This is a genomic window from Rhizobium gallicum bv. gallicum R602sp, from assembly GCF_000816845.1.
Classification (GTDB): domain Bacteria; phylum Pseudomonadota; class Alphaproteobacteria; order Rhizobiales; family Rhizobiaceae; genus Rhizobium; species Rhizobium gallicum.
Genome location: NZ_CP006880.1, coordinates 1548402 through 1663744, shown reverse-complemented (window position 1 = coordinate 1663744; position 115343 = coordinate 1548402). Strand labels below are relative to the sequence as shown.

Genomic DNA, 115343 nt, shown 5'->3' with positions numbered 1-115343 from the left:
GCTCCGCATTCGGCAAGCCTTGCGAGCGTCCTTTCGACCGCCGGACTTGTAAAACGGCCGCCTTGGGCCGGCGCAAAATAATCGCCCAGCGTTTGCTGGATTGCCGTGACCGCATTGCCGAAAGTCGCAATGTCCTTTTCGATCGCGGCGGGCATGATCTCCATCAGCGCATGGCGGCAGATCGAAGCTGAGCCGGTTGCAGGAAACGGCGCTAGCGCGCGGAATGCCTTGATTTCGGCGTCTCCGTGAATTCCGTGAGCAAGGCTGTCCAGAACGAGGATGATGCGCCACTCGCTCGGAAACGGAATGCGGGAAATGACGGTCGGGGTCAGATCGTCCCTGGCCTTGCCCGCATCGAAGATGAGACCGCCTTCCTCGAAGGCGGCAATGCCGATTCCCGATCGTGCGCCGCGCCCCAGGAAGGCCGCATCCTCGCGGATGTGGAACGGCAAATCATGCAAGCTTCGAAGCGCTGCGGAAACGGCGAGCGCCAGCTGGGTTCCAGACCCCAACCCGGCATGGGCCGGGATTGTCTCTCGAACCATCACCCGGTGATGGCCTGAAAGCTTGAGACGAGACCGCAGGGCCGTAAGGTGAGCAAAAAGCCGGGCACTATCGGGTCCATGGACGCTGGTCTCGGCTGCCCGCGAGATCTCCAGCCGCGTCGATATGCCGTCCAGCGGCAAACCGATACTGCCGAAGCGCGAGCTGTCCTTGCCAGGGATGTCCAGGAATCCGAGGTGTAAGCGTCCAGGAACTTGAATGGAGACGGAGTCCGACATCGGTTCTATTTCTGAACTTTTTGATAATCGGGCCCTGAGTTATGTTATCGTATTTTACTACCAGCGCAAGCCTGGGTGACGAACCGGGAGAAAAGAACCAAAGGAGCGGCCGCGATGAGCGAGGAGACGGAACGGAAACGGGAGCGCGTTTATTCCGAGGACGAGATCGTTTCGAAGCTGCAGGCGGAGCTTCCGCATTGGCGCTACGAAAACGGCTGGATACGCCGCCGATACAAGACGCACAATTGGAAATCCACCCTTATGGTCATCAACACGGTTGGACACCTGGCAGAGGCGGCCTGGCACCATCCCGATCTCAAGGCATCCTATGCGTGGGTGGAGGTGTTGTTGATGAACCATGCTGCCAAAGGCGTGACCGACAAGGATTTCGAACTCGCCAAAAAGATTGAGGACGTCGTCCAATGGCAGCCGGGCAAGGCGGACGGTACTCTCGAAGGCACGCCCAACGCCGATCAGCGGTTTGCTTACCTGAAATATGATAGCTGATCGGCATTTTTCGTCGGATGGACTTCACATTTGACGAAGAACAGATAAATTCACGACGGCACCAGAAAGTTTCGGAGTGTGATGGTTGCATGGATCGGCAGCCAAACAGTTCCTTTGCCTGCTGCAATTGAGCAGGTGGCAAAGCTTCTGGCAAAGAGCCGCTGCCCGGTATTTTCCATTGAATCGGATGTCCATGGCTCCCGCAGCCTGATTGCGCTGGCGGAGCGGGTCGGGGCGACCTATGACCACGTGAATGGCCGCGACCTTCTTCATGAAGTGGCACTTCACACGGATATCGGCGGTTTTTTTGCAACGGCGACGGAAGTGCGGCGCCGCGCCGACCTCATCATCATCGTCGGCGACATTGCAGCGGCTCATCACGATCTGCTTTTATCGCTTGCGTCAACGACGGCGGATCTGTCGTCGTCAAGCCGAAGGCGTTGGCTTCAGATCAAAGGCAAGGCGCCGGCCGCCGCCAGCGAGCCGCTGCGACGTTTGAAGGCGATCGAAGTGGGCTCGTCCGATTTTCCCATCGACGCCGTGCTCGGAAGCCTCAGGGCGGTGCTGGCTGGAAGAAAAACATCCGCCCCTCTCGCCAATATCGATGCGTTCTTGAGCGAAATGGCGAGCGCGCGTTTTCCCGTCTTCGTCTTCTCCCATCTCAATGACCCGGCCAGTCTGGCGATGCTACAAGGCATGCTGGCCGACATCAACAGAGCCCGGCGGGCGACGGCTCTTTTCCTCCCGTGCGACGACGACGCCTGGGGCATGGTCTTGGCATCGACCTGGATGACGGGCTTTCCGCCGCGAACAGGCTTTTCGACCGGCTCACCCATCCATGACCCATGGCTTTGCGACATCGAGCGGATGATTGCAGATAAGGAGGCGGATATGCATTTGTGGGTATCGGAGCGTGACGAGGCGCGTCTGCCGAAACGCAGCCGAGTGCCCACGGTCGCGCTGGTGAGGAGTGAACGGCCCGCCGCCGGCGCGTTGGTCACCGTTCGTATCGGCAAGGCTGGCCTTGACCATGACGGCGTGGTCTATTCGAGCCGCATCGGAACCCTAAGATCCGTTGCCGCAACGGCGCCGTCCGCTCTCCCCAGCATTCATTCAATCGTCGGGCAACTCGAGCAGGCCCTGCAGGCAGAGGGTTTGCCATCATGATGATCCGTCTTGCAGGTGGGGAAGTGGTGGATCCGATCAACGGTCCGACCGGCAAACGCGACGTCTGGATCGAGGATGGCGTCATCATCGAAAAGCCGGTCTCAAAGAGGGCTGACAAAACCTATGACGTTACCGGCTGCTTCGTCATGGCCGGTGCAATAGACATCCACTCGCATATCGGCGGCGGCAACGTCAATACGGCCCGTCTTCTGTTGCCCGAACAACATGCCGCGCACCTCAAACGGCCCTTGCACACGCCGCTTGCAAACGCCGGGTGGTCTACCTTCAACACCGGATGCCTTTACGCTCAGATGGGTTTTACCACCGTGGTAGAGCCCGCCATGTCGCCTTCGAATGCGCTTCATACCCATATGGAGCTTGCCGACATCCCGATCATCGACAAGGCAACGCTTGCAATCCTCGGCAATGACGATTTCCTTCTGTCGATGATCAGGGACAACGCCTCGTCGGCGATGATCGATGATTACGTGGCTTGGACGGTGTCGACGGCAAGATCGCTCGGCGTGAAGGTGATCAATGCAGGCGCAGCAGCCGCGTTCAAGGAAAACATCCGCAGCTTCGCCTTCGACGACGTCGTGCCATCCTACGGGGTCACTTCCCGCAAGATCGTCGAGACGCTGCAGTCCGCCGTCGGCCGTCTGGGAATCCCTCACCCCCTCCATGTCCACGCCAACAACCTTGGTATCGCCGGAAACGCCGTAACGGCTGCTGAGACAATTCGCGCGTCGCAAGGCCAACCAATCCATCTCGCGCACCTGCAGTTTTATGGTTACGGCACCGAAGGCAAACGCGGCTTTTCCTCCGAGGCTGCCCGTCTTGCCGATCTGGTCAACAGCACGCAAAACGTGACGATCGACGTCGGACAGGTGATGTTTGGCCAGACAGTGACGATCTCATCGGACGTCATAAGGCAGTATTCCGGAATGCGAACGGCAAGTCCGAAAAAGTCCATTCTCTTCGACGGCGACGGAAACGGCGGCGGCATTGTCCCCTATCGCTATCGCAAGGACTACTATGGTTCGCTGCAATGGGCGGTGGGGCTCGAGTTGTTCTTGCTGATCAACGACCCATGGCGGGTTTTCTTCACCACCGACCATCCGAACGGCGCTCCCTTCACGGCCTATCCCGAATTATTCGAGTTGCTGATGCGCCGCGATGTCCGCAATGCCAAGATGGACGAGCTCGACCGCTCCGCGCTGGAGCTTACCACACTCGCCTCGATCTCCCGCGAATATACGCTTGAGGAGGTTGCGGTCATGACGCGAGCAGCGCCGGCGAGGCTGCTTGGCCTCGATGACCGCGGGCACCTCGGCCCCGGTGCAATCGCGGATGTCGCCGTCTACCGGAAAGGGCAGGATGTCCAAAGGATGTTCCGCGACGCGGCTCTGGTGTTCAAGAACGGGGACCTGGTCGTCGAGGACGGCGTCGTCACGCACTATCGTTGGGGAAAGACGGTGCACCTCAATTTGCCACCCGACAAGGGTATCACCAAGCGCATGCAAGCCTATCACGAAGATCGCTACGGTCTGTCGCTCGACTGGTTCACCTTTCCAGATTCAGCGATTTGTCGCGAAAACCCTTTTGCGGAGGTCGCATGCAAGAGCTGATCCGCAACGGCATTGAGATCGACGACACGTTTGCCGAGGCATTCGGCATGCGTGCGACCGCAATCATCATCACCGCGCCGAACCTGAAGTGGGCGCGCCAGGCGGCGACCACCATGTCGGGCTTTGCGACCTCCGTCATCGGCTGTGGTTGCGAGGCGGCGATCGACATCGATATTCCGGCGTCCGGGACGCCGGATGGGCGTCCGGGCTGCCGCGTGATGATCTTTGCGATGGGGACGGACGAGCTGCAGAAGCAGTTGAAAACCAGGCTCGGTCAATGCGTTCTGACCTCGCCCGGCAGCGCCTGTTTTTCCGGGCTCGAAGGCAGCGCTTCGCTCGATCTCGGATCATCCCTGCGCTATTTCGGCGACGGATGGCAGATCTCCAAGAAGTTCGGCGGCAAGCATTATTGGCGGGTGCCGGTCATGGATGGCGAATTCCTGTGCGAGGCGAAGACCGGTTTGACGAAAGAGGCGGTTGGCGGCGGAAACCTCTTCCTGCTCGCCACAGACGGCGCAAAGGCGCTGGCGGCGGCCGAGCGCGCCGTGGCAGCGATTGAGAAGGTTCCCGGCGCAATCATGCCTTTCCCCGGCGGCATCGTGCGCTCCGGCTCGAAAATCGGCGGCAAGTACAAGGGCATGATGGCTTCGACCAACGATGCCTATGCGCCCACACTACGGGGGGTGACCAAGAGTGCGCTCGGTCCCGACATCAATGCAATCCTTGAAATCGTCATCGACGGGGAGACGAGCGAGGCGGTGGCTGCAGCGATGCGTGCCGGGCTGAAGGCGGTCATCAATTTCGGGCCGAGGCGCGGCGCTTTGCGCATCAGCGCGGGAAACTATGGCGGCAAACTCGGCAAGTTCCATTATCATCTGAGGGATCTCCTGCCATGAAGCCGCTGACCTTCACCCTTCGCTCCGAACCGGATGAAAGGCTCGATCTATCCGGCTTGACGCCCCAAAAGCTCAACGGCATGCAGCCTGCCGACATCGCCAGATTGCCGATCGGAACGAGCCGGCGTCCCGCCACGGTGGGCGATGTCTTCAAGGTGGAGGGGAGGGATATCTCATCCATCGTGTTTTCAGGCGGCAGCGGGCGCTTTGACCTCGTCGGAGCGGAGATGACGGCGGGAAAGATCCGGGTCGAGGGCGATGTCGGCGCCCGCGCCGGTCGCCGCATGGCTGGCGGCCTCTTGAACATCGAAGGAAAGGCCGGTTTACAGGCGGGATCGGGTATGAGGAACGGGCGCATCGAGATCGCCGGTGACGCAGGCGACGGCCTTGGCGGGCCGATGGTGGGAGAGATCCACGGCATGACGGGTGGCATCGTGATTGTTGGCGGCAAGGCCGGCCATCGCCCCGGCGAGAAAATGCGGCGAGGCATCATCGCGCTTTTGAAGGGATGCGGCGATTACGCCGGCCTCGGCATGACCGCCGGGACGATCGTTGCAATCGGACGCGTCGGTCTTTATCCCGGCCACTTGATGAAGCGCGGCTCGCTTCTGTTCGACCGGCGACCGGCGGCCCTTTCGCCGACGTTCATCGATTGCGGCCGGGTCGAAATCGTCTTTCCGGCACTGTTCGACCGCTATCTGATGGAAGACAAAATCCTCGACCGGCCACTGCTCGGCAAAAAACCCTTCCGTTTCGGCGGCGACAATGCGGTCTTGGGCACGGGCGAAATCATGTTTGCGCGAGGTTGAGCCGTGGCCATCCGGTTTAAGATCGGCCGAAGATCTTCAATCGGATTGCTGCAACATCGGATAAAGCTTATCGAAGAAGGGCAGGCATTGGGCTCCCCGCTCACGCAGGAACACCTGAAAGGCACTCATCGCCGGGGAGATGGTTCTGTCCGTCCGTGTTACCGAAAACCACTGCCTGCGGATCGGCATTCCGATGACGTCGAGGGTGACGAGTTTGCCGAACTCCAGTTCCATGGCGATGGTATGGGCCGAAATGAACGCGATGCCAAGGCCCGCCATGACGGCCTGTTTGATCGTCTCGTTCGACGACATCTCGGTTCCCAGATCATCGAGCCTGCCCGGAATCTCGCCGAGGAAGATTTCCAGCGATATGCGCGTGCCGGAGCCGGGTTCTCGGACAAGAAAATGTTCCTTTGCGATCTCGTCTTTGGTGATGTCCCGTTTCCCTGCCAAGGGATGGTCGGGCGGTGCGACCATCACAAGCGGATGGTCGCCGAATCCTACCGAGTGCAACGGCATGTCCTTGGGCGGACGGCCCATCAGGGCGATGTCGACGTCATGGTTCTTAAGCTTGGTAATGATTTCCGCCCGGTTGCCGATCGCGAGTGAAACGGCGATCCCGGGGTGGCTCTTGCGGAAGGTCGCCATCATGTTCGGCGCGAAGTATTTTGCGGTCGAGACGACGCCGAGGGCGAGGGTGCCGGTGCGCACGCCCTTGATTGCATCGACTTCGTCGTCCAGCTGGCGCAGCCTTTCCTCGATCATCTGGGCGGCATCGATGAAAGCAAGGCCCGCCGCCGTTGGACGAATTCCATCATTTGTCCGGTCGAAAAGGATGATGCCGGCATCCTCCTCAATCTGCTTGAGCTGGATGGTGACGGCCGAGGGGGTGAGGCCGAGCGCATTGGCGGCCCGCACGATTGTCCCGTGCCGCGCGATCTCCTGCGTTGCACGCAAATGTCGAAGCGTCAGGTTTTTCATCTGTATAGCTTAATTTTTTTTAGCTAACTAGTAAATACAATAAATTTTACTTAATTCGAGATTCCTGTTTCGATGTTGCCATGCCCGGGCAGTGAGGAGCGGGCGGGGAGGTAGGCTATGACTTCGTCGACGCTAGACAACTTTTTGAGTTCCCATATCGACAGTGGTGGCCCCCATTGCGAAGCTGCCGCCGTCACGATCCGGCAGTTGGCTTGCGCTGCCGTCACGCTCTACAGCACGATCAATCAGGGTGCGCCCGGTAAGGCCTTTTCCAGAGAACGCGGCCAAGTTGGTCCAGGCGGCGACATAACTAAGGACCTCGACGTCCTGGCCGATGCCCTCTTCATCGACGCGATGCGAGAGGCGCCTGTCTGCCTCTACGCCTCCGAGGAACTCGAAGACGCAGCGCTCCTCGATCCGAAAGCTCCGCTTGCCGTCGCCATCGATCCGTTGGACGGCTCCTCGAACATCGACATAAACGTCTCCATCGGGACGATCTTCTCCATCCTTCCAGCGGCTGGTGATCCGGTCGGCGAGCCTAACGCCTCCTTCTTCCAACGGGGAGACGCCCAGCTCGCCGCCGGCTTTTTCATCTACGGCCCGCAGCTTGCGTTGGTTCTCAGCCTCGGCAGCGGCACCCACGTCTTCGTCTTTTCCTCAGGTGGCGGCGTATTCGTTCATGCCCACGAAAGCGTGGTCGTTCCACCGAGGACCCAGGAATTCGCGATCAATGCCTCCAACTATCGTCATTGGGACGAGGCCGTCAGGCTTTATGTCGATGATTGCCTGAAGGGGACGGAAGGGCCGCGTGAAAAGGAATTCAACATGCGGTGGATCGCGGCCGTTGCCGCCGATGCCTATCGCATCCTCATGCGCGGCGGCGTTTATCTCTATCCCGGCGACACGCGCAGGGGCTATGGCGAGGGCCGGCTGCGGCTGGTCTACGAGGCCAATCCCATTGCTTTCCTTATTGAGCAGGCCGGCGGAGCCGCCACCGACACGATCAGCCGTATTCTGGACGTGACGCCCACGTCACTGCACCAGCGCGTTCCGCTGGTCTTCGGCTCGGCGCGGGAGGTCATGCGCATCGGGCGCTACCACACCGAGCCGAGCAATATTGCCGAGCGTGCACCGCTCTTCAGCAATCGCGGTCTCTTCAGGGCCTGATCGGAGAACAAGACATGTCGGCAAGGCATCCCATTATTTCGATTACCGGATCGTCGGGCGCCGGAACCACGTCGGTCAAGCGGATTTTCGAACAGATCTTCAGGCGCGAGAAAATCGAAGCTGCCTTCATCGAGGGAGACGCATTTCACCGGTACGACCGGCAGGCCATGAAGGAAAAGGTGGCCGAGGAGGAACGGAACGGCAATCCAAATTTCACCCATTTCAACGCAGAGGCCAACGAACTGGAGACGCTCGAAGCCGTTTTCGAGGAATATGGTCGCAGCGGCACGGGCCACACAAGGACCTATATCCACGATGAACAGGAGGCCGCGCGCTTTGACGTCCCGCCGGGCTGCTTCACGCCATGGCGCGATTTTCCGAAAAGCGACCTGCTCTTTTATGAAGGGCTGCACGGGTGCGCGGTGACGGACAAGGTCAATCTCGCCCGTCACGCCGACCTGAAGATCGGCGTCGTGCCTGTCATCAATCTCGAATGGATCCAGAAGATCCACCGTGATCGCGAAGCTCGCGGCTATTCCACGGAAGCAGTCATGGACGTCATCTTGCGGCGCATGCCCGACTATGTCCGCTACATCACGCCGCAGTTCACGCTGACCGATATCAACTTCCAGCGGGTTCCGATCGTCGACACGTCCAACCCGTTCATCGCGCGCTGGATACCGACGCCTGACGAATCGATGCTCGTCATCCGCTTCGCCAGACCGCGCGGCATCGATTTCCCCTATCTGCTGTCGATGATCCACGACTCGTTCATGTCACGCGCCAATTCTATCGTGGTGCCGGGAAACAAGCTCGATCTCGCCATGCAGCTGATCCTGACACCCCTGATCATGCAACTGATCGAACGCAAAAGCCGCACCTCATGAGGATGAAAGCGATGAACACGCAACTCCAGCCGCAGAGCATTATCGAACCCGCTATCGTAACGGAACAAGACATGGCCGATGCCATCAGAGCGCTTGCCATGGATGGCGTTCAAAAGGCCAATTCCGGCCATCCTGGCATGCCGATGGGCATGGCCGACGTCGCAACGGTGCTGTTCAATCGCTTCATCAAGATCGATCCTTCCCACCCCGATTGGCCCGATCGTGATCGCTTCGTTCTTTCGGCCGGCCACGGTTCGATGCTGCAGTATGCGCTTCACTACCTGATCGGCTATGAGGATATGACGGTCGAGGAGCTGCAGCGGTTCCGCCAGCTAGGCGCCAGGACTGCCGGGCATCCCGAGCACGGTCACGCCCTCGGCATCGAGACGACCACGGGTCCATTGGGCCAGGGTATCGCAACGGCGGTCGGCATGGCGCTTGCCGAGCGCGTGTCCAATGCGCGCTATGGCGACGGGCTCGTTGATCACCATACCTATGTCATTGCCGGTGACGGATGCCTGCAGGAGGGCATCAGCCATGAAGCGATCGATCTTGCCGGCCATCTGAAGCTGTCGCGGCTGATCGTGTTCTGGGACAACAATTCCATCTCGATCGACGGCCCCACCAGCCTCTCGACCTCGATGAATCAGCTGGCACGCTTCCAGGCGGCGGGCTTCGACGTTCAGGAGATCGACGGGCACGATTTCGATGCGATTGGCCGGGCGATTTCCCGGGCAAGAGTTTCGAACAAGCCGTCGCTCATTTCCTGCCGTACCATCATCGGCAAGGGCGCTCCAAATCTTCAGGGGTCGGAGAAGACGCATGGCGCGCCGCTCGGCGAGGCCGAAGTCGCCGCGGCAAGACACGTCCTGAAATGGAGAGCGGCGCCCTTTGAGGTTCCTGAGGCTATTTTGGAGCGCTGGAGCGATGCTGCCGCACGCGGGGCAGCCGAGCGGGCCAAATGGCTCAACCGGGTTGCTTCAGCTCCCGAAGGCGCCGCCTTCGTGAGAACCATAGGCCGTGAGATCGACACATCACTCTTCGATGAACTTGCCGAGTTTCGTCGAACGCATCAGGCCAAGGCGACCAAGGTCGCCACGCGCAAGGCCTCCGAAATGGTTCTTGGCATCATCAACGCCGCGACGGATTTGACGATCGGCGGCTCGGCGGACCTAACCCATTCCAACCTGACACTGACCGCGGGAATGGAGCCGATCAAGCCGGGAAGTTACGCCGGCCGCTATATCCATTATGGTATCCGCGAACACGCGATGGCGGCTGCGATGAACGGCCTTGCCCTGCATGGCGGGTTCATTCCCTATGGCGGCACCTTTCTCGCCTTCTCCGACTACGCGCGCGGCGCCATCCGCCTCTCGGCACTCATGGGGCAGCAGGTCATCTACGTCATGACGCATGACTCGATCGGCCTTGGAGAAGACGGACCGACCCATCAGCCGATCGAGCATCTGGCAATGCTGCGCGCGACACCCAACCTGAACGTCTATCGTCCGTGCGACATCGTCGAGACGGCCGAATGCTGGGAGCAGGCCCTCAAGGACCGCAATCGTCCGAGCCTGATTGTGCTGTCGCGGCAGAACCTGCCGATGTGTCGCCCGGCCAATAGCGAAGAAAACCGTTCTGCGCGCGGCGCCTACATCCTGCGCGCGACCTCGCAACCATCCCCCATCACGCTCCTCGCGACCGGTTCCGAGGTCGAAATTGCCTGTGTTGCTGCCGATATGCTTTCAGCTGCACACGGCATCGGCGCGAGGGTGGTGTCCATGCCGTGCTGGGAGCTATTCGAACAACAACCGTCCGAATACCGCGAGGCAGTGCTCGGAACCGCACCGCGGATCGGCATCGAAGCGGCGGCGCGCCTCGGTTGGGACCGATACCTTGGAGACGGTGGCATTTTCATCGGCATGGAGGGCTTCGGTGCCAGCGCTCCTGCCGCCGCACTCTATGACCATTTCGGCATCACCCCCGGGGCCGTCGTGGAGGCGGCGCTGAGACTTGCGGCCTGAGGTCTGATCAGGCCGGCCGGACAGTTCAACGTGAAAGGAGCAGGCTTATGGCCCGCATCGCACTACGCCAGCTGCTCGATCATGCAGCGGAATACGGTTATGGAGTTCCCGCCTTCAATATCAACAATATGGAGCAGGGGCTTGCGGTTATGGAGGCGGCTGCCGCCTGTGACGCTCCCGTTATTCTCCAAGCCTCCAAGGGTGCCCGCGCCTATGCAAAGGACATTATGCTGGCGCGCATGATCGAGGCGCTTTCGGAAATCTATCCGGCCATACCCATCTGCGTCCATCAGGACCATGGCAGCGACGAAGCGACCTGCATGACGGCGATACGCCACGGCTTCACCTCGGTGATGATGGATGGCTCTCTCGAAGCGGATGCCAAAACACCTTCGTCTTATGAGTATAATGTCGCGATCACCGAACGGGTCACGCACATTGCCCATTGGCTGGGCGTCTCGGTCGAAGGGGAGCTAGGTGTTCTCGGTTCGCTGGAGAGCGGTACCGGCGCTGCCGAGGACGGTCATGGCGCTGAAGGTGCTCTATCACATGAGCAGCTTCTGACGGATCCTGACCAGGCCGTCGATTTCGTCGCGCGCACCGGCGTCGATGCGCTGGCGATCGCCTGCGGCACGTCTCATGGCGCCTACAAGTTCACCAGGGCGCCGGACGGCGACATTCTGGCAATGGGCGTCATCCAGGCAATTCACCTCAAGCTGCCGAACACGCATCTCGTCATGCACGGCTCATCCTCGGTCCCGCAGGAAATGCAGGACGTCATCAACCGCTTCGGAGGACGAATGCCGCAGACCTACGGCGTGCCCGTCGAGGAGATCGAGCGCGGCATTCGCCATGGTGTCCGCAAGGTCAACATCGATACCGACTGTCGCATGGCGATGGCGGGGCAGTTTCGCAAGATCGCCGCTGAGCATCCGGAGGAATTCGATCCGCGAAAATTCCTGAAACCTGCAATGGATGCCTTGCGCAATCTCTGCCGTGACCGCTTCGAACGTTTCGGCACGGCGGGCAACGCCTCAAGGATCAAGGTCATTGCCTTAGATGAGATGGCGAGACGCTATGCCGCGGGCGAACTCGATCCGAAAACCACAGCAGCCAAAGCCGCCTGATCGGCGATCCAGAAGACAACGAGAGGACAAAGTCATGGCCAATAAATCGCAAACCGTCACAGGTGCGGAACGCTACAGAGCTGGCGTGATGGAATACAAGAAAATGGGCTACTGGGAGCCTGATTACGAGCCGAAGGATACCGATATCATCGCACTCTTCCGCATCACGCCGCAGGACGGCGTCGATCCAGTCGAGGCTGCCGCGGCCGTCGCGGGCGAATCCTCCACCGCCACCTGGACGGTCGTGTGGACGGACCGGCTGACGGCAACCGAAAAATATCGCGCAAAGGCCTACAGGCTCGATCCTGTGCCGAATGCGCAAGGCCAGTATTTCGCCTATATCGCCTATGACCTCGACCTGTTCGAGCCAGGCTCGATTGCCAACATGAGCGCATCGATCATCGGCAACGTCTTCGGCTTCAAGCCGTTGAAAGCATTGCGATTGGAGGACATGCGGTTTCCGGTCGCCTATGTGAAGACTTTCCAGGGGCCTGCGACCGGCATCGTCGTCGAGCGCGAGCGCTTGGACAAGTTCGGTCGCCCGCTGCTTGGCGCGACCGTGAAACCGAAGCTTGGCCTTTCGGGACGCAACTACGGCCGCGTGGTCTATGAAGCGCTGAAGGGCGGGTTGGATTTCACAAAGGATGACGAGAACATCAATTCGCAGCCTTTCATGCATTGGCGCGAACGTTTCCTCTACTGCATGGAGGCGGTCAACAAGGCCCAGGCCGAGACCGGCGAAATCAAGGGAACGTATTTGAACGTCACGGCAGCCACCATGGAGGACATGTACGAGCGGGCTGAATTTGCCAGGGAGCTTGGATCGGTCATCGTCATGATCGACCTGGTCATCGGCTACACGGCGATCCAATCCATGGCAAAATGGGCACGTCGCAATGACATGATCTTGCATCTTCATCGCGCCGGACACTCGACCTATACGCGCCAGAAGACACATGGCGTGTCCTTCCGGGTGATCGCCAAGTGGATGCGGCTTGCAGGCGTCGACCACATTCACGCCGGAACCGTTGTCGGCAAGCTGGAAGGCGATCCCGCAACGACACGCGGCTACTACGACGTCTGCCGCGAAGGCTTCAATCCGATGCGTTTGGAGAACGGCATCTTCTTCGAGCAGGATTGGGCCTCTCTCAACCGCATGATGCCCGTTGCTTCCGGCGGCATCCACGCAGGGCAGATGCATCAGCTCTTGGACCTTCTTGGTGAAGATGTCGTGCTGCAGTTCGGCGGCGGCACCATTGGGCATCCGATGGGCATTGCCGCCGGCGCCACTGCCAACCGCGTTGCGCTCGAATGCATGGTGCTTGCCCGCAACGAGGGGAGGGACATCGTGCACGAGGGACCGGAGATCCTGCGCGAGGCGGCGCGCCTCTGCCGACCATTGCAGCAGGCCCTCGACGTCTGGAAGGACGTGACCTTCAACTACACCTCGACCGACACGCCGGATTTCGTGCCGACGGCCACAGCAGCAGAATAGGAGACCTCACATGCATATCACCCAGGGAGCATTCTCGTTCCTGCCGCCGCTGACGGACGAGCAGATCGCCCGGCAGGCGCAATACTGCATCGACAAGGGCTGGGCGACGAGCCTCGAATTCACCGATGATCCCCATCCCCGCAACACTTATTGGGACATGTGGGGTCACCCGATGTTTGACAATGCGGACGCAGCCGCGCTGATAATGGAGCTGAACGAGTGCCGGAAGGTCTATGGCGACCGCTATATCCGGCTCGTCGCCTTCGACAGCAGCCATGGATGGGAGTCCGTTCGCCTCTCATTCATCGTCAATCGTCCCGCGCAAGAGCCAGGATTCCGGCTTGAGCGGCAGGAGGCGGCCGGCAGACGGCTCCATTACACCACGCGTTCTTATGCGGCAGACCGGCCGGCGGGAGAACGTTATGGCTGATGCGGTCCCCAAGAGACCTAAGATCGATGACGAGGAGCCCTCAGCCATCGATCTGCGGGCGGAATATGTCGAGTCCGGTGTCAAGGAGCTCCTCGACGAGTTGGACAATTCTCTTATCGGCCTTGCACCGGTCAAGCAGCGGATCAAGGAAACCGCGGCCCTGCTTTTGGTCGAACGCGCGCGCAAGCGTCTCGGTCTCGCCCATGAAACGCCGACGTTGCACATGAGCTTCAGCGGCAATCCCGGGACTGGGAAAACGACCGTTGCATTGCGCATGGCCGATCTGCTCCATCGCCTCGGCTACATCCGAAAGGGGCATCTGGTATCGGTGACGCGTGACGACCTGGTGGGGCAATATATCGGCCACACGGCGCCGAAGACGAAGGAGATCCTGAAAAAGGCGATGGGGGGTGTCCTCTTCATCGACGAGGCCTATTATCTCTACAGGCAGGAAAACGAGCGCGACTACGGCCAGGAAGCGATCGAGATCCTCCTGCAGGTCATGGAGCACCAGCGTGAGGATTTCGTCGTCATACTGGCCGGTTACGCCGACCGGATGGAGCGCTTCTTCGAAAGCAATCCAGGCTTTCGTTCGCGTATCGCTCATCATATAGACTTTCCCGATTACACCGACGACGAACTGCTGCGGATCGCCGAGGCGACACTTACCAAGCAGAACTATCGTTTCGACGCCAGGGCCCGCGCCGCCATGGAAGAATATATCGCCCTTCGGCGCCGCCAACCGCATTTTGCCAATGCGCGCTCTATCCGCAACGCCCTCGATCGCGCGCGCCTGCGTCAGGCAAACCGGCTGTTTGAGACTTCCGCCGGCCCGATTGATGCCAAGGTGCTGTCCACCATCGTTGCCGAAGACATCCAGGCCAGTCGCGTCTTCAACAGCGCAGCAAGACAAGAGGAGGCCAGGTCATGAGCCGCAAATCGATCATTGCCCCCTCCATCCTTTCGGCAGATTTTTCCCGGTTGGGTGATGAGGTGGAGGAGGTCATCAAGGCGGGCGCAGACTGGATCCATCTCGATGTCATGGATGGTCATTTCGTACCCAATATCACATTCGGGCCGCCGGTCGTCAAATCGATCCGTAACCGGACGGACGCCGTGTTCGACTGTCATCTCATGATTGCGCCGGTCGATTCCTATCTCGCCGCCTTCGCCGCTGCCGGCTGCGATTACATCACGGTCCATGCGGAGGCTGGGCCCCACCTCGACCGAACGCTTCAGGCGATCCGCAATCTCGGGAAGAAGGCAGGCGTCGCGCTCAATCCGTCGACGCCTGAAAGCGTGATCGAATACGTGCTCGACCGGCTGGACCTCGTCCTGTTGATGACCGTCAATCCCGGCTTCGGCGGTCAGGCCTTCATCCCAGCGGTCGCCGAAAAGGTGCGCCGCGTGGCCGCGTTGATCGGTTATCGCCCGATCCATATAGAAGTCGATGGCGGAATTACCGCCGAAACCGCGCCGCTGATCGCTGCTGCCGGTGCCGACGTTCTTGTTTCGGGCTCGGCCATATTCGCAGACAATGACGCGTCGGCCTATGCGGGCAATATCCAAGCGATCCGCCGACAGGCAGACAAGGCGCTGGCGCAGCAGGCAGCGTAAGCCGAGCAAGTCAAGGGGTGATGAGACCGCCGGCGACTGCCGGCGGTCTTCTTTTTTATTGCTTCTTCTGGAATTGCTCGAGATAAGCGAGGAGATTGGCGATGTCGGCATCGTCCTTCAGGCCAGCAAAAGCCATCTTGGTGCCCTTCACCTTCGCCTTCGGATTGTGGAGGTAGTCGCGCAACGATGCCTCGTCCCACTTCAGGCCGGCCTTGCCCGCATCGGTCATTGCCTTGGAATAAGAAAACCCGGGATGCGAGCCGGCAGTCCTGCCGATCACACCGTTCAAAGACGGGCCTACCTTGTTCTGGTCAGTGTCGGCACTATGACAGATCTTGCACTTGTTGAACACCGTTGCGCCTGCGTTGGCATCTCCCTCCTGAGCATTGACCCCGCAGGCAGAAAAGATCGCAACTGATACACCGATCAGAAGGATATGATAGTTCATGATATTTCCTCATTTCGCCAAGGGTGCCCTTTGACGAAGGCAGGCGCTGCTGTTCCTCCACCGGCGCCAGCCATTTTGGATCGCATGGCCTTCCGTACGGTGGCGGCAGACTTGCGATCCGGCAAAAAAGTTACCCGCCAGGGAATGTAAGTCAACCCTTTGATAAGCCATTGAACCCTCATTGATCGCGCCGGACGAAGGTCGCGATTGACGGGCCGGAGTGAAGCTTTTAGCCTCTTCATACCCTTACCTCTTCCAGCACCGCGGGGGCGCGGCTGGTTGGCGGTCCCGGCTGCGGTGCCTGAGAGATTGCTGCGGCGCGGCCTCCTTGGTCGAAAGGTGCGACATGATATTTATCGAACTCGTCTTGACAATTTGTATTGCGGACAGGCCTTCGAGCTGCCGGGATGAACATCTTCATTTCGAAAACAGGGGAAGCTTGATGGCCTGCATGGCCCAGGCGCCTCCTCAGATTGCCAAGTGGTCCGAGGAGCATCCGAACTTGCGCGTCGTGCGATGGCGGTGCGAGTATCCACCGAAGGGTACAGAGATCTAAGAGGGAAATCCGACGATCCGCCGCAATGCGGGCACCGGCTGGAAAGGCGCATTAAACGTCGCGCAGATGAGGGCTCCTTTCGAGCCGGGATCATGCATAGAAACCTGCAGCTGCGGGAGGTCGCGGGTGGTTTTTTCGGTTTCTCCTCCTGGGGGACGGCAGCCTGGCCACACCTAAAACCTCGCATGCGAGATCCTCGATCAGTTGTTCGCCTCGTCTCCCTTGGGTGAGCGAACAGCAACTTACTCTCCCGTCGCTCCCGAGCCTGTGCTGATGGCAACGTTTTCGCGAGGCAGTGATGCTGACCGATCGGATCGTCGGCTTCTCGTCGCCAGTTTCATGTCCCGCGTCACCAACGCGCCTTTTCCGAATTCAGTTGTATTGAGAATGGGAAGAGCGCATGGTCCGTTCTTCAGCAGTCTTAATTACGGGACTGCTGATCGAAGGCCCCACACCCTAGCCTTCTCAAAGGAGGACAGAATGTCTTCCGTGTTCGATCTTTCATACATGTCTTCGTTTGAGCTCAACATGCTTCGGGCGCCACTCCAATAAGCTGGCCGGCCATGTAGCACCTACGCGGGACCACCAAATAGTTCTCGTGGGCTCGCTCACCGAGGACATCGAAATGGTCGTATCGGAATCTTGTGAATCTGTCCTCACACATCAATTCTAACTTCAAAAAGGATCGCACCAATGGCTAAAGGACAAGTAAGAGGCAACCGTGAAGCGCGGAAACCGAAACAGGAGAAGTCTCCGATGAAGGTGGAGAGTACGTTCGCCAATCAGATCAAGGCCGCAACGAAAAGCAACCCGCAGGGCGGCAAACATAAGAGCTGAACGCGATAGGAGATGGGCCGTGTCGGTCGCCAGTCTTCCACTGAGCGGTCACGAAAGGCGATGTTCCAGAAAGTCAGGAAGTGAAATAACGATGCCCCCTTCACGCGCTCTGTCGGTTTGACTACCCTCTGTTACTCACCAGTCCGCGGCCCGTGATAGGTCGCGCGATGCGGGCAAAGCCAATTGGGCATTAAAACTCTGTCCCAACAAAAAAGGACGCGATATTAACCACTCGATCGCGGACCATATGTTCTTATTGCGATGAGCGTCGAGGCGCCTTCTTCAAGGCATCGAGCAAGGCGGACATGCCATCGTTTGCCGCCAGTGCCAGCATATGATTGTCGGCAAGATCCAAGACCGCGACAATCGCCTCACGCTCGTTCCAGCCGACGGCAACGGCTGCCGCTATCAGGTCGAGGAACGCGAACTGCAACGCCTCCTGGCAGCGTATGTGCCTTTCGAGATTGTCGTCGGTAGTGAACGGCCGTGAGATATCGCGCATAGACCGATAGTGTCCGATTCCCTTTGGCGAGACTACGGCATTTTAATAATTGCTGATAAAGTCCACAGGATGCAGGAGCCGCATCAATCTGCTCTCCCTCGATGGTCATGCTGCCCGAGATGGAGCTAGTCCAGGAACCGAAATCCGATTTAGAAGCATCGTATGTCAGCTTCGGCCTGGGCTCTTCTCAGCTCCGCCGTCGCAGCCTTTGCGGGGGCACTTTCGCGGAACAATGCGCCGTTTTCACCGGTGAGGAGCCCCATTTGCTTAAAGGTGGAGGCCGTCTCATAGCGTTCATAGGGCAGAATCGATTCGATGACGTCGATCGAACACGAGCAACGGTCGAGGATCGCCCGATTTTCGCCGTTCGCCTTCATGCAGGCATAGACATATTCTGCAATGACGTTGGTCGGATAACGGGTTCCCGCCGCCACCGGATGCGTGAAGCTGATTGCTGCAAGTGCGAAGGTCGCGATACCAAGTGTCTTAAGCGCGATCATGGCGGTTCCTTTCATGCAGAGCAGTTTTCTGTCTGACAAAGATGATATTCAGTGTTATTATAGCATAATTTCAATGACGTCGATACATTGGCAGTAGTTTTACAGTAATCAGACAATATTAATATTGCATTGCACAAAATTGATGCTGCAACGCAGCGAATATTGCTGAACAAACACGCTTGCAGAAAGCAAATCTATCTCTTATGGTCTATTTGTTTCCGGCTTCAAGGACGTTACCGTCAAGGGAGTGGTGACTGTCTTCGTAGGCCAAGCGGGTGGGCGGTAACGGTGCCCTCCGCGCGCCTGGCTTAGGTCGTGACACGCTGCCGGAAATACTTCCCACACGCTGAACCGATGACGCGGGTCGCTGAACAGGCGCCGTTATAACTCGTCATCCTTGCGAACTTAGGGAGGACTAAATGCGTGTACGTGCAAGCTTCATAAAATCGGCATTGGTGACGACTGCGGTATCTTTGTCATTGGCGGGAGGAGTTACTGCCAACGACGAGGTCCAAAAATTGATCTCCGATTCCAAAAACTGGGCGATTCCGACGGGTGACTATGCCAATACCCGGTTTTCGAAATTGAACCAGATCAACAAGGACAATGTGAAGAACCTCCAGGTCAAATGGACATTCTCGACCGGCGTGCTACGCGGTCATGAAGGTGGACCTCTGGTGATCGGCGACGTGATGTATGTCCATGCGCCGTTCCCAAATACCGTCTATGCTCTCGATCTCAACAATGACGGCAAGATCCTGTGGAAGTATGAGCCCAAGCAGGATCCCAACGTCATCCCGATCATGTGCTGCGACACGGTCAATCGTGGCGTTGCCTATGGCGATGGCAAGGTCATTCTCAACCAGGCCGACACGACAGTCGTTGCGCTCGACGCCAAGACCGGCAAGGTCGTGTGGTCGGTGAAGAACGGCGAGGATACGGCCGGCGGTAAGGGAGAGAGCGGAACCAGCGCACCCATGGTCTTCAATGACAAGGTGCTGATCGGCATATCGGGCGGCGAGTTCGGTGTGCGTGGCCATGTGACCGCCTATAATCTCAAAGACGGTTCGGTTGCCTGGAAGGCATATTCGACCGGTCCTGACTCGGAAACCTTGATGGATGGGGAAAAGACCACTCATCTGGGCAAGCCGGTCGGCAAGGATTCGGGCGTCAGCAGTTGGGAAGGCGAGCAATGGAAGCAGGGTGGCGGAACGACCTGGGGCTGGTATGCCTTCGATCCGAAGCTCAACCTGGTCTACTACGGGACCGGCAACCCGTCGACCTGGAACCCGGTTCAGCGACCGGGCGACAATAAATGGTCGATGACCATATTCGCGCGTGATGCGGATACAGGCATGGCCAAGTGGGTCTACCAGATGACCCCGCATGACGAATGGGACTTCGATGGCGTCAACGAGATGATCCTCGTCGACGGCATGGACGTCGGCGGCCAGAAACGCGACGTGCTGGTGCACTTCGATCGCAACGGCTTCGCCTATACGATGGATCGCGCAAACGGCGAGTTGCTCGTTGCCAAGAAATACGATCCGGCCGTCAACTGGGCGACGGAAGTCGTCATGGATCCGAAGAGCAAGGAGTATGGCCGCCCGCAGGTGGTTGCCCAGTACTCGACGCAGCAGAACGGCGAGGACACCAATACGACGGGCGTCTGCCCGGCCGCACTTGGAACGAAAGACCAGCAGCCGGCCTCTTACTCGCCGAAGACCGGGTTGTTCTACGTGCCGACCAACCATGTCTGCATGGACTACGAGCCTTACCAGGTCAGCTATACCGCCGGTCAGCCCTATGTGGGGGCAACGGTATCGATGTACCCGGCTCCCAACAGCCATGGCGGCATGGGCAACTTCATCGCCTGGGATGCCGCCAAGGGTGAGATCGTCTGGTCGAAGCCCGAGCAGTTCTCTGTGTGGTCGGGTGCACTGTCGACCGATGGCGACGTCATCTTCTACGGCACGCTGGAAGGCTACATCAAGGCTGTCGATAAGGACGGTAAGGAACTCTACAAGTTCAAGACCCCGTCCGGCATTATCGGCAACATCAACACCTTCGAGCACAAGGGCAAGCAGTATGTTGCCGTGCTGTCGGGTGTTGGAGGATGGGCCGGCATCGGACTTGCCGGTGGTCTTTTGGGTGCGGAAGGTGCTGCAGCCTGGCAGCAGGCCGTTGCCGGTCAGAAGGCTCCGGCCGAGGAAGAAAAGTCGATCTCGACGGCAGGTCTCGGCGCTGTCGGCGGCTATGCCGCTCTTGCCGACTACACGACGCTGGGCGGTCAGCTCACCGTCTTCGGTCTCCCGGATTGATCTACGGGAACCCATAGCACGCCGACCTCTTGGTCGAGGCGGCTGGTAGAGAAGCGAGGGCCCGGAAGACCGGGATTTCCCCCGGCGGGCCCTCGAATTCGCCACGCAAACCACAACTCTCCTGTCAACGCCGCATCGCGACAGCAAGGCTGTATTGGTGGCGAATGAGAAAGAGGTCCGAATGTCAGTGCGCAAAACAGTGTTAGTGCTTGCGATGTCTATTATTGGTTCGAGCGTCATCCTTGCCGCCGACGACAAGCAGAAAGCCGCAGCCGTCAGCGAACAGGATGGCAAATATGTCGATGCGGAAGGCAATCCAACATTCAAGATCCAGGATGACGGGACGGTCGACTGGTATACCTTCAGCGGCTACCGGCGCTATCATTCCGACTGTCATGTCTGCCATGGACCGGACGGCGTCGGCTCGAGCTATGCGCCTGCGCTCGCCAACACCATGAAAAACATGGACTACGGAACCTTCCTGTCGATCGTCGCGGAAGGCCGCAAGAATGTCGGTGGCGGCAAGGAAAACGTCATGCCGGCGTTCGGCGAAAACAAGAATGTCTACTGCTACCTCGACGACATCTACGTCTATCTGCGCGCCCGGGCCGTCGGCGACGCGCCGCGCGGTCGTCCGCCCAAGAAGGCTGACAAGCCGCAAGCGGCGAAAGAGCACGAAAAATCCTGTATGGGGAGCTGATCTAATGTCGCCAAGCAAATTGTGCGGTCATCATATTCTGTTCGTGGTCGCGGTGGTTGCCACGATCCCGACCGCGGTATTTGCGCAAGGTGCCGGGATCGGCGCGGCGGGCGAACTGGTCGATCCGGACGTGCTGCGTGTTTGTGCCGATCCCTCAAACATGCCGTTTACGGATGAAAGCGGCGAAGGCTTCGAAAACAAGCTGGCTGAACTGGTGGCGGCCAAAACCCAACGCAAATCGGTCTCCTATACCTGGTATCCGATGGCGACCGGCTTCGTCCGCAATACGCTGAGAGCCAACCGGTGCGATGTCATCATGGGTTATGCCCAGGGCGACGAACTGGTGCAGAACACCAACGCCTATTACCGATCCACCTATGTCATGATCTTCAAGAAGAGTAGCGGTCTGGAAGGCTTGGAAAGCCTCGAGGATCCCAAAATCGCCGACAAGCGGATCGGGATCGTCGCGGGAACCCCGCCGAGCGCCAACCTGGCGAGGGCCAAGCTGATGCGCAACGCCAAGCCCTACCCGTTGATGGTGGATACCCGCTCGACGCCGTCCATGGCCGAGGTCATGTTGAAGGACCTCGAAAAGGACGTCATCGACGTCGCTATCCTCTGGGGACCGATGGCCGGCTATTACGTCAAGGAGATCAATCCGGAACTTGTCGTGGTGCCGCTTCTCAAAGAAAAGGCCGGTCGTATGTCCTATCGCATCACTATGGGCGTGCGTCCGTCCGATCAGGAGTGGAAACGGACGCTGAACAAGGTGATCCGGGAGAACCAATCGGAGATAAACCGGATTCTGCTGCAATATCAGGTCCCGCTCATCGACGAAGCCGGTAACCAGATCAAGGGCTAGAGCGACGGCATTCGGATTTTCTCCACATGGCAGATGCGAATGTTGTTGAGATTTCAGAGCTTGCGCCGAAGGCGCACGATGCCGGGAGGAGATCAATGGTTGATCTCGGGCAGAGTAAAGAGGAGAAGCTTATGAAGAAAAGTTGGAAGAAGCCGACGACATGCGTCGTGTGCGTCGGAATGGAAATGTCACGTTACCGTTCCGCCGAACTCAAGGCTAAGAAATAAGCGCATCTCCCGCTCCATGCGGCTTGTCTGCGTGGAGCGGCTGCCGTCGGAAGGAAGCACCATCACATGCGGCTGAAGATCCTCGGCTCCGCGGCAGGAGGCGGATTTCCACAATGGAACTGCAATTATCGGCTGAGCCGCGCCGTGCGCAACGGTGAAGGCGGTTTTCGGCGACGGACCCAATCGAGCCTTGGCGTATCCGCCGATGGCAAAGATTGGATTCTCTTCAACGCATCCCCGGACATTCGCGAACAGATTGCTGCCGCTTTGGAGCTGCAGCCGATGGAGGAGGGTCCCTTGCGGGCCTCGCCCATCCAGGCTGTTGTCCTGACCAATGCCGATGTCGACCATATAGCCGGACTATTGAGCCTGCGCGAGCGGCATCGTTTTGTCATCTATGCAACCGCCCGGGTTCTTCGGGTGATCGAGGAAAACAGCATTTTCAACGTTCTGGACCGGCAATTGGTCGAGCGCCGCGAACTTTTGCTCAACGTGCCGACCCCCATTGCGGACTGGCACGGCAAGCCGACATCCATCGTGGTGGAAGCCTTTCCGGTTCCGGGCAAGATTGCGCTGTTTCTTGAAGATGCGGGCCGGGCGCAGGAGGGGTTCGGGACGGAAGAGGGCGATACAGTCGGGCTGCGTATTGTTCAGGAGGACTGTCATTCCTCGGCATTGTATATTCCTGGTTGTGCGAGCATCGACGCCCACCTGAAAAAGAAGATTGCCGCGGCGTCCTGTCTGCTGTTCGACGGTACGGTCTACACGGATGATGAGATGCTGAGTGCGGGCGTCGGGACCAAAACGGGCCGGCGCATGGGACACATGCACATCGCCGGCTCTGACGGCTCCATGGCCCTGCTTGCCGATATCGCGCCAGCGCGGCGCGTCTATGTTCACATCAATAACACCAACCCGATCCTCGATGAGCGCTCTCCCGAAGCAGCAGTCGTGAGGGCAGGGGGATGGGAGATCGGCTACGACGGGATGGAGATCGGCATATGAGCAAGTTTGCAGACGCGGCGCGAAACGGGTTGACGCCCGCCGCACTCGAAGCGACCCTGCGTCAGGTGGGAGAGGAGCGATACCACAACAAGCACCCTTTCCACCACCGAATGATGGCAGGCGCATTGACCAAGGCCGAGCTTCAGGCATGGGCGCTCAACCGGTACTGTTATCAGGCGATGATCCCGCGCAAGGACGCAATGATCGTCAGCCGTGCGGAGGACCCGGAATTACGCGCGGAATGGCGCCGAAGGATCGAAGATCATGATGGGGTAACCGGTTGGGACGGCGGCATCGCTCGTTGGCTCAAGCTGGCAAGCGGGCTGGGGCTTAACGAGGAGCTGGTGAAGAGCGAGCGCCGTGCTCTGCCCGCGACCCGCTTTGCCGTAGGAGCTTATCTGTCTTTCTGTACCAATCGCAGCCTTTTGGAAGCCGTCGCCTCGTCCCTGACGGAATTGTTCGCCCCTGTGATCATCGGCGAGCGCGTTCCGGCCATGCTGGCAAAATACAGCTATGTGAGCGAAGATATCCTGGCTTATTTCACACCGAGGCTGAAGCAGGCGCCACGCGATTCTGACTTTGCGCTCGCCTATGTCCTTGCGCACGCGACGGAACCGGGAAAGCAGCAGGAGGTCATAAATGCCCTCATTTTCAAATGCGATATCTTGTGGGCAATGCTCGATGCACTCGACTATGCCTATCGAGACGGTGGCAACATTCCGCCGGGCGCCTTCGTGCCGGAGGCAAGATGATGCAGACCCGTCGCCAGCGGACCGTTTTGTCCGCGCAGTCAAAGCCGCATCTGAAGCGTCACGTCCGGCTGCAGTTTGATCCGGTGCGCAGCGCCTGGGCGGTCTTGTCGCCGGAAAAGGTTTTCTGGCCGGATGAGGTCAGTCTTGATATCCTGAGACTGTGTGATGGCCAGCACACGGTGCCGCAAATCATCGATGAGCTTGCGGGGCAATACGATGCGCCTCGCCAGGACATTGCTCCCGATGTCGAAGAATTCCTGCAGGAATGGTCAGACAGATTTCTGGTGACGCTATGAATGAAAGACTTCTGCCGCCAATCAGCATGCTGGCCGAGCTTACGCATCGCTGTCCCCTGCAATGCGTCTACTGCTCCAATCCGCTCGAATTGTTGAAGGCGGACAGGGAGCTTTCGACAGACGCATGGCTGGCTCTCTTCGAAGAGGCAGCCGACCTTGGGGTCCTACAGGTTCATCTGTCCGGTGGAGAGCCGACCGTTAGGCCGGATCTCGAGCAGCTTGTAGGCTGTCTGACGAGACGTGGCGTCTACACCAATCTCATTACGGCCGGGGTCGGGATAGCGGAAGGGCGGCTCGAGGCGCTGCAGGAGGCGGGTCTCGATCATGTGCAGTTAAGCATTCAGGGTGCAAACGCGCCGACGACCGAGAAAATCGGCAATCACCGTGGCGCGCACGAGAAGAAACTTGAGACTGCAAAGCGGGTCGTGGAGCTCGGCCTGCCGCTGACGATCAATGCTCCGATCCATCGCCATAACATAGAGGAAGTGCCGGCTTTCATCGAACTTGCCCTTTCGCTTGGGGCAGAGAGATTGGAGATCGCCAACGTGCAGTACGGAGGCTGGGCTCTTCTTAACCGCAATGCCCTGATGCCCGATCGCGCCGCGGTGGAGCGCCAAGTGGAGATTGTCGAAGAAGCCCAGTCGCGGCTGCAGGGAGTTCTCGCGATCGACTTCGTCGCTCCCGATTATTTCGCGGTCTATCCGAAGCCCTGTATGGGCGGCTGGGCGCGTGATGCGTTCATGGTCGCCCCGGATGGCACGGCACTTCCCTGCCACGCGGCTGCAACCATCTCGTCCTTGCATTTCGAACGGTTCGGACAATGGAGCCTGACGGATATCTGGCTTGATTCTCCGGCTTTCAATGCGTTTCGCGGCGACGACTGGATGCTTGAACCTTGCAGGAGCTGCGCGCGGCGTGACATCGATTGGGGCGGGTGCAGATGCCAGGCAATGGCAATAGCGGGCGATGCCGCAGCGACGGACCCCGCTTGCGTCAAGTCACCCCTTCATAGCCGTATGGCAATGCTGATCAGCCAAGCCAATTCCGCTCCTTCGTCCAGCGCCGACAATTTCCGGTATCGTCGCATCGGTCGGACTTCGTAGCCGGGCCGGGTTAATCATGATTCGCGTGCCGGCAGCCGCCACGACCGCCGATCCTACCGGTCGTAGCATCTAGCCTTGCGGATCTCATTGCCAGTTCTGTGAGGGTTTGGCTGCTCGTTCCGCAGCTAGCCCATGGCATGGCGAATGGTTTTCGACAGTCGCAACAGGAAGGCAGGTCTCGAAGAGGCGACAAGCTTCCACGACAAGAGAGCCTTTGCCATGTGCCGGGGAAGCAGGCCCACGGAGAGAAACCAGGCCGCCAGGACGGCACGGCGTCTGAGCGAGACATTCATTTCCAGGCTCGCCACGGCACCTGCAGCGCCGAGAGTGAGCCTTGAATCATCGGGAACGGGATGCCGTTGGCGGTCTATGCAAAGCGATGCCAAGCGCTCTTCGAGATGCACCGTATCATGAAGACTGACGTCCAACGGTACTGTCAAGCCGACATCAGCGGCCTGATCGGACAAGGCTTCCATGCGGCGGAAGTCGTGCTCCACCCGCCAGCGTGCCCGCTGGCCAAGTTTTTCTGCAAAGACGGAATGATTGGCGCCATGCATGCGGTAGGCGCCAAGGCAAGAATCGATCGACGTCACCTTTCCGTGGAGAGGCGCGACAGTGACCAGATATCCGTCCGCCCCCTGGCGAAAGTCCGTCTCGGGGATGGGCATGATCGCCTCCAAAGCCGAACGCATGAAGGCCAGCCCGCTTGTCACGGTGGTTTGATAGCGTCCCTTCTGCAACAGCTGGGGGGTGACATCACCTGAATCGAAGGGAAACTCCTGAGGTGGAAACACATCCTTGACGCGTTGGCGCTCGTCGACAATGTGCAATCTGAATTGCGCCTGGGCGGTATCGCCGTCGCAAGCCTTGATTATCTCCGAGACGGCGTTCGGATAAAGATAGTCGTCGGCGTCGAGAAACAGAACGATCTGGCCTCGGCTGACCGCAAATCCTGTGTTGAACGCAGCCGCATGCCCACCATTGCTCTCTCTTAAGAGAGCCGTGATCCTGGAGCCATAGGCCGCAATCACACAAGCGCTGTCGTCAGCCGATGCGTCGTCGACAACGATGACTTCTACGTTGTCATGGCTTTGTTCCAGCGCGCTATCGATGCAGCACTTTAAGAAGCGCGCGTAGTTGTAGTTCGCAATGATGATCGAAACTGAAACGTCATCTTGGATGGAATGCATCGCATTGAACCTCGCACTTCTGCTTTGGTCGCGGCGAACCTTCTCATTCAGGTCCTGATGGTAATGTCCGTCTGGGCAAGAACGGCTTTTCAAAGCTGAGAAAAAGCCGCTGCACTGACACGCCGGCACGCAGCCGGCGAAGATTTTGTTTGATCAGTCTGTGCGCTCCCCAGCCTGCTCAGCTTTGTGGCTTTTGAAAGACCATAGCCATGAAAGCTCCGTCAGGCAGGAAAGAGCAACTGCCCTGGGCTGGCGTTGCAGCATAGGTCACCGCACCGGCGCCCGGTGATGTGTCCACGCTTTGCGGAATGGGACGACCGCCAATTAGAATGCGCGACCGGCCGCTTTGTCGTTTTCAATCCGCGTAACGCAGCCTGTAATTTTCGCAAGCAATAGGTCGAAGTCGATGGGTTTCGTCAGATAGTCCGCCGCGCCTGCGCGAAACGTTTGCAGGTCGGGCGAAGCTTGAGCTATCCGTCGATGTCGTTTCATATATAAGCTCGCCGCGTGACCAAGGCGGCAGGGAGGCGGATCTGTGAACCTTAGACATCAGATTGTGGCATTGGCCATCATTCCATTGATCCTGGCCATTCTGATCGTCACAACGTTCATCACCTGGCAATCGGCGACGCTTGTGCGAAGCAGCATCGACACGTTCGAGCGAAACATGCTGAAAGCCAAGGAAACGGAACTCCTCAATCTGACAAATCTTGCGCTCTCTGCCATTCATGACATCTACGAAGCCGCAGGTCCGGACGACGAAGTAGCAAAGGAGAAGGTTCGCGCCATCTTGACCACTCTCGACTACGGCAAGGATGGCTACTTCTTTGTCTATGACTACGACGGCAACAATGTCGTGCATCCGCGCCAGGCGTTCCGGCCTGGGCACAACTGGCTCGATCTTACCGACCCCGATGGCGATAGGGTTATTGCCAATCTCATTCAGAAGGCCAAGGAGGGCGGCGGCCTACACCAGTACAAGTGGCAGAAGCCGTCTTCGGGGGAGGTGGCCGACAAGCTGTCCTTCGCTGCCGGCCTCGACAAATGGAAGTGGATGCTTGGAACGGGCGTCTATCTTGATGACGTCTTTGCACAGACCGCCGCCGCAAATGCAGATTTTCGCGCCAATGTCCGCAAGACATTTCTGATCATTGCGCTGATCGCCGTGCCGGCGGTTCTCATCGTCTTTGCCACCGGCATGTTGCTGACGTTGAGAGAACGCCGTCTTGCAGACAGCAAGCTTAAACAGCTCGCACAGCGCATTATCGACACGCAGGAAGAGGAAAGGGCGCGCCTTGCCCGTGAACTGCATGATGGGATATCGCAGAACCTCATCGGCGTCCGCTATGCTATCGATCTGGCGAGCCGCAAGGTCGCAAGCCAGACCGAAGACGCCGCCCGCGCAATCGATCGCGGAGCGGAGGCGCTGAACGGGGCGATCAAGGAGGTACGGCGCCTGTCCCATGACCTGCGTCCGCGAGCGCTTGATGACCTTGGCCTGACGCCGGCGCTCAAGGCACTTTGCGACAACTTCTCGGAGCGTACGGGCATCGAGACCCGACTGGAGGCGCTTCCCTTCAAGAACATGCTGAAGCCGGAGGCGAGCACGGCACTTTATCGCGTTGCGCAGGAGGCGTTGAACAATGTGGAGCGGCATTCGGGAGCCACCCGCGTCGACATCAGGATTTGGAACGTTGGGGGCCGTGTCCGCATGACGATCTCCGACAACGGAAACGGTTTCGATGAAACAATTGCCGAGGGAAAGAAAGCGCTCGGCGGCGGGCTCGGACTGCGCAACATGCAGGAGCGCCTGGCCCATTTCGGCGGCCTGCTACTGATCAAGACGACACCGGCCGGCACGATCCTGACAGCGATGCTTCCAAGGTCAGCAACGGCGAACCGCGCGCAAGGCAAGGAAGCAGCATGAGCGGCAAAAATATCAAGGTCCTTTTGATCGACAACCACCCCCTGGTTCTGGACGGGTTGGGGGCCGTTCTGGAAACCTATGAACACATTGAGATTGTCGGCACTGCCGGATTGGCACGCGCAGGGCTTGAGATTGCGCTGAGGGAAAGGCCAGCAGTGGTCTTGATGGACATCAACATGCCGCAGCTCAGCGGCATAGACGCGATCGAGCTCTTCAAGGAGCAACTGCCCGACGCGCGCATCCTGATGCTGTCAATGCACGACAGTCGCGAATATATTTCCACCTCGGTGTTGCACGGGGCATCCGGTTACATACTCAAGGATGTCTCCACCGACGAGATCATCGCTGCGATCGAAGCCGTGGCAAACGGCAAAACCTACTTCTCTTCCGGTGTTTCGGATGTTCTCCTCGAGCGAAAGGTGGCGCCGGATGCGCTGCCTCTAACGACACGCGAGCATGATGTTCTATTGTTGCTGGCGGCAGGAAAAAGCAATCGCGATATTGCCCAGACACTCGGTATCTCAGCTGCCACGGTGGAGACGCACCGCAAGAACATCAAGAAGAAGCTCAACATCGCGACGACGGCCGGACTGACGCGCTATGCTATCGAGAACGGATTGACCTGGGCCGAGAGTTGAGCGCCTACCCAGTAGTGGGTAGGCACGCGTATTTTGCCGATTTTCGGTCTTGTTCCTAAAGTTTCCGCGCAATACCAGTTGCCCGGTGGTCACGTCGCCCAAAGCCTGTGACCCCTGGGAGGAATACATCATGGCTGGCTTGCTGTCGCTGTCGCGCGTCATCGACGCGATCAATACCTTTTTGGGTAAATCCGTCTCGTGGTTGCTGCTGGCTGCAGTGCTGATCAGCGCGGTCAATGCGACGACCCGGAAACTTTTCAACTTGAGTTCGAATGCTTGGCTTGAGGCTCAGTGGTACTTGTTTTCGGCCGCATTCCTCATCGCCGCAGCATGGACGCTTTTAAGTAGCGAACATGTCAAAGTCGACCTTGTCTACGGTCAGTTGCCGCGACGCGCGCAGCTTTGGATCGAAATCCTCGGCACGATCTTCTTTCTCTTGCCGTTCTGTCTGATCACGATTTACCTGTCCTGGCCGATCGTCGTTTCGAAATTCGTCAGCGGCGAAATATCGAACAATACCGGCGGCCTGCTCCTGTGGCCCGTATGGGCCCTTATTCCAGCCGGCTTCGGATTGCTGGCGCTCCAGGGCCTTTCGGAACTCATCAAACGCATCGCGATCCTGAAGGGCGATTTTCCGGACGCGATCGCACTTGCCGACGCTGAAGCACAAACACTCTAGGCAGGAAAAATCCATGTTTGCTTTCTTTGCGGAAAATCTCGCGCCCATCATGTTCCTGTCGCTGATCGTCGTGCTTCTGCTCGGCTATCCCGTGGCGTTTGCGCTGGCTTTCGTCGGCTTTTTGTTCGGTTTCGTCGGGATTGAGATGGGCTTGCTGCCGATCAATCTGTTCGGGGCAATCCCGGACCGCATCTTCGGACAGATGTCCAACGAGACGCTACTTGCCATTCCCTTTTTCACGTTCATGGGACTGATCCTCGAGCGAAGCGGTATGGCGGAGGATTTGCTGGACACGATCGGACAACTGTTCGGGCCTGTGCGCGGCGGCCTTGCCTTCGCTGTGATCTTTGTCGGCGCCATCCTTGCTGCGACGACCGGCGTAGTTGCCGCCTCCGTCATCTCGATGGGCCTGATCTCGCTGCCGATCATGCTTCGCTACGGCTATGATCGCCGCGTTGCCGCCGGCACCATCGCCGCGTCGGGGACTCTCGCGCAGATCATTCCGCCAAGCCTCGTCCTGATTATCCTGGCAGACCAGCTCGGTCGGTCGGTCGGCGACATGTACAAGGGCGCTCTCGTGCCAGGCCTCGTGCTGGTGGTGGTCTATTCCGGCTACATCATCGTAATGTCCCTCCTTCAGCCCGCCAGCGTTCCCGCGCTCCCGGCGGAAGCGCGTTTGCTGCGGGGTTGGAAGCTCGCCGGAAGAGTTGTCACATCGCTCGTGCCGCCCCTTGTGCTGATCTTCCTGGTGCTCGGAACCATCTTCATTGGTCTTGCGACCCCCACCGAAGGTGGCGCAATGGGCGCCGTCGGTGCTCTGATCCTCGCGGCATTCAATCGCCGTCTCGATATCAAGATGGTCAAGGCGGCGCTCTATTCGACGTCGAAGCTCTCGTCTTTCGTAATCTTCATCCTATTGGGTGCACGCGTCTTTTCACTGACTTTTTATGGCGTCAACGGTCACGTTTGGGTCGAGCATCTGATGACGTCGATCCCGGGCGGTGAAATCGGCTTTCTGATCGTCGCCAACCTGCTGGTCTTCTTCCTTGCCTTCTTCCTCGATTATTTCGAGCTCGCCTTCATCATCATTCCGCTACTCGCGCCCGTTGCCGACAGCCTCGGTATCGACCTGATCTGGTTTGGCGTGATGCTGGCGATCAATATGCAGACCTCGTTCATGCATCCGCCATTCGGTTTCTCGCTGTTCTATCTGCGATCTGTCGCACCGAGCCGGGCTTATAAGGACCGTATTTCAGGCGCGACCATCCAGCCGGTCACGTCGGGCCAGATCTATATGGGCGCACTGCCGTTCCTGGGGATCCAGCTTGCGATGGTCATTGTCGTGATCGCGTTCCCCCAGCTCGTCACCCACTACAAGGCCGGCCAGGTCACCGTCGATCCGTCGACCATCCAGTTGAATGTTCCGATGCCGGGCGCTGGGGGAGAGAACCCGTTCGGCACGCCTGCACAACCTTTTGGCGCTCCTGAACCGTCAAACGGTGCGCCGGCCGCGCCTGGTTTCGGAGCGCCCGCGCCGGATTTTGGATCGCCGACCCCAAGTTTTGGCGCGCCGCCGTCCGAACCCGCCAAGTAACGCCACAGCCAAAATCGCTTTGCCAAGTGCTGCAATCCAATCAACCGAGGAGGATATGATGACCGATAAACTAAGCCGCCGTAAATTTCTGACCAAGGGAGCGCTCGGTGGCGCTGCCACTGTGGCAGGAGCAGCGCTGGCGGCACCAGCCGTTGCCCAGGAACTGCCGACCATTAAGTGGCGCCTGACGTCGGGCTTCCCGAACAATCTCGATACGATCTATGGCGGGGCGGTGGTCATGGCCGATGCCCTTTCCAAGATCACCGAGGGCAAATTTCAGATCCAGGTCTTTCAAGCCGGCGAGATAGTCCCCGGTCCGCAGGCGATCGATGCGGTTCAGGCGAACACCGTCGAAATCGCTCATACCTGCGGATATTACTTCACCGGCAAGAATCCGACTTTTGCGATCGGTTCAACGATCCCCTTCGGTCTCAATGCCCGCCAGCAAAACGCCTGGCTCTATCACGGCGGCGGCAACGAGCTCTATGACGAGTTTCTTTCCGAATACGGCATCATCGGCAAGCCCGGCGGTGGCACCGGCGCCCAGATGGGTGGCTGGTTTCGCAAGGAGATCAACAGCGCTGCAGACCTCAACGGCGTCAAGATGCGTATTGCCGGTGTCGCCGGCCAGGTGATGTCGCGTCTCGGTGTCGTTCCACAACAGCTTCCCGGCGGCGATATCTATCCGGCGCTCGAACGCGGCACGATCGACGCAGCCGAATGGGTTGGACCCTACGATGACGAACGCCTCGGCTTCTTCCAGATCGCCCCCTATTACTATTATCCTGCATATTGGGAAGGCGGTCTGACCATCCATTTCTTCATCAACAAGGCGCAGTACGAAGGCTTGCCGGACGCTTACAAGGCGGCGCTCGACACCGCCTGCAAGGCGGCCAATGTCAACATGCAGGCGCTTTACGACGTCAAGAACACCAAGGCGATTCGATCGCTGGTCGGCAAGGGTGTGAAACTTCGTCCGCTTCCGCGTGATGTTATGGATGCGGCCTATAAGGCGACGTTTGAACTCTATGGCGAATACAGCGCCAAATATCCGGCCTGGGCGAAGATCTACCCGGCCTGGAAGAAATTCCGCGACGAATCCTTCGAGTGGTTCCGCGTCGCCGAATACAGCTACGACAGCTACATGTACGCCGCACAGGCCTCCGGTAAGTGACAGTAGGCGACTGGAGATCTCCAGGGCTGGAGATGTCCAGGCGCTTTTTTTTGGAGAACCGGAGCGCCCAGTGGTTCTGGGCGCTCCGAACCACGCGTTATTTCTGGATGCAGGTGTCGACTGTGTCCTTGGTGCATTCGTCGAGCCCGGTGAACACCGGATCCTCAACCGGCTTTCCGGCGATCAGGTCCATCATCACGGAAGGTGCCTTGTAGCCCATTTCGAAGGGACGTTGGCCGACCAGCGCGGTGACAAGGCCCTCCTTGGCTATCGCCACTTCGTCGCCGATCGTGTCGGCGGCGCCGATGACGAACTCGTTTTTGGCGATCTTGTCGGCCATCGGCTTGAACAGGTCGCGGTAGGGCTGGGGGGCGCCGAAGAGCGGCCAGCCGCCCATGATGCCGAAGCCGGCAAGGTCGGGATTGGCGGCGAGGATGTCAGTCATCGCCTGCACGCCCTTGGCGCCGTCGTCGTTGGTGAACACTGGGCAGCCGGCGACCTCGGTCCAGCCTCCTTCACCCTTGAGCTCGGTCAGCCCTTCCTTGCCCGACAACGAATCGCGCCAGCCCTGTGCGCGACGCAGAATGTTGTCGGCGCCGGGATTGCCCTGGATCGAGCAGACCTTGCCACCATCCGGCTTGGCCTCTTTCATGTAGTCGCCGATGCGCTTGCCCATCAGATAGTTGTCGGTGCCGAGATAGGTCTTTCGCAGAGCGGCGTCTTCCTGGGCGAGGTCGGCGTCGAGCGTCATCACCGGAACGCTCGGATTGGCTGTCTTGAGCGTCTGGGCGATAAGCTTGGCGTTCGACGGCGAGATGGCGATCGCAGCCGTGTCGGCCTTGCCCAGCATGTCCTGGACGATCTGGGCCTCGCCGGCTTCATCGGATGTCGATGCCGGGCCTGTGTAGAAGCACTCATATTCCGAGTCCGGGTTTTCCTTGTTCCATTTCTGGCAACCTTGGTTAATCGCTTCGAAGAACGGGTTGTCGAGTCCTTTCACGACGATGACGAGCTGCTTCTTGGCAAGCGCCGGGCCGGCGGTGAGTGCCAGGGCCGTGAATGCAAGTAATAATGCCTTCCTCATGGTTTCCTCCCTTGAAACAGACGGGCGCGACGCGACCGCCATACGAAATCAACCCGGGTACCAGACAATGCGAGGGTCATCCTGCGAACGCTCGTATTGCCAGGCCGAGTCGATAAGCCTTTCCAGATCGTAGCTGGGCTGCCAGTCCAGCAGGTATTTGGCCTTGCTGTTGTCCATCCAATTCGAGTGGTATTGGCTTGGGATGTCGACAGCCTCAAGGTTTCGCGTGTGCGCCAGATAGGCTGCGACCTCGCCATAGTCGACCGGCCGGTCCATACAGATATTGAAGAGCTGGCGCTTTGCGCGTGGATTGTCGATCGCTGCCAGAATGGCCGATACCAGATCGTCGACATGCACGAAATTACGCTTTAGCGGACGTCCATCGGCGTCGCGCAGCAGCGGCACTGTGCCGGCTTGCACATAACGTCTCGCATCGCCTTGCGGGACGAGCGCCTTCCAGTCGGGGCCGCCGAAAACATCATCGCCGAAGGACAGCGTATATTTGAAATCATCCTTTTCCATGATCCACGGTGCGCGAAGGCAGCAGTTGTTGATGCCGTACTGGATGGCGAACTGGTCAAGCATCACCTCCTCGAGAACCTTGGAAAGCGCGTAACTTCCTGGATAAGCGCAATGCGGCGTATCCTCGGTGATCGGTCCCTCGTGGCGATAGTAGAAATGGCCGATACCGGCATCACCGCCGATGAGGATGAACTGTTGCGCGGTGGCGCTCGTACGGAAGGCTTCGAGTAACCAGAAAAGACCCTTGACGGTTACGTCCATGACGGCGGCAGGCGTTTCCTTGCACGTGGCAAGATGCACAACGTGGGTCACGTCTTTCATTGCGGCTGCCGCGACATGCGGGTCGGCGATCGAGCCCTTTGTGACTTCGACACGGCCGGTCTCAGGAAGCAAACGATTATGGCAAAGCGCGCGGATGCGTGCTTTCGAAAATCTCGGATCGTCAAGCAGCCCAGCAATGAAGCGCCGCCCGACCTTGCCCGTCGCACCGGTAACAAGGATCAGCATGCTCTCTCTCCCATGAACAGCTAATATCCGCCTGCTTCGCACGTCAACGGGTATTTGTCATACAAAACAGATTTTTGTGATGTCTGCTTGATTCGCCGGACATTTGATTGACGCTTTCGCAAGGTTTTGCGTAAATGCGATGGAATCGCTTTGCTGGGAGGACATCGGCAAGGCGAGATTGCGGGCATCCATCCCTTGGACGACATCTAAGGGCAAAGAGGAAGCCTGAGAGGTTTTGGGAGGTTAGCAGGCTGGTGGCGGTTCTCGAACTCACCAACATCTCCAAACATTTCGGCGCCATCCAGGCAGTCAACGACGTTTCGCTTTCGCTGGAGGCGGGCCAGGTCGTCGGCCTCATGGGCGATAACGGCGCCGGAAAGTCGACACTGGTCAAGATGATTGCCGGCAATTTCCGGCCGAGCGAGGGCACCATACGCCTCGACGGCGCGGAAATCGTCATGCACCGGCCGGTGGAGGCGCGCCAGCACGGCATCGAGATCGTTCACCAGGATCTGGCACTCTGCAATAATCTGACGGCAGCGGCGAACGTGTTCCTAGGACGCGAGTTGCGGCGCGGCGTCGGTCCGCTGAAAGTCCTGGACTACAAGACCATGTATAGGCGTGCCGGCGAGATTTTCAGGGAGCTGAAGTCGGAGACGCGTCCCCGGGACCTTGTAAGGCAGATGTCAGGCGGCCAGCGGCAGGCGGTGGCGATTGCACGCACCATGCTGTCGGAGGCAAAGATCGTACTGATGGACGAGCCGACTGCGGCAATATCCGTTCGCCAGGTGGCGGAGGTGCTCAATCTGATCCGCGAACTGCGTGACCGCGGCATTGCCGTTGTCCTGATCAGCCATCGCATGCCGGACGTTTTTACGGTTGCCGACCGCGTCATCGTGTTGCGGCGAGGCAGAAAAGTTGCCGACAAGCCGATTGCGGCAAGTTCGCCAGAAGAAGTCACAGGTCTTATCACCGGCGCGATCGAACAAGTGTGATCGCGCTGCTTGGATAGTGGAAGAAATGAAGGTCGATGATGGCTGTTACTCTTGACCAGACAATTGAACAGAAGCAGCGGAACTGGCTTGCATCAATCGTGGGCGGGCAAACCTTCTGGGTCCTGATCGCAGTCATCCTCGCCTGTCTTTTCCTGTCTGCTGCAACCGACTCCTTCGCCACGGCGAAGAACCTCTACAATATCACCCGCAACGTCACTTTCGTTGCCATCATTGCGCTCGGCATGACGCTGGTGATCATTACCGGCGGCATCGATTTGTCCGTGGGATCGGTGCTCTGCCTGTGCAGCATGGTCCTGGCGGTGGTCATGCATGCCGGCTACAGCATCGAAGTCGGTATTGCCGCGTCGATCGGGACTGCCCTGGTCATCGGGGCTTTCAACGGACTGTTGATCGCCTATCTCGACTTCCCGCCTTTCGTCGTGACGCTCGGCATGCTGTCGATTGCGCGCAGTCTTGCGATGGTGGCATCAAACAATACCGTGGTCTTCCAATTCGGGCCAGATCACGACACGCTTCTGGCACTCGGTGGCGGCGCGTGGTTTCTCGGCATCGCCAACCCGGTGCTCTACATGATCATTCTGGCGTTGCTGACCGGTTTCGTGCTGCGCTGGACGAGGTTCGGGCGTTATGTTTTTGCCATCGGCGGCAATGAGCATGCCGCAACGTTGACCGGGGTTCCGGTACGCAGGATCAAGGTCGCAGTTTATATGATATCCGCCCTATCGGCGGGGGTTGCCGGCATTGTTCAAACCGGTTGGCTCGGCGCCGTTACCACCAATATAGGTGCCGGAATGGAACTTCAGGTCATCGCGGCCGCCGTCATTGGCGGCGCCAATCTGGCAGGCGGCGTCGGTACCGCGCTCGGTGCGTTGGTCGGAGCCGCCCTGATCGAAGTGATCCGCAACAGTCTCGGTCTGCTCGGCATCAACGCTTTCTGGCAGGGGACCTTCATTGGCGGCGCTATCGTGCTTGCTGTGCTTTTTGACCGGATCCGCAACTTCCGGCAGAGCGAATAGGATCTTGCTTTGAACTTCCGCGACAGATCGACGCTGTCGACACGCAATGCCAGTGGACAAACATCAATGCCAGGCTCTCCATGGAGAAGACCCAAAGTCGGCACCAATAGAGTTACCTGTGGTCAGATAGTCGCACCTAAGATGGGCGCTTTGCGGCTTCACGAGTTGATCTCAACCGACCGGTCCGCTCTTCTGCGAGCAGGAAAGCGTGAATTGGGGGGCTAGTCGGAGTGGGAGACATAAAGAAAGCGCGGCTCGCTATTGCCAGCGATCACGACGGCTGACAGGCGTCCTGTGCGATAGGCCCCCGTATCGATCGCTATGCGGTTCGAATGAATCTCCGGAAGTTCTGAGCTCGTGATCGTGTGACCATGCACCACGACCTTTTCGAATTGGTCTGAGACATCGAGGAAGCGTTCGCGTATTTCGCGAAGATCCTGCTCGTCCTGGTCGGCAAGGGGCTTCTTCGGGTCGATCCCGGCATGGACGAGGCAGTAGCCATTCACGATGACCATGTCTGCGGCTCGATTGAGCAGTGCCAGATGATGCGCATATCGGGGAAGCAGCAGGTCCGGCAGCTCTCCTGCCCAGCCCGGCATGCGGTGACTGTAAGAGCGAAGGGTCGACTTTCCGCCCAGTCCCGACAGCCAATGATCAAGCGCCGGATCGCCGAGATGGTTAGTCAAAGCCTCGCGAAACAGGTAGTCGTGATTTCCGAGAATGAATTGCGATCCTTCACGTTGCTGAAGCGTCGCATGCACAATTTCCATCGCTCGCCGGCTGTCCGGCCCTCTGTCGACGATATCACCAAGGAATACGACCCGCGGCTCCGCGCCGCATCTCATGGCATCTTCGTCAATTGTCGCTAACAGAACCTCAAGCAAGCTGGCCATCCCATGAACATCGCCAATGGCATAAACGGGGCGAGATACAGAACTGGCTAGCTCGACGATTCTCATTGGCATACTCAGACGCAGTACAAGCATTACTCTTCCTTCATCTGAGATGATGCAGCTCCGCTGACAAGGGAGCGAGCTCGGCAAGTGCTTGTTGTGGTGTATGAAACGTCAACCCTTTGCCCGCTGTCTGCTATCCGTCGCATCGAAGGACAGTTTCATACGGGCGCTCAATTGATGTGGTTACTCTCCGTCGTTGCATCGGCCTGAAGGCAGATTCGGCTCTTGCGGCTTGTCTGCCCCGTTACGAGCCATATTTTAGAGGAATGCCAGGCGCCGCATGAAAGCGGTGACGCTTTGCCGTGCGTAGATCTTGCTCATCAGGAACGAAAGCATGAACATCGACAGAATTTTGCGGTCCGTTGTGGCGGTCCGTTCTTCAATTCCGGAAGATGCCTTCACCGCGACGACGCTCGGTACCCAAAGGGAGGGAAGCGGCGTGGTGATCCGGGAAAATGGGCTAGTGGTCACGATCGGCTACCTGATCACCGAGGCCGAGGAAGTCTGGCTGACACGCAACGACGGGTATGTCGTTCCTGCGCATGCGCTTGCCTATGATCAGGAAACCGGCTTCGGTCTGGTGCAGGCCCTTGGGTCGCTTGACGTTCCCGCATTGGATCTTGGGGATGGGGCCGAAGCGAAGGTCGGCGATCCGGTCATGCTGGCCGACGGTATCGGTCAGTTCGTGCAGGCTGCGATTGTCGCCAAGCAGGAATTCGCCGGCTATTGGGAATACCTGCTCGAAGAGGCGATATTCATCGCGCCTGCGCACCCTTCCTGGGGCGGTGCGGCACTCGTGGGCTCCGACGGCAAACTTCTTGGCATTGGCTCGCTGCGCCTGCAAATGAACCAAAGGGGACAGAGCGCGGACATCAACATGGTCGTGCCGATCAACCTGTTGCCACCCATTCTTGATGATCTGCTTACGCGCGGCCAAGTGAACAAGCCGCCGCGTCCCTGGCTCGGGGCTTTCTCTGCCGAAAGTAATGGCGACGTGGTGGTCATGAGCGTGGCTCAAGGAGGTCCGGCGGCTCAAGCGGGGTTGCGTGAGGGAGATATCATCTCGGAGATACGGGATGGGGAGGTCGCCGGTCTTGCCGACTTTTACCGCAAGTTATGGAGGAGCGGCCCCGCCGGCGTGGAGATCCCCATGAGGATATTGCGCGACGGCCGCGAGGCATGGCTGCGTATCAAGTCGGCCGACCGCAACAGTTTTCTCCGAAAGCCGCAGCTGCAGTAATGGAACTGCGGTCGTGTTTTGGCAACCGCAATAACGCACGCAAAGTCCGCTTGACTCATAAAGGGATCGGTGAGCTAAATGGTAAATCGGTTTACTAAAGCGGTTTACAAACGATGGCGAATGAGCGTGTCACCAGTCTGAAGGATGTCGCCGGAGCTGCCGGCGTTTCCGTGACGACGGTCTCGCGACTGCTGAACGGATCGCTCGAGCTTCCCCACGAGACGAAGAAGAGGATCGAGGATGCGATCCGAGATCTCAACTATCAGCCCAATCCGCATGCCCGGCGCCTAAGCCGCGGGCGCTCGGATACGATCGGTCTCGTGGTGCCCGACATCGCCAATCCGTTCTTCGCAACGCTTGTCGCGGCGGTGGAGGAGGAGGCGGACCGCCGCGGGCTTGCCGTCTCGCTCTACGCGACGCTGAACCGCTCTGGCCGCGAGGTTGCCTATCTTCAGCTTATCGAGCGCAACCATGTCGATGGATTAATCTTTGTCACCAACCATCCGGATGACGGGCAACTCGGGGCGCTCATCAACCGCACCGGCAAGGTTGTCGTCGTGGACGAAGACGTCCCGGATGCGCTGGCACCGAAGCTCTTCTGCGACAACGACAGGGGCGGCTATCTGGCAGGAACGCACCTTGCGGAGATGGGGCATCGCCGCGTCCTTTTCATCGGCGGGCCCGAACGGATGATCAGCGCACAGCGCCGTTTCCAAGGGCTCGAAAGGGCGATGTACGAACTGTGGGGGGCTGATGCCCTGCTGCTCAGCTACAAGGGCGAATACACCGTCGCCTTCGGGCGGGAAGCCGCCAAGCGCTTCATAGCCGAAGGCATGCCCGCGAGCGCGATCTTCGCGAGTTCGGATGAAATCGCCATCGGTCTCATTGAGGTCTTGCGCAGCCAAGGCATTTCGATCCCGCAGGACGTGTCGGTCGTTGGCTTCGACGACGTCGGGCCGCTGCATCTTTTTGCGCCGCCGCTGACGGCCATCCGCCAGCCCGTTCGGCAGATCGGCCAGCGGGCGCTGTCGTTGCTTCTTGAGACAAACTGGCAGGAGCGTACCCCTTGCGCTGTGGAAGAGCTCCTGCCGGTCGAAATCGTCGTGCGGAGTTCCGTTGCGCCGCCGGCGAATCCAAAAGCCGCAATGGACAAAAAAAGAACCAGAGGATGAGAACATGACCCGGACTATCAAACGCAGAACATTCACAGCCGCGCTCGGCTTCACTGCATTGGCAACCGCCTCGCTCGCAGGCTTGGGCGCAAGTGCGCAGGAAAAGACCTTTGCGCTGGTGCAGATCAACCAGCAGGCATTGTTTTTCAACCAGATGAACGAGGGTGCCCAGAAGGCGGCCGATGCAGCAGGCGTAAAACTCGTGATCTTCAATGCCAACAACGATCCGGCCGCCCAAAACAGCGCGATTGAGACTTACATCCAGCAGAAAGTCGCCGGTCTTGCCGTCGTTGCCATCGATGTCAACGGCATCATGCCGGCCATCAAGCAGGCGGCAGACGCCGGTATTCCCGTGGTCGCGATCGATGCAATCCTCCCTGAAGGTCCCCAGAAGGCGCAGATCGGCGTCGACAACGCCAAGGCCGGCGCTGACATGGGCAAATTCTTCCTCGACTATGTCCAGGCGAACATGGACGGCAAGGCAAAGGTCGGTGTCGTCGGTGCGCTGAATTCGTTCATCCAGAATGTCCGCCAGGAAGGCTTTGAAAAGACGCTCGAAGGTGTCTCCGGCATCGAAAAGGCCGGCGTCGTCGATGGTCAGAACATTCAGGACAATGCGCTTGCCGCCGCCGAGAACCTGATCACCGGCAATCCGGATATGACCGCCGTCTATGCGACCGGCGAGCCGGCCCTGATGGGAGCCATCGCCGCTGTCGAAAGCCAGGGCAAGCAGGATGCCATCAAGGTGTTCGGCTGGGATCTCACTGCCCAGGCGATCGCCGGCATCGACGCCGGTTACGTTGCCGCCGTAATACAGCAGGATCCGGCCGCCATGGGTGCTGCGGCCGTCGACGCGCTGAAGAAGGTCTCGGATGGCGGTTCGGTCGATAAGAACATCGCGGTTCCCGTGACCATCGTCACCAAGGAGAACGTGGAGCCATACAGGGCCGTTTTTAAATGATCAGCCACGGACAGCACCCAAGCGCGGTCTCCGGAACCGGGGGAGCCATGCTCTCCCGGCAATCCGGGGCGGCGGCAAACCGGCCGCGCATATCCCTCCGCGATATCCGCAAGACCTTCGGCTCGCACCAGGCGCTGCGCGGCGTCGACCTCGACATTTACCCCGGGGAATGCCTCGGCCTTGTAGGCGACAATGCGGCAGGTAAATCAACGCTTACTAAAATTATCTCCGGCACCTATATACCAGACGGTGGAACGATCTCGATCGATGGAGAAGCGGTGCGTTTTTCCGGTCCGGCCGAGGCCCGCTCGCGCAATATAGAGATGGTCTTCCAGGACTTGAGCCTCTGCGATCATATCGATGTGGTCGGCAATCTCTTTCTCGGCCGCGAAATCACCAGGGGACCTTTTCTCGATCGTGCGACCATGCTTGCCGAGGCGCGCAAAATGCTCGATGCGCTGGAGATTCGCATCCCGCGGCTGACCGCAAAGGTCGAAAAGCTTTCCGGTGGCCAGCGCCAGGCCATTGCAATTGCCCGGGCCGCCTCCTTCAATCCCAAGGTCCTGATCATGGACGAGCCGACATCGGCACTTGCCGTTGCCGAGGTGGAAGCCGTGCTCTCGCTGATCAACCGCGTCAAGGCGAAGGGCGTTTCCGTCGTCCTCATCACCCATCGCCTGCAGGACCTCTTCCGGGTCTGCGACCGGATTGCCGTCATGTACGAAGGCACCAAAGTCGCCGAGCGCGAGATCGGCAAGACCGATCTGGAGGATCTCGTGAAGCTCATCGTCGGAGGAGAAAGGCAGTGACCGTCTATACCGAACGCGCCAAAGGCTCGCCGCTTGCCGACTTCTTTGCCGAGCATGCGCAGGTCCTGTCGATTGCCTTTTTCTTCCTCGCCTGTGTGGCCTTCTTTGCAGTCACGACCGATACGTTCATGACCGTCGGAAATCTCCTGAATGTCGTACGGCAGGCGGCCCCAATTCTTATTGTCGCCGTCGCGATGACCCTCGTCATCGTCACCGGCGGTATCGATCTGTCGGTCGGGTCGCAGGTGGCGCTCGTCAACGCCGTGGCGGCGATCATTCTCGCCATGGGTTACCCCTGGCCGCTCGTTGTCGCGGCTATGCTGACCTTCGGGGCGCTGATGGGCATAGCGCAGGGATGGTTCGTTGCCTATCAGGGAATCCCAGCCTTCATCGTCACGCTGGCGGGACTTTCGATCCTGCGCGGCCTGGCGCTTTATCTGACGCAGGGCTATTCGATCCCGATCAAGGACGTGGCGGGTTTCTTCTGGCTGGGACGCGGCCAGTTTATCGGCTTGCCGGTCCCTGCGCTGATCGCCATTTTCGTTGCCGCCATCGGCTATGTCGTGATCTCCTCGACCAAATATGGACGCCAGGTCGTGGCCGTCGGCTCCAACATGGAGGCAGCACGCCGCGTCGGCATGCCGGCGCAGTGGATCATTGCCTCGGTCTATCTCGTTTCCGGCGCGGCCTCGGCGCTGGCCGGGCTGTTGATTGCGGCGCGTCTTGGCTCCGGCTCATCAAACGCGGCCGTCGGTTTCGAACTGCAGGTCGTCGCGGCGGTGGTGCTCGGCGGCACGTCGCTGATGGGTGGCCGCGGCACGATCCTTGGCACAGTGCTCGGAACGCTGACCATCGCGGTGATCGGCAATGGGCTCATCCTGATGCACATCTCGCCGTTCTTCACCCAGATCGTGACCGGCGCAATCATCCTTCTGGCGATCTGGCTCAATACCCGCATCTTCACCACAAGTTTCCGTTTCGGCGGCAAGAAGAAGGGCTGAGTGATGAAAGCTGAACTCTCCGAAGGCCATATCCGATCCGGCAAGGTGATGACCGTTGCCGGGCCGGTTCCAGCCGATGCGCTCGGCGTTACGCTGATGCACGAGCACGTCCTCAACGACTGCCGTTGCTGGTGGCATGCGCCAAAGACGCCGGAGCGGCAATATCTTGCCGAAGGTTTCGTTTGCATGGAGATTCTCGGTGAGCTCCGCCAGGACCCGTTCGTCAACAAGCACAACATAACGTTGGACGACGAGCCGCTGGCGATTGCCGAGCTTAAGGATTTCGCGAAGGAAGGCGGGGGGACGGTCGTCGAGCCGACATGCCAGGGCATCGGCCGCAACCCGCTGGCGCTCAGGCGCATTGCCAAGGCAACGGGACTCAATATCGTGATGGGTGCGGGCTATTACCTGACCTCGTCGCATCCGACCAAGGTTGCTGGCATGAGTGTCGCAGAGATTGCCGATGAGATCGTCTGCGAGGCTCTTGAGGGTGCTCAAGGGACGGATGTGAAGATCGGTCTGATCGGCGAGATTGGCGTCTCTTCGGACTTCACCGAGCAGGAGGAGAAATCACTACGCGGCGCAACCCAAGCACACTGCCGCACAGGTCTGCCGCTGATGGTCCATTTGCCCGGCTGGTTCCGGCTCGGCAACAAGGTGCTCGACATCGTAGCCAAGGAGGGTGGCGATCTCCGCCACACCGTTCTCTGCCACATGAATCCCTCCCATGAGGATCTCAACTATCAGGGCGAGATCGCTTCGCGCGGGGCGTTTCTCGAATACGACATGATCGGCATGGATTTCTTCTATGCCGACCAGCAGGTGCAATGCCCGAGCGACGAGGAGGCTGCACGCGCCATCGTCAAGCTCGTCGAGATGGGACACGCCGGCCGTATCCTGCTGTCGCACGACGTTTTCCTGAAGATGATGCTGACGAAATACGGCGGCAACGGCTATGCCTACGTCCTCAGGCATTTCCTCCCGCGCCTCAAACGCCACGGCCTCGATGAGCGGATCATCGGCCAAATGATGCGCGACAATCCACGGTCGGTCTTCCAGGCTGCTGCCTGACGGCTAGATTTATCAAAGAACGGTAAGGACAATGACAAAGAAAGTACTCCTCGTCGGTGAAAGCTGGGTCAGCTCGGCCACGCATTACAAGGGCTTCGACCAGTTCGGCAGCGTAACTTTCCATTTGGGCGCCGAGCCGCTGGTCAAGGCGCTTCAGGGTAGCGAATTCGAACTGACCTACATGCCGGCGCACGAGGCGGTGGAAAAATTTCCCTTCGGCATGGCCGGGCTTGACGCCTATGACGCGGTCATCCTGTCAGACATCGGCGCGAACTCGCTGCTCCTGCCGCCGGCGGTCTGGCTGCATTCGAAGACGGTGCCGAACCGTCTGAAACTCATCAAGGCCTGGGTCGAGAAGGGCGGCGCGCTGTTGATGGTCGGCGGCTACTTCTCGTTTCAGGGGATCGACGGAAAGGCGCGCTGGCGCCGCACGCCGGTCGAAGACGTCTTGCCCGTCACCTGCCTTCCCTATGACGACCGCGTTGAAATGCCGGAAGGATCGACGGCCGTTGTCCTGAAGCCGGAACATCCGGTCATGGCCGGGCTTGACGGCGAATGGCCGCTGCTTCTCGGCGTCAACGAAGTGGAACTGCGCGATCGTGCTGATATCGAGGTGCTTGCCCGCCTGCCGGAGGATCAGGGGAGCCATCCGTTGCTGGTGCTGGGTTCGCATGGCAAGGGCCGCACGGCCGCCTGGACCTCCGATATCGGTCCTCACTGGCTCTCGCCGGCTTTTTGCGAGTGGGAGGGGTATGGACGCTTGTGGACCAATCTCCTTGCCTGGATGACCGAGGCGCGATGAAGCCTAAGCGGCGAGGATGGCATGGAGTTCGGCCTTGGTGGGAAACGCAGATCGGGTGCCCCGCCGGCTGACAGTTACGGCAGCAGCAGCGGACGCGTGGCGTATGGCGCGGGCATCGAGCGGCACGCCCCGCAAGGCACAAGAGGCGAGTGCGGTGCCCATGAAGGTGTCGCCGGCGCCCGTCGTATCGATGGCGGTCACGGTGGCTGCCGGGATCTCAAGCGTGCCTGCCCGGCTTGCGAGCATTGCGCCTTCGCCGCCGAGTGTCAGGACGGCATATTTGACCCCCGCAGAGATCAGGGTCGACGCGGCCGCTTGGCCGCAGGTTCCAGTCAAGCTCTCGGCTTCACCTTTATTCAGAAAGGCGATGTCGATGAGCGGCCAGAGATCGGCGAAAAAGCGACGAAGGGGTGAGGGATTGAAGGCGGTGACCAGCTGTCGGCGCCTGGCTTCTTCAAGGATGCCGCGGGTTACGTCATCGGAAAGGTTGCCCTGCAGGACAACGAGATCGCCAGAGGCACTTTCGGCAAGCGGCCGAATTGCTTCCGAAAGGGTCAGCGAACCGGCAGAATCCGTGGTCGTGACGATGGCATTTTCGCCATCGGGGGTGGTGAAGATGATGGAGAAATCACTCGCCTTTCCGCCGAACCGGACCAGTCGCGCGTCGACCGGTTCTTCGGCCAACTGGCTGCGAATGATCTCAGAGCGAAAATCATCGCCGACGGCTGCAACAAGGATGGAGGCAAGACCGGCACGGCCCATCACCACGGCCTGGTTCGCGCCTTTGCCACCAAGGTCACGGGTTTCCTCGTGACCGAGAATAGAGGCGCCTGCCTCGGGCATGGCCGATATGGAAATGGTTTCGTCCACTGTGACGTTGCCGATGACATAAGCACGCATGACTGGCTTTCGAAAGGGAAACAGATGCAGGAAATATCCGACAAGACCTCAAGCGCCATACGGGAAATATTCGGGACTGACAAGGCGCTGATCGGCATGATCCATTGCCCCGCCTTTCCCGGCGCGCCGCGTTACCGCGGCAAAGAGATGAACGCCATCTATGATGCCTGCCTGCGCGACGCCGAGGCCCTGATAGAGGGCGGTATGCACGGGCTGATTATCGAAAATCACGGCGACATCCCGTTCTCGAAGCCGGAGGATATCGGCCCGGAGACCGCGGCTTTCATGTCGGTCGTCACCGATCGTATCGCACGGGCCGTTGATGTTCCCCTCGGCATCAACGTTCTTGCAAATGCGCCGATCCCATCATTCGCAATCGCCATGGCCGGCGGCGCGAAGTTCATCCGGGTCAACCAGTGGGCCAACGCCTATGTCGCGAATGAGGGCTTCATCGAGGGCCGCGCGGCGCAGGCGATGCGTTACCGGTCGATGCTGAGAGCCGAGCACATTAGGGTTTTCGCCGACAGCCACGTCAAGCATGGCGCACATGCCATCACCGCCGATCGCACGATTGAGGAGCTGACTCGCGACCTTGCTTTCTTCGACGCTGATGCGGTGATCGCCACGGGACAGCGCACAGGCAACACTGCGAGCATTGAGGAAATTGAGAAAATCGGCGCAGCGACTCACCTGCCCTTGCTGGTCGGTTCCGGCGTCAGCAAGGAGAATATCGCCAAAATCCTGAAGCGCACCAACGGCGTCATCGTCGCCTCCTCGCTGAAGCACGGCGGCGTGTGGTGGAACCCCGTCGACATAAAGCGCGTCAAGGCCTTCGTTGCAGCCGCCAGACCGGCTTTGAAGGGATGAACGGCATGCGGGAGAGTATGTCGGATCAGATCATCCGGGAAAACCGGTCCGTCTTCGAGGCGATGGTCAGTCATCGCTTTGTCGAGGACATCAAGGCGGGTCGCCTGTCGAAAGAGGTCTTCGACAGCTACCTCGTTTACGAGGGAGCCTTTGTCGAAACTGCCATCTCCATGTTCGCCTATGCAACGGCCAAGGCACAGACCATTGCGCAGAAGCGTTGGCTGATCGGTGTGCTGGACACGCTCGCCAATCAGCAGATTGCCTATTTCGAGAAGACCTTCGCCGCACGCGGGATCGATCCCACAGCCTTCGATGTCGATCGGCCAGAGGTGGCGGACTTCCGCAACGGCATGATGGAGATCGCAAGGTCCGGAGGCTTCCTCGACACGATCGCCGCCATGTTTGCTGCTGAATGGATGTATTGGACCTGGTCGAGACAGGCGGCCGAACGCAGGATCGACGATCCATTGCTCAAGGAATGGGTGGACCTCCACGCCCACGAGGATTTTGCCGCCCAGGCGCGCTGGCTTAAGGCGGAGCTCGACCTTGCAGCCGATCCCCTCGATTGCGCCGAGCGGTCGCGGCTCAGCAGCATCTTCGGCCGGGTCCAGCAGCTGGAGATCGGTTTTCACGACGCGCCCTATCGATAGCGGAGAATGCCCATGACACAGGCGGTTGGCATCGCTGACGAGGGATCCGTGAGACGGCTCGTGGCGTCGAGGCGGTCGCCCGGACAAAGAAGAAGGGGCCGGTTTGCTCAGGCCTGCATAGGCTCGCTGGCATTTTTCGCGATCCCGCGAACAGGCATGGCAGTCGAGCCACCGATGGGCCGCTTTTCGACGAGGAGCCGAAAACTACTTTAGTCGCGCCATACTGCGATATCGCAACATGATCGGTCTGTGGGCGGCGATCGAGGCCTCCAGGAAGCGCTTCGCAGCCTAAGGTGGCGGCAGGCGAAATTGCCAGACAGGCCGAGCGTGGCGGTGTCTTCACCGTCCGGCCGTATCTCAAGGCCCTGGCCAATGGCTACCAACGATCCTCAAGATAAAGCTGCCGAAAAGCCATCAATTCAGGAACAATATTGCTGTCTTCTGGTTGATCTTTCTTCAACACAAAAAGCCCCGAGGCTGCGCGTGAGACAGCAGGATGAAAGGAGAAGCGCCATGGCACTGACCCTGATGAGCCCGGCATTCACACAGGATAATCCCATTCCCAAGAAATATGCGCGCTCGGGCGAAAATCTGCTCCCGCCTCTCAAGTGGGGCGGGGCTCCGCAAGGAACTCGAAGCTTTGCCTTGGTCGTCGAAGACCCGGACGCGCCGCGCGGCACCTTCCGCCATTGTGGCATTGCCAATATTCCGTCCGATTGGGATGCTCTGGCCGAAAGCGCCGATACCGCACCGGAAAACGCGCCACGCTTTTACAGGAATGATTTCGGCAATGCGCGCTATGATGGTCCGCAGCCACCACGGGGCGACAAGGCGCATCACTATATCTTCCGCCTTGCCGCGCTCGACGTCCCGAGGCTTTCGGTTCCCAGCGACGCCGGTATCGCTTCGATGTGGAACGAAGCAAGCAAACATATGCTTGCCGAGGCAAGCATCACCGGGACCTATCAGTCCTAGGATGAGCTGATTTCATTTGATCCGACCTGGCAAGTGCTGTTTGCGCAACGCAATGCGCCCGAGGTTCCGGCGAAAAGGGCGGCGGCCGGCTGGTTCGCCGCTATCTTATGCCGACGCTGTCGGGCCATAAAGCCTGGATCTCCTTGGGTAGTGCGTCGCGCACCTTCGCCGATTGGCCGAGATCGACATGACGGGCGAGAACGCGGAAAACTGATTTCGCCGCCTCGGCTGGATCGACAGGACGAATGGATTTTAGCCCTTCGGCGACACGTTCGAGGAATTCATCGCGTGAACGCGTTTTGTCCGGCATTTGGGAAGGTCGATACTGGTCGTAGTAGATGCCACGAACGATGAGCGGCAGTTCTGCGCCAAGGTGGGCCGCAAGGTCCGGCGAAAGCTTGTCGCGCAAGGCCTTAAGGACGGCGCCTAGAATATGCCATGCGACGTGCCGGTCGGGACCATGATCGGCCATGATTTCGTTCAGCCAGATATTGGTAGTTTGCAGTGTCTTGTCGAAGACATCGAGACCGGTGGTGCTCATATTGACACCCTCCTTTGCAAGGGGCCGGTCGAAGCCCGAACATCCTTCTCAAAGAGCAAAACTGCAATTGGCTGCAATTGTTTCGCCAGTCGCAAAGAAAACGGCCGCGGAGCGTCCCATGTGCGGGCAATTGCTGGCGTGAGCGTCCAAATTCCCGACAGTGACGTTAATCGATGACGCTTGGAACATTGCCGAGCCCGATACGTTGGACTTCTGTAGAAATCCATACAAGGCGGAGGATAAAAATCATGAAAGTGAGCGAAGTGATGACGCGCGACGTCCGGCTCGTCAGGCCGGGTGACACGATACAGGACGCGGCAAGGATCATGGCCGAACTCGACGCCGGCGTCGTGCCGGTCGAGGATAATGACCGGCTCGTTGGCATGCTGACGGATCGCGACATCGCGGTTCGCGCCATTGCCCAGGGGCAGGGACCTGAGGCGAAGGTCGGCGATATCATGACGTCCGAAGTCAGATACTGCTTTGATGATCAGGACACCGACGAAGTCTGCAAGAACCTTGCCGATCAACAGATCAGGCGCATTCCGGTGGTTAATCGGGACAAGCGGCTGGTCGGCATATTGTCGCTTGGAGATCTGGCGACTGTCGCCGAAAAAGCGTCGGCCGGCGCAGCTCTTGCGGGCATATCGCGCCAGGGAGGCCACCATTCGCAGTCGAGCGGCCTTCACTAAGCGGCCGCGCGATGGGGCGGAAAACCGGGTGGCGCCACCCGGTTTTCGGACCGGACCCGGATGCGCGCCTTGAGCGGCGCGCGCCCCGTTGCTGCAATGCAGCGACGAATTTCTCTTGACGGCTGTCCTGCCGTAACCTTTACTCAACTGATCTGGTGGACCAACCAGTGGATCAGTGAGTGACGGGGAATGGACGAGAGCCCGATCTTGACGCAGGTACCGAATGTCGGGCGAAGTCTCGCCCGCCAGACGGCGCGCGACGTCATTGCTGAAAAGCTGATGGTCCTGATTGCCACGAACATGCTTCGGCCGGGCGACGAGCTGCCGGGTGAGCGCGAGCTTGCCAATGTTCTTCATGTTAGCCGGGAAACTGTGCGCGGCGCAATCCAGATGCTTGCCGCCCAAGGCATCATCGAAGTCTCACATGGCAGCCGCAGTCGCGTCGGCAAGGTCGATCTCAGCCACATCACCGTCACCATCGCATCCCCAAACGCCATTGACAGCTACGATTTGGAATCGGTCCATGCGGCGCGCCTGCATATCGAACTCAAGGTCGTCGGCGATGCCGCCGACAGGATAGACGCAGAAACACTGACAAAGCTGCAGGGCCTCATCGAAGCGCAGCGTCTGGGTGGAGACGATGCAATGCGCTTTCTCATCTGTGACCGTGAATTCCACGTCGCAATCTATCGCGCCTGCGGAAATCCGCTGCTCGCCGACTTCGTCACCGATCTATACACCTACATGATGGACTACCGACGCAACGCCATGTCCAAGCCGGGCGCCATCAAGGCCAGCTACGCCGATCACGTTGCTATTGCCGAGGCTCTTGAGCGGCATGACCGGGACGCCGTGATCGCCGCATTTCGCCATCATCTGACGCGCATTTACGAAACGACCAGGGCTCTTTTGAGCGCCGGCGGTCCGGCGTGAGCCGAACAGCATGAGGAGATTTGCCTGAGATGCATGTGATGGTTATCGGCGCAGCCGGCATGATCGGACGCAAACTGGTGGAAAAGCTCGGCTCCGACGCCGAAGCGCTCGGCCGCAGCATCGACAGGCTCACGCTCGTCGATGTCGTTGCACCGCCGGTGCCTGCCGCATTTGCCTCCGTTTCTAACGCGTTGGCGCTTGATCTGTCGGATGCCAGCGCTGCAGCCACGCTTGCCTCCTTGCGACCGGATCTGATCTTCCATCTCGCGGCGATCGTGTCCGGCGAGGCCGAGGCGGATTTCGAAAAAGGCTACCGCGTCAATCTCGACGGCACGCGCTCGCTCTTTGAGGCGATCCGGTTCGAAGGCCACAAAGAGCCTTACACCCCGCGCCTGATCTTTGCGTCATCCATCGCCGTCTTCGGCCAGCCTTTCCCGGAGAAGATCAGAGATGATTTCTTCACGACGCCGCTGACGAGCTACGGTACGCAGAAGGCAATCTGCGAGCTGCTGTTGGCAGATTATTCACGGCGTGGCATTTTCGACGGCATCGGCATCCGCCTCCCGACGATCTGCATTCGCCCCGGCAAACCCAACAAGGCGGCCTCCGGCTTTTTTTCCAATATCCTGCGCGAGCCGCTGGTCGGTCAGGAGGCCTTGCTCCCCGTCGACGAGAACGTCCGGCACTGGTTTGCAAGCCCCCGTTCGGCGGTCGGTTTCTTCGTCCATGCCGCGCGGATTGACACCAGCACGATCGGGCCGCGCCGCAATCTGACCATGCCGGGTCTTTCCGCGCTCGTCGGCGAAGAGATCGAGGCGCTGCGCCGCGTTGCCGGCGACAAGGCAGTCAAGCTCATCCGCCGCGAGGCCGACCCCGCCATTCGTTCGATTGTTTCCGGCTGGGCGACGGATTTCGATGCGCAGCGCGCCACCGCGCTCGGTTTCAAGGCCGAAGCCAATTTCGACGAGATCATCAAGATCCACATAGACGACGAACTTGGGGGTAAAATCTAAGATGCCGCAATCCGCAAGCCTGCAGAAAGGCAAGATCGCGCTCGTCACCGGCGGAGGCACCGGCATCGGCCGCAGCATTGCCGGCGCCTTGAGCGCTGAAGGCTATATCGTGGTCATTACCGGCCGCCGGAGCGATGTTCTGGAAAAAGCCGCCGCCGAGCTTGGCGCCGAAACCGGCGGGACGGTCCGGGCGATGACTTGCGATATCAGCCTTGCCGAGCAGGTGGCAGACCTTTTTGGTCAGATCAAAGGCGAGTTCGGCAGGCTCGACCTTCTCGTCAACAATGCCGGCAGCAATATTCCGGCGATCCCGCTGGAGGACGTCAGCTTCGATCAGTGGAGCGGGGTGGTTGCGGCCAACCTCACCGGCGCCTTTCTATGCACCCAGCAGGCTTTCAGGTTGATGAAATCGCAGGAGCCGCGCGGCGGCCGCATCATCAACAACGGATCAATTTCCGCCACGACGCCGAGGCCGAATTCCGCTCCTTATACGGCGACAAAGCATGCGATCACCGGCCTGACGAAATCGGCCGCACTCGACGGACGGCCATACGATATCGCCTGCGGTCAGATCGACATCGGCAATGCCGCAACGGACATGACGTCGAAGATGAGCTCGGGAGTGTTGCAGGCGAATGGAGAGATTGCGAGCGAGCCGACGATCCCGTCCGAGCATATCGCCCGCGCCGTCGTCTATATGGCAAGCCTGCCGTTGGAGGCAAACGTGCTGACTATGACTGTGATGGCGACAAAGATGCCCCTCGTGGGAAGGGGATAGGCACAACGAAGTTGAATTGGCCTGCGCCCTGGCGGTGTTATCCTGGAGGAGGGATGGCCGGGCAGATGAAGGCCGAAGGCGAAGACCTGGTCTGGGAGGGACTTTTATGGCAGCTGTCGAATTTGTCGATGTCAGGAAATCATTCGGGGCTTTCCCCGTCATCAAGGGTGTGAACATCGAGATTGCCGATGGGGAGTTCGTGATCCTGGTCGGGCCGTCCGGATGCGGAAAATCCACGCTTTTGAGAATGCTCGCCGGGCTCGAAAACATATCCGCCGGGGAAATCCGCATCGGCGGCCGCGTCGTCAACGGGCTCGCGCCTGGAGAACGCGACATCGCCATGGTCTTTCAGAACTATGCGCTCTATCCGCACATGACGGTCGCCCAGAACATGGCGTTTTCGCTGATGCTCAAACGTGCGCCGAAGGCGGACATGGACCAACGCGTGGACAAGGCCGCAGGCATTCTCGGCCTCACCAAACTTCTCGACCGCTATCCACGCCAGCTTTCCGGCGGCCAGCGGCAGCGCGTCGCCATGGGCCGGGCGATCGTTCGCGATCCGCAGGTGTTCCTCTTCGACGAACCGCTCTCCAACCTCGACGCCAAACTCCGCGTTGCCATGCGCGCCGAGATCAAGGAACTTCACCAGCGCCTTAGCACCACCACCGTCTATGTCACCCACGATCAGATCGAGGCGATGACGATGGCCGACAAGATCGTCGTCATGCATGACGGCGTCGTGGAACAGGTTGGCGCGCCGCTCGATCTCTACGACAATCCGGCGAACCTCTTTGTCGCAGGCTTCATCGGCTCGCCGGCGATGAACATGTTCAAGGGACGTCTCAATCCGGACAACGCCAACCAGTTCATTGCGTCGGACGGAACGGCCCTGCCGGTTGCAAATCCGCCTGCCGGGGCAAAGGGACGCGATCTGATCTATGGGTTGCGCCCGGAATATATCCTGCTCGATGCCAATGGTCTGCCGGCTGAGATCGTCGTCATCGAGCCGACCGGCTACGAAACGCAGCTGATCGTGAGGTTCGGGGGCGCTGATGTCAGTTGCGTCTTCCGCGAACGCGTCAACGCGCGTCCCGGCGAGACGCTGCGCATCTCGATCGACGCGCCGCATGTGCATCTCTTCGATGCCGAAAGCGGGCAGAGACTGAGTGCCTGATAACGCTTCAGTGGAGGCAGGAAAGAAGAGGAGCCTTCCCTGCTCATCCGCCGATGCGATGGCCGTCGTTCGCCAAGCGGGAAGGTGAACGCCGGAGAATTCGCTCCCGCTTTTCAAGGAGGAGTATTATGACAATCAAAAGACGTGATTTTCTTGCCGCGTCGGCGGCCGCGGCCGGTATCGCGGGCCTTTCGCCATTCGGGATCCGACCGTCTTTCGCCCAGGCCGAACCGAGCTACAAGCCGGAGGAGGGCGCAAGCCTCAGGCTTCTTCGCTGGACGCCCTTCGTCAAGGGAGACGAAGATGCCTGGCTTGCCAACACCAAGAAGTTCACCGAGGCGACCGGCGTCGACGTTCGCGTCGACAAGGAAAGCTGGGAAGATATCCGTCCGAAGGCTGCCGTTGCCGCCAATGTCGGCTCCGGTCCAGACATGGTGATGTGCTGGTTCGACGACGCCCATCAGTATCCCGACAAACTCGTCGACCTGACCGAACTTGCGACTTATCTCGGCAACAAGTACGGCGGCTGGTATGATGGTGTCCGCGGCTATGCAACCCGCGACGACAAGTTCATCGCTATGCCGCTCACGGCGATCGGTAATGCTGTCGTCTACCGCGACAGTCATGTGAAGGCGGCCGGCTTCAGCGAATTCCCGAAGGATACGGCAGGCTTTCTTGAACTTTGCAAGGCAATGAAGGCCAAGGGCACGCCTGCCGGCTTCCCGCATGGCAAGGCGGTCGGCGACGGCAACAACTATGCCCATTGGCTGCTTTGGAGTCATGGCGGCAAGATGGTGGACGAGAGCGGCAAGGTGACCATCAACAGCCCCGAAACGCTGGCTGCCATCAACTATGCGAAGGAACTCTATGCAACCTTCATCCCGGGCACGGAAAGCTGGCAGGACATCAACAACAACCGGGCATTCCTCGCCGGGCAAGTTTCGCTGATCGCAAACGGCGTGTCGGTCTATTATGCGGCGAAAAAAGATCCAAAGCTTGCTGAAATCGCCGCAGACATGAGAACCACGAACTTCCCGATTGGTCCGGTCGGCAAGAGCGTCGAGCTGCACCAGACGAGCTCGCTGCTTCTCTTCAGCCATACCGAGTACCCGGAAGCCGCCAAAGCCTACATCAAGTTCATGATGGAAGCCGACCAGATGAATGCTTGGATTACAGGTTCCAGCGCCTATTGCTGCCAGCCGCTGAAGGCCTTTTCCGACAATCCCGTCTGGACGTCCGATCCGATCCATGCGCCCTATGCGCGTGCTTCGGAGACGCTGCGGCCGAACGGTTATGCGGGCCCCCTCGGCTATGCTTCGGCAGGCACTATGGCCGACTATGTGCTCGTCGACATGTTCGCCGCTGCCGTAACCGGCCAGATGACGCCGGAAGACGCGATGAAAGAAGCAGAGCGCCGGGCAAACCGCTACTACCGGGTTTAAGCCCGCTTAAAGGTCTGCGGCATGCCGGCGACGGCATGCTGCGATTGTCCATCAGGAGATAGAATCATGTCGACCGTGACATCCGGGGATACGACGCGCGGCCGGGTCGCATCGCTCATGCAGAACAACAACATGCTCGGCTTCTTGTTCATGCTGCCGGCGGCCATCTTTCTCGTATGTTTCCTCACCTACCCGCTCGGCCTGGGTGTCTGGCTCGGCTTCACCGACACCCGGATCGGTCGCGACGGTATCTTCATCGGCCTTGAGAACTATCAGTTCCTTGCCAGCGATTCCGTTTTCTGGCTCTCGGTCTTCAACACCCTGCTTTATACGTTCGTTGCCTCCGTCTTAAAATTCGTGCTTGGCCTCTGGCTGGCGCTGCTTCTCAATCAGCATCTGCCGTTCAAGTCGTTCTTCCGCGCTATCGTCCTGCTTCCATGGGTCGTTCCAACGGTGCTGTCGGGGCTGGCCTTCTGGTGGATCTACGATTCCCAATTCTCGATCCTTTCCTGGTCGCTGATGCAGATGGGGCTGATTGACGGACCGATCAATTTTCTCGGCGATCCCACCAATGCGCGGATCTCGGTGATTATCGCCAATGTCTGGCGTGGTATACCGTTCGTCGCCATCTCGCTGCTCGCCGGCCTGCAGACCATTCCCGCCTCGCTCCAGGAAGCCGCCTCGCTCGACGGTGCAACCAGCTGGCAGCGGTTCCGCTATGTGACGCTGCCGATGCTGACGCCGATCATCGCCGTCGTGATGACGTTTTCGGTGCTTTTTACCTTTACCGATTTCCAGCTGATCTATGTGCTGACCAAAGGCGGGCCGGTCAATGCGACGCACCTGATGGCGACGCTGTCCTTCCAGCGCGGCATTCCGGGCGGCCAGCTGGGCGAGGGGGCTGCCATTGCGGTCGCGATGATCCCCTTCCTGCTTGCCGCCATCATGTTCAGCTTCTTCGGTCTGCAGCGCCGCAAATGGCAACAGGGCGGCCAGGATTAACGGCCGGGAGACAATCATGAACGCCAACACTACCGATCAGGTTCTGACCGACAACGTCCAGGGGATGACTTATCTCAATCGCCTGCCACGGCGCATCGTCATGCTCTATCTGCCGATGGCGGTATTCGTCTTCGTTCTGCTCTTTCCGTTCTATTGGATGGCGATCACCGCCGTCAAACCGAACTCGCAGCTGACCGATTACAACAACTACAGCCCCTTCTGGGTGGTCGAGCCGACGCTGGACCACATTAAATATCTGTTCCTTGAAACCTCCTATCCGGGCTGGCTCTGGAACACGATGCTGGTTGCGGTCGGATCGACGGTGCTGTCGCTTGCAGCATCCGTTTTCGGCGCTTACGCAATCGAGCGCGTGCGCTTTACCGGATCGCGCCCGGTCGGGCTCCTTATTTTTCTCGCCTATCTCGTGCCGCCATCGATCCTCTTCATCCCGCTGGCCTTCATCGTCTTCAAGCTCGGCATCTATGATTCCAGGCTGGCGCTGATCTTTACCTATCCGACCTTCCTCATCCCGTTCTGCACCTGGTTGCTGATGGGCTATTTCCGGTCGATCCCTTTCGAGCTCGAGGAAAGTGCCTTGGTCGACGGCGCCAACCGCTGGCAGATCCTAGTGAAGATCATCCTGCCGCTTGCCGTGCCCGGGTTGATATCAGCCGGCATTTTCGCCTTCACGCTCTCGTGGAACGAGTTCATCTATGCGCTCACATTCATTCAGTCGTCGGAAAACAAGACCATTCCTGTCGGTGTTTTGACCGAGCTGGTGCGCGGCGACGTGTTCGAATGGGGATCGCTGATGGCCGGGGCTTTGTTCGGCTCGTTGCCCGTCGTGATCCTCTATTCATTCTTCGTCGACTACTATGTCTCGTCGATGACCGGCGCTGTGAAGGAATGACGAAATTTGACTGTCAGCGTTCGTGAGAGAGAGGGGCGGATGAACAGGATTGATCTGGAAGGACAGCATGCGATCGTCACAGGGGGGGCACAGGGCATTGGTTTTGCAATCGCCAGCCGTCTCATTGCCTCCGGTGCGGCGGTCACACTTTGGGACATGGATGGGCCGTTGCTCAAAAAGGCGGAGGCTGCGCTTGGCGCAGGAACTCGAAGCGCCGTCGCCGATATCTCACGCTGGGACGAGGTCGAGGCTGCCTATGCCGCCACTACCGCCGATGGCCCACCGGTTTCGATCGTCGTCAATTCCGCCGGCATCGCCGGAGATGCAGCGCCGGTTGACACCTATGACATTGCCATGTGGACGAAGATCATCGCGATCAATCTCACCGGCACCTTCTATGTCAACCGCGCAGTGGTCCCGGACATGAAGGCGCGCAACTACGGCCGCATCGTCAATATCGCCTCGATCGCAGGCAAGGAGGGCAATCCGAACGCTGCAGCCTATTCCGCCTCGAAGGCAGGCGTCATCGGGCTTACCAAATCGCTGGGCAAGGAGCTTGCCGGCTACGACATCGCCGTCAATTGCATTACACCGGCAACCGCTCAGACGCGGATTCTGGAACAGCTGACGCCGGAGTTCATCGAATACATGCGCTCGCGCATCCCGCGCGGCCGCTTTTTGAAGGTCGAGGAGGCAGCGTCCATGGTCGCCTGGCTGGTGTCTAAGGAAAACAGCTTTACCACAGCCTCGACATTCGACCTGTCGGGCGGGCGTGCCACCTATTGAAGAACATGGTGCGCTTCACCGCCTTAAGCCGTGGCGCCTGGAAAAATCTCGAAGCCTGTATCGACGATGGTTTTCGTTTGCGGCCGCTCCGGCGTTTCAAAGGCCTTTTCCACTGATGTGCGTCCAATCAGGAACCGGTTGGAGCGCACGGTTGCAAGGGGCTGGGGCAGTTCGCGGCCAATATCCAGGCCATTGAAGCCAAAAATGGCGAGATCATCGGGCATGCGCACGCCGGCACCAAGGCACTGAAAGACTCCCCCGACCGCCATGTCGTCGTTGGAATAGATGATCACATCGAGCTTCACCGGCTCGGCGAAAAGACGTGCCGTCATCTCCCGGCCGACACCGACGGAACTCGGCGCATCGGCGATCGCGTGGGCGGAAATTCGTAATCCCGCGTCGCGCAATGCGTCACAAATCCCGTCGTAGCGCAGCCTGGCCCGCCTGTCGGCGTCCCAGTCATGACCGACATATCCGAACTGGCGGTATCCGCGCTCGATGAGGTATTGGCCGGTTGCGTAGCCGGCACGCCGATGCGACATGCCGACGGCGATGTCGATCGGCGTCGAATCGATGTCCATCATCTCGACAATGCGGATGCCGCTTTCAGAAAGCATGCGCTGGGTTGCTGGGGTATGATCGAAGCCGGCAATCAGGATGGCTGCGGGCTTCCATGACAGCAGTCCGCGAACGATCGTTTCCTCCAGATCAATGTCGTAGCCCGTCATGCTGATGACGGGCTGATAGTCGCTGGCGCGCAAAGCGGCATGGACGCCTTGCAGAACTTCGGGAAAGACGATGTTGGACAGTGAGGGAACGACGACGCCTACCAGATGGGAATCGAGCGAGGCAAGTGAACCGGCAATCCGGTTGGGGACATAACCCGTCGCCCGAACGGCCTCCATCACCCGCCGGCGCGTTTCCTCTGCGACCGGCCCCTTGTTGCGCATGATCCGCGAGACCGTCGATTCGCCCACGCCGGCGCGAAGGGCGATGTCCCTGACGGTCACCTTGCTTTTCCTTGCCGGCAGACGCTGTTTTTGCTGCATTACGTCCTCCTGCTTCAGCCCGCAGGCGGCATCATCTCCAGACATTCACCGGCCCACACATCAAGGGCCGGCTCAACGAGACCCACACGATCGTTGCCGCAGCGCTTGTACTCAGCGGCTTGCAAACGCATCAAGCCAGCTAAGGCCTGCCACAGTCTTGCCTGCAGGACGATACTCGCAGCCCACGAAGCCTTTATAGCCAAGAACATCCAGCTCTGTGAGAAGACGGAAATCGTCAAGCTCGCCGGTTGCGGGCTCGTTGCGCAGCGGCACCGAAGCAATCTGTACGTGGCCGATGAGCGGCATCAGCCGCCGCAGTCCCGTGAGCACGTCGCCGTGAATGATCTGACGATGATAGATGTCGAATTGCAGCTTCAGGTTTGGCCTCTTCAATGCACTGATAATGTCGGCGGCAAAGTCGAAGTTGTTGAGAAAATATCCCGGCATGTCGCGTGGGTTGATCGGCTCGATGACGATGTCGATGCCGCATTCGCCTGCCCGATCGCAGGCGAATGCCAGAGAGTCTCGGTAAACCGCAATCGCGGCCGGATCCCTGCGCGAGGCCAGACCGCTCATGACATGCAGCGTGCGGGCGCCTGCGCTTCGGGCGTATCGCAAGGCGGTATCCACCGAGGTTCGAAATTCGCTCTGCCGGCCATCGAGCGCAGCAAGGCCGCGTTCGCCGGCCTGCCAGTTTCCCGGCGGCAAATTGAAGAGGGCGACTGTCAGTCCGTTTTCCCGCAGGCGCTCGCCGATGACCTCCGGCGGGTGGTCATAGGGAAACAGGAACTCGACGGCGGAAAAGCCGACCATTGCGGCTGCCGCAAACCGTTCCAAAAATGCCACCTCGTTGAACATCATCGTAAGATTTGCGGCAAATTGCGGCATCACGCAGCCTCCGGCTGGCCGGGAAGCTCAATGCCCGTCACCTTTGCGATCAGCCTTGCGACGGAGGCATCATCGTCCCGGCCCATGCCGGCTGCAGCCGTCATGATGAACATCTGAAGTGCCGTGGACGTGATCGGCAGCGGAAACGTCATCCCGCGCCCAAGGTCTGACACGATGCCAAGGTCCTTCGTGAAAATATCGACGGCGCTCTGGGGGGAATAATCACCGTGAAGGATGTGTGGAACGCGGTTTTCGAACATCCAGGAATTTCCCGCCGACGCTGTGATGACCTCATAGACCTTGTCGATATCAAGGCCGAGCGCCTTGGCAAAGGTGATCGCTTCACAGGCGGCGGCGATATGAACGCCGGCAAGGAGCTGGTTGACGATCTTGAAGGATGATCCGATGCCGGCCCGGTCACCGAGTTCGTAGACCGTCATGGCGATCGCATCGAGCACGGGGCGCACATGGTTGAAAGCTTCGGGTGGTCCCGATGCCATTATCGTGAGTTCCCCATCAGCGGCGCGCTTTGCGCCGCCGCTGATGGGCCCGTCAATATAGTTCAGCCCAAGCGCGCCAGCGCGCTGCGCCAGTTCTTCGGCCATCTGCGGTGGCATCGTTGCAAAGGAAAGGATCGTGCCGCCCTTCGACATGCTCTGCGCTGCACCGCCCTTGCCAAATAGAACCTGTTCTGTCTGGGCGCCATTGACGACCACGGTCACGACGACATCGGCGCCGGCAGCTGCTTCGGCCGGACTTACAGCCCCTTTGCCGCCTGCCGCGACGAAGCGTGCGGTCGTCTCGGCGCTGATGTCGTAGCCGCAGGTCTTAAAGCCTTTTTTCAGCAGTGATGTCGCGACGCCAAAGCCCATCGATCCGAGACCGATGACGCAGACCCTCAGGTTAACCGCTTCGCTCATGTTCGAAATCCATTGTTGCATCCATTCGGCGCGGAATTGGCTTGAATTGTGACCCGCGAAAAACTAATGACAGCGCTGCCACTCTATGGTTAGCTTATCGACGGAATGGATTGCAAGTTCTATTTCTCATCGGGGAGTTTGACACTTCGTCAGACGGGCATTCAACGCAAACAGGCAGGAGAAATGATGTGTTAATCGGTGCAGTAGCCGACGACATCACCGGAGCAACCGATCTTTGCCTCATGCTGTCGCGTGAAGGCATGAAGACCCTGCAAGTGATCGGCGTGCCGGAGGAGGGGGCTGATTTTGGCGATGCGGATGCGGTGGTCGTCGCACTCAAATCGAGAACGATCCCTGCAGAAGAAGCCGTCAGGGCATCGAGGGCGGCGGCCGGCAAGCTGCTTGCCGCCGGCGCAGAGCAGCTGCTGTTCAAATATTGCTCGACGTTCGATTCCACCGATGACGGCAATATCGGGCCGGTCGCCGACGCGCTTCAGGATCTGACGGGAGGCGAACTGACGATTGCCTGTCCATCCTTTCCTGCAGCCGGCCGCACCGTCTATAAGGGGCATCTTTTTGTCGGCGATCGGCTCCTGTCGGAAAGTTCTCTGAAGGACCATCCCTTAACGCCGATGCACGATCCCGATCTCGTGCGCGTCCTGCAACGGCAGACAAGACGGCCGGTCGGTCTTATCGATTGGCCGGTGATCGCCAGGGGCGAAGACGCCATCCGGGCGGCTTTTGCGCAGCAGCAGGCGGCAGGAAAGCGCATCCTCGTTGTCGATACGTTGTCGGATGCCGATCTGCACGCTATCGGGGCGGCCTGCGACGGCATGAAGCTTGTCACCGGCGGCTCCGGCATTGCCATGGGGTTGCCCGAAAATTTCAGGAAACGCAATAAATTGCCGGTCCGCAAAGCCATGACCCGCATGATGGCGCCGGTAGGGCGCCGGGTCGTCCTTGCCGGATCTTGCTCGGCTGCAACCCGTGTCCAGATCGAGGTTGCCCGCAATGACGCTTCAGCGCTTCTGAGGCTTGATATTTCGGCGGTTGCCGATGGAAGCCAGAGCGCGGCTGAAATCGCAGACTGGGTGATTTCGCAAGACAAGGACCGTCTGCCGCTCGTTTATTCCAGCGCCAGTCCGCAGGAGCTTCAAAGCATCCAGGCGGCTATGGGACGGCACGAGTCCGGAGCGCTTGTCGAACAGACGCTGGCCGAGGTTGCCGAGCGACTGAAGCAGAAGGGTTTTACCCGTTTTCTCATTGCCGGCGGAGAAACTTCAGGCGCGGTGATCAATGCGCTCGGCGTCAAGACGCTTTCGATCGGCCCTGAAATCGATCCAGGCGTGCCATGGACCCGCAGCCTAAGCGGTCCGGACATTGTGCTGGCTTTGAAATCCGGCAATTTCGGCGCTCCGGATTTCTTCCTGAAAGCCTGGGCGCAGCTTGATCCGGAGGGGTCGGATGCACGAGATTAACCGCCTGCGTGAAGAGATATGCCGTACGGGGCAGTCGCTGTTCGAGCGCGGGCTGACCTCCGGCTCGACCGGCAATATTTCGGTTCGTCTTTCCGACGGCGGTTGGCTGATGACCCCGACCAATGCCTCGATGGGGTCTCTTGACCCGGCCCGCCTTTCCCTCTTCGACGCCTCGGGCAAACTCGTGTCCGGCGACGCGCCGACCAAGGAAGCATTTCTGCATTTTTCGATGTATGGCGAGCGCGGTGATGCCGGCGCCGTCGTCCACCTCCATTCGAGCCATGCAACAGCCGTCAGCATTTTGCGCGATATCGATCCTGAGGATGTCCTGCCGCCCTTGACCGCCTATTACGTCATGCGTGTCGGACGCTTGCCGCTTGTCCCCTATTTCGCGCCTGGGGACATGGCGCTTGCAGACGCGGTGCGGTCGCTGGCCGGGCGTCATCACGCGATGCTACTTGCCAATCATGGGCCGGTCGTCGCCGGGACGACGCTTGCAAGCGCCCAGTTCGCCGCCGAGGAGCTTGAAGAGACTGCAAAGCTTTTTCTCATGCTGCAGCATCACGCCAAAAGGATGCTGACCGCCGAACAGGTCGATGACTTGCGCAAACGCTTCAACCTTCCTTAGGCCGCGTCGGCGGCGCAACTTCAATACGATTGGACGGGAGAGAAAAAATGGCTGAAATCGAGGAAAGAGTCGGATTTGTCGGTGTTGGACTGATGGGACACGGCATTGCGAGGAACATCGTCGAAAAAGGCTTCCCGCTGACGGTGATCGCGCACCGCAATCGTAAACCGGTCGAAGACCTGCTCGGCCGCGGCGCCCGCGAGGCCCATTCGCTTGCGGAGCTTGCAAAAAATTCGAGCATGATCTTTCTGTGCCTCACAAGCTCGAAGGAAGTGTCCTCCGTTATCGAGGAAATGCGGCCGGCCCTTGCCCCGGAAACGGTGATTGTCGACTGCTCGACCGGGGATCCAACGGTGACAATTCGTCTTGCTGAAACGCTTGCGGCGCAGAAAGTCTATTTTGCCGACGCACCCCTTAGCCGGACGCCGAAGGAGGCGTGGGAGGGCACCTTGGACTGCATGGTGGGTGCCGATGATGCGACATTCCAGCGGATCCAGCCGGTGATATCGACCTGGGCGGCGAAGATCGTCCATATCGGCGGGGTGGCCGACGGTCATCGCATGAAGCTGCTCAACAATTTCATTTCTTTGGGCATGGGAGCTCTCTTTGCCGAGGCTCTGGCACTCTCCCGGAAGGTCGGAATTTCCGTGGAACGCTTCGACAGTGTCATCCGGGGCGGGCGCATGGACAGCGGATTTTACCAGACCTTCATGGGTTATGCTCTGGAAGGTAACCGAAATGCGCATCGCTTCACGCTTTCGAATGCGTATAAGGATCTGAAATATCTGGAATCCATGGCAAATGACGCGACGGTTGCCACGCCGCTTGCAAGTGCGGTGAAGAACTCCTATGCCGCGGCAGTTGCAGGCGGCGGCAACGGTCCGGAGGACTACGTGCCGCATCTTGCAGACTTCGTTGCCCGGAAAAACAATGTCGGTTGACCGCAGATCAAAGCAAGCGGCGGTGTGAAAGCAGTTTCAGCAGCTTCTAATCGATATTATCTTAGCAGGTAAGTTGACGCTTCGCGCGAAATCAACTTCTATCCGCCACCGCTTTTTGGGGAGGTCGAGGGATGCGTGTCGTTACAAGGGTTGCCGAACTGCGCGAGCACATCGCGGCGATCAAGAATGAAGGCCGGACCCTTGGGTTCGTCCCGACGATGGGATACCTTCACGCCGGGCATATGGAACTGGTTGGGCGTGCATGCAGTGGCAACGATGCCGTCGTCGTCTCCATTTTCGTCAATCCGCTGCAGTTCGGAAGGAACGAAGATCTTACGCGCTATCCAAGAGACCTCGAAAGGGACAGCGCCATGCTGTCTGATGCCGGCGTCGATATCCTTTTTTCCCCAAGCGTTCAGGAGATGTATCCGCAGCCGATGCAGACGATCGTGGACGTGCCGGCGCTTGGTAGCGAGTTGGAGGGTGCCGTGCGGCCCGGACATTTTGCCGGCGTTGCGACCGTCGTGACCAAGCTTTTCAATATCGTTCAGCCGCATGCGGCCTATTTTGGCAAAAAGGACTACCAGCAGGTCGTCATCATCAAACGGATGGTCGAGGATCTTGCCCTGCCGGTCCGCATTGTCGCCGTCGAAACTGTCCGGGAGGCCGACGGACTGGCGTTTTCATCGCGAAACAGTTACCTGACGGCGGACGAACGTGCCGCTGCGGTGATCGTTCCAAAGGCACTGGACGAAGCCGAACGACTTTACCGCGACGGGATTGAGGAGCCGCAGGCTCTGGAGGCGGCATTGGCCGCGTTCATTGCACGCGAGCCGCTCGCCGAGGCTGAAGTCGTTGCCGTTCGCGATCCGCAGACCCTGACAAGGCTTGAAACCTTGCGCGATCGGCAAGCCCTTGTCGCCCTCTTCGTACGGATCGGTTCGACCAGGCTTCTTGACAACAGGATCATCGGCCACCGGAGCCAAATCCAGTCGAGGGCTGCGTGATGAGCAAGCCTTCCAGTCAAAAGCGGCTGACACCATTTCGCATCCAGTCCATGAAGGGCTCAACGCCGATCGTTTGCCTGACCGCTTATACGACACCAATGGCGCGCGCCCTTGACGCCCATTGCGATCTGCTTTTGGTCGGCGATTCCGTCGGCATGGTGCTCTACGGCCTGCCGAGCACGACTTCGGTTACGCTCGACATGATGATCGCCCATGGTCAGGCGGTCATGCGCGGAGTCTCGCGGGCCTGCGTCATCGTCGATCTGCCCTTCGGCAGCTATCAGGAATCGAAGGAACAGGCTTTTCGCAGTGCCGTGCGGATCATGCAGGAAACCGGCTGCGACGGCGTCAAGCTGGAGGGCGGCGAGGAGATGGTCGAGACCATCGCCTTTTTGACCGCGCGCGGCGTGCCGGTATGCGGACATATCGGACTGATGCCGCAACAGGTGCACACCGCCGGCGGTTACCGCTCGCTCGGCCACAACGAAAGCGAGATCGCCAGGGTCAGGCGCGATGCCCGAGCAGTCGGCGGATCCGGCGCTTTTGCAGTCGTCATCGAGGGAATGGTGGAGCCCCTGGCGCGCGAGGTGACCGCCTCGATCCACGCCGCGACGATCGGCATCGGCGCTTCGCCGGCCTGCGACGGCCAGATCCTGGTTGCCGAGGACATGTTGGGCGTGTTCATCGATTTCAAGCCCAAATTTGTCAAACGCTATGCCGATCTTGCACAGACAATCGAGGAGGCGGCAAGCACCTATGCTGACGATGTCCGGAATCGACGCTTCCCGGCCAAGGAACACACCTTCGACTTACGACCTCCACCGCCTTGATCCGCGGGTTCTGCAAGCCATGTTCCAATAAGCTCGCCTCCGCCAAGTCGTCGACGCCGGGTCGGCCGACCTTTCTTGGCATGCACCGGAAGACATTTATCAGCAGCGCTGTCGATTTTGGCGGCCGTCAATCGTCCTTGAACAGTCGAGCGCTCCAGTTCCGGAATGACGGCCGGCGCCTCGCGTTCAAAGCCTGGGAGAGACGGCACATGGCTCCTCTCTCACGATCAGATCGAAGGAGGATATTATGGCTGATCATCAGCACCTGACACCCGCAATCGAACTCGCCCGCAGAAACGGTGCCCGATTTCCGAACGAGAGTGAAGACTATCGGCGTGCGCGCGATGCGCTGCTTGCCGAAGAGATCGAGCTGCGGCGCCACATAGAACGCGTCGCCGAGCAACGGCGCGCTCTTCCGCCTGGAGGCGAAGTGACGAAGGAATACAGGTTCGAGGGAAGTACCGGTTTCGTGTCATTGAAAGACCTGATCGCCGACAAGGATACGCTGATTGTCTATAGCTACATGTTCGGTCCCGAACGCGAACGTCCTTGTCCTATGTGCACATCCTTATTGTCCGCCTGGGACGGGGAAGTTTCCGACATGCAGCAGCGCGTAGCGCTCGCAGTCGTTGCCCGTTCACCCCTCGAAAGACTGCTGTCGTTCAAGATGGAGCGCGGTTGGCGCTATCTGCCGCTTTATTCGGACATTGATGGCGACTATAGCCGGGACTATCGCGCGCTCGGTGAGGGCGGCAGCGATGATGCGGCGTTTAACGTCTTCACGCGACGCGACGGTACGATCCGGCATTTCTGGAGTGAGGAAATGGGATCGGCAACAGCCGACCCGGGACAGGATCCGCGCGGTGCGCCCGACCTTATGCCTCTCTGGACGGTGCTCGATTGCACGCCGGAAGGACGGGCGCCGGACTGGTATCCGAAGCTTTCCTATTCGCCTTTGAGCATCTGAAGCGAATGTCGGTGGCGGACGTCGCGCAAGGCAAGGCGGCGCGGCGTCATATGTCGGCTTCGATCTTTGCTGCCAAGAAGTCTTTGGCGAGGCCGAAAAACTGCATGATTGGTCACAAATCACAGGAGAATTGTCAAAAAAGTATCAGTGAGAGGTCGATGGCGTAGTAGCGATTGCTGATGTCTGCGCGTAAAGTCCCTTCAGATGATGACCTCTGGGAGGAGGCACCGTTGCCGGAGAAATTCCGGTTGATGCGCGGGGAGGAAGGTTCCATGAATCCAGATTTGGAAGTGGTCGCGATCGGCAGCGGCGAATCCTTCAAGGCCTGGGAGCATGGTTATCCCTACCGTACGGTCCGCTGGCACTTCCATCCCGAATATGAAATCCACCATGTCGTCGCGACGACGGGACAGTACTTCGTCGGCGATTTCATCGGCGAATTCGAGCCCGACAACCTTGTGCTCACCGGACCGAACCTGCCGCACAATTGGGTGAGCGACGTGCCGCCGGGCACATGCCTTCCACTGCGCTGCCGGGTGCTTCAGTTCACCGAATCCTTCCTTGCAGATGCAAGTCGGATTTTTCCGGAACTCTCGGCTTGTGCCGGCATTTTGGAAATGAGCCGTCGAGGTGCGCTGTTCACACCCCAAACGGCATCGCTCGTCGGCCCGCTCCTTGGGGAGCTGGTCGAAGCCAAGGGAATTCGCCGCATTGAGCTTTTCATGAACGTGCTCGAGGCGCTGAGTTCTGCGCAGGGCACGCGCACGCTCGCAAGCGCGCTTTATCATCCGGATCCCTCGGGCTTCATGTCAGCCGGGGTGAACCAGGCGCTAGCCTTTATCAACACGCATCTGACCGAACCGTTCAGCGAAGGTGACCTTGCCGAGTTGACCGGGCAAAGCCCAAGTGCGTTTTCACGCAGCTTCCGTCGGCATACCGGCATGGCGCTCGTTCAATATGTAAACCGGCTGCGGATCAACTTCGCCTGCCATCTGCTGATGAGCGAAACCGCCATGTCGATAACCGACATCTGCTTTGCGGCCGGCTTCAACAATATCTCGAATTTCAATCGCCGTTTTCTGGATCAGAAGGGCATGGCGCCCTCGCGTTTCAGAATATTGCTGGCACAAAATGCAAGAGCGGTGGAGGCCGCCTAAAAAGGGAGGACCGGGGAGGAGAAAACGAACAACAAGGGCAAGGCGAACGGGCACACAAGTGGCCCGAACGGGATTGCTTGTCCGCAAATCAGCCTGAGAAGCGCCGGTCAAGAAGGCGCTTCGGACGGCCGGATCGCCCAAAGAGTGTCGAGTTCGAGCGAGCTTGACACTTCGTTGAAACAGTTACCATTTGGTACGGAGAAATTCCAATGACCCACTTCGCATGGAAATTGGCAGGCGCAGCAGCGCTCGCCGTCGGTCTTCTCAGCGGCACGTCCGCCTTTGCCCAGTCTGCAAAGGTAACCGATGCAACGGTTGCCTTTCTGATGCCCGACCAGAGCTCCACACGCTATGAGGAGCACGACTATCCGGGCTTTGAAGCGGAAATGAAAAAACTCTGCGCCGGTTGCAAGGTGATTTACCAAAACGCAAACGGCGACGCTTCGCGCCAGCAGCAGCAGTTCAACTCGGCGATCTCGCAGGGCGCCAAGGCGATCGTGCTCGACCCGGTCGATTCCACGGCTGCCGCATCGCTGGTCAAAATGGCGCAGAGCCAGGGCGTCAAGGTGATTGCCTATGACCGGCCGATTCCCTCTGCCGCTGCAGACTATTATGTCTCCTTCAACAATGAGGAAATCGGTAAGATGATCGCCAAATCGCTGGTCGATCATCTGAAGGAAAAGAACGTACAGGCTGGCGACGGCGGTCTTCTTGAGATCAACGGCTCGCCGACGGATGCTGCCGCAGGCCTCATCAAGAAGGGAATCCATGCCGGTCTCGCCGAAGGCGGCTATCCCATCCTTGCCGAATTCGATACGCCGGAATGGGCTCCGCCGAAGGCGCAGCAGTGGGCGAGCGGACAGATCACCCGTTTCGGCAAGAAGATCATCGGTGTTGTGGCCGCCAATGACGGCACGGGTGGTGCTGCCGTTGCAGCCTTCAAGGCTGCCGGCATCGATCCTGTGCCGCCGGTCACCGGCAACGATGCGACGATCGCTGGCCTGCAGCTCATCATCGCAGGCGATCAGTACAACACCATCTCCAAGCCAAGCGAGATCGTGGCCGCGGCTGCGGCGAATGTCGCCATCCAGCTGCTGTCGGGCGAAACCCCGAAGGCTGATACCACGCTCTTCGACACGCCGACGCAACTCTTTACGCCGGCGCTCGTTACCGCCGAAAACCTGAAGGCCGAGATCATCGACAAAACAGTCAATGGCAAGCCGATCCAGACCCCGGAGCAGCTCTGCACGGATCGCTACGCCGAAGGCTGCAAGAAGCTCGGCATCGGCAGCTGATCTGTCCTCCCGGAAGTCCCTTCGACCGCTCTTGCGAGCGGCCGAAGGGCCTGAAATTCATGATGAAAGGCTCGCGACAGATGACTGACGCTTCCAACCAAGCAGCCCCGGCCGGCGAAGTGGTGCTCAGCCTAAAAGGTATCTCGAAACATTTCGGTGCCGTCTCGGCGCTCACCGATATCGATCTTGACGTTCACGCAGGCGAAGTCGTGGCGCTCGTCGGGGACAACGGCGCTGGCAAATCGACGCTCGTGAAGATCCTCGCCGGCGTCCACCAGCCGAGTTCGGGCGAGATCACTTTCGGCGGCAGCAAGGTGACGTTGGCCGACCCGAGTGCGGCCCTCTCCTTGGGGATTGCAACCGTGTTTCAGGACCTTGCGCTTTGCGAGAACCTTGATGTCGTTGCCAACATCTTCCTCGGCCGGGAGCTCAGCCCGTTAAAGCTTGACGAGACCGCGATGGAGGTTCGTGCCTGGACGCTGTTGAACGAGCTTTCGGCCCGCATTCCAAGTGTCCGCATTCCGATCGCATCGCTGTCGGGTGGACAGCGACAGACGGTGGCGATTGCAAGGTCCCTGCTTCTGGAGCCGAAGCTCATCCTGCTCGACGAACCGACGGCCGCCCTTGGCGTTGCCCAGACGGCAGAGGTGCTGAACCTAATCGAGCGGGTGCGCGACCGCGGCCTCGGGGTTGTAATGATCAGCCATAATATGGAGGACGTGCGTGCAGTAGCCGATCGCATCGTCGTCTTGAGGCTCGGGCGGAACAACGGAGTTTTCTATCCCGATGCGTCCAACCAGGAACTCGTCACCGCCATTACCGGGGCAAGCGAAAATGCAGTCTCGCGCCGCGCCGGCCGGCGTCAGGCGCAGCAGGATATGAGGCAGGAGGGGCAGATATGACCAGCGATGTGAAACAAACAGCGACGCTTCTGGATCGCGGTGATGTTCGCGTCAGCCACGATGCGGGCATTGGCGCGACGATCCGCTCTTCGATCGATAAGGTGCGCTCGGGCGATCTCGGCTCGCTTCCCGTGGTCGTCGGCCTGGTGATCATCTGGACAGTCTTCGGCACCCTCAACCCGACATTTCTTTCAAGCAACAACCTTGCAAACTTGCTTTTCGACGCCTCAACGGTCGGGGTGATTTCGCTTGGAATCGTTTGCGTGCTGATGGTCGGCGAGATCGACCTGTCCGTTGGTTCAATCAGTGGCTTTGCTTCCGCCATGGTCGGCATGCTGTGGGTCAATCAGGGTTGGCCCGTGGCGGTTGCGATCATTGCCGCCGTCCTTGTCGGCGGATTGATCGGCTCGCTCTATGCTCTGCTTTTCAATCGCCTTGGAATGCCAAGTTTCGTTTCGACGCTTGCCGGCCTGCTGGCGGTGCTCGGAATGCAGCTCTATCTGCTCGGCGCAACAGGCTCGATCAACCTGCCTTACGGCTCGTCTTTGGTGAATTTCGGGCAGCTGCTCGTCATTCCGCGTCCACTCGCATACTTGTGTGCGCTGCTGCCGGGCGTCGTGATGCTGATTTCAGGCTATCGGGCTGCGCAACGCCGCAGACAAGCCAATCTCTCGTCGCGCTCAATCGGTGCTCTCGTCGTGCGTGTCGCTGCAATCACGATCCTTCTCGAATTCGTCGTCTTTTATCTCAATCAGGATCGCGGCATCCCGTGGATGTTCGCGCTCTTCGTCGCGCTTGCGATCGTGATGAACTACGCGCTCACCCGGACTCAATGGGGCCGCTCGATGGCGGCCGTCGGCGGCAATCGCGAGGCGGCACGCCGTGCAGGCATCAATGTTCGGCTCATCTACACCAGCGCCTTCGTTCTCTGCGCCATGTTTGCCGCACTCGGCGGCGTGCTTGCGGCGGCACGTCTGGCATCGGCAAGCCAGCAGGCCGGGACGGGCGACGTCAACCTGAATGCGATCGCAGCAGCCGTCATCGGCGGAACAAGCCTCTTCGGTGGCCGCGGCAGCGCTTACTCGGCACTTCTCGGCATCATCGTTATCCAGTCGATCGCAAGCGGTCTGACGATGCTCGATCTGTCTTCGGCCCTTCGCTACATGATCACCGGCGCAGTTCTTGCCATCGCAGTCATCGTCGACTCGCTGGCACGCCGGTCGAGAGTCTCGCACGGCCGCGCCTGATACAACTACGAAAGCAAGGATTGATATGGGACAGGAACTTTCTGGAAAGGTCGCAGCGATTACCGGGGCTGCCTCGGGGATCGGTCTTGAATGCGCCAAGTCTTTATTGCGGGAGGGGGCGAGCGTCGCTCTCATCGACAAAGCCGAAGACTCACTGAGGAGCATATGCTCCGAGCTGGGTGCGAACGCTTTCCCTCTGGCTGCCGATCTAACCAATCCCGCCAGCGTCTCAATGATGATGCCGCAGATTTTGGAGCGGTTCGGAAAGCTCGATATCTTTCACGCCAATGCAGGCTCCTACATCGGCGGGCAGGTGGTGGACGGCGATCCTGATGCCTGGGACCGAATGCTGAACTTGAATATCAATGCGGCCTTCCGATCGGTTCAGGCGGTCTTGCCGCATATGGTGGAGAGAAAGACCGGCGACATCATCATGACCAGTTCGATCGCCGGCCTGGTTCCCGTGGTGTGGGAGCCGATCTATACTGCGTCCAAACATGCCGTGCAGGCCTTCGTCCATACGGTCAGGCGCCAGGTCATAAAGCATGGCATACGCGTCGGCGCGGTCGCACCCGGCCCGGTGGTGACGGCGCTGATCAGCGACTGGCCGAAAGAAAAACTCGATGAGACAATTGCCGCAGGAGGATTGATGGAAGCCAGGGAGGTCGCAGACGCCGTGCTCTTCATGCTGACGCGACCACGCAACGTGACGATCCGCGATCTCGTCATCTTGCCGCACAGCACGGACCTTTGACCATGGCGCAATTCTTTATCGGCGTCGATGTAGGTACAGGCAGCGCGCGCGCAGGGGTCTTCGACGAACACGGCATTCTGCGGGCGGCTGCAAAACGTCCCATCACGATCTGGTATGAGGCAGGCAGCATCGTCGAGCAATCGAGCGAGCAGATATGGAAAGCAGTCTGCGACAGCGTCAAGGAAGCTGTCGCAGCGGCGGAAATTCCACCTGCAGCTGTTGCCGGTCTGGGTTTTGATGCCACCTGTTCTCTCGTTTCAGTGACGGCCGACGGCGCCCCGGTCGCCGTTGGTCCCTCCGGCGACCCCAACCGAAATATCATCGTCTGGATGGATCACCGTGCCGCCGGTGAAGCTGCGGAAATCAATGTCGGAGACCATAAGGTCCTGCGTTATGTCGGCGGGCGGATCTCCCCGGAAATGGAAACGCCGAAGCTTCTCTGGCTGAAGCGCAATCTGCCGGCCTCCTTTGCCGCTGCCGGTCACTTCTTCGACCTTGCGGACTATCTGACCTGGCGCGCAACAGGCTCGCTCAGCCGGTCGGTCTGCACGGTCACCTGCAAATGGACCTTTCTTGCCCACGAGAACCGTTGGGATGCACGGTACTTCGAGGCGATCGGGCTTGAGGAATTGGCAGCCGAAGGCTTTTCAAGGATAGGCACGGACATCGTCGATCCCGGCACGGCGCTGGCAAATGGGCTCACCGAACAAGCCGCTGCCGATCTCGGATTGACGGTCGCAACGCCGGTCGGAGCTGCGCTGATCGATGCGCATGCGGGGGGTGTCGGCACGCTCGGCGGGGCCGAGGCAAGCGGCCATTCGGATGTCAGAAACAGGCTTGCCTACATCTTCGGTACATCCGCCTGCTCGATGGTCTCAAGCGACAGCCCAGTATTCGTAAATGGCGTCTGGGGACCGTACTTCTCGGCCATGGTGCCAGGGCTCTGGCTGACGGAAGGCGGGCAGTCAGCGGCAGGTGCTGCCATAGACCATCTTGTGACGATGCATCCCGCCTCCGGTGAAGCACAGGCGAAAGCGGACGCTGCGGGCATGCCTCTTGTTACATGGCTTGACGGGCAAGCCACTAAGATGTGCCCGGAGCTTGGGCGCGCCGTCGAGCTTGCCAAGTCTCTTCACGTCGTGCCGGAGTTTCTCGGAAACCGGTCACCGCATGCTGACCCCGGCGCGCGGGCAGTCGTCGCCGGCATCGGACTTGATACAGATATTTCCGACCTGATTTCCCTCTACATCGCCGGCCTCTGCGGCATCGGCTACGGCCTCAAGCAGCTCCTGGAAAAACTGGCGCAGGACGGCATTGCGCTTGACCTGATCGTTGCCAGCGGTGGTGCGGCGCAAAGCAATCTCGTGCGCCAGCTTCTGGCCGATACGACGAATCTGCCGGTGGCAATCGCCGACACCGAGGAGCCTGTGCTGCTTGGTGCGGCAATGCTCGGGGCCGTCGCTGGCGGACATCATCCTTCCCTGCCCGAAGCGATGAAGGTGATGTCGCGTCTCTCCAAAACCTTCCATCCGACCGGTGGTGCGATTGCGGCTCTGCACACAAACAGGTACCGGGCTTTTGAACTGCTGCAGTCGGCAGACCGGAATGTCCGTTCGCTTTCATTGACCGGCGATTGATCGCGCCGCTGCTAAAGACAGAAGGCGATGTCTATCGGGAGCGGCTCATTACGATCAAGAAAAACGGGCCGCCGGCGAGAGCTGTCAGCAGACCTGCCGGTATCTGCCACGGAAAAATGATGGTTCTTCCCATCCAATCGGCCGCGATCAATATGAGTGCACCGTAAAATGCAGAAGCGAATATTTCGCCGGCCGGTCTTCGGAACCCCGTCATTCTCGCAAAGTGCGGCGCCATCAGCCCGACGAAACTGAGCGGTCCGATCAGCAGCGTGGCGAGGGCTGTCGGGATCGCGATGAGGCAAAGGAGGATGGCGCGAACGGCAACGACACCGAGGCCCAGCGAGCGCGACACGGTTTCGCCAAGCGGCAAGACGGCGAGCCAGCGGATCGTCAAAGGCGCGACGGATAGAAGAAGGATCGCGACAGCGGCTGCTGCTGTCGCCTGAGTTGGCGTTGCCCGGTAGGTGGATCCCGAGAGCCAGGCGAGCAGGAAGTCCGTCCTCGGATCGCCGCTTGCAAGAGCGAGAGCTGCGAGCGCGGAGGCAAGCGTCGTCACAGATGTCCCCGCGAGCAGAAGCTTCTCCGGCGAAAGGCGCTGCCGGCCAGCGACAAACATGACGAGCGCGAGCGTTGCGAAGGCGCCGACGCTTGCGGCCATTGCCAGCGAAAGCCGATCGATGCTGGAGGTGACGACAAAAAGCGCAAGCACGCCGAGGCTTGCCCCACCTGAGACACCGATCACTTCGGGAGCAGCCATGCTGTTTGCGGTCATCCGCTGAAGCAATGTGCCGCAAACTCCAAACATGGCTCCCGCCGCAAGCGCCACGCCGATCCGTGGCAACCGCAATTCGGCCAATTGACCGATCTCTGCTGCCGCGATGGAGCCCCAGCCGTTTGCACCCTTTCCAAAGAAAAAAACAAGGCCTGTCGCAACGACAAGTGCCACGGCAAGCAGAAGAAGCGCCGGCATTTTGTGAGGAGCGACGGCAGCGAATGTGCCCTCTCGGCTGTCCAGGGACACGGTCTTCGAACGAAGCAGGAAGAAGAACAGCAGGGGTGCTCCGAGAAGTGCTGTCGCAGCGCCTGCGGGAAATGCCATCTCCTTGAAGTGGAACTGGATCAGTTGATCGACCAGCCAAAGCTGCGAGGCGGCAATCAGTGGCGACCAGACCATGCGCTGCAGCAGCGTCCTTGCGCCAGCGATGCGCGCGAAGGCAGGGGCTGCGAGTGCAATGAAGCTTATGACGCCGACTGCCGCAACGACGAATGCGCTCATTGCTACTGCGATCGAAAGACCGATAAGCCTGATGGCTGCCGGCCTGATGCCAAGGCTACCGGCACTTTCATCGCCCGCTTCCAGCAGCCGCAAGGGCCGCAGGAACATGAATGCAAGGACACTGCAAACAGTAATCTGCGGAAGCAGCGCCCGGATGACGGCGTCGCCGTTCTGGATCAACGATCCGCTCTGCCAGATAAAAAGCTCCTCGGTATACTCGCGATTGATGGCCATGAGCAGGGCGCTCGCCGAACCGCAGGTCAAACTGACGACAAGCCCTGAGACAATGACGGCGACTGGCGAAAATTGCCGGCGCTGTGCGAGCAAAAAGACGAGGAACGTCGTCAACGCACCGCCCAGGAGCGCGATGACACCACGTCCGTTTTCGAGCGCTACGGGGGCGTAAAGCGTTGCGATGGTCAAGGCGAGCCCAGCGCCGGCATTCGTGCCGATGGTCGTTGGCTCTGCCAGTGGGTTGCGAAGCAGATGCTGGATCAGGATGCCGGAGAGCCCGAGGCCCAGGCCGGCGAGGATGCTGACCGCGACACGCGGCATGAAGGCGTGGCGGAAAAGCAGTTCCTGCGATTTCGCATTGTCGGTTTCGACAAGCGCGGACCACCAGGCGGAAAGCGGCAACAGCCGTTCGGCTCCGGCAATAGTCAGGGCCATCGCGGTGATCGCGGGGATGGCGACGAGCAGCATGAGTTTCCAAAAGCCGCTGCTTTCCGCCGATATCGGCTGATCGATGACCATCATGCCTGCACGACGTTTTCGATCAAGTTGGCGAAACGGGCGGCAGCGGCCAACCCACCGAAGGGCCACACCGGGGGAATCGTTGCAACATTTCCAGCTCTGACACAGGGCAGGCTGGTCCAGAGCGTACTCTGCACAATGCGGATGCGGATATGCGCCGGGATCGGATCGAGCAAAACCAGATGGGCATTACCGATTGTCGTAAGCGCATCGATGCCAACGATTGAAAATCCCCATTCCGATGTCCGGCCGGTCCACGCGTTGACCAGCCCGATGCGGTCAAACACGTCTTGGAACAGGCTGCCTCTTCCATAGACCCGCACGTGGCGGTCGTCGAACATGCTGACGATCGCGATCGGACCGGCCGGGCGGGTGCGAAGAGCATCCCTGGTATCATTGATCGTGCGCAGGGCTTGGCTGACATGCTCCCGCGCTTCCTCCTGCCGTCGCAGAAGAGCGCCGAGTTTTACGGTTTCGGCTGCCGCCTGAGCAAGCGGCGTGCTCTTTCCGTCATAGAACGGAACGCTGAACACCGGCGCAAAGTGCGCAAACATTGTTTCATCAATCCCGTAGCCATAGGCGCCTGCGATCAGATCGGGACGAAGCGCGCTGATCACTTCGAGGTTCGGTTCGCCGCGGGCGCCGAGATCAAATGTCGACAAGGGCAGTGCGGGCGCAGCGACCCAGTCCCGATAGCCTTTGAGATCGGCAACCGCCAATGGCTGCACGCCGAGCGACATGAACATTTCGGCCGATGTCCATTCGAGGCAGACGATGCGTCGCGGCGGGGATGCGAAGGCCGCCGGTGCGAAAGCCGATGCGGCTAGCCCGCCGAATAAAGTCCGCCGGGTAAACATTACCAACGGTATTTCACCGAGCCGACGATCTTGCGGCCCTCGCCGAAAAAGCATCCGGCCGTTTGCGAAAAGCACGAGGCCACATAGCGCTTGTCGAAGAGATTACTGACGTTCAGCTGGAACTCGTAGTCTTTCCACTGGTAATTTGCGGCAAGGTCGACAAGTGTAACGCTCGCAACCTTGAACGAATTCGCATCGTCGCCATAGGTCGATCCGATGTAGCGGATGCCTGCGGCTAGGCCGAGACCCTCCAACGTGCCGCGCTGGAGCGTGTACTTTGCCCATAGAGACGCGCGATGGCGAGGCACGCCGTAAGGCGTGTTGCCGCCGGTTCCCTCGGTATCGTCCATGATCTCGGTATCGAGATAGGCATAAGCAAGCTTGATATCCCAGCCCTCATCGAGGCTTGCGACGCCTTCGAGTTCGACGCCGCGGGAGCGGATTTCTCCGGTCTGCACCGCAGTACTTCCTTGATAGCGAACGGCATTGTCTTTCGTCAGATCAAAGGCCGAAAGCGTCACGAAGCTGTTATAGCCTTCCGGCTGATACTTCACGCCGACCTCGTATTGCCGCCCTGTTTCGGGATCAAAGCTCGGATCGTCAAGCACCGGCATGAACGAGGTCGAATAGCTGGCGTAGGGCGCAAGACCGTTATCGGCCAGATAGACAAGGCCGAGGCGGCCGGTAAAGGCACGATCGGATTTGTCCGTGCGGCTTCCGTCAAACTGCTCGAGCGTTTCCATTCGCGCCCAGTCGTGACGGAGGCCGCCCGTCAGCACGAATTTGTCGAACTTGACCTGGTCGTTCACGTAAAGGCCGAGCTGATGCTGTGTCGTCTTCGCGTCTGTATAGACATCAAGTGCTGGCAGCGGCGAGCCGTAGACCGGATTGAAGACATCAATTGGATCGACATCGGCATAGGTGCCCCAGTCTTTGAAATGTGTATACTGATAATCAAGCCCGAAAAGCATCTTATGCGCAAGCGGACCGGTGTCGAACATTGCCTCCGCCTGATTGTCGATCGCAAAGCTTGCCAGCTGCGATCGGCCTTCGTCGGCATAACGCATGAGGGTGCGTCCGTCGGCGGCGAGTCCGTTGCCAAAAACCCCTTCCTGTACGTTTTTCAGATAGGAATAGCGCGCGTTCTGCCGGAAAGCCCACGTCTCGTCGATTTGGTGCTCGAACGCGTAGCCAATCGTCGCAATCGTCAGGTCATAGCGGTCAAAATCCGGTTCGCCGACAAACCTGTCGCGTGGAATTTCGCCATTCGCGTTCGGCAGGACGGTTCCGGATGCAGGCAGAAACTGGATGCCCCAACCGGTGAAGTCCTTCTGGTATTTTGCAAAGACCGTCAGGCTCGTTTCGTCGTCCGGCGCCCATTTGACGGAGGGTGCGAGGTAGACGCGATCGTCGTTGACGAAGTCCACATGTGTGTCGCCCTTGCGGCCAAGACCCGTTAGGCGGTAGCTGAATACCCCGTCTTCGGTGATCGGACCACCAATATCGAATTGTGCTTCGTAGCGGTCGAAGCTGCCGGCGCTGAGGCCCACTTCGCCGAACGCTTCGGCAGTCGGGCGTTTGCTGGAGTAATTGATGATGCCGCCGGGGCTGTTCTGGCCGTAAAGTACGGAAGCCGGACCGCGCACAAGCTCGATGGCTTCGGCGCCGTAAGTCTCCAGCGACAGGAAGGAGGCGAATTCCGTTCCCTTCGAATGCAGGCCATCGACATAGAAGATTTCGTCGGAGACGTTAAAGCCGCGGATTTGCAGCCCATAGCCGCGAGTATCCGATCCATTATTCTCGCCGGCGACGCCTGCGCTGTAACGCAGGGCCGCATTCAGGGTTTCGGCGCCTTGCGCGTCGATCTGGTCCGCCGTGATCACGGACACCGACTGCGGCGTTTCGATCAGCGGGGTATCGCTCTTGCCGGCTGCGCGCCCGGCTTTGGCAACGTAACCTTCCTCTTCGAATATGCCGCTGCCGTATGCACCGCCGCCATCCCCTTGGATGACGACAGGCTGCAGCACCGTCACTGCCTGATCCTGCGCAAGCGCCGGTAGAAAAAAGCCTGCGCTGCATGAAAGAGAAAGAATGGTGCGGCCAAGCGCGGAACGAAAGGACATCGCTGCTCCCCAGGCAAAATCCGATATCGAAATGAAATGCTGGTGGCTGGGGCGCAGGGGCCGTGGCTTCCGTGCCCGACACCTATTAAAGTTGCCAGTCACTGTCAACTTTCAGGCGGGAAGTTTCCGCCCTTCGAACTTGCAATCCAGAACTATTGGGCCACCGCCACGAGCCGACCGGATCGTTGCTGCATCACATCCATTCGGACATTGTAGATCTTATCGAGTTCGGCAGGTCTCATGATTTCCGCCGGTGTCCCCCGTGCAATCAAGCGCCCGGAATGCAGCGCGACGATTTCGTCGCAGAATCGCGCCGCCATGTTGACGTCGTGAAGCACGGCGATGACGCTGAGGCCCTTCTCGCGCGAAAGTGTCTGGGTCAGCGCCAGCACTTCGAGTTGATGGCCGATGTCGAGTGCTGAGATGGGTTCGTCAAGCAGTAGGCAATCGGCATCTTGGGCTACAAGCATCGCCAGCCAAACGCGCTGGCGTTCTCCGCCCGACAGCGTATCGACAAGCCTGCCGGCCACTGAGGCGGTGCCTGTCAGTTCCAGCGCCTCGCAAACCTTGGTGCGATCCGCTTCTGCGAAGCGGCCGAGCGCACCATGCCAGGGGTAGCGGCCGAGCGCGACAAGCTCCTTGACAAGCATCCCCGGCGCTGCCGGCGTTTGCTGCGGCAGGTAGCCGAGGCGGCGGGCAAAGGCGCGGCCCGGCCATTCGGCAAGCGCCTTGCCTTCCAAGCGTATCGTGCCGGAAGAAGGCTGTTGCTGGCGGGCGAGAAGCTTCAGCAGCGTCGATTTTCCGGAACCGTTATGGCCGATCAACGCGACCGTTTTTCCGGCTGCAAAGTCCAGCGTCAGCGGGTGCAGCAGGGTACGGCCTTCGATGACGAAGCCGACGTCTTGAAGAGAGAGCATGGAAGCGGTGCCCGCGTCGGAACCTTTCGCCTCGGTGGCAGTTGCCGGTTTCTTATCAACATGCAATGTCATGCACAGCGCCCTATTGGCTCTCGTCAAAAAATATGAGAGTGCGGATCATGTTTCGCATCAATGCGCGCTTATCGTCAATGCCGCCGTTTAAGCTCACTCCCTTCAAAGGTCGAAATGCTCCGCCGTTTCTTTTCCTATTACAGGCCCTATCGCGGCCTCTTCGTGCTGGATTTCAGCTGCGCGATCATCTCGGGCCTGCTCGAGCTCGGCTTTCCGATGGCTGTGAAGCTGTTCGTCGACCGGCTTCTGATCGGCCAGGACTGGCTGCTCATTTTATTGGCATCTGCCGGTCTTCTGGTGGTTTATGTGATCAACACCGGCTTGATGGCGATCGTCACCTATTGGGGCCATATGCTCGGCATCAACATCGAGACCGACATGCGCCGGGCGGCCTTCGACCATCTTCAGAAGCTCTCCTTCAGCTATTACGACAATCAGAAGACCGGCCATCTGGTCGGCCGTCTAACCAAGGATCTCGAAGAGATCGGCGAAGTGGCCCATCACGGTCCCGAGGATCTTTTCATTGCGGTGATGACGTTTGCAGGCGCACTGATCTTGATGCTGACTGTCAATTGGCAGCTCGCGCTCATCACCGCCATCATCGTGCCGCTGACGGCGTGGGTGACCAGCCGTTACGGAACCCGGATGACGAGGAATTCGCGGGCCCTCTTCGGGCGCGTCGGCGATTTCAATGCCCGGATCGAAGAGAGCGTCGGCGGTGTCAGGGTCGTGCAGGCCTTCGGCAACGAGGACCATGAACGGGCTCTCTTCGAAAATGACAATCAAAGCTACCGGAGGACGAAACTCCAAGCCTACCGCATCATGGCTGCCAGCACATCGCTGAGTTACATGAGCATGCGGCTGACGCAGATGATCGTGATGATCGCCGGCAGCTATTTCGTTCTGGCGGGCGAGCTGACGGCCGGTGGCTTCATTGGTTTCCTGCTTCTCGTCGGCGTCTTCTTCCGACCCGTCGAGAAGATCAACTCGGTTATCGAAACCTACCCGAAAGGCATTGCCGGTTTCCGGCGGTTTACCGAACTGATCGACACAGAACCCGATATCGAGGATGCGCCCGACGCGATCGAAGTCGATCATTTGAGGGGCGAAATCGCCTATCGCGACGTGTCTTTCGCCTATAGCAGCGGCAAGGCGGCGCTTAAGCATGTCAATCTGACGATCAGGGCAGGCGAGACGGTTGCATTCGTCGGCCCCTCTGGCGCAGGAAAGACGACGATATGCTCGCTGCTGCCACGCTTTTATGAAGTCGGCGACGGGGCCATCTCGGTGGACGGCATCGACATCCGCCATATGAAACTCGCCTCGCTCAGACGTCAGATCGGTGTCGTGCAGCAGGATGTCTTTCTGTTCGCAGGAACGATTCGCGAAAACATCGCCTATGGAAGGCTGGACGCCGGCGAAGCCGATATTGTCGAGGCCGCTATGCGCGCCAAGCTTGACGACATGATTGCGTCGCTGCCAGACGGGCTGGATACGATGATCGGCGAACGCGGCGTCAAATTGTCGGGCGGCCAGAAACAACGCCTGGCAATTGCCCGCATGTTCTTGAAGAACCCGCCGATCCTCATTCTCGACGAGGCGACGTCGGCGCTCGATACAGAGACCGAACGTCAGATACAACGATCGCTGGCCAAGCTTGCCGAAGGCAGGACGACGCTGATTATCGCGCACCGGCTGGCAACAATACGCGACGCGGACCGGATCGTTGTCGTGGACGGCTCACGTGTTGTGGAAGAGGGTTCGCATGCCGAGTTGCTAAAGCGGCGCGGCCATTACAGGCGCCTTTACGATGCCCAGCTTGCCAGCAATTCTTGACCGCGGCCATGAGGCGGTTGCCGTCTCGACAGTCGTGGCGAAGCGAATTATCTATAAAAAATGACCCATCACAGTGACGAGACAATTGCCGTGCGGATAAGCCGCGTCCTTGCTGACCGGATCGTGACAGGACAGCTCGCACCCGGCTCCAAACTCAAGCAGGATCATATCGCCGAGGAATTCGGCTCCAGCCATGTACCGGTGCGTGAGGCACTTCGGCGGCTGGAGGCGCAGGGGCTTGCGATCAGCGAGCCGAGGCGAGGCGTCCGCGTTGCGTCATTCGATCTTGCAGAAGTGCAGGAAGTAGCGCGCATGCGCGCCGCGCTCGAAGTCCTGGCGCTTCGCCATGCGGCTCCCCACCTGACGCCGTCCATCCTCGACCAGGCCGAATGCGCCACCCTTGAAGGCGACCAGGCCGTTGATGTTCGCGGCTGGGAAGCGGCAAACAGGCGCTTTCACCGGCTGGTGCTTTCGCCTTGCGCGATGCCGCGGCTCTTGGCGGCAATTGATGATCTGCACGCCGCGAGCGCGCGGTTTCTTTTCGCAACGTGGAACTCGGGCTGGCAGACACCCAAGGACCGCGATCATCGAGCGATCCTCGGTTTTCTTCGCGAAGGAGAAACCGAACACGCGGCCACCGTCCTGGAGCGGCATGTCCAATGGATCGGCCGGCGGCCGGCAAGAAGCGGCGCGGCCCCTGACGCCGAGCGTTTCGCGATCGTCGGCTGAGCAGGCGGTTTTCCCATCGCTGCAATCTGTCGCTAAGCGGAAAATCCACCTCCGCTCTTGCCTTATGTTGCGCTGCATTATTATAGATAAAGCTGGAAGATATCTATATCGCAAACGCATCCATAAGGGAGGACCTCGTTCGATGCAGGCTGAAACGGCTGATCTGAAGGGTGCATACGAGATTGCGGAGCCTCCCATCCCTCGGTATCGGGCGGATGCAGCAGAAATTATCTATAATTTGCCGTTCAACGATCTTCTTTTTCGTGCTCACGGTGTTCATCGCGAAAACTTCGATCCGAACGCTGTCCAGATGAGCCGTCTGCTGTCCATCAAGACCGGCGGCTGCGCGGAGGACTGCGGCTATTGCAGCCAGTCGGCCCATTATTCGACCGGGCTCAAGGCCTCGAAGCTGATGGAGGTCGAACGTGTCCTTGCTGAAGCGCGCAAGGCAAAGGAGGGCGGCGCGACCCGCTATTGCATGGGCGCTGCATGGCGCAGCCCGAAGGATCGCGACATGGATGCGATCGCTGCCATGGTGAAGGGCGTCAAGGCCCTGGGCATGGAAACCTGCATGACGCTCGGCATGCTGACGCCGGCACAGAGCGCTGCGCTCGCGCAAGCGGGGCTTGACTATTACAACCACAATATCGACACCTCCGAACGCTTCTACGGCGAGATCATAACCACGCGGACATTTGCCGACCGTTTGCAGACACTGTCGAATGTTCGTGACGCCGGCATCAAGGTCTGTGCGGGCGGCATCCTCGGGATGGGTGAGACGGCCGCCGACCGCATCGCGATGCTGGTGACGCTTGCCAATCTGGCCGTGCCTCCCGAAAGCGTGCCGATCAACATGCTGATCCCTATCCCGGGTTCGAAGCTTGCCGACGCCGAACCCGTCGATCCGATCGAGTTCGTGCGAACGATCGCTCTGGCCCGCATCTTGATGCCGGCCTCGCACCTGCGGCTTTCGGCGGGACGCTCCGATATGAGCGATGAGATGCAAGCCCTCTGTTTCTTCGCTGGTGCCAATTCCATCTTCGTCGGCGATACCCTTTTGACAGCCGACAATCCAGGGGAGGACGACGACAGCGCACTGTTTCGCCGCCTCGGTCTGAAGCCGATGGAACTGGACGGCGGGGAGACGGCCCCATGAGGTTTGCGGGCCTTGCCCGCTACGAGCGGACACTGGCCGGCCTTGAACGGAAGGGCCGCGCCCGGGCGCTGATCGGCCAGAGCGGCATCGATTTCACGTCGAACGACTATCTGGGGCTTGCTCAATCGGAGCGCCTTAAGAACGCGATTGCCGAAGCGATCGGGCGCGGCGTTGCGGTCGGGGCAGGGGGGTCGAGGCTGCTGCGGGGCAATCATCCCGAGCACGAAGCGCTTGAGGAGCAGGCAGCCACATATTTCGGAACCGAAAGGGTCGTCTATTTCGGCAGCGGCTACGCGGCCAACTTCGCTGTCTTTTCGACCCTTCCGCAGCGCGAGGACATCATCATCCACGATGCCCTGATCCACGCAAGCGCGCATGAGGGGATCGCGGCGAGCAAGGCACGCGCGATGTCGGTCGCCCACAACGATGTTGGCGCCTTCGATGAGGCGATCAAAAGATGGCGCCGGTCAGGCGGCACTGGCAGAGCCTGGATTGCCGTCGAGAGCCTCTATTCCATGGACGGCGATCGCGCACCGCTTGCTCAACTTGCAAGCATTGCGAATGCGCATGACGCCTTCCTGGTCGTGGACGAAGCGCATGCAACCGGTGTCTTCGGGCCGGGGGGACGCGGTTTTTCGGCAGGTCTGGAAGTGCAAGACAACCTCATCGTCCTTCACACCTGCGGCAAGGCGCTCGGCGTTGCCGGAGCGCTGCTTTCTGCAAGCGCTGTCATTTGCGACTACCTCGTCAACCGCGCCCGCGGTTTCATCTATTCGACGGCGCCTTCGCCGTTGATGGCGGCTGCGGTTGGCGAAGCGTTGCGCGTTCTCGGGGACGAGCCGCAGCGGCGCGCGGAGCTCGACAAGCTGCGGGCTTTTGCAAACTCCGCACTTGCGGCTGCGACCGGTGCCAAAGGCAGCGGTTCCCAGATCCTGCCGGTGATGATCGGCGACAATGCGCGCGCCGTCGCAATTGCCGCGCATATGCGCGACCAAGGCTTCGACATCAGGGCAATCCGTCCGCCGACCGTGCCGGAGGGGACAGCGCGGCTGAGAATCGCAATCACGCTTAACGTGAATTCCAGCATGATTTCCAGCATGTTCGAGCAGCTTGCAGCCGTCCTGGCGGATCAGGAGCGGTCATGACGGAGGCTTGCGTCGTCACCGGAACGGACACCGGGATTGGCAAGACGTGGTTCGCCGCCGCCCTGACGCAGGCACTGGATGGCTATTACTGGAAGCCGGTGCAGGCGGGTCTTGAGGAAGAGACTGACAGCCAGGCTGTCGCACGGCTGGGCGGCATTTCTCCGGCACGGATCATCCCGGAGGCTTACAGACTGAAGACACCAGCATCTCCGCATCTCTCTGCCAGCCTCGATTGTGTATCGGTCGCGCCCGAGCGACTGAGCCTTCCTGAAACCGACCACCCTCTGGTCGTGGAAGGGGCCGGCGGCCTTTTGGTGCCGCTTACGGACCGGCTGTTGTTCGCCGATGTTTTTGCCCGTTGGCAGATCCCTGTCATTTTGTGCGCGAGGACAACGCTTGGAACGATCAATCATACGCTGCTGTCGCTAGAGGCGCTGAAGCACCGTGCGATGCCGATCCTCGGTGTTGCCTTCATCGGTGACGAGAACGCCGAAACGCAGCGGGTCATCGCCGAGATCGGAGGCATCCGGTCGCTTGGCCGCCTGCCGTGGTTGTCTGGTCCAACGCCCCAGACACTGCAGGAGGCTTTCGCCGAAAACATCGATATTGGACACATCAAGGCCGCCCTGACATGACGCATTCTCGCGTATGGCATCCCTTCACCCAGCACGCGCTCGAACCGCGCATGAAGCCGATCGTTGAGACGGCGGGCGCCTACCTTATCGATGAGGACGGCAATCATGTTCTTGACGCGATCTCATCCTGGTGGGTGATTACCCACGGCCATCGGCACCCTGCCATCATGAGCGCAATTGGCGCCGCCGCTGGGCGTTATGACCAGCTCATCTTCGCCGAATATACGCATGCGCCGGCCGAAGAGCTGGCTGAAGGGCTGATCGCCGTTGCGCCGCGCGGTCTGGCCCACGTCTTTTATTCCGACAGCGGATCGACCGCAGTCGAGGTCGCACTGAAGATGGCGCTCGGTTTTTTCCACAACAAAGGCGAGCGGCGCAATCGCATCGTCGTCATGGAACATGCCTATCACGGCGATACAATCGGCACGATGTCGGCCGGTGAGCGCGGTGTGTTCAACGCTGCCTACGAACCGCTGCTCTTTGCCGTTGACCGGCTGCCTTTCCCAGAGGCCGGCCGCGAGCAGGAAACTCTTGATGCCTTCGAAAGCTACTGCAGGTCGGGCGAAGTCGCAGCTCTTCTCATCGAGCCGCTCGTCCTCGGGGCGGGCGGCATGAAGATCTATGCGCCGTCGCTGCTTGCGAGCCTCAAGGAGGTTGCCGAGCGTTGCGGGACGCTTCTCATTGCCGATGAAGTGATGACCGGTTGGGGGCGCACTGGAACGCTTTTTGGCTGTGAGCAGGCAGCGATCACCCCGGATATCCTGTGTACGTCGAAAGGCCTGACGGGAGGTGCTTTACCGCTGGCGGCAACGTTGTGCACGGCGGAAATCTTCGACGCGCACCTCTCCACTGACCGCCGCAGAACCTTCTTTCATTCGAGTTCCTACACAGCCAATCCGATCGCCTGCGCAGCAGCGGTTGCCAATCTGTCCGTCTGGCGGGATGAGCCGGTGCAGGCGCGTCTTGAGGCTCTCTCGGAAGCGCATCGGGCACATCTGACCCGCTTCTCGAACGACCTGCGGTTCCGCAATGTTCGGCAGATCGGAACGATCGCGGCTCTTGATCTCGATGTCGAAGCGGGCGGATACTTGGCAGAGGTCGGGCCGAGGCTGCGCGCTTTCTTCCGCGAGCGTCACCTGCTCATCCGGCCGCTCGGCAACGTCGTCTACCTGATGCCGCCCTATTGCATCACGGCCAAGGAGCTCGATCGCGCCTATGAAGCGATCGAAGAAGCCGCCTTTCACTTCAGGGTGTCGGCATGACGGCGGCGAGGGCTTCGCGACTGGCGGGCTTCGGGCACAGTGTGCCGGCGCGACGGGTCGAAAACGGCGAGATTGAGAGGGCTCTTGGGCTGGAACCCGGCTGGATCGAACGCCGTACAGGCATTCGTGCCAGGCACTGGGCGCAAGAGGGCGACACTTTGAGCGGGCTTGCGGCCAGTGCCGGGGCCATGGCCCTTAGCGATGCCGGCGTCGACCGGGCCGAAATCGCCTTGACGCTGCTTGCAACCTCGACCCCTGACCATTTGCTGCCGCCGTCAGCGCCGCTGCTTGCCCATCGCCTCGGTCTTGCAAATTCCGGAGCGATCGATCTTGCAGGCGCCTGCTCGGGCTTTCTTTATGCGCTGACACTTGCCGACGGCTTTGTTCGAAGCCAGGCAAGACCGGTACTTGTCGTTGCCGCAAACATCTTGAGCCGGCGGATCAACCCGGCCGAACGCGCGAGCTCGGTACTGTTTGCCGACGCAGCTGGTGCGGTCGTGCTTTCACCATCGGTCGAGCCCAACACCGGTCTCCTCGGCGTCGATCTTACGTCCGATGGAAGCGGTTACGACCTGATCTCGATCGCTGCCGGCGGCAGCAACCGCCCGTTTGCGCCGGGGATGAGGGCGGAGGACTTTCTCATGACGATGCGCGACGGACGTGAGGTGTTTTCGCGTGCTGTCGAGATGATGACGGCTTCTTCGCTGCGGGCGCTCGAGCGCGCGGCCATGATCACGCCGAATATCAGCCGGTTCGTGCCGCACCAGGCCAATACGCGAATCTTCACCGCCGTGGGCGAGAAACTGGGTATTTCGGACGCCAAAACCGTCAGCACAATTGCCGACTTCGGCAATTCATCTGCCGCGACCATTGCCCTGTCACTGTCGATTGCCAAGGAGAAACGGCCGTTTGCATCGGGCGAGGCGGTGCTTCTAACGGCTGCGGGCGCCGGATTGACCGGTGGTGCCTTGGTTTTGGGATTTTGAGAGGTTGCCACCGGATAAATCCGCTAGGGCGCCGCCGATCACCGGTTGGCAGGGCTGCGGCCGTAAAGCAGCAGCATGGCGATGATGACCACGCCGTAGATGATCTGCCGTCCTGCCTCCGGCATCTGCATGACCGAGAGGATCGATTGCAGGAGGGTGATTAAGATCACGCCGGCGACTGTGCCGAGGTATGAGCCTCTGCCGCCGAGAATGGATGTTCCGCCGAGGACGACGGCGGCGATCGAGGGCAAAAGATAAGCATCACCCATCGATTGGGCCGCCTTCGACGCATAGCCGGCAAGCAGGCCGCCGCCAAAGGCGCTAAGGGCGCCGGAGGCGATGAAGGCGATCAGGACGATCCGGCGGGTGTTAATTCCGGAAAGGTAGGCCGCGCTCTCGCGGTTGCCGATGCCGTAGACGGAGCGGCCGAATGTCGTGCGCGTGAGGGCAAAGACCGTGCCGGCACCGATCAAGGCCCAGATGAGCACGGCATTGGGTATGCCGGGGAGAAGAAAGCCGGTTGCCAGATAACGCATGGCAGATGTAGCCGAATCCTGTGGCGAGAAACCACCAGTATAAAGGACCATCAACCCCTGAGCGACGGCGTTGGTCGCAAGCGTGATGATCATCGAAGGAATGCGCAGATAAGCGACGCCGATGCCGTTGGCCAGGCCGATTGCCATGCCGCAGACAATTCCGAAGGGAATAGCAAGCATCTCGCCAGCAGGGCCATATGCGGCCGCAGCACAAGCCATCATTCCGCCAACGGCGACCGACCAGGGAACGGAAAGATCGATCTGGCCGAGCAAGATGACGATCATCATTCCCGTGGCAATGACGCCAAGGAAGGATGCCACTTTCAACTGCTGCAGGAGATATTCGGGCGACAGGAAACTCGTCGAATAAAAACTGCCGATAATCAGCAAAAGAATGATGCAGCCGAAGGCCGTCGCGATCGCCGGATCGAGCCGCCGCACGATTTTAGGCAGAGAGCTCACCGGCTCTTCTCGCGTGACGTTGCTCATCCGAACCACTCCAGGCGATTGCGGACGCGGAACAATCCGAAGGCTCCGAGGCTGACGGCGACAAGCAGCACCACACCCTGGAACAGAGGCTGCCACAGCGGATCGAAATCGAAAACGAAAAGCAGGTCGCCGATGGTGCGGAAGGCGAGCGCTCCGAATATTGCACCGATCGCGCTGCCCTTGCCGCCAAAAAGGGATACGCCGCCAAGGACGACCGAGGCGATCGAGAAAAGCGTGTAGGCATTGCCGCTTGCAAGGGCTGCCTCGCCTGTGAAAGTGAAGAATGTGAGAAACAGACCGCCGATCGAGGCAAGAAGGCCGGCCAGGGCATAGGCAGTAAACTTGGCGCGGCGGATCGGTAGTCCGGACATATAGGCGGCGGTCTCCGACGAGCCGGATGCATAAGCCGTCCGTCCGATGATCGACCGGCTGAACGGCACCCAAATGATGAGAACGATGGCAGCCAGGGCAACCAGGCTGGCGGGCACAGTGCCGAATATCTTCCCGGTCATGAAATCTGCCAGTTCCTCATTGACCGAGCCGCCGGGAAAGGGCCGCAGCAGCAAGGCGATCCCGAAGAAGACCGCGCCCGTTGCGATGGTGGCAACAATCGGCTGCAATCTCCCATAAATGACGACCAGGCCGTTCAATGCCCCGCACAAAAGACCGGTGGAAAGAACGGCGATCACGCCGAGGGCCGTTTCGATCGCCGTTCCAAGAACGATCCAGGAGGCCAGCGCATTGGTAAGGATGAAGATCATGCCGACAGATAGGTCGATGCCCGCCGTGATCACGACCAGCGTCTGCGCCATCGCGACAAAGGCAAGCAGGACACCCTTGTTGGCGGCGGTCTGCACGACGTTGGCCGTTAAACCGGCCGGATGGTTGGAGACATAGATGGCAAACATGACGAGGAAAATACCGGCTGCCATCAGCGTGCTGCGCCGTTCGTTTAACCGGTAACGCCATTCCTTCATGCCGCGCTCTCCGCCTTCTCGCCCTCGACATTGAGCGCGCTTGCGACCAAAGCATGCTGTGTAATGCCGTCGTCCTTCAGTTCGCGTACGATGCTGCCGTTATAAAACACGAGAACGCGATCGCAGCAGCCGATCAGTTCATCGTAATCCGTCGAATAAAAAAGGATGGCCGCGCCTGCTTCGGCAAGCCGCCGCAGCAACTGGTAAATTTCCTGTTTGGTGCCGACATCGATGCCGCGTGTGGGGTCGTTGAGCAGCACGATCCGAGGCCGGCGCATCAGCCACTTGGCAATGACGACCTTTTGCTGATTGCCGCCAGAAAGCGCGCCGACCGGAATGTCGAGGCCTGCCGTCTTGATCGCCAGCAACTGCACCATCTCGTCGATCAGCTGTTCTTCCATTTTCCGGTCTATGACGCCACCCTTGGATACCCGGTCCAGCACCGCGAAGGAGAGATTTTCCCGAACCGTCATCTCCAGCATCAATCCTTCGGTCTTGCGGTCCTCCGGGATCAGAGCCATGCCAATATGCTGTGAGCGTGCAACTGCCGGACTGGTGAGTGCGACGGGCTTGCCATTGACAAGGACGGAGCCGGTGGTGCCGCGAAGTACGCCGAAAAGGGCAAGCAGGATTTCGCGTTGTCCTTGCCCGTCCAGACCGCCAAGGCCGACCACCTCGCCTCTGCCGACGGTAAGAGAAATGTCGCGCAGGCTGTCCCCCCAGCAGAGCTTGCGGCACTCAAGAGCGGGGAGAGCCATATCGGTTGCCGCTCGCGCCGGCTTCGGCGGGAAGGCGCTGGAATATTCACGGCCGATCATCATTTCGACGATCTCGCTGCCGCTGCGCGTTCCGGCCGCAAAGCTCATGACATTGCGGCCATTGCGCAGAACAGTGCATTCATCGGCCAGTTCGGCGATCTCTTGCATGCGGTGTGAAATGTAAAGCAGCGCCAAGCCCTCTGATCGTAATCGCCTCAGGACGGAAAAAACCTTGGCGACATCAGCCGCCGTCAGCGCCGACGTTCCTTCGTCGAGAATAAGTATGCGCGGCTTCCATGCGAGCGCCTTGGCAATCTCGACCAGTTGCCGGCGCGACAATGACAGATCCTTGACCAGCGCCCGCGGATGAATGTCTTCGGCGCCTGCCCGGGCCAGCATCTCCTCGGCGATCGCACGCTGGGCCCTGCGGTTGACCAGGCCGAAATGGCGCGGCGGTGCGGCGATGCAGATGTTGTCGGCAACGCTCAGGTCGGGAATGAGCGAAAGCTCCTGAAATACACAGGTGACCCCGGCAGCGGAGGCTTCGGCGGGGGACCTGAAGCTGACCGGGCGTCCGTTCAGCAACATTTGGCCTTCATCGGGCGCGACGACACCTGCCATGATCTTGATAAGGGTCGATTTTCCGGCGCCATTCTCGCCGAGAATAGCGTGAATCCGCCCGGGTTTGACGGCAAGTTCGGCATTTTCCAGTGCGTGAACGCCGCCGTAACGCTTCGAAACACCGCTCATCTGGAAGAGGGGCGTTGCCGCCGGTATTTCTGATGTGATCATAAGGTTCCTCGAAACCGGTTTTTCTGGCGCGTCGCAGGTGCCCGCGGCGCGCCGTTCAAGCGAGCGGCTTGGACCCGGTCTACTGGTTTTCCTTCGACTGCCCCATGATCTCCTGCGCAGTGAAGTTGATGCCGCAGGTCGGGAAGGCATTGCCGACGAAGAAGTTGTCGGATTGATCGGGATAAAAGTCCTGGCCTTCCTTGAAATTGGGATCTTCAACGATTGCCAGCGGCAGCTTGATGGATTGCGGCACGACCTGTCCTTCAAGCGCAGCAATCGCCGTCTTGATGGCAACCGCCACCTGTGCGGGTCCCGTACCGGCCGACGAGCATTTCAGACCCTCAGCGGCATGCTTGGCGCAGAACTTGCGAAAGCCGTTTTCGGTCTCTCCCCCGAAAGGCACAAACGGATGTCCGGCATCGATCATCGCCTGTACGACGCCGGTATCGCCGCCCTGAGCGGTGATGCCGTCAAATTTCTTGTGCACGGCAATTGCGTCAGCGGTCGCCTTTTGTGCCGTCGGATCGTCCCACTTTCCGAGCACTTCGACGACATCCCATTTCTTGCCGGTCGCAGCAAAGGTTTCGTGAATACCGTTGTGACGGTCGGTATCGACCGAGGTGCCGGCAACGCCGCGCACTTCGAGAACCTTGCCGCCGTCAGGCAGGTGCTTCGCCAGCCAGTTTGCCCACAATACGCCGAGGCCCTTCTGATCGACGTTGACGTTGATTGCGTCTTCGGTGTCTAGGATGTTGTCGAAGGCGACCAGGATCACGCCGGCCTGCTTGGCGCGCTTGATGACCGGTCCGAATGCCGTCGGGTTCTGCGCGTTCACGACGATGGCGTCATAGCCTGAATCGATGAAGTTGTTGATTGCCGAAATCTGCGCGGGCACGTCCTCGCCGGTCGAAACGACCTTGAACTCCTTGAGTTTTGAGGCGACATCCGGCTGCGCGGCATAGGCTTTCGCCGTCTGGATCATCTGGATGCGCCAGGTATTGGCGATATAGCCGTTGGCGAGCGCTATGCGGTAGGGGCCGTCCTTCTTTGGAAACTTGAAGAACTTGGTTTCTGCCGCCCACGGCACGAAGCAGTCAGCTTCGGCCGCAGGCCCGCTGACGATTTCCGGCTCGGCAAGGGTCGTGGAGTGGGAAAGCGTGAATGCAGCCGCGGCCATGATGCCGCCGACCAATGTCTTGTACATCGAATCCTCCCATTGTTGCCGTGCTTGGATGGCATCGAATGGGTGTCGGCATCATCGACGTTCCGCTGCGGATTATTTCTGCAGTCGGGTGCCGGTCCGGCAAGGCATGTCGATACGCTATCCAGATGACGTCAGACGGGCTCCTCTCCCCTGCGTCATGCAGGCGATGCTAGCCCTGCCAACCATGATTGTAAAGCGGCCTGGGATGACCTGCTCTGTCAGGGATTCTTGGCGATTCAGAAGCATTGCATTTTTGAGCCATCGATGTCTAAACCGAGATTGATGGCGGGTCTTCTGCTTCGCCTTTCCGTGGCGCGGCCGTTTAAACCGGCAGTGGATATGCCGCAAGCTTGCGGCGCGGATGAAGGCTGTCTGTGTTCATGCGGCCCTTGTGGAAACACGGCCAGGCGCTTAACGGGGTTCTAGAGCTATTTGGAGGCATTGCGCATCAGGCAAAACGCGATGCAGCCATATTGCGTTTTCAATATTCCAAACACAAAGAGCTTGCGGAAGCGTTGCGCGGCAAACTCTGGCCGGCCGGTGTTGAGGCACCGCTATTGCCTGAACGGGCCGGACGCAGCCGCTCCGGTGGAACTTGCTACCTCCGTTTAAATCTGTCCGGATTTGGATGCTGCGAATTGACTGCGGACGATGCCGTGGCGCTGGAGCTTGTCGTAGAAAGTCTTGCGCGGTATGCCGAGCTCCGCAATCGTGCGGCGGACGTCGCCGCCATTGGCATCGAGCGCCTCACGGATGATGCTGGCCTCATAGCGGTCCAGTCGCTCGGGGAGCGGAAGCACTTCGCCTGTCTCAGGTGCCGACGGCGGCGCACTTGCCGGTAGCTGCTCAACGCCGAGGACGAAGCGTTCGGCAAAGTGCGACAGCTCGCGCACGTTGCCTGGCCAGGCGTGACCCTGCAAATGACGTTGAACGGCTGACGAGATGGCCGGAACTTCGCGTTTGAACCGGGACGCTGCGCGTTCGGCAAAATGGCCGAAGAGGAGGGGGATGTCGTCTCGGCGTTCTCTCAGCGGCGGGATCGAGATCGTGACCACATTGAGCCGATAATAGAGATCCTCACGAAAATCCCCACGCTGTTCCGGGTCTCCCAGATCCACCTTTGCGGCGGCGACGACGCGCAGGTCGACGGGCCTGACCTCATTGGTGCCGAGCGGCGTCACTTCCCGCATCTCGAGAACGCGCAGCATGTGCACCTGGGTCGATGGAGGCATGCTCTCGATCTCGTCGAGAAAAAGCGTGCCGCCGCTTGCATGCTCGATGCGCCCGACGCGCTTCTTTTGCGCTCCGGTAAAGGCGCCGGGCTCATGGCCGAAGAGCTCGCTCTCTATGACCGTCTCGGGCAGCGCCCCGCAGTTGAGCGCAACGAAATTGCCCGACGCTCTGCGGCTCCATCGATGCAGCAAGCTGGCGACCACCTCCTTGCCGCTGCCGGTCTCGCCTGTGACGAGCACGTCGACCTCGGTATCGGCGATCTGGCGCAAGGTGCGGCGCAGCCGCTCCATGGTCGGTGTCTGGCCGATTAGCGGCAGGTCGTCCCGAGCTTGGTCGGCGGCCCGGCGGAGCGCCCTATTCTCCAGAACGAGGCCGCGTTTTTCCAGCGCCCGCTTGACTGCTTGCACAAGCCTTTCGGTTGCAAACGGTTTGGTGATGAAGTCGTAGGCGCCGTCCTGAATGGCCTTCACCGCCATTGGAATATCGCCGTGGCCGGTGACCAGGATGACCGGCAGGTCCTCATCTTCCTTCCGCACGCGATCGAAAAGCTGCAGGCCGTCAATCTGTGGCATGCGGATATCGGAAACGACCGCGCCTGCAAAATCGGCGTTAAGGGCACCGAGCGCTTCGCTTGCCACCGAAAAGGCTGAAACTTTAAAGCCAGCAAGCTCCAAGGTTTGCTTGGTCGCCCGAAGAAGGTCCTTGTCATCGTCGATGAGAAAGATCGATAACGCATCCCTCATGCCTTTGCCCTCATAAGGTGGACTGTAAAACATGTGCCTTTGGCGCTGCTTGTGACATCGATCCGGCCGCCGTAATCGGCAACAATGTCCTTTGAAATGACAAGCCCGAGGCCCAAACCTTTTTCCTTGGATGTATGGAACGGTGTAAAAAGAGTGTCGAGAATTGCTGGTGGAATGCCGGGTCCATTATCCGAAACGGCGATGGCGACCTGCTCAGGCGTTTCCGCAACAGATATCTCCACCTTCGCGTCGTCGCGGCCTTCGAGCGCTTCAAGGGCGTTCTGGAAGAGATTGATCAGGATTTGCTCCAGCCGGATTCGATTGCCCATGACGAAGAGACCCGGTGGCGGCATTTGGATGTCGAGTGCGTTCAACTGCCCGGCAAACCGGCTCTTCAGCAAGACGACGGCGCCCTCGATGATGCTGCTAAGCTCAACGGGTTCGGCAGCCGTCCTCCCCTTGCGCGCAAAGGCTTTCAATTCCTCGGTTATCGTGCCGATTCTTTCAGTGAGCTGAGCAATGGCGCCTAAGTTCTCCTCGGCCGGATTTGGCTCTTTGCGCTGGAGGAAGACGCGGGCGTTATCTGCGTAAGCGCGGATCGTGGCAACCGGCTGATTGATCTCATGGGCGACGCCGGCTGCAACCTGCCCAAGGATGGCGAGCCGGTTCGCCTGCACGAGTTCCTGTTGCACGATTTGCAGCTTCGCCTCCGTATCGCGATGATCGGAAATTTCCGCCTGCAAGCGATCGCGAGCGCGACTCAATTCATCTGTCCTGGCAACGACCCGGCGCTCCAGTTCCTCGCGCATGGCCCGTTCGCTGGCGATCCTCATCACGGAGACCTGCCGCCGTCTCAGCAAAAAGGCCGCGATTGCGAAAATGGGCAGCAAAAACGCCAGTGCGAGGAGCCGCAGCTCCCGTACGGCCGACGCGACCGGCATTTCGGTTGGAACTAAATATTCCAGCCGCCATGGCGTTGTCGGAACGGCCGCAAAGAAGCGTAGATACTGGGCCTCTCCGCCGCCGGGCAGGACGGCAGAAACAATGGATGCGTCCGGGCTGATGGTTGAGGGATGCATGATGGGAAGCTCTGCCAGCGGCGCATCTCCGAACTGCAGACTGCTTCGAATGGATGCAAGATCCTGCCGCGGGACCGGCCCGGTGGTCATGAAACGCCAGGAAGGAATGCTCGTGATCAGAACGACCCCATGGTTGTCCGTCACGTAAACGGGCCTGCTTGCGTCACGCCAGTCGTTTTCGAGGCGGTTGAATTCCATTTTGACGACCACGACGCCGAGCGGAGCAGCCGCGCTGCCGACCCTGCGCGAGATGTAAAGGCCGGGACGTTTGCTGACGCTGCCAAGCGCGAAGTGTTCAGCCGTGCCTTGCTCCATTGCGCGACGGAAATAGTCACGGAACGCGTAGTCGTTTCCGACGAAACTGATCGGCTCGCGCCAGTTGCTTGAGGAGACGGCTATCCCGTCCGGACCGATGACATAAAGAACGGCGGCTTGCGTGCCGGTGACGAGCCGCTCCAGCTTGCGGTTCAAGAGATCGGTCGTGTCGCTCTTTGCAGACGAAAGGGCGTCGAGAACCTGTTGATCCTCCGAAAGAAGAAGCGGTAGGGCGCGAGGGCGCTCCAAAACGGCCGTCAGCAAAGCGACCTTGAGATTGGCGTCGGTGCGGGCCTGGGTTTCCAGCCCTTCGATCGCCGACCGGCGCCCGTAAAGTTCGGCGCCTACGAGCGCTGCCGCAATCAGAATCGCGGAGGCAGCTAAGAACAGGATCCAGGCACGGCGCGCCTGCCAAATGACGTCCGGGGGCGTTCGAACGTTGTCTGTGGTTGATCGCTGAAGCATGACGGAGAATGTGCGCAATCTCGCACAAGGGTCAAATCACTTTGTGCGAAAAGACGCCCAAGCGAGCTTGCTTTCGCGCGTGACTTTTCAAGAAGATGCGAGAAAACAGCGTCTTAGAGACGCAAAAGCAAACTGGCACGCCTGTTGCAAAGTGTCTGCAAACAGCCGGGTGGCTGTTGAATTACCAGAATCCGCATCATCCGCCCCGGGAGGCCATTGTCGGTTTGGGGCTTTATGGAGGACACTATGGGTGTAGCAATTCAAGCCGCGCCGGCGCGCGGCAAAGTTCCATTCTACCGGCATCTCTATGTGCAGGTCGTTTTCGCCATCTGTGCAGGCATGCTGCTCGGGCACTTCTACCCCGAGGTCGGCACGGCACTGAAACCGCTTGGCGATGCCTTTATCAAGCTCGTCAAGATGATCATCGCACCGGTCATTTTCCTGACGGTGGCAACCGGTATCGCCGGCATGTCCGATCTGCACAAGGTCGGGCGCGTCGCCGCCAAGGCGATGATCTACTTCCTCGTCTTTTCGACGCTCGCACTTGCCGTCGGTCTTGTCGTTTCCAACGTCATCCAGCCGGGTGCGGGCATGCATATCGATCCGGCCACGCTCGACGCCAAGGCGGTTGCGACCTATGCCGAAAAAGCCCATGACTCGACCATTACCGGCTTCTTGATGAACATCATCCCGACGACCATCGTCGGTGCTTTCGCCGACGGCGACATCCTGCAGGTGCTGTTCTTCTCGGTGCTGTTCGGTATTGCGCTCGCCATGGTCGGCGACCGCGGCCGGCCGGTCGTGGATTTCCTGCAGGCTTTGACGACGCCGATCTTCCGCCTCGTGGCGATCCTGATGAAGGCGGCCCCCATCGGAGCCTTCGGTGCGATGGCCTTTACGATCGGCAAATATGGCATCGGTTCGATCGCCAATCTTGCCATGCTTATCGGCACCTTCTATCTGACATCGCTGCTTTTCGTGCTTGTCGTGCTTGGCGGGGTTGCCCGCTACAACGGCTTCTCGATCCTGGCGCTGATCCGCTACATCAAGGAAGAACTGCTGCTTGTTCTGGGAACGTCGTCGTCGGAAGCAGCCCTTCCGGGCCTCATGGCGAAGATGGAACAAGCCGGCTGCAAGCGCTCCGTCGTCGGGCTGGTGATCCCGACCGGCTATTCCTTCAATCTCGACGGAACCAACATCTATATGACGCTGGCAGCGCTATTCATCGCCCAGGCGACAGACACGCCGCTGTCTTTCGCCGATCAGATCCTGCTCTTGCTGGTCGCCATGCTGAGCTCGAAGGGTGCTGCAGGCATCACCGGTGCCGGCTTCATCACACTCGCTGCCACGCTCTCGGTCGTTCCGTCGGTTCCCGTCGCCGGCATGGCGCTCATCCTCGGCATCGACCGCTTCATGTCGGAATGCCGCGCGTTGACGAACTTCGTCGGAAACGCAGTCGCCACCGTTGTCGTCGCGCGGTGGGAGAACGAATTGGACCAGACAAAGTTTGCTGCGGCAATGGCCGGTGAGCTGCCGGAGAATGGTGACGTGACCGTGCCGGCACTGCAGGCTGCCGAATAAAGACTGAGCTGTCACTGATCGAGACGTCGCCGCGCTCTGAAGAGGGCGCGGCTTTCCGCCTCTACAAAGGCGAAAAAGGCAGCATTCTCTGGTTCGTCAATCCGCGCAACGCGCAGGCGACAGGGGTCGAGCTTGCCGGGGAATGGGAGCGTTTTACTGGCGAAAGAGCGATGGCCCATCGGCTGGAGCCATGATGGCGGCCGGATCGAAATTTCCCCGCGCGATGTGCTGATCCTGCCGTTGGGCTAAAAGTCTGGTCAGCAGACGGCCGCGCGGGTCCAATTATGCCGCGCGGCCGTTCTTGAAGAGGTGGTTCAGGACGGCTGGGAGGGCACCGTATAGCCCTGCTGCCTCTTCATTCCGCTGCGATTTTCTCGATGTCGTTTGCCCGAACGATGCGCTCAAGCAGCGCCGTCTCTTCCGGACTGAGATCAATAAGCGGCGGGCGGACGGGGCCGGGATCCCGGTCAAGCACCCGCAGGCCGGCCTTGATAATCGAGACCGCGTAACCTTTCTTGCGATTGCGCAGCGCCACAAAGGGAAAGAAGAAATTCTTCAAGATCTCGTCGACAACAGGCTGATTGCCTGAGCGGAGTGCCTGATAGAAACGCTGGGCGAGCGCCGGTACGAAATTGAACACGGCCGAGGAGTAAGTGGTGACGCCGGCCGCAAAATAGGCCTGCGCATACACCTCATGTGTCGGCATGCCGCCGACATAGACCAGACGGTCCTGAAGCTTGGTTGTGATCTCGATCACCTTGTCGACATCACCAACGCCGTCTTTAAAGCCGACGAGGTTCGGGCACTCATCGCAAAGCCTTGCAATGCTGTCGGCGGTCAAGACCGCATTATCACGGTTATAGACGATGACACCGATGCCGACCGATTTGCAGACGGCCCTTACATGGTTGATGAGGCCGGCTTGTTCGCTGAACATCAGATAGGGCGGCAAAAGCAATAGACCGTCTGCGCCGGCTTTTTCGGCTGATTTGGCGATGTCGATTGCAAGCGAGGTGCCGTATCCGGCGCCAGAGATGATCGGTGTTTTCCCTGCCGATCCTTTTGCCGCCGCCACGACGGAAGGAATTTCCTGCGGGTTGAGGGAAAAGAATTCGCCTGTACCGCCCGCGGCGAACAATGCGGCTGCGTCATAGCCGGCCAGCCATTCGATGTGTTTGCGGTAAGCATCCTCGTCGAATTTGAGATCTTGCTGGAAATGTGTGACCGGGAAGGAGAGGAGTCCGCTGCCCACCGCTCGCTTGAGTTCAATTGGATCCATTGTTCATTCCTGTTTGATGTTCATTGATGAAGGGATGCGGAATCGGCTTAAACGGACGCTGTCTCAAGCGCTTCGATGAGCGCTGCGATGTAGCCGTAGCAAAAGGCAAAGGCGACGCCGGAAGGATCCCTGCCGCTGATCGTCGGGACGTGGTCGGGCATCAGCATGTATTTGTAGCCGACCTCTTTGTAGACCCGTGCAGAGCGGACCATGTCCATGTCGCCCTCGTCGGGAAAGGTTTCCATGAAGGACAGTTTTCCGCCTCTGATATTGCGGAAGTGGACATTGAAGATTTTTCCGCGCGTTCCGAACCAGCGGATGATGTCATCGATTTCTTCACGCGGGTTCTCAAGCATCTCGCCGATCGACCCCTGGCAGAAATTCAGTCCGTGATAGGGGCTTTCGTGCATGGTCACGAATTTCTTCAGGCCGTCGACCGTCCCAAGGACGCGGGTGACGCCGCGATAGCCGGGGGGCGTGTAGGGATCATGCGGATGGCAGGCGAGCCGCACGCGATTGGTTTCGGCAACCGGCACGACGCGTTTGAGGAAATAATCGATTCTTTCCCAGTTTTCGTCCTCGGAAAGCTCCCCGGCAAGGCCCGGCGCCGCCGCCTGATCGGCTTTTTCCCAGCGAAAGGCCTCGTTCATCGAGCCGCCGCGGCCCAGTTCCATTGGCGTGCGGGGAATTCCGATCAGATTGAGGTTGTACTTCGCCGCTGGAATGCCTGCGGCGCCAATATCCTCGATCAGTTTGCAAACGGCATCGATCTGACGATCACGCTTGGGACCGGCAAGAAGAATATCTGGATAAGAGGCGTTCTCGATTGGCCGCGAGGGAAGGGGCAGCTGGACCATATCGAGAACCAATCCGAAGCTCTCGACCTTGTCGCGGTGGCGTTCCAAATCATCAAGGGTCCAGCTCGCAGGCGATCCGGGTGGGTCGGCGCAGATATGCTTCAGCCCGAGCTGCGCGAAAACACGAAAATCGTCGTCGTCCCGAACCGCGACCTGGGTTCCAACATACATGTTTGAAATCCTCTCTAATTCAATAATGTCATATGACATAATATGAATTTTGAGAGGTGTCGAGTATCTTATTGCTGTTCGGCCAGCATCCGGTAGCGCCGCTGGCTGGCAAGCAAATGCGCGCGCATGGCCTGCCGGGCACGCTCGGGCTCCTGATCCGCAATGGCCTCCAGGATCTCGATGTGTTCTGCGTGGACCTTGTCGAGGTAGGCGCGATCATGGGCTTCGGGCAGCGTCGGGAACTGCCCTCTGGGGATGGCGCGAGGCCCGAAATGCCGCAAAACGTCGACATAGAATCGGTTATTCGTCGCCGCTGCGATCGCCATGTGAAACTCGTAATCTGCTTCGACCGTGGGGGCGCCATCTTCGATCATCTGCGCCATCTTGCGGTTGGCTGCGCGGATCGCAGCCTCTTGTTCAGCTGTTCTTCGATAGGCCGCAATGGCTGCCGCTTCTCCCTCTGCGGCCATGCGAAATTCAAGCAATTCAAGAGTTTCCGGGATGCTCTTGATTTCTACCGGCGTCAACGAAAACGCCTTTTGTGCGGATGGATTGCTGACGAACACTCCCTTTCCCTGGATCGGCCGGACATAGCCGGCTGAGCGAAGATCCGCGATGGCTTCGCGAACAACGGTCCGGCTTACGCCGAAAGTCGCCTCCAGTTGCGGCTCGGTGGGCAACTGGTCGCCCTCTTTGAGCTTTCCTGATTCGATCTGGGCCCGCATCTGATCGATCAACTGCTGTGCAAGTCTTTCTCGGCTCCGTCGCATTCTCAAATCCCAACCCTCGCAGCGCCTGTCGCAAATGCCCATGGGCGGCTCTTGCCAACCCGCGGGAAGTTCTGTAAATCATAATACGACATACCGATGACATAATATGTCTTCTATAGTAGACCAGGGAGGAATTGAAATGAAGCATTTTCGTAAGGGGCTATTCGTTGGAGCCGCCATCAGCTTGCTGGCGCTGACTGCTTCTGCCGCCGTAGCCGAAACGCCGAAGGACCAACTCGTCATCGGCACGTCGCTTGCCCAGGTGTTGTCGCTTGATCCGCAGCAGGCGACGGAAGGCAAGGCCAATGAAATCATGTGCAATCTCTATGACCGTCTGGTCCTGGCGACGCCGGGGGGGAAGATCGCGCCGCAACTGGCAGAGAGCTGGGCGATCGATGACAAAGGGATCACGTTCAAGCTCAGGGAGGCGGCGTTTGCCTCCGGTAATCCGGTGACATCCAAGGATGTTGTTTTTTCGCTGACGCGTCTCCTCAAGATGAACCAGGCGGCTGCGGCCAACCTGAAGCGGGTCGGCTACAATGCCGACAATGTTGAAAAGCTGGTGACGGCACCCGATGAGCGGACAGTGCGCATTGATCTTTCGGGCGAGGTTACCCCGGAATTGCTTCTCTATCGTCTCGCCATGGTGACCACCAGCGTTGTGGACAGCGTCGAGGTTGAAAAGCACGTCAAGGATAACGACTATGGAAACGCGTGGCTGCGCACGAACTCTGCCGGTTCGGGGCCCTTCACGCTCAATCGCTGGACACCCAACGAAATCGTCATCCTGGACGTCAACAAGGATTATGTCGGAGGCGAACCGAAGATGCGGCGCGTCGTTATCCGGCATGTTCCCGAAAGCCAGGTCGAGCGCCTGATGCTGGAGCGCGGCGACATCGACATTGCAAGCGCATTGAGCGCATCTGACCTTGCGACGTTTCAAGATAAGCAGGGATTCCAAATTCAGCGCGTGCCGACCGGGGGGTTCTATGTGCTGTCCATGAATGCCGGAAACCAATATCTATCTCATCCAAAGGTCCGCGAGGCGATTGCCTACGGCATCGATTATGCCGGCATCGAAAAGACCATCATGGGGCCTTACGGCAGGGTGCGGACGGTGCCGGTGCCGGAGAATTACGAATATGCCATTTCGAGCCCCGACTGGCATCTCGATGTTGAAAAGGCCAAGTCGCTGCTGGCGGAGGCCGGGTTCAAGGATGGCTTTTCGCTATCCTTGAAGACGATCGCGCAGACGCCGCGTATCGATCTTGCAACAGCTATCCAGGCCTCGCTTGCGCAGATCGGCATCAAGGTCAATATCCAGCAGGGTAATGGATCGGAGATCATCGCGGCCCACCGTGCCCGCGATTTCGACCTCTTGATCCCGCAGACAGGCGCCTACATGCCGAACGTCCTTGGCTCGATGGAGCAGTTCTCCAGCAATCCGGACAATTCGAAGGAGGCAAACAACGCCGGCAACTTCGTCTGGCGCTCGGCCTGGGATATCCCGGAACTGACGAAGCTGACCGCAAAGGCTTCGCTGGAGCCGGATGCCAAGAAACGCGGCGAGCTTTATGTCGAAATGCAAAAGATGTTCGTCGACCTCAAACCGGCGGTGCTGCCGCTCTTCGAGCGTTATGAGCCGATCGTTCTTAATGCGCGCGTTAAAGACTATGTCGGCCACCCGAACATGACGACCCGACTCGAAGCCGTGACCAAGGCAGAAACCGAATAACCGACGCAGGCAGCCGATCATGAAGGAATTGTCCACGAGTGAGCTTGGAAGGCGCGTCCTTCAACTCATCGTCAGTCTGTTCATACTGCTTTGCGTCACCTTCGTGATCGGCCGCGTCATGCCCGCCGATCCCGTCGGCGCAGTGGTCGGCGAGCTTGCCGACCCTGCCGCCTACGCGGCGATGCGCGCGCGCCTTGGGCTTGATTTGCCCCTTTATCAGCAGTTCTTCATTTATCTGACGGGCTTGCTGCAGGGTGATTTCGGAACGGCAATCCTGACGGGCAATCCCGTTTCGAAGGATCTGGCGCAGGCATTTCCGGCAACGTTTGAGCTTGCCACCCTGGCGGTCATCATATCGACATTCATAGGTGTGCCGCTCGGACTTGCGGCAGCACTTTTCCGCGACAGCTGGATCGACAAGACGGCGCGGGTCGTGGCCCTCGTCGGTCATTCGATACCGGTCTTCTGGTTCGGTATCGTTGGGCTTGTGATTTTCTATGCCGGGCTTAACTGGGTCGGCGGTCCGGGCAGGGTCGATGTCTATTACGAGGGTATCGTAACCCCAAGGACCGGTCTGATGCTGGTGGACAGCCTGCTTGAAGGCGAGCCCGAAATTTTCTGGAATGCGCTCTCGCATATCATTCTGCCAGCCATCATCCTTGCTTACGCGGCGATGGCATACATCACCCGCATGACTCGCAGCTTTACACTTGAGCAGCTCAATCAGGACTATGTCATTGCAGCGCGAGCCAAAGGGGTCGGACCGGCGAATACGGTGATCGGTCATGTTCTGCCGAACATTGCCGTGCAGTTGATCACCGTCCTTGCGATTTCCTATGGAAATCTTCTTGAAGGCGCCGTCGTGACCGAGATCGTCTTCTCATGGCCGGGGATCGGTCAATACATGACGAATGCGTTGATGATCGGCGATATGAACGCCATCCTGGCCGCTACAATCATCGTTGGCTTCATCTTCATGTTCCTCAATTTTGTAGCAGACATTGCCTATGCACTTCTTGATCCGCGCACCCGGGAGGCCACCCAATGACCGACGCGCTCCACTCTCAAAGCGAGATCAGGCGGCCGCCAATCCCGGCCCGCATCGCCGCCTCGCTCGCTCGCGCCGGACGCCAGCTTGCCGACGAGCCGCTCGGTCTTTCCGGCTTCCTCATTCTCGCCGTGCTTTGCATCGTTGCAATCATTGCGCCGGCGCTTGCGCCTTATGATCCAAATGTCCAAATGCTGAGTGATGCACTGCAGCCGCCCAGCCTTGCACATCTTGCAGGGACCGATGAGTTTGGACGCGATATCTTCAGTCGCCTCGTCTATGGGACAAGGATCACCATTCAGACGGTTCTCTCGATATCCATAATCGTCGGCCCTGTGGGTTTGCTCATCGGCATCGTATCCGGCTTTTTCGGCGGCCGGACAGATGCAATCTTGATGCGTGCAACCGATATCGTCCTGTCCTTTCCCTCGCTGATCCTTGCCCTTGCGTTTGCCGCCGCGCTTGGAGCGGGATTGAACACGGCGATCATCGCGATCTCCTTAACGGCCTGGCCGCCGATTGCCCGGCTGGCCCGAGCCGAGGCCTTGGTCGTCCGCAACGCCGATTACGTCGCCGCAGCCCGCCTTTACGGAGCGTCTTCCTTGAGAATACTGCTTCTCTACATCGCACCCATGTGCGTCCCCTCGGTGATCGTGCGCCTGACGCTCAATATGGCCGGCATCATCCTGACGGCGGCATCGCTCGGCTTCCTCGGGCTTGGCGCGCAGCCGCCGGCGCCCGAATGGGGCGCGATGATATCAAGCGGACGCAAGTTCATGCTCGATTACTGGTGGGTTGCCGTCATGCCGGGCATTGCCATCTTGCTCACGAGCCTCGCCTTCAACATCGCCGGCGATACGCTGCGCGATATCCTGGATCCGCGCCATGCAAGATCGTGAAACCTCAACCATCCTTTCCGTCCGGAATTTGAACGTGCGCTTTGGGCGCAGTTCAATACCGGCCGTCAGCGAAGTCAGCTTCGACCTGGGGCGGGAAAGGCTAGGGATTGTGGGCGAATCCGGTTCCGGAAAATCGACAACTGGACGGGCGATCATGCGCCTTCTTTCGCCGAGCGCCGAGATCTCGGCGGAGCGTTTCGATCTTGCCGGCAGTCCGCTGCTTGAAAAGACCGAACGGCAGATGGGTGCACTGCGCGGCAAGGAGATGGCGCTTATCATGCAAGATCCACGCTATTCGCTTAATCCGGTGCTGACCATCGGCAGACAGGTGGCGGAGGCGGCAAGGATTCATCTTGGCCTTGGTCGCGCTCAAGCGATGGAGAGTGCAAGAAGCATGCTCCATCGCGTCAGGATCAGTGATGCAGACCGCGTCATGGCACTTTACCCGCATCAGATATCCGGCGGCATGGGTCAGCGCGTGATGATTGCGATGATGCTGCTTGCCAAGCCGAAGCTGGTCATTGCCGACGAGCCCACGTCGGCACTCGATGTCAGTGTCAGGAAGGACGTCCTCGTTCTGCTCGACGAACTGGTGCGGGAAAATGATTCCGGCCTCATCCTCATCAGCCACGATATCCGCATGGTCGCAGCTTTCTGCGAGCGGATCCTGGTCATGTATGCAGGTCGTGTCGTTGAGACGCTCACGAGCCTCGATGACGCCCGGCATCCCTATACGCGTGGCCTGATTGCGGCGCTTCCCGACCCCCGTCATCCGGTCCGCAGATTGAAAGTACTGGACAGGAAGGCATTGGAAGCAGAGGCGGCGCAATGATCAGGATCAGCAATCTCGATGTTGTCTATGGTGCGGGCAAAACGCGTAACCACGTCGTAAAAGGGGTAGGCTTTGAGGTCGGCAGGGGCCAAACGCTGGGCATCGTCGGAGAATCCGGCTGCGGCAAATCAACGGTCCTGCGGTCTCTAGCCGGTATCGAGCAAGGATGGACGGGTTCTATAGAACTCGACGGCAAGGCAATCGGAAAGATCCGGTCGCGAAATGAGCTGAAGTGCGCGCAAATGGTGTTTCAGGATCCCTATGGTTCGCTTCATCCGCGTCATCGCATCGGAACGGCCCTGGCCGAGCCTCTCCGCTCGATGGGACACGGTGATGGCTGGTCTGCCGTCCAAAAGGCGCTGCGGCAGGTAGGACTGCCCGAAAGCTTTGCCAATCGGTTTCCCCATGAACTGTCGGGAGGCCAGCGTCAGCGCGTTGCCATTGCGCGGGCTCTTATCCTGTCGCCGCCGATCCTGCTGCTCGATGAGCCAACCTCGGCGCTCGATGTCTCCGTTCAGGCCGAGATCCTCAATCTTCTTGCAGACAAGCGCGACGAGCATGGGCTGACCTATGTGCTCGTGAGCCACGATCTCGCAGTGATCGCGCACATGTGCGACAGGGTGCTTATCATGAAAGACGGTGCTTTCGTCGACGAGCTGACGAAAGCCGATCTGGAATCAGGCGTCACCCATGCCGATTACTCACGCGAACTTTTCGAGGCAAGTTTTCTCTGATTGCGGCCCGACGAGCCGGCTATGCGCCGAATCTGTGCGCCGCGCCTTCCACCGGACTTGCCCAAACGGTGGCACCTGTTGCAAAGGCGGTCTCTCCTTCGGCGCGCACCACCATTTCGCCGACTTGCGGAACATCCAGATAGAGGATGGCATCGGCGCCTAGGCGCTCGATATGTCTAACCCTGCCTTGCCAGGTGCCTTTGGCTTGGGAAAGGCGAATATGCTCGGGTCGGATCCCGTAGGTCTGGCACCCGAAGCGCTGTGCAACCTCGCCCGTATAAAGGTTCATCTTCGGGCTGCCGATAAAGCCCGCGACGAAGGGCGTCGCCGGCTTGCGGTAGAGTTCCATCGGGCTGCCCACCTGCTCGACCCTGCCACCGTTCAGGACGACGATCTTGTCGGCCATCGTCATCGCCTCGACCTGGTCGTGGGTAACGTAGATCATGGTTGTCTTCAGGCGGGTATGGAGTTCTGCAATCTCAAGCCGCATTTGGGCTCGCAGAGATGCGTCGAGGTTCGAGAGCGGCTCGTCGAACAGGAAGACTTTCGGGTCACGAACGATCGCGCGACCGATGGCAACGCGCTGCCTTTGCCCGCCGGAAAGCGCCTTCGGCTTGCGGTCGAGCAAATGGGTGAGCTGCAAGGTCTCGGCTGCTGCACGGACCTTGGCCTCGATCTCGGACTTCGGGCGGCGGGCAAGCGAAAGCCCGAAGCCGATATTTTCCGCAACCGTCATATGTGGATAAAGCGCATAGCTTTGGAACACCATGGCAATACCGCGCTTTGATGGTTCGGCGGCCGTGACATCCTTGCCGCCTATCGTCAGCATGCCGGACGTGGAATCCTCCAGCCCGGCAATGATCCGCAGCAAGGTGGATTTTCCACATCCAGACGGCCCGACAAATACGACGAATTCACCGGAACGCACCTCCAGATCGATGCCCTTGATGACATCAAGGGCGCCAAAGCTCTTGCAAATCCGGGTGAGGGTGAGCTCAGCCATTTTACACTAACCTTTCACTGCGCCGGCAGTCATGCCTGCCACGATCTGCCTGTTGAAGAAGATGAAAACGATGAGGGGAGGGACCGTAACGAGCAGTATGTTCATGAAGAGCAGGTTGTACTGGCTCGTGTACATGCTCTGGAAATTATAGAGCGTCAGCTGCACGGTGACGTTCTCTTTACCTGGCAGGTAATAAAGCGGGTTCGTGAAATCATTGAAGATCGCGATCGACTGCACGACAATGTTGGTCACCGTCACCGGCTTGAGCAGAGGCAGGATCACCCGGAAGAATATCTGCCAAGGCTTTGCCCCGTCGATCAGTGCCGCCTCATCGAGATCGCGGGGAATGGTCGAAATGAACGCTCGGTAGAGCAGAATCGAGAACGAGAGATTATAGGCGACCTGGATCAGGATCATCCCGGTTATGGTCTTGAAGAGGCCGATTTCCTGTAGCAGTCCGATCGTCGGAACGACAGCCGGTGGCATCATCAGGCCCATGAAGAGCGCACCCGAGGCAACGGCATTCCAGCGGGTTTTGCGGCGCTGCATGACATATCCGACCATCGCCGAAAGCAGTATCAGTATGGTGACCGAGACGACGGTGATCAGCGTCGAATTGAAATATGCCAGCACGAGCTGATAGTCGCGCGCCTGGAATACTGCTGCAAGATTGTCCCAGAACAGCCACTGTTGGGGGAGCGTGAAGTCGAGCCGGGATGCCTCGGATTTCGACTTGACCGCCTGGAGGGCAATGAACACGAAGGGCAGCACGAAGATGACCGTAGCCACGGCAAGCGCGATCGCGCCGCTCGTAAAGGGCCGCATCCGTCTCATTGTTCGACCTCGCGCCGGTTAAGCCACACGGTAAGCGGTAGAATGATGATGGCGATCAGCGCAAACAGGATAACATTACCCGCAGTCGACAAACCGTAGAATCCCGCCTGATACTGCTTGTAGATGACCGATGCGATCACATCCGAGGAAAAGCCCGGCCCACCGCGCGTCATCGCCCAAATGAGATCGAACGACCGGAGGCCGCCGATCAACGACAGCGTGATGACGGTGATCGTCGCCGGACGCACAAGAGGCAGAGTGATGCGCCAGAACTGCTGGAAACGTGTGGCACCGTCAATTCTGGCAGCCTCGTAGTAATCAGGGCTGATTGCTGCTAGGCCGGCGATAAAAATCAAGGTGGCAAGACCCACGCCCTTCCAGAGATCGACGAGCGCCACGGAAAAAAGAGCAAGCGCCGGATTGGTCAGCCAGCCTGGTCCGGGAATGGCGAGCGTTTCAAGCATGGCATTGATGATGCCCTTTGTCGGGTGCATCATCACGGTAAAGGTAATGCCGATGCCGATCGTCGATACCAGAACTGGAAAGAAAACGAGCGTGCGCAGGAAGCCTCGAGCGAAAATATTACCGGTCAGCAGCACGGCGAGCAGGAGCCCGCATATCGTCTTCAGTCCGGATGTCGTCAAGGCATAGATCAGCGTGTTGACGAGGCCCTTGACCAGAAACGGCTCGGAAAAGAACTGTCGGAAGTTCTCCAATCCGATGAACTCGGCGCTCGAAAGATCCCAACGTGTGAGGCTGAACCAGAGAGAAGACACTGTAGGGACGACAAACAGCACGCCGTAGACGGCTGCGGCAGGAAGAAAAAACCACAAGGGATAGGGCGATTTGCGTGAGCGGAGGCGTGTTTCGGTCATGGTTACCTCTTCGATCGGGTGGGCCTCGCCCGTAAACGGCGAGGTCAGCTTTCCCGAAGGGCCACTACCAGTTGGGTAGACCGAGCTGCTTTGCCTGCTTGCGCACGTCATCGTCATAAAGCGCGGCCGCCTCGGCTGGCTGGCGGATGCCGGACCCGACCTCGACGGTGATCTGTTCAAGAGCCGGTCCCTTGATCGGCGACACGAATTCCAGAGCCGGCGTAGTCGCCTTCGCTTCGAAATAGGGGAGCATGTCCTTCACCGCGGGCGGGACGTCAGCCGGCAGCGCGCATCCGTCGACCAGGGACGGACCTTGGGCCGTGTTGGTCTCAACCATGATCTCGCAGCCTTCGACGCTTCCGGCGAAATCCACAAATTTCCGGGCTTCATCCGCGTTCTGGCTGGCGAGCGGGACATAAAGGGCAGGCGGCATCCAGACCGTCAGGCCGTTCTTGGCCGGATCGTCCCCCGGCTGGGCGAAAAAGCCGACACCCTCAAGATTTTCCGGATAGTTCTGCTTCAAAGCACCGACGGCAAAGGTGAGCATCGGATAATGTGCGGCCTCGCCTGTCGCCACCATCCTGAGGCCGTCGTCATAGCTTGCCGCACCGAAATCCTCGTTCACCAAGCCGGCGTCATGAACCTCCTTCAGGCGTTCGAAACCCTTCATGGCCGCAGGCGTCGTCGCGTATTTCGCCTTGTTGGCCGTATAGTCGGTTGCGAAGTTCGGCGCGGATTGATGCAGGTTGTAATAGTCCGCCAGAACGAAGAGCTGGGAGGTCCAGGTGTCGCGATAGGTCTGGGCAACAGCGACCTTGCCGGCCGCCTTCACCTTTTCGTTGTTGGCCATGAACTCGGCCCATCTCTTCGGGACGGGCAGGCCGAGGTCCTGATAGATTTTTCTGTTGTAGAGGATCCCGCCAGCCATCGCCGTTCCGAAGGGAACGCCGTATAGCTTGCCGTCAGCGCGGACCACGGCCTTGAAGCTCTCGTCTACTTTTGCCTGCGACGAAAGATCACTGAGGTCGGCCAGCGTCTGTCCAGGTTTCAGCGCCTGCATCAGCGAGCCGGAATTGTACAGGAATACATCCGACATTTCGCTTGTTGCCAGCCGCGTCTTGACGATGTTGTCGCCCTCGCCACCACCCGGCCGCTGCTCGATTTCGATCGTCACATCCGGTGCGATCTTCTCGTAAGCTGCAACCAGCGCCTCGGCGGCTGCGACGGTATCGGGGCTGTTATCGATCAGGAACGAAAGGGTCGTTTCTGCCTCTGACGGCCCTGCGGCAACCAGCGCTACGAGTGCCGACGCACCGGCAAGAATGACTTTGATGCGGTTTGCCATGACGTTCCTCCTCTGAACGGTTTGACGGTGGCAGGTATGCTCCTCAAAGATGGGGAAGAGAAAAGATCAGCTCATGTGTTCCTGCTCGAAGGACGGCCTCCCCCATGACAGGCTCGCCGTTAAGCAGCGGGTTCTGATGCCGTCGTCCGGGCCGGAATCGACCGACGCAGCCTTCTGGAAGCGTCACGTTATAGGTGACCCTGTTGCCGCGGCACTCCCATTGAGCTTCAATTCGACCTTGACGCACGTCATGATAGGCGGTGACGGGCGAGAGCGCGGCAATCGGCGCCGGATCGACGATGACCTCGGAAAAACCAGGTGCGCTTCGGCTTGGCGAGATGCCCGCGACGCTCTCAAACAGCCATTGGCACACGGCGCCATAGGCATAGTGATTGTAGCTGTTCATGTCAGGCTCGTAGATAGTGCCGTCCGGCGCCATTGAATCCCAGCGCTCCCAGATCGTGGTTGCGCCCTTGGACACCTGATAGAGCCAGCCCGGAACCTCCTCCTGCAGGAACACCTTTTCGGCAAGGTCGTCCATTCCGAGCTTCGTCAAAGCTGGCAGCAGGGCGGGGGTGCCTATGAAACCCGTGCCGATCTTGTAGTCCGCATCGATGATCACCTGTCTGAAGTGCTGCTTGGCAGCCTCATGGTGCGCAGCTGGGATCAGGTCGTATAGGAAGGCCAGCGCGTAAGACGTCTGGTCGTTATGTGCCATGCGTCCGGATGGTGCGATGAATTCGTGCGCAAACGCCTGTCGAATTTCGGCAGCACGGCGCTTCATGCGCGCCTCCAGAGCCTGGTTGCCGAGGATCGCTGCGATCTTCGCCAGCAAGTCGGTGGAGATGAAGTGGTAGAGTGTTGCAGCGCAATCGTCGGCAACTGTCGGGCGCGGCTTCCGGTTGTCGCCGATCGGTTGCAGCCAGTCTCCGAATGTGAAGCCGCGGTCGCCCCAGCGGGACGGCGGGCGCACGATCGGGCCGTCCGATATCGACCAGACGAAGTCGACCCAGCGCACCATCGCATTCAGGCATTCGCAAAGAACTGCCCGATCGTCGTAATGCGTGTAAAGAACCCAGGGGATCACGACGATGGCGTCGCCCCAGCCGGTCGAACCGGCAAATCCCGGGAAGTTCTTCGGATGCAGGCGTGTCGGGTCGGGCGAAAAGTGGGAAATGGCACCATCCTCACGTTGATCGGCCATCACATCGCGCAGATATTTCCGGAAGAAGGCCTGGCTGTCCGTCAGCCAGCAGGCTGTTGCAGCAAACACCTGAGCGTCGCCTGTCCAGCCGAGGCGCTCGTCGCGCTGGGGGCAATCGGTCGGGACCTCGATGAAATTGGCGCGCTGTGACCAGATCGTGTTCTGGACAAGCCGGTTGACGAGCGCGTTGCCCGACTGGAAGCCGCCAGTCAGATTGGGCACGGAGGAGATCGGAACCGACGAGATCGCCAAGATACGTGCGTCGCCCGTAGCCGTCACTCTGGCATAGCGGAAGCCTTGAAAGCTGAAGTGTGGCGCGTAGGTCTGTTCGCCGTCTCCGCAAAGCGTATAGATCGTGTGGGCTTGTGCGGTGCGATAGTTGCGGTTGTCGAAGTGACGGCCAGGCCCCAGGACTTCCGAATGTTCCACGCGAATTTCGGCGCCTGCTGGCCCGCGGACCGTATAGCGCACATAGCCGCCGATGTTCTGGCCGAAGTCGTAGATCGTTCGCCCTTCCGCGTCGGTCCAACTATCAATCGGAGCGATCGGCGGCAATTCACGAACCGGCGCCGTTTCGTGCGCGACGAGCAATGCCTTGTCGAATGGCAGCCTCACGGTGCCGTGAGTGTCGGCAAGCTTTTCTTCGCGCGCATCATAGATCTCGCCGAAATAGATGCCGGATTTGCGGATCGGCAGCAGCCCGCTCTGCCACGTGGTATCGGTTGAGACAATGACGCCATTCGGCCCGACCAGGTCTGCAATGGCCGCCGTTTGGTCGCCCCAGCAATTGGGAATGGCCTTTTGACCCCACATGAGCGGAGACCGGTACCATCCGTCCGCAAGCCAGATCTCGATGCGATTCTGGCCAGGCTTGACGAGGTCCGAGACGTCATAGTGCTGAAAGGCCAGGCGATGATCGTAGCTGGTCCAGCCGGGTGTCAGGAGGTCATTGCCGACCCGTTTGCCATTGATGAAGCAGCGATAAAGGCCGAGTGCTGAAATGAAGAGTTCGGCCGGCGTCTCTACGCAATCGCAGTTGAACGTCTTGGCGACAAAACTTGCGGCCGTTCCCTGGCCGCGATCCGACAGCGGCGCGATCATATCGCTGGTCCAGTCTCGTGAAACGAGATTGTCGCTGGCCGCCATCGGCTGAAAATTCATCAGATCCCCCACATCTTTTGTAGAACGTTCTTCGTATAACGTTCTACATTTTTTTCAGAAGTGCAATAGATATTTTGCAACCGGTCTGCCATGGTGATTTGGTGAGCCTTAAGGGCCTGCAGATCGAATCTGAGGATTTCATGCCAATCAAAGAGAAGTCGAAGCCTGCAAAGCGCGATCGTGTGACGATACGGACGGTTGCTGCGCATGCAGGCGTATCTGTCGCGGCGGTTTCGAAGGTCATGCGAAATGCATATGGTGTGAGCGAGAACCTTCGCGCCAAGGTGACCGGGTCGATTGAAGAACTGGGTTATCGACCGTCAAGGACCGCACGCGGCCTGCGCGGTCGTACGTTCACGATCGGGCTGCTCCTTGTCGATATACGCAATCCCTTCCTGCCCGAAGTCATCGACGGCGTGAACGGCGTTCTGGCGCCGTCGCACTACCAGGCAATGATCGGCGTCGGCGAGGGCCGCATGCAACTGGAGACCTCTCTCATCGAATCTATGATCGACTATAAGATGGATGGGCTCATCCTCGTCGCTCCGCGCCTTCCTACCGAGATCATTGCAGAATTTGCGGCACAAGTTCCGATCGTGGCGGTCGGTTATCATGATCCGAAAGCAAAGACCTTCGACACGGTCAACACCGATGACCAGCGAGGGGCAGAGATAGCGGTAGAGGCATTGCTGAAGTGTGGTTATCGCGACATCGAAATGCTCAGCCTGGGAGCCCGCGAAGGTCACAAGGTCTCCGTCGTGCGCCAGCGTGAAATCGGATATCGGCGCGCCATGCTGCGTGCCGGACTGGGCTCCTCAGCACCGATCAGCCACATTCCTGTCCATTCCCCTAAGCGCGAGGAGGCAATGCGGGTGTTCCTGGCGCGAAGTGATCGGCCTCGTGGCGTCTTCTGCTGGAGCGATCTTGATGCGATTACGCTTTTGAGCGCAGCCGCGGAAATGGGCGTGCGGATACCCGAAGACCTGGCGGTCGTGGGCTATGACAATTCGACGACCGCAGCTCTCAGCCTGGTCAATCTGGCAAGCATCGACCAGTCGGGCAGGGAGCTCGGTGAAGCAGCGACGCGAACCCTTTTGTCCAGGATCGAGGGTCGCAGCGATCCAGAGCATCTTCTGCTGATGCCCTCGTTGGTCAACAGGAAGAGCTTAATTTAGTTCTGGGCAACGCTGATGCTCCTTGCCGTTATGAGCAAAGTCGCCGAGAAAATTTGCAACCAAATGGGTCAATGACGATCCTGCAGCAGTTGCGACTTCACCTTGAACCATTTGTTTCAGAAGTCTGCCGAACCGCTTATTTATAAACCATTTTGCGAGATTATTTCGAAGGAAACCCAACGCGGAATCTCGCTCTCCTTTATGCGTAAGAACAGATCTTTGCGGTCGCGGTAATTGAAAATCACCTATCAGGACGCAGCGGCGGACAAAGGCGCTGTGTGCACGGCGTGTTGCCGGGCGGCCAAAACGTCACCGACTGCGATCAGGACGGGGTTTTCGGTGCCGATCTCGCTGATGCCTTCGGCAAGGCCTGCAAGGTTCCCGTGCCACTGTCGCTGCGTCGTGCGGCTCACATCGCTCATGATGACGGCTGGCGTTTCGGGCGACAGGCCTTCGGCGATCAGCCGGTCGGCAATGAGCGGCGCGGTTCTCCCGCCCATATAAAAGACGGTGGTCGTATGCGGATCGGCAGCGGTGGTCCAATCGACATCCATCGGCAATCCGCCATGGCGGGAATGGCCAGTGATGAAGCGTACAGACTGGGCATGCTCGCGATGGGTGAGGGAGATGCCGAGGCGTGAGGCCATAGCGCTTGCTGCCGTGATGCCGGGAATGACGTCGACCGGAATGTTCTCGCAATCAAGATGAGCGATCTCTTCGCCGGCGCGGCCGAAGATCATGGGATCGCCGGCCTTGAGGCGGACGACGCGCTTGCCCGCCTTTGCGAGTTTTACCATCATCGCGTTGATGTCTTCCTGGCGGCAGCTGGTGCGGCCGCCGCGTTTGCCGACCAGCATGCGCTTGGCCTCGCGGCGCGCGAGTTCCAGCACTTCGGCGGAAACGAGATCATCGAAAAGGATAACGTCGGCGGCCTGCAGCGCGCGAACCGCCTTCAGCGTCAGAAGCTCGGCATCGCCAGGGCCTGCGCCGACGAGCGTGACGCGTCCGGTTGTGCTTGTTGTGGATTTCAAGCCTCGAGCAGCAAGTAAAAGCTGCGCCTCGGTCTGGTTGACAGCAGAGCTGTCGAAGGCCATGTCGGCGAATTTTTCCCAGAAAAGTCGCCGCGCGGAAGCGGTTTCAAGGAGGCCGTTGACCCTGCCGCGTATCGACTGGGCAAGTCCAGCCCAGGATTTCAGCGTGCGCGGGAGCAAGGTCTCGATCTTGCGGCGGATGGTCTGGGCAAGAATGGGTGCTGCGCCATCCGTCGAGATTGCGACAACGACGGGGGAGCGGTTGACGATCGATCCGAACTGGAACTGGCAGAAATCCGGCTTGTCGATGACATTGACCGGAACGCCCCTCGCGCATGCCGCATCGAAGAAGCGCCTGGCTTCAATCTCGTCGTTGCAGTCGGCAATTGCAATGGCAGCGCCGGCAAGATCGTCCATTTGCCAGTGCCCCGGATGATGGATCAGTCTGGCCGCAGCGTGCTCGAGATTGCGGGCGAGAAGCGCCTTGAAGCTGCCGCTCAGCGTTTCGGCGTAGATTTCGACATGAGCGCCGCAGGCGGCAAGAAGTTCCGCCTTCCAGGCGCAGGCGTCGGAGCCGCCGGCCACTACGCACCGCTTGCCTTCAAGCGCCCAGAAGACGGGCAGCTTTGCAAGCGGCTCCATGCGGGCGGGATTGTCATTCCGCGGCTGCTGCAAGACATCCATCGATGATCCCCTTGATTTCGGCGCGGCACGAGCCGCAGTTGGTGCCGGCGTTGAGCTCTTTACCGACTGCCTCGACGCTGCGGCAGCCGCCGCGGACCGCCGCTACGATCTGATTGACGCCGACGGCGAAGCAGGAACAGACCGTCGCACCTGGGTCCGGCTTGTCGGCGCCCGGTCGGCCGGCGACAAGAGCAAAGCGCTTGCGCAAGTCGCCATGGTCGGCGGCAAGCTGTGAGATCGCCCAGCTGCGAGCGACGGCGACCGGTTCGCGGGCCAGGAACAGCGCAGCAAGCAGGCGCGTGCCGTTGAAGAAGGCGAGCCGCAGATCGCCAGATTGCCGATCCGCGTAGCCGAGCGGCTCGATCTCAGCAGGAATACCAAAAGTGCTGCGGCACCAGCCGCACCAGTCTTCGACCGCGTGGTCGAAGGCGAGTTCCAG

At 59.5% G+C, this 115343-nt stretch carries 106 protein-coding genes and 2 pseudogenes (2 of these 108 cut by a window edge); 73 read left to right on the top strand and 35 right to left on the bottom strand.

Annotated elements, in window-relative coordinates; all coding sequences use genetic code 11:
• A protein-coding gene (locus RGR602_RS30860; RefSeq protein ID WP_052451829.1) for a beta-ribofuranosylaminobenzene 5'-phosphate synthase family protein crosses the window boundary here: on the bottom strand, positions 1–782 show its 5' portion. Its footprint begins 202 nt before the window's first position; only the first 782 of its 984 coding nucleotides appear in the window; it begins with the start codon at positions 780–782; its stop codon lies beyond the left edge, outside the window.
• A gap of 114 nt (positions 783–896) precedes the next feature.
• Here RGR602_RS30860 and RGR602_RS30855 point away from each other — a divergent pair, with 114 nt between their 5' ends.
• The 5 genes from RGR602_RS30855 (at position 897) to RGR602_RS30835 (ending at position 5789) form a co-directional block, all read left to right on the top strand.
• Positions 897–1289, top strand: coding sequence for a 4a-hydroxytetrahydrobiopterin dehydratase (locus RGR602_RS30855; RefSeq protein WP_040115770.1), 393 nt, complete (start codon positions 897–899; stop codon positions 1287–1289).
• Between the two features lie 81 nt (positions 1290–1370).
• Positions 1371–2456, top strand: coding sequence for a molybdopterin-binding domain-containing protein (locus tag RGR602_RS30850; protein ID WP_052451827.1), 1086 nt, complete (start codon positions 1371–1373; stop codon positions 2454–2456).
• Complete coding sequence (locus RGR602_RS30845; protein ID WP_082046737.1) at positions 2453–4084, top strand: formylmethanofuran dehydrogenase subunit A; 1632 nt, start codon at positions 2453–2455, stop codon at positions 4082–4084. Before RGR602_RS30850 ends, RGR602_RS30845 begins: the two co-directional genes overlap by 4 nt.
• Complete coding sequence (gene fhcD, locus RGR602_RS30840; protein ID WP_040115767.1) at positions 4072–4980, top strand: formylmethanofuran--tetrahydromethanopterin N-formyltransferase; 909 nt, start codon at positions 4072–4074, stop codon at positions 4978–4980. Before RGR602_RS30845 ends, fhcD begins: the two co-directional genes overlap by 13 nt.
• The gene (locus RGR602_RS30835; RefSeq protein WP_040115766.1) at positions 4977–5789 is read left to right on the top strand and encodes a formylmethanofuran dehydrogenase subunit C; all 813 of its coding nucleotides are present in this window, start codon (positions 4977–4979) and stop codon (positions 5787–5789) included. The genes fhcD and RGR602_RS30835 overlap by 4 nt, the downstream gene beginning before the upstream one ends.
• 36 nt (positions 5790–5825) lie before the next feature.
• Here RGR602_RS30835 and RGR602_RS30830 read toward each other — a convergent pair whose 3' ends face one another.
• On the bottom strand, positions 5826–6770 hold the full coding sequence (locus RGR602_RS30830) for a LysR family transcriptional regulator (protein WP_040115765.1): 945 nt from the start codon (positions 6768–6770) through the stop codon (positions 5826–5828).
• 117 nt (positions 6771–6887) lie between these two features.
• Here RGR602_RS30830 and RGR602_RS30825 point away from each other — a divergent pair, with 117 nt between their 5' ends.
• The 8 genes from RGR602_RS30825 to rpe are packed head-to-tail and all read left to right on the top strand — an operon-like array spanning position 6888 to position 15517.
• Complete coding sequence (locus RGR602_RS30825; protein ID WP_040115764.1) at positions 6888–7937, top strand: class 1 fructose-bisphosphatase; 1050 nt, start codon at positions 6888–6890, stop codon at positions 7935–7937.
• A 14-nt stretch (positions 7938–7951) separates the two neighbouring features.
• The gene (locus RGR602_RS30820) at positions 7952–8824 is read left to right on the top strand and encodes a phosphoribulokinase (protein ID WP_040115763.1); all 873 of its coding nucleotides are present in this window, start codon (positions 7952–7954) and stop codon (positions 8822–8824) included.
• Positions 8825–8835: 11 nt separating this feature from the next.
• A complete protein-coding gene (tkt, locus tag RGR602_RS30815) occupies positions 8836–10848 on the top strand; it encodes a transketolase (RefSeq protein ID WP_040116630.1) in 2013 nt (670 codons plus the stop codon).
• Between the two features lie 47 nt (positions 10849–10895).
• On the top strand, positions 10896–11975 hold the full coding sequence (gene fba / locus RGR602_RS30810; RefSeq protein WP_040115762.1) for a class II fructose-bisphosphate aldolase: 1080 nt from the start codon (positions 10896–10898) through the stop codon (positions 11973–11975).
• A gap of 34 nt (positions 11976–12009) precedes the next feature.
• On the top strand, positions 12010–13470 hold the full coding sequence (locus RGR602_RS30805) for a form I ribulose bisphosphate carboxylase large subunit (RefSeq protein ID WP_040115761.1): 1461 nt from the start codon (positions 12010–12012) through the stop codon (positions 13468–13470).
• Between the two features lie 10 nt (positions 13471–13480).
• The gene (locus RGR602_RS30800; RefSeq protein WP_040115760.1) at positions 13481–13900 is read left to right on the top strand and encodes a ribulose bisphosphate carboxylase small subunit; all 420 of its coding nucleotides are present in this window, start codon (positions 13481–13483) and stop codon (positions 13898–13900) included.
• Positions 13893–14831 carry a CbbX protein gene (gene cbbX, locus RGR602_RS30795; RefSeq protein WP_052451825.1) on the top strand — a complete coding sequence of 313 codons (939 nt, stop codon included), beginning with the start codon at positions 13893–13895 and terminating at the stop codon, positions 14829–14831. Before RGR602_RS30800 ends, cbbX begins: the two co-directional genes overlap by 8 nt.
• Positions 14828–15517 carry a ribulose-phosphate 3-epimerase gene (gene rpe / locus RGR602_RS30790; RefSeq protein ID WP_040115759.1) on the top strand — a complete coding sequence of 230 codons (690 nt, stop codon included), beginning with the start codon at positions 14828–14830 and terminating at the stop codon, positions 15515–15517. The genes cbbX and rpe overlap by 4 nt, the downstream gene beginning before the upstream one ends.
• A 55-nt stretch (positions 15518–15572) precedes the next feature.
• On the opposite strand, the gene RGR602_RS30785 is transcribed toward rpe, so the two are convergent.
• The 3 genes from RGR602_RS30785 to RGR602_RS37805 all read right to left on the bottom strand — a co-directional run bounded on the left by RGR602_RS30785 (position 15573) and on the right by RGR602_RS37805 (position 18375).
• Positions 15573–15965, bottom strand: coding sequence for a c-type cytochrome (locus RGR602_RS30785; RefSeq protein ID WP_040115758.1), 393 nt, complete (start codon positions 15963–15965; stop codon positions 15573–15575).
• 1646 nt (positions 15966–17611) lie between these two features.
• A complete protein-coding gene (locus RGR602_RS30780; protein WP_040115757.1) occupies positions 17612–17860 on the bottom strand; it encodes a hypothetical protein in 249 nt (82 codons plus the stop codon).
• Positions 17861–18009: 149 nt separating this feature from the next.
• Positions 18010–18375 (bottom strand): hypothetical protein, encoded by a 366-nt coding sequence (locus RGR602_RS37805; RefSeq protein ID WP_166677365.1) that lies wholly within the window; start codon positions 18373–18375, stop codon positions 18010–18012.
• 458 nt (positions 18376–18833) lie between these two features.
• Between RGR602_RS37805 and RGR602_RS30770 the strand changes: the two genes are divergently transcribed.
• From RGR602_RS30770 to pqqE, 8 genes are all read left to right on the top strand, one after another.
• The gene (locus RGR602_RS30770; RefSeq protein WP_407692072.1) at positions 18834–20681 is read left to right on the top strand and encodes a methanol/ethanol family PQQ-dependent dehydrogenase; all 1848 of its coding nucleotides are present in this window, start codon (positions 18834–18836) and stop codon (positions 20679–20681) included.
• A 214-nt stretch (positions 20682–20895) separates the two neighbouring features.
• A complete protein-coding gene (locus tag RGR602_RS30765; protein ID WP_040115754.1) occupies positions 20896–21381 on the top strand; it encodes a c-type cytochrome, methanol metabolism-related in 486 nt (161 codons plus the stop codon).
• Between the two features lie 4 nt (positions 21382–21385).
• Complete coding sequence (locus tag RGR602_RS30760) at positions 21386–22243, top strand: substrate-binding domain-containing protein (protein WP_040115753.1); 858 nt, start codon at positions 21386–21388, stop codon at positions 22241–22243.
• Between the two features lie 26 nt (positions 22244–22269).
• Positions 22270–22470 (top strand): hypothetical protein, encoded by a 201-nt coding sequence (locus tag RGR602_RS37800; protein WP_133938508.1) that lies wholly within the window; start codon positions 22270–22272, stop codon positions 22468–22470.
• 66 nt (positions 22471–22536) lie between these two features.
• Positions 22537–23475, top strand: a complete 939-nt coding sequence (gene pqqB / locus RGR602_RS30755) for a pyrroloquinoline quinone biosynthesis protein PqqB (RefSeq protein ID WP_040115752.1) — start codon at positions 22537–22539, stop codon at positions 23473–23475.
• Positions 23472–24227 carry a pyrroloquinoline-quinone synthase PqqC gene (gene pqqC / locus RGR602_RS30750; protein ID WP_040115751.1) on the top strand — a complete coding sequence of 252 codons (756 nt, stop codon included), beginning with the start codon at positions 23472–23474 and terminating at the stop codon, positions 24225–24227. Before pqqB ends, pqqC begins: the two co-directional genes overlap by 4 nt.
• Positions 24224–24523, top strand: coding sequence for a pyrroloquinoline quinone biosynthesis peptide chaperone PqqD (gene pqqD, locus RGR602_RS30745; protein WP_246703904.1), 300 nt, complete (start codon positions 24224–24226; stop codon positions 24521–24523). Before pqqC ends, pqqD begins: the two co-directional genes overlap by 4 nt.
• A complete protein-coding gene (pqqE, locus tag RGR602_RS30740) occupies positions 24520–25626 on the top strand; it encodes a pyrroloquinoline quinone biosynthesis protein PqqE (RefSeq protein ID WP_052451819.1) in 1107 nt (368 codons plus the stop codon). The genes pqqD and pqqE overlap by 4 nt, the downstream gene beginning before the upstream one ends.
• Before the next feature lie 125 nt (positions 25627–25751).
• On the opposite strand, the gene RGR602_RS30735 is transcribed toward pqqE, so the two are convergent.
• Together RGR602_RS30735 and RGR602_RS38990 are read right to left on the bottom strand one after the other, a co-directional pair.
• The gene (locus RGR602_RS30735; protein WP_040115750.1) at positions 25752–26816 is read right to left on the bottom strand and encodes a glycosyltransferase family 2 protein; all 1065 of its coding nucleotides are present in this window, start codon (positions 26814–26816) and stop codon (positions 25752–25754) included.
• A gap of 324 nt (positions 26817–27140) precedes the next feature.
• A pseudogene (locus RGR602_RS38990) lies at positions 27141–27269 on the bottom strand (response regulator); the annotation flags it as partial.
• A gap of 82 nt (positions 27270–27351) precedes the next feature.
• Here RGR602_RS38990 and mctS point away from each other — a divergent pair.
• From mctS to RGR602_RS30710, 5 genes are all read left to right on the top strand, one after another.
• Positions 27352–28743, top strand: coding sequence for a two-component system sensor histidine kinase MctS (mctS, locus tag RGR602_RS30730; RefSeq protein ID WP_040115749.1), 1392 nt, complete (start codon positions 27352–27354; stop codon positions 28741–28743).
• Positions 28740–29381 carry a two-component system response regulator MctR gene (gene mctR / locus RGR602_RS30725; protein ID WP_040115748.1) on the top strand — a complete coding sequence of 214 codons (642 nt, stop codon included), beginning with the start codon at positions 28740–28742 and terminating at the stop codon, positions 29379–29381. The genes mctS and mctR overlap by 4 nt, the downstream gene beginning before the upstream one ends.
• A 130-nt stretch (positions 29382–29511) precedes the next feature.
• Complete coding sequence (locus RGR602_RS30720) at positions 29512–30060, top strand: TRAP transporter small permease subunit (RefSeq protein WP_040115747.1); 549 nt, start codon at positions 29512–29514, stop codon at positions 30058–30060.
• A 13-nt stretch (positions 30061–30073) separates the two neighbouring features.
• Complete coding sequence (locus RGR602_RS30715) at positions 30074–31654, top strand: TRAP transporter large permease (protein ID WP_040115746.1); 1581 nt, start codon at positions 30074–30076, stop codon at positions 31652–31654.
• Between the two features lie 58 nt (positions 31655–31712).
• On the top strand, positions 31713–32828 hold the full coding sequence (locus RGR602_RS30710) for a TRAP transporter substrate-binding protein (RefSeq protein ID WP_040116626.1): 1116 nt from the start codon (positions 31713–31715) through the stop codon (positions 32826–32828).
• A 97-nt stretch (positions 32829–32925) separates the two neighbouring features.
• Here RGR602_RS30710 and RGR602_RS30705 read toward each other — a convergent pair whose 3' ends face one another.
• Entirely contained in the window at positions 32926–33912 is a 987-nt protein-coding gene (locus tag RGR602_RS30705) for a sugar-binding protein (RefSeq protein ID WP_040115745.1), read from the bottom strand.
• A gap of 48 nt (positions 33913–33960) precedes the next feature.
• Positions 33961–34941 (bottom strand): NAD-dependent epimerase/dehydratase family protein, encoded by a 981-nt coding sequence (locus RGR602_RS30700; RefSeq protein ID WP_040115744.1) that lies wholly within the window; start codon positions 34939–34941, stop codon positions 33961–33963.
• A 251-nt stretch (positions 34942–35192) separates the two neighbouring features.
• On the opposite strand from RGR602_RS30700, the gene RGR602_RS30695 reads away from it, so the two are divergent.
• Both RGR602_RS30695 and RGR602_RS30690 read left to right on the top strand, forming a co-directional pair.
• The gene (locus RGR602_RS30695; RefSeq protein ID WP_040116625.1) at positions 35193–35936 is read left to right on the top strand and encodes an ATP-binding cassette domain-containing protein; all 744 of its coding nucleotides are present in this window, start codon (positions 35193–35195) and stop codon (positions 35934–35936) included.
• A 38-nt stretch (positions 35937–35974) separates the two neighbouring features.
• Positions 35975–36973, top strand: coding sequence for an ABC transporter permease (locus tag RGR602_RS30690; protein WP_040116624.1), 999 nt, complete (start codon positions 35975–35977; stop codon positions 36971–36973).
• A gap of 221 nt (positions 36974–37194) precedes the next feature.
• On the opposite strand, the gene RGR602_RS30685 is transcribed toward RGR602_RS30690, so the two are convergent.
• Positions 37195–37932 carry a metallophosphoesterase gene (locus tag RGR602_RS30685; RefSeq protein ID WP_223844087.1) on the bottom strand — a complete coding sequence of 246 codons (738 nt, stop codon included), beginning with the start codon at positions 37930–37932 and terminating at the stop codon, positions 37195–37197.
• 331 nt (positions 37933–38263) lie between these two features.
• Between RGR602_RS30685 and RGR602_RS30680 the strand changes: the two genes are divergently transcribed.
• The 7 genes from RGR602_RS30680 (at position 38264) to RGR602_RS30650 (ending at position 44985) form a co-directional block, all read left to right on the top strand.
• Positions 38264–39169 (top strand): S1C family serine protease, encoded by a 906-nt coding sequence (locus RGR602_RS30680; protein WP_040115743.1) that lies wholly within the window; start codon positions 38264–38266, stop codon positions 39167–39169.
• A 113-nt stretch (positions 39170–39282) separates the two neighbouring features.
• The gene (locus RGR602_RS30675; protein ID WP_040115742.1) at positions 39283–40341 is read left to right on the top strand and encodes a LacI family DNA-binding transcriptional regulator; all 1059 of its coding nucleotides are present in this window, start codon (positions 39283–39285) and stop codon (positions 40339–40341) included.
• 4 nt (positions 40342–40345) lie between these two features.
• Positions 40346–41302 carry a substrate-binding domain-containing protein gene (locus RGR602_RS30670; protein WP_040115741.1) on the top strand — a complete coding sequence of 319 codons (957 nt, stop codon included), beginning with the start codon at positions 40346–40348 and terminating at the stop codon, positions 41300–41302.
• Positions 41299–42111 carry an ATP-binding cassette domain-containing protein gene (locus RGR602_RS30665; RefSeq protein ID WP_040115740.1) on the top strand — a complete coding sequence of 271 codons (813 nt, stop codon included), beginning with the start codon at positions 41299–41301 and terminating at the stop codon, positions 42109–42111. Before RGR602_RS30670 ends, RGR602_RS30665 begins: the two co-directional genes overlap by 4 nt.
• Positions 42108–43112, top strand: coding sequence for an ABC transporter permease (locus RGR602_RS30660; RefSeq protein WP_040115739.1), 1005 nt, complete (start codon positions 42108–42110; stop codon positions 43110–43112). Before RGR602_RS30665 ends, RGR602_RS30660 begins: the two co-directional genes overlap by 4 nt.
• A gap of 3 nt (positions 43113–43115) precedes the next feature.
• Positions 43116–44183: a phosphotriesterase family protein gene (locus tag RGR602_RS30655; protein ID WP_040115738.1), complete on the top strand. Its 1068-nt coding sequence runs from the start codon at positions 43116–43118 to the stop codon at positions 44181–44183.
• A 31-nt stretch (positions 44184–44214) separates the two neighbouring features.
• A complete protein-coding gene (locus RGR602_RS30650) occupies positions 44215–44985 on the top strand; it encodes a glutamine amidotransferase (protein WP_040115737.1) in 771 nt (256 codons plus the stop codon).
• 3 nt (positions 44986–44988) lie between these two features.
• On the opposite strand, the gene RGR602_RS30645 is transcribed toward RGR602_RS30650, so the two are convergent.
• Entirely contained in the window at positions 44989–45885 is an 897-nt protein-coding gene (locus tag RGR602_RS30645; protein ID WP_040115736.1) for a PfkB family carbohydrate kinase, read from the bottom strand.
• A 24-nt stretch (positions 45886–45909) separates the two neighbouring features.
• On the opposite strand from RGR602_RS30645, the gene RGR602_RS30640 reads away from it, so the two are divergent.
• The 3 genes from RGR602_RS30640 to RGR602_RS30630 all read left to right on the top strand — a co-directional run bounded on the left by RGR602_RS30640 (position 45910) and on the right by RGR602_RS30630 (position 48377).
• Positions 45910–46752, top strand: a complete 843-nt coding sequence (locus RGR602_RS30640) for a BtpA/SgcQ family protein (protein ID WP_040115735.1) — start codon at positions 45910–45912, stop codon at positions 46750–46752.
• Between the two features lie 5 nt (positions 46753–46757).
• Positions 46758–47402 carry a TenA family protein gene (locus tag RGR602_RS30635; protein WP_040116622.1) on the top strand — a complete coding sequence of 215 codons (645 nt, stop codon included), beginning with the start codon at positions 46758–46760 and terminating at the stop codon, positions 47400–47402.
• 513 nt (positions 47403–47915) lie between these two features.
• The gene (locus tag RGR602_RS30630) at positions 47916–48377 is read left to right on the top strand and encodes a YbhB/YbcL family Raf kinase inhibitor-like protein (RefSeq protein WP_040115734.1); all 462 of its coding nucleotides are present in this window, start codon (positions 47916–47918) and stop codon (positions 48375–48377) included.
• Between the two features lie 100 nt (positions 48378–48477).
• On the opposite strand, the gene RGR602_RS30625 is transcribed toward RGR602_RS30630, so the two are convergent.
• Positions 48478–48918 (bottom strand): DUF2267 domain-containing protein, encoded by a 441-nt coding sequence (locus RGR602_RS30625; RefSeq protein WP_040115733.1) that lies wholly within the window; start codon positions 48916–48918, stop codon positions 48478–48480.
• A 248-nt stretch (positions 48919–49166) separates the two neighbouring features.
• Here RGR602_RS30625 and RGR602_RS30620 point away from each other — a divergent pair, with 248 nt between their 5' ends.
• The 9 genes from RGR602_RS30620 (at position 49167) to RGR602_RS30580 (ending at position 57648) form a co-directional block, all read left to right on the top strand.
• Positions 49167–49610, top strand: a complete 444-nt coding sequence (locus RGR602_RS30620; RefSeq protein WP_040115732.1) for a CBS domain-containing protein — start codon at positions 49167–49169, stop codon at positions 49608–49610.
• A 189-nt stretch (positions 49611–49799) separates the two neighbouring features.
• Positions 49800–50543: a FadR/GntR family transcriptional regulator gene (locus tag RGR602_RS30615; protein ID WP_040115731.1), complete on the top strand. Its 744-nt coding sequence runs from the start codon at positions 49800–49802 to the stop codon at positions 50541–50543.
• A 29-nt stretch (positions 50544–50572) separates the two neighbouring features.
• Positions 50573–51556, top strand: a complete 984-nt coding sequence (gene denD, locus RGR602_RS30610; RefSeq protein ID WP_040115730.1) for a D-erythronate dehydrogenase — start codon at positions 50573–50575, stop codon at positions 51554–51556.
• 1 nt (position 51557) lies between these two features.
• A complete protein-coding gene (locus RGR602_RS30605; RefSeq protein WP_040115729.1) occupies positions 51558–52334 on the top strand; it encodes an SDR family oxidoreductase in 777 nt (258 codons plus the stop codon).
• Positions 52335–52440: 106 nt separating this feature from the next.
• Positions 52441–53508 (top strand): ABC transporter ATP-binding protein, encoded by a 1068-nt coding sequence (locus RGR602_RS30600; RefSeq protein ID WP_040115728.1) that lies wholly within the window; start codon positions 52441–52443, stop codon positions 53506–53508.
• 128 nt (positions 53509–53636) lie between these two features.
• On the top strand, positions 53637–54950 hold the full coding sequence (locus RGR602_RS30595) for an ABC transporter substrate-binding protein (RefSeq protein ID WP_040115727.1): 1314 nt from the start codon (positions 53637–53639) through the stop codon (positions 54948–54950).
• 66 nt (positions 54951–55016) lie between these two features.
• The gene (locus RGR602_RS30590; RefSeq protein ID WP_022716144.1) at positions 55017–55952 is read left to right on the top strand and encodes a carbohydrate ABC transporter permease; all 936 of its coding nucleotides are present in this window, start codon (positions 55017–55019) and stop codon (positions 55950–55952) included.
• Between the two features lie 16 nt (positions 55953–55968).
• Entirely contained in the window at positions 55969–56862 is an 894-nt protein-coding gene (locus RGR602_RS30585; RefSeq protein WP_040115726.1) for a carbohydrate ABC transporter permease, read from the top strand.
• Positions 56863–56901: 39 nt separating this feature from the next.
• Entirely contained in the window at positions 56902–57648 is a 747-nt protein-coding gene (locus RGR602_RS30580) for an SDR family NAD(P)-dependent oxidoreductase (protein WP_040115725.1), read from the top strand.
• A gap of 23 nt (positions 57649–57671) precedes the next feature.
• Here RGR602_RS30580 and RGR602_RS30575 read toward each other — a convergent pair whose 3' ends face one another.
• The 3 genes and pseudogenes from RGR602_RS30575 to ltnD form a co-directional block, all read right to left on the bottom strand.
• Positions 57672–58697, bottom strand: coding sequence for a LacI family DNA-binding transcriptional regulator (locus RGR602_RS30575; RefSeq protein ID WP_040115724.1), 1026 nt, complete (start codon positions 58695–58697; stop codon positions 57672–57674).
• Positions 58698–58808: 111 nt separating this feature from the next.
• On the bottom strand, positions 58809–59585 hold the full coding sequence (otnI, locus tag RGR602_RS30570; RefSeq protein WP_040115723.1) for a 2-oxo-tetronate isomerase: 777 nt from the start codon (positions 59583–59585) through the stop codon (positions 58809–58811).
• Positions 59585–60532 (bottom strand): annotated as a pseudogene (gene ltnD / locus RGR602_RS30565) (L-threonate dehydrogenase); the annotation flags it as partial. The pseudogene ltnD and the gene otnI, both read right to left, overlap by 1 nt.
• Positions 60533–60693: 161 nt before the next feature.
• On the opposite strand from ltnD, the gene otnK reads away from it, so the two are divergent.
• The 12 genes from otnK (at position 60694) to RGR602_RS30505 (ending at position 73348) form a co-directional block, all read left to right on the top strand.
• Positions 60694–61983: a 3-oxo-tetronate kinase gene (otnK, locus tag RGR602_RS30560; protein ID WP_040115722.1), complete on the top strand. Its 1290-nt coding sequence runs from the start codon at positions 60694–60696 to the stop codon at positions 61981–61983.
• The gene (otnC, locus tag RGR602_RS30555; protein ID WP_040115721.1) at positions 61970–62611 is read left to right on the top strand and encodes a 3-oxo-tetronate 4-phosphate decarboxylase; all 642 of its coding nucleotides are present in this window, start codon (positions 61970–61972) and stop codon (positions 62609–62611) included. Before otnK ends, otnC begins: the two co-directional genes overlap by 14 nt.
• 47 nt (positions 62612–62658) lie before the next feature.
• A complete protein-coding gene (locus tag RGR602_RS30550) occupies positions 62659–63552 on the top strand; it encodes an NAD(P)-dependent oxidoreductase (protein ID WP_040115720.1) in 894 nt (297 codons plus the stop codon).
• Positions 63553–63683: 131 nt separating this feature from the next.
• Positions 63684–64559: a pantoate--beta-alanine ligase gene (panC, locus tag RGR602_RS30545; protein ID WP_040115719.1), complete on the top strand. Its 876-nt coding sequence runs from the start codon at positions 63684–63686 to the stop codon at positions 64557–64559.
• On the top strand, positions 64559–65389 hold the full coding sequence (panB, locus tag RGR602_RS30540; protein WP_040115718.1) for a 3-methyl-2-oxobutanoate hydroxymethyltransferase: 831 nt from the start codon (positions 64559–64561) through the stop codon (positions 65387–65389). The genes panC and panB overlap by 1 nt, the downstream gene beginning before the upstream one ends.
• 247 nt (positions 65390–65636) lie before the next feature.
• Positions 65637–66356 carry a DUF899 family protein gene (locus RGR602_RS30535; protein ID WP_040115717.1) on the top strand — a complete coding sequence of 240 codons (720 nt, stop codon included), beginning with the start codon at positions 65637–65639 and terminating at the stop codon, positions 66354–66356.
• 272 nt (positions 66357–66628) lie between these two features.
• A complete protein-coding gene (locus tag RGR602_RS30530) occupies positions 66629–67513 on the top strand; it encodes an AraC family transcriptional regulator (protein ID WP_040116620.1) in 885 nt (294 codons plus the stop codon).
• Positions 67514–67722: 209 nt separating this feature from the next.
• On the top strand, positions 67723–68808 hold the full coding sequence (locus tag RGR602_RS30525) for an ABC transporter substrate-binding protein (protein WP_040115716.1): 1086 nt from the start codon (positions 67723–67725) through the stop codon (positions 68806–68808).
• 80 nt (positions 68809–68888) lie between these two features.
• Positions 68889–69710 (top strand): ATP-binding cassette domain-containing protein, encoded by an 822-nt coding sequence (locus RGR602_RS30520; RefSeq protein ID WP_040116619.1) that lies wholly within the window; start codon positions 68889–68891, stop codon positions 69708–69710.
• Complete coding sequence (locus tag RGR602_RS30515; RefSeq protein WP_040115715.1) at positions 69707–70957, top strand: sugar ABC transporter permease; 1251 nt, start codon at positions 69707–69709, stop codon at positions 70955–70957. Before RGR602_RS30520 ends, RGR602_RS30515 begins: the two co-directional genes overlap by 4 nt.
• 25 nt (positions 70958–70982) lie before the next feature.
• Positions 70983–71711, top strand: coding sequence for an SDR family oxidoreductase (locus tag RGR602_RS30510; RefSeq protein WP_040115714.1), 729 nt, complete (start codon positions 70983–70985; stop codon positions 71709–71711).
• Between the two features lie 2 nt (positions 71712–71713).
• Positions 71714–73348 carry an FGGY-family carbohydrate kinase gene (locus RGR602_RS30505; protein WP_040115713.1) on the top strand — a complete coding sequence of 545 codons (1635 nt, stop codon included), beginning with the start codon at positions 71714–71716 and terminating at the stop codon, positions 73346–73348.
• 31 nt (positions 73349–73379) lie between these two features.
• On the opposite strand, the gene fhuB is transcribed toward RGR602_RS30505, so the two are convergent.
• From fhuB to RGR602_RS30485, 4 genes are all read right to left on the bottom strand, one after another.
• Complete coding sequence (gene fhuB, locus RGR602_RS30500; protein ID WP_063856037.1) at positions 73380–75377, bottom strand: Fe(3+)-hydroxamate ABC transporter permease FhuB; 1998 nt, start codon at positions 75375–75377, stop codon at positions 73380–73382.
• Positions 75377–76234, bottom strand: coding sequence for an ABC transporter substrate-binding protein (locus tag RGR602_RS30495; protein WP_063856024.1), 858 nt, complete (start codon positions 76232–76234; stop codon positions 75377–75379). The genes fhuB and RGR602_RS30495 overlap by 1 nt, the downstream gene beginning before the upstream one ends.
• The gene (locus RGR602_RS30490) at positions 76234–78357 is read right to left on the bottom strand and encodes a TonB-dependent siderophore receptor (RefSeq protein WP_052451813.1); all 2124 of its coding nucleotides are present in this window, start codon (positions 78355–78357) and stop codon (positions 76234–76236) included. The genes RGR602_RS30495 and RGR602_RS30490 overlap by 1 nt, the downstream gene beginning before the upstream one ends.
• Positions 78358–78509: 152 nt before the next feature.
• Complete coding sequence (locus RGR602_RS30485; protein ID WP_040115712.1) at positions 78510–79274, bottom strand: ATP-binding cassette domain-containing protein; 765 nt, start codon at positions 79272–79274, stop codon at positions 78510–78512.
• A 186-nt stretch (positions 79275–79460) separates the two neighbouring features.
• On the opposite strand from RGR602_RS30485, the gene RGR602_RS30480 reads away from it, so the two are divergent.
• The 7 genes from RGR602_RS30480 (at position 79461) to RGR602_RS30450 (ending at position 87095) form a co-directional block, all read left to right on the top strand.
• Positions 79461–81182, top strand: a complete 1722-nt coding sequence (locus RGR602_RS30480; protein ID WP_040115711.1) for an ABC transporter ATP-binding protein — start codon at positions 79461–79463, stop codon at positions 81180–81182.
• 60 nt (positions 81183–81242) lie between these two features.
• The gene (locus RGR602_RS30475; protein ID WP_040115710.1) at positions 81243–81911 is read left to right on the top strand and encodes a GntR family transcriptional regulator; all 669 of its coding nucleotides are present in this window, start codon (positions 81243–81245) and stop codon (positions 81909–81911) included.
• Between the two features lie 163 nt (positions 81912–82074).
• Positions 82075–83067: a biotin synthase BioB gene (gene bioB, locus RGR602_RS30470; protein ID WP_040116615.1), complete on the top strand. Its 993-nt coding sequence runs from the start codon at positions 82075–82077 to the stop codon at positions 83065–83067.
• The gene (locus RGR602_RS30465) at positions 83064–84212 is read left to right on the top strand and encodes an 8-amino-7-oxononanoate synthase (protein ID WP_040115709.1); all 1149 of its coding nucleotides are present in this window, start codon (positions 83064–83066) and stop codon (positions 84210–84212) included. Before bioB ends, RGR602_RS30465 begins: the two co-directional genes overlap by 4 nt.
• Positions 84209–84847, top strand: coding sequence for a dethiobiotin synthase (gene bioD, locus RGR602_RS30460; protein ID WP_040115708.1), 639 nt, complete (start codon positions 84209–84211; stop codon positions 84845–84847). Before RGR602_RS30465 ends, bioD begins: the two co-directional genes overlap by 4 nt.
• A complete protein-coding gene (locus tag RGR602_RS30455; protein ID WP_040115707.1) occupies positions 84844–86109 on the top strand; it encodes an adenosylmethionine--8-amino-7-oxononanoate transaminase in 1266 nt (421 codons plus the stop codon). Before bioD ends, RGR602_RS30455 begins: the two co-directional genes overlap by 4 nt.
• Positions 86106–87095, top strand: coding sequence for a beta-ketoacyl-ACP synthase III (locus RGR602_RS30450; protein WP_040115706.1), 990 nt, complete (start codon positions 86106–86108; stop codon positions 87093–87095). Before RGR602_RS30455 ends, RGR602_RS30450 begins: the two co-directional genes overlap by 4 nt.
• Before the next feature lie 38 nt (positions 87096–87133).
• Here RGR602_RS30450 and RGR602_RS30445 read toward each other — a convergent pair whose 3' ends face one another.
• From RGR602_RS30445 to RGR602_RS30420, 6 genes are all read right to left on the bottom strand, one after another.
• Positions 87134–88120, bottom strand: a complete 987-nt coding sequence (locus tag RGR602_RS30445) for an ABC transporter permease (RefSeq protein WP_040115705.1) — start codon at positions 88118–88120, stop codon at positions 87134–87136.
• On the bottom strand, positions 88117–89097 hold the full coding sequence (locus tag RGR602_RS30440) for an ABC transporter permease (RefSeq protein WP_040115704.1): 981 nt from the start codon (positions 89095–89097) through the stop codon (positions 88117–88119). Before RGR602_RS30440 ends, RGR602_RS30445 begins: the two co-directional genes overlap by 4 nt.
• Positions 89094–90647 (bottom strand): sugar ABC transporter ATP-binding protein, encoded by a 1554-nt coding sequence (locus RGR602_RS30435; RefSeq protein ID WP_040115703.1) that lies wholly within the window; start codon positions 90645–90647, stop codon positions 89094–89096. Before RGR602_RS30435 ends, RGR602_RS30440 begins: the two co-directional genes overlap by 4 nt.
• A 79-nt stretch (positions 90648–90726) precedes the next feature.
• Positions 90727–91851 (bottom strand): sugar ABC transporter substrate-binding protein, encoded by a 1125-nt coding sequence (locus RGR602_RS30430; protein WP_040115702.1) that lies wholly within the window; start codon positions 91849–91851, stop codon positions 90727–90729.
• Between the two features lie 608 nt (positions 91852–92459).
• Positions 92460–93827, bottom strand: a complete 1368-nt coding sequence (locus tag RGR602_RS30425) for a sigma-54-dependent transcriptional regulator (protein ID WP_040115701.1) — start codon at positions 93825–93827, stop codon at positions 92460–92462.
• Positions 93824–95686: a sensor histidine kinase gene (locus tag RGR602_RS30420; protein ID WP_040115700.1), complete on the bottom strand. Its 1863-nt coding sequence runs from the start codon at positions 95684–95686 to the stop codon at positions 93824–93826. The genes RGR602_RS30425 and RGR602_RS30420 overlap by 4 nt, the downstream gene beginning before the upstream one ends.
• Before the next feature lie 246 nt (positions 95687–95932).
• On the opposite strand from RGR602_RS30420, the gene RGR602_RS30415 reads away from it, so the two are divergent.
• On the top strand, positions 95933–97267 hold the full coding sequence (locus RGR602_RS30415) for a dicarboxylate/amino acid:cation symporter (protein WP_040115699.1): 1335 nt from the start codon (positions 95933–95935) through the stop codon (positions 97265–97267).
• 355 nt (positions 97268–97622) lie between these two features.
• Here RGR602_RS30415 and kdgD read toward each other — a convergent pair whose 3' ends face one another.
• The 3 genes from kdgD to RGR602_RS30400 form a co-directional block, all read right to left on the bottom strand.
• Complete coding sequence (kdgD, locus tag RGR602_RS30410; protein WP_040115698.1) at positions 97623–98546, bottom strand: 5-dehydro-4-deoxyglucarate dehydratase; 924 nt, start codon at positions 98544–98546, stop codon at positions 97623–97625.
• Between the two features lie 47 nt (positions 98547–98593).
• Entirely contained in the window at positions 98594–99574 is a 981-nt protein-coding gene (locus tag RGR602_RS30405) for a mannonate dehydratase (protein WP_040115697.1), read from the bottom strand.
• A gap of 68 nt (positions 99575–99642) precedes the next feature.
• The gene (locus RGR602_RS30400) at positions 99643–100344 is read right to left on the bottom strand and encodes a FadR/GntR family transcriptional regulator (protein WP_040116614.1); all 702 of its coding nucleotides are present in this window, start codon (positions 100342–100344) and stop codon (positions 99643–99645) included.
• Positions 100345–100483: 139 nt separating this feature from the next.
• Between RGR602_RS30400 and RGR602_RS30395 the strand changes: the two genes are divergently transcribed.
• The 5 genes from RGR602_RS30395 to RGR602_RS30375 are packed head-to-tail and all read left to right on the top strand — an operon-like array spanning position 100484 to position 105592.
• Entirely contained in the window at positions 100484–102079 is a 1596-nt protein-coding gene (locus tag RGR602_RS30395) for an ABC transporter substrate-binding protein (protein ID WP_040115696.1), read from the top strand.
• Positions 102080–102098: 19 nt separating this feature from the next.
• Positions 102099–103127, top strand: coding sequence for an ABC transporter permease (locus RGR602_RS30390; protein WP_040115695.1), 1029 nt, complete (start codon positions 102099–102101; stop codon positions 103125–103127).
• Entirely contained in the window at positions 103124–104026 is a 903-nt protein-coding gene (locus tag RGR602_RS30385) for an ABC transporter permease (RefSeq protein ID WP_040115694.1), read from the top strand. The genes RGR602_RS30390 and RGR602_RS30385 overlap by 4 nt, the downstream gene beginning before the upstream one ends.
• On the top strand, positions 104013–104858 hold the full coding sequence (locus tag RGR602_RS30380) for an ABC transporter ATP-binding protein (protein WP_040115693.1): 846 nt from the start codon (positions 104013–104015) through the stop codon (positions 104856–104858). The genes RGR602_RS30385 and RGR602_RS30380 overlap by 14 nt, the downstream gene beginning before the upstream one ends.
• Positions 104855–105592, top strand: a complete 738-nt coding sequence (locus RGR602_RS30375; protein WP_040115692.1) for an ABC transporter ATP-binding protein — start codon at positions 104855–104857, stop codon at positions 105590–105592. The genes RGR602_RS30380 and RGR602_RS30375 overlap by 4 nt, the downstream gene beginning before the upstream one ends.
• Before the next feature lie 19 nt (positions 105593–105611).
• Here the strand turns inward: RGR602_RS30375 and RGR602_RS30370 are convergent, their stop codons facing one another.
• The 5 genes from RGR602_RS30370 to RGR602_RS30350 all read right to left on the bottom strand — a co-directional run bounded on the left by RGR602_RS30370 (position 105612) and on the right by RGR602_RS30350 (position 112014).
• Complete coding sequence (locus RGR602_RS30370; protein WP_040115691.1) at positions 105612–106595, bottom strand: ABC transporter ATP-binding protein; 984 nt, start codon at positions 106593–106595, stop codon at positions 105612–105614.
• 6 nt (positions 106596–106601) lie between these two features.
• Complete coding sequence (locus RGR602_RS30365) at positions 106602–107429, bottom strand: carbohydrate ABC transporter permease (protein ID WP_040115690.1); 828 nt, start codon at positions 107427–107429, stop codon at positions 106602–106604.
• Positions 107426–108304: a carbohydrate ABC transporter permease gene (locus RGR602_RS30360; RefSeq protein WP_040115689.1), complete on the bottom strand. Its 879-nt coding sequence runs from the start codon at positions 108302–108304 to the stop codon at positions 107426–107428. The genes RGR602_RS30365 and RGR602_RS30360 overlap by 4 nt, the downstream gene beginning before the upstream one ends.
• A gap of 64 nt (positions 108305–108368) precedes the next feature.
• The gene (locus RGR602_RS30355; protein WP_040115688.1) at positions 108369–109649 is read right to left on the bottom strand and encodes an ABC transporter substrate-binding protein; all 1281 of its coding nucleotides are present in this window, start codon (positions 109647–109649) and stop codon (positions 108369–108371) included.
• A 43-nt stretch (positions 109650–109692) separates the two neighbouring features.
• A complete protein-coding gene (locus RGR602_RS30350) occupies positions 109693–112014 on the bottom strand; it encodes an alpha-L-rhamnosidase (RefSeq protein ID WP_040115687.1) in 2322 nt (773 codons plus the stop codon).
• 140 nt (positions 112015–112154) lie between these two features.
• On the opposite strand from RGR602_RS30350, the gene RGR602_RS30345 reads away from it, so the two are divergent.
• Positions 112155–113189 carry a LacI family DNA-binding transcriptional regulator gene (locus RGR602_RS30345; protein WP_040116613.1) on the top strand — a complete coding sequence of 345 codons (1035 nt, stop codon included), beginning with the start codon at positions 112155–112157 and terminating at the stop codon, positions 113187–113189.
• A gap of 248 nt (positions 113190–113437) precedes the next feature.
• Here the strand turns inward: RGR602_RS30345 and cysG are convergent, their stop codons facing one another.
• Positions 113438–114904, bottom strand: coding sequence for a siroheme synthase CysG (gene cysG / locus RGR602_RS30340; protein WP_040115686.1), 1467 nt, complete (start codon positions 114902–114904; stop codon positions 113438–113440).
• A protein-coding gene (locus RGR602_RS30335) for a nitrate reductase (RefSeq protein ID WP_040115685.1) crosses the window boundary here: on the bottom strand, positions 114876–115343 show its 3' portion. The gene runs 2190 nt beyond the window's last position; 468 of the gene's 2658 nt are visible here — the last part of the coding sequence; its start codon lies beyond the right edge, outside the window; it ends in the stop codon at positions 114876–114878. The genes cysG and RGR602_RS30335 overlap by 29 nt, the downstream gene beginning before the upstream one ends.

Bases quoted from the DNA above. Each gene is read 5' to 3' on its own strand.
- RGR602_RS30855 (WP_040115770.1), top strand. From the start codon at position 897: ATGAGCGAGGAGACGGAACGGAAACGGGAGCGCGTTTATTCCGAGGAC.
- RGR602_RS30850 (WP_052451827.1), top strand. From the start codon at position 1,371: ATGGTTGCATGGATCGGCAGCCAAACAGTTCCTTTGCCTGCTGCAATT.
- RGR602_RS30845 (WP_082046737.1), top strand. From the start codon at position 2,453: ATGATGATCCGTCTTGCAGGTGGGGAAGTGGTGGATCCGATCAACGGT.
- fhcD (WP_040115767.1), top strand. From the start codon at position 4,072: ATGCAAGAGCTGATCCGCAACGGCATTGAGATCGACGACACGTTTGCC.
- RGR602_RS30835 (WP_040115766.1), top strand. From the start codon at position 4,977: ATGAAGCCGCTGACCTTCACCCTTCGCTCCGAACCGGATGAAAGGCTC.
- RGR602_RS30830 (WP_040115765.1), bottom strand. From the start codon at position 6,770: ATGAAAAACCTGACGCTTCGACATTTGCGTGCAACGCAGGAGATCGCG.
- RGR602_RS30825 (WP_040115764.1), top strand. From the start codon at position 6,888: ATGACTTCGTCGACGCTAGACAACTTTTTGAGTTCCCATATCGACAGT.
- RGR602_RS30820 (WP_040115763.1), top strand. From the start codon at position 7,952: ATGTCGGCAAGGCATCCCATTATTTCGATTACCGGATCGTCGGGCGCC.
- tkt (WP_040116630.1), top strand. From the start codon at position 8,836: ATGAACACGCAACTCCAGCCGCAGAGCATTATCGAACCCGCTATCGTA.
- fba (WP_040115762.1), top strand. From the start codon at position 10,896: ATGGCCCGCATCGCACTACGCCAGCTGCTCGATCATGCAGCGGAATAC.
- RGR602_RS30805 (WP_040115761.1), top strand. From the start codon at position 12,010: ATGGCCAATAAATCGCAAACCGTCACAGGTGCGGAACGCTACAGAGCT.
- RGR602_RS30800 (WP_040115760.1), top strand. From the start codon at position 13,481: ATGCATATCACCCAGGGAGCATTCTCGTTCCTGCCGCCGCTGACGGAC.
- cbbX (WP_052451825.1), top strand. From the start codon at position 13,893: ATGGCTGATGCGGTCCCCAAGAGACCTAAGATCGATGACGAGGAGCCC.
- rpe (WP_040115759.1), top strand. From the start codon at position 14,828: ATGAGCCGCAAATCGATCATTGCCCCCTCCATCCTTTCGGCAGATTTT.
- RGR602_RS30785 (WP_040115758.1), bottom strand. From the start codon at position 15,965: ATGAACTATCATATCCTTCTGATCGGTGTATCAGTTGCGATCTTTTCT.
- RGR602_RS30780 (WP_040115757.1), bottom strand. From the start codon at position 17,860: ATGCGCGATATCTCACGGCCGTTCACTACCGACGACAATCTCGAAAGG.
- RGR602_RS37805 (WP_166677365.1), bottom strand. From the start codon at position 18,375: ATGAAAGGAACCGCCATGATCGCGCTTAAGACACTTGGTATCGCGACC.
- RGR602_RS30765 (WP_040115754.1), top strand. From the start codon at position 20,896: ATGTCTATTATTGGTTCGAGCGTCATCCTTGCCGCCGACGACAAGCAG.
- RGR602_RS30760 (WP_040115753.1), top strand. From the start codon at position 21,386: ATGTCGCCAAGCAAATTGTGCGGTCATCATATTCTGTTCGTGGTCGCG.
- RGR602_RS37800 (WP_133938508.1), top strand. From the start codon at position 22,270: ATGGCAGATGCGAATGTTGTTGAGATTTCAGAGCTTGCGCCGAAGGCG.
- pqqB (WP_040115752.1), top strand. From the start codon at position 22,537: ATGCGGCTGAAGATCCTCGGCTCCGCGGCAGGAGGCGGATTTCCACAA.
- pqqC (WP_040115751.1), top strand. From the start codon at position 23,472: ATGAGCAAGTTTGCAGACGCGGCGCGAAACGGGTTGACGCCCGCCGCA.
- pqqD (WP_246703904.1), top strand. From the start codon at position 24,224: ATGATGCAGACCCGTCGCCAGCGGACCGTTTTGTCCGCGCAGTCAAAG.
- pqqE (WP_052451819.1), top strand. From the start codon at position 24,520: ATGAATGAAAGACTTCTGCCGCCAATCAGCATGCTGGCCGAGCTTACG.
- RGR602_RS30735 (WP_040115750.1), bottom strand. From the start codon at position 26,816: ATGCATTCCATCCAAGATGACGTTTCAGTTTCGATCATCATTGCGAAC.
- mctR (WP_040115748.1), top strand. From the start codon at position 28,740: ATGAGCGGCAAAAATATCAAGGTCCTTTTGATCGACAACCACCCCCTG.
- RGR602_RS30720 (WP_040115747.1), top strand. From the start codon at position 29,512: ATGGCTGGCTTGCTGTCGCTGTCGCGCGTCATCGACGCGATCAATACC.
- RGR602_RS30715 (WP_040115746.1), top strand. From the start codon at position 30,074: ATGTTTGCTTTCTTTGCGGAAAATCTCGCGCCCATCATGTTCCTGTCG.
- RGR602_RS30710 (WP_040116626.1), top strand. From the start codon at position 31,713: ATGACCGATAAACTAAGCCGCCGTAAATTTCTGACCAAGGGAGCGCTC.
- RGR602_RS30705 (WP_040115745.1), bottom strand. From the start codon at position 33,912: ATGAGGAAGGCATTATTACTTGCATTCACGGCCCTGGCACTCACCGCC.
- RGR602_RS30700 (WP_040115744.1), bottom strand. From the start codon at position 34,941: ATGCTGATCCTTGTTACCGGTGCGACGGGCAAGGTCGGGCGGCGCTTC.
- RGR602_RS30690 (WP_040116624.1), top strand. From the start codon at position 35,975: ATGGCTGTTACTCTTGACCAGACAATTGAACAGAAGCAGCGGAACTGG.
- RGR602_RS30685 (WP_223844087.1), bottom strand. From the start codon at position 37,932: ATGAGAATCGTCGAGCTAGCCAGTTCTGTATCTCGCCCCGTTTATGCC.
- RGR602_RS30680 (WP_040115743.1), top strand. From the start codon at position 38,264: ATGAACATCGACAGAATTTTGCGGTCCGTTGTGGCGGTCCGTTCTTCA.
- RGR602_RS30675 (WP_040115742.1), top strand. From the start codon at position 39,283: ATGGCGAATGAGCGTGTCACCAGTCTGAAGGATGTCGCCGGAGCTGCC.
- RGR602_RS30670 (WP_040115741.1), top strand. From the start codon at position 40,346: ATGACCCGGACTATCAAACGCAGAACATTCACAGCCGCGCTCGGCTTC.
- RGR602_RS30665 (WP_040115740.1), top strand. From the start codon at position 41,299: ATGATCAGCCACGGACAGCACCCAAGCGCGGTCTCCGGAACCGGGGGA.
- RGR602_RS30655 (WP_040115738.1), top strand. From the start codon at position 43,116: ATGAAAGCTGAACTCTCCGAAGGCCATATCCGATCCGGCAAGGTGATG.
- RGR602_RS30650 (WP_040115737.1), top strand. From the start codon at position 44,215: ATGACAAAGAAAGTACTCCTCGTCGGTGAAAGCTGGGTCAGCTCGGCC.
- RGR602_RS30645 (WP_040115736.1), bottom strand. From the start codon at position 45,885: ATGCGTGCTTATGTCATCGGCAACGTCACAGTGGACGAAACCATTTCC.
- RGR602_RS30640 (WP_040115735.1), top strand. From the start codon at position 45,910: ATGCAGGAAATATCCGACAAGACCTCAAGCGCCATACGGGAAATATTC.
- RGR602_RS30635 (WP_040116622.1), top strand. From the start codon at position 46,758: ATGCGGGAGAGTATGTCGGATCAGATCATCCGGGAAAACCGGTCCGTC.
- RGR602_RS30630 (WP_040115734.1), top strand. From the start codon at position 47,916: ATGGCACTGACCCTGATGAGCCCGGCATTCACACAGGATAATCCCATT.
- RGR602_RS30625 (WP_040115733.1), bottom strand. From the start codon at position 48,918: ATGAGCACCACCGGTCTCGATGTCTTCGACAAGACACTGCAAACTACC.
- RGR602_RS30620 (WP_040115732.1), top strand. From the start codon at position 49,167: ATGAAAGTGAGCGAAGTGATGACGCGCGACGTCCGGCTCGTCAGGCCG.
- RGR602_RS30615 (WP_040115731.1), top strand. From the start codon at position 49,800: ATGGACGAGAGCCCGATCTTGACGCAGGTACCGAATGTCGGGCGAAGT.
- denD (WP_040115730.1), top strand. From the start codon at position 50,573: ATGCATGTGATGGTTATCGGCGCAGCCGGCATGATCGGACGCAAACTG.
- RGR602_RS30605 (WP_040115729.1), top strand. From the start codon at position 51,558: ATGCCGCAATCCGCAAGCCTGCAGAAAGGCAAGATCGCGCTCGTCACC.
- RGR602_RS30600 (WP_040115728.1), top strand. From the start codon at position 52,441: ATGGCAGCTGTCGAATTTGTCGATGTCAGGAAATCATTCGGGGCTTTC.
- RGR602_RS30595 (WP_040115727.1), top strand. From the start codon at position 53,637: ATGACAATCAAAAGACGTGATTTTCTTGCCGCGTCGGCGGCCGCGGCC.
- RGR602_RS30590 (WP_022716144.1), top strand. From the start codon at position 55,017: ATGTCGACCGTGACATCCGGGGATACGACGCGCGGCCGGGTCGCATCG.
- RGR602_RS30585 (WP_040115726.1), top strand. From the start codon at position 55,969: ATGAACGCCAACACTACCGATCAGGTTCTGACCGACAACGTCCAGGGG.
- RGR602_RS30580 (WP_040115725.1), top strand. From the start codon at position 56,902: ATGAACAGGATTGATCTGGAAGGACAGCATGCGATCGTCACAGGGGGG.
- RGR602_RS30575 (WP_040115724.1), bottom strand. From the start codon at position 58,697: ATGCAGCAAAAACAGCGTCTGCCGGCAAGGAAAAGCAAGGTGACCGTC.
- otnI (WP_040115723.1), bottom strand. From the start codon at position 59,585: ATGCCGCAATTTGCCGCAAATCTTACGATGATGTTCAACGAGGTGGCA.
- otnC (WP_040115721.1), top strand. From the start codon at position 61,970: ATGCACGAGATTAACCGCCTGCGTGAAGAGATATGCCGTACGGGGCAG.
- RGR602_RS30550 (WP_040115720.1), top strand. From the start codon at position 62,659: ATGGCTGAAATCGAGGAAAGAGTCGGATTTGTCGGTGTTGGACTGATG.
- panC (WP_040115719.1), top strand. From the start codon at position 63,684: ATGCGTGTCGTTACAAGGGTTGCCGAACTGCGCGAGCACATCGCGGCG.
- panB (WP_040115718.1), top strand. From the start codon at position 64,559: ATGAGCAAGCCTTCCAGTCAAAAGCGGCTGACACCATTTCGCATCCAG.
- RGR602_RS30535 (WP_040115717.1), top strand. From the start codon at position 65,637: ATGGCTGATCATCAGCACCTGACACCCGCAATCGAACTCGCCCGCAGA.
- RGR602_RS30530 (WP_040116620.1), top strand. From the start codon at position 66,629: ATGAATCCAGATTTGGAAGTGGTCGCGATCGGCAGCGGCGAATCCTTC.
- RGR602_RS30525 (WP_040115716.1), top strand. From the start codon at position 67,723: ATGACCCACTTCGCATGGAAATTGGCAGGCGCAGCAGCGCTCGCCGTC.
- RGR602_RS30520 (WP_040116619.1), top strand. From the start codon at position 68,889: ATGACTGACGCTTCCAACCAAGCAGCCCCGGCCGGCGAAGTGGTGCTC.
- RGR602_RS30515 (WP_040115715.1), top strand. From the start codon at position 69,707: ATGACCAGCGATGTGAAACAAACAGCGACGCTTCTGGATCGCGGTGAT.
- RGR602_RS30510 (WP_040115714.1), top strand. From the start codon at position 70,983: ATGGGACAGGAACTTTCTGGAAAGGTCGCAGCGATTACCGGGGCTGCC.
- RGR602_RS30505 (WP_040115713.1), top strand. From the start codon at position 71,714: ATGGCGCAATTCTTTATCGGCGTCGATGTAGGTACAGGCAGCGCGCGC.
- fhuB (WP_063856037.1), bottom strand. From the start codon at position 75,377: ATGGTCATCGATCAGCCGATATCGGCGGAAAGCAGCGGCTTTTGGAAA.
- RGR602_RS30495 (WP_063856024.1), bottom strand. From the start codon at position 76,234: ATGTTTACCCGGCGGACTTTATTCGGCGGGCTAGCCGCATCGGCTTTC.
- RGR602_RS30490 (WP_052451813.1), bottom strand. From the start codon at position 78,357: ATGTCCTTTCGTTCCGCGCTTGGCCGCACCATTCTTTCTCTTTCATGC.
- RGR602_RS30485 (WP_040115712.1), bottom strand. From the start codon at position 79,274: ATGCTCTCTCTTCAAGACGTCGGCTTCGTCATCGAAGGCCGTACCCTG.
- RGR602_RS30480 (WP_040115711.1), top strand. From the start codon at position 79,461: ATGCTCCGCCGTTTCTTTTCCTATTACAGGCCCTATCGCGGCCTCTTC.
- RGR602_RS30475 (WP_040115710.1), top strand. From the start codon at position 81,243: ATGACCCATCACAGTGACGAGACAATTGCCGTGCGGATAAGCCGCGTC.
- RGR602_RS30465 (WP_040115709.1), top strand. From the start codon at position 83,064: ATGAGGTTTGCGGGCCTTGCCCGCTACGAGCGGACACTGGCCGGCCTT.
- bioD (WP_040115708.1), top strand. From the start codon at position 84,209: ATGACGGAGGCTTGCGTCGTCACCGGAACGGACACCGGGATTGGCAAG.
- RGR602_RS30455 (WP_040115707.1), top strand. From the start codon at position 84,844: ATGACGCATTCTCGCGTATGGCATCCCTTCACCCAGCACGCGCTCGAA.
- RGR602_RS30450 (WP_040115706.1), top strand. From the start codon at position 86,106: ATGACGGCGGCGAGGGCTTCGCGACTGGCGGGCTTCGGGCACAGTGTG.
- RGR602_RS30445 (WP_040115705.1), bottom strand. From the start codon at position 88,120: ATGAGCAACGTCACGCGAGAAGAGCCGGTGAGCTCTCTGCCTAAAATC.
- RGR602_RS30440 (WP_040115704.1), bottom strand. From the start codon at position 89,097: ATGAAGGAATGGCGTTACCGGTTAAACGAACGGCGCAGCACGCTGATG.
- RGR602_RS30435 (WP_040115703.1), bottom strand. From the start codon at position 90,647: ATGATCACATCAGAAATACCGGCGGCAACGCCCCTCTTCCAGATGAGC.
- RGR602_RS30430 (WP_040115702.1), bottom strand. From the start codon at position 91,851: ATGTACAAGACATTGGTCGGCGGCATCATGGCCGCGGCTGCATTCACG.
- RGR602_RS30425 (WP_040115701.1), bottom strand. From the start codon at position 93,827: ATGAGGGATGCGTTATCGATCTTTCTCATCGACGATGACAAGGACCTT.
- RGR602_RS30420 (WP_040115700.1), bottom strand. From the start codon at position 95,686: ATGCTTCAGCGATCAACCACAGACAACGTTCGAACGCCCCCGGACGTC.
- RGR602_RS30415 (WP_040115699.1), top strand. From the start codon at position 95,933: ATGGGTGTAGCAATTCAAGCCGCGCCGGCGCGCGGCAAAGTTCCATTC.
- kdgD (WP_040115698.1), bottom strand. From the start codon at position 98,546: ATGGATCCAATTGAACTCAAGCGAGCGGTGGGCAGCGGACTCCTCTCC.
- RGR602_RS30405 (WP_040115697.1), bottom strand. From the start codon at position 99,574: ATGTATGTTGGAACCCAGGTCGCGGTTCGGGACGACGACGATTTTCGT.
- RGR602_RS30400 (WP_040116614.1), bottom strand. From the start codon at position 100,344: ATGCGACGGAGCCGAGAAAGACTTGCACAGCAGTTGATCGATCAGATG.
- RGR602_RS30395 (WP_040115696.1), top strand. From the start codon at position 100,484: ATGAAGCATTTTCGTAAGGGGCTATTCGTTGGAGCCGCCATCAGCTTG.
- RGR602_RS30390 (WP_040115695.1), top strand. From the start codon at position 102,099: ATGAAGGAATTGTCCACGAGTGAGCTTGGAAGGCGCGTCCTTCAACTC.
- RGR602_RS30385 (WP_040115694.1), top strand. From the start codon at position 103,124: ATGACCGACGCGCTCCACTCTCAAAGCGAGATCAGGCGGCCGCCAATC.
- RGR602_RS30380 (WP_040115693.1), top strand. From the start codon at position 104,013: ATGCAAGATCGTGAAACCTCAACCATCCTTTCCGTCCGGAATTTGAAC.
- RGR602_RS30375 (WP_040115692.1), top strand. From the start codon at position 104,855: ATGATCAGGATCAGCAATCTCGATGTTGTCTATGGTGCGGGCAAAACG.
- RGR602_RS30370 (WP_040115691.1), bottom strand. From the start codon at position 106,595: ATGGCTGAGCTCACCCTCACCCGGATTTGCAAGAGCTTTGGCGCCCTT.
- RGR602_RS30365 (WP_040115690.1), bottom strand. From the start codon at position 107,429: ATGAGACGGATGCGGCCCTTTACGAGCGGCGCGATCGCGCTTGCCGTG.
- RGR602_RS30360 (WP_040115689.1), bottom strand. From the start codon at position 108,304: ATGACCGAAACACGCCTCCGCTCACGCAAATCGCCCTATCCCTTGTGG.
- RGR602_RS30355 (WP_040115688.1), bottom strand. From the start codon at position 109,649: ATGGCAAACCGCATCAAAGTCATTCTTGCCGGTGCGTCGGCACTCGTA.
- RGR602_RS30350 (WP_040115687.1), bottom strand. From the start codon at position 112,014: ATGAATTTTCAGCCGATGGCGGCCAGCGACAATCTCGTTTCACGAGAC.
- RGR602_RS30345 (WP_040116613.1), top strand. From the start codon at position 112,155: ATGCCAATCAAAGAGAAGTCGAAGCCTGCAAAGCGCGATCGTGTGACG.
- cysG (WP_040115686.1), bottom strand. From the start codon at position 114,904: ATGGATGTCTTGCAGCAGCCGCGGAATGACAATCCCGCCCGCATGGAG.